Source organism: Pseudomonas fluorescens (assembly GCF_040448305.1).
GTDB lineage: Bacteria > Pseudomonadota > Gammaproteobacteria > Pseudomonadales > Pseudomonadaceae > Aquipseudomonas > Aquipseudomonas fluorescens_BH.
Genome location: NZ_CP148752.1, coordinates 5,564,693 through 5,678,214, shown reverse-complemented (window position 1 = coordinate 5,678,214; position 113,522 = coordinate 5,564,693). Strand labels below are relative to the sequence as shown.

General features: G+C 59.3%; 104 protein-coding genes and 3 pseudogenes (2 of these 107 running past the window's edge). 60 read left to right on the top strand and 47 right to left on the bottom strand.

Annotated features, from left to right (window positions below; genetic code table 11):
• On the top strand, positions 1-2,693 hold the 3' portion of the coding sequence (locus WHX55_RS25795) for an RHS repeat-associated core domain-containing protein (protein WP_353741552.1). It extends 127 nt beyond the left edge of the window; 2,693 of the gene's 2,820 nt are visible here — the last part of the coding sequence; its start codon lies off the left edge, out of view; its stop codon occupies positions 2,691-2,693.
• Positions 2,694-2,762: 69 nt separating this feature from the next.
• Here the strand turns inward: WHX55_RS25795 and WHX55_RS25790 are convergent, their stop codons facing one another.
• From WHX55_RS25790 to yaaA, 13 genes are all read right to left on the bottom strand, one after another.
• The gene (locus WHX55_RS25790) at positions 2,763-4,214 is read right to left on the bottom strand and encodes a mannose-1-phosphate guanylyltransferase/mannose-6-phosphate isomerase (RefSeq protein ID WP_353741551.1); all 1,452 of its coding nucleotides are present in this window, start codon (positions 4,212-4,214) and stop codon (positions 2,763-2,765) included.
• Positions 4,215-4,429: 215 nt separating this feature from the next.
• Positions 4,430-5,086: an alginate O-acetyltransferase AlgF gene (locus WHX55_RS25785; protein WP_150726844.1), complete on the bottom strand. Its 657-nt coding sequence runs from the start codon at positions 5,084-5,086 to the stop codon at positions 4,430-4,432.
• 14 nt (positions 5,087-5,100) lie between these two features.
• Positions 5,101-6,276 (bottom strand): alginate O-acetyltransferase, encoded by a 1,176-nt coding sequence (locus tag WHX55_RS25780; RefSeq protein ID WP_150726843.1) that lies wholly within the window; start codon positions 6,274-6,276, stop codon positions 5,101-5,103.
• A gap of 11 nt (positions 6,277-6,287) precedes the next feature.
• Positions 6,288-7,853, bottom strand: coding sequence for an MBOAT family protein (locus WHX55_RS25775; protein ID WP_353741550.1), 1,566 nt, complete (start codon positions 7,851-7,853; stop codon positions 6,288-6,290).
• Between the two features lie 213 nt (positions 7,854-8,066).
• Entirely contained in the window at positions 8,067-9,191 is a 1,125-nt protein-coding gene (locus WHX55_RS25770; protein ID WP_353741549.1) for a mannuronate-specific alginate lyase, read from the bottom strand.
• A gap of 8 nt (positions 9,192-9,199) precedes the next feature.
• A complete protein-coding gene (locus WHX55_RS25765; protein ID WP_353741548.1) occupies positions 9,200-10,651 on the bottom strand; it encodes an alginate O-acetyltransferase in 1,452 nt (483 codons plus the stop codon).
• Between the two features lie 10 nt (positions 10,652-10,661).
• Positions 10,662-12,239, bottom strand: a complete 1,578-nt coding sequence (gene algG, locus WHX55_RS25760; protein WP_353741547.1) for a mannuronan 5-epimerase AlgG — start codon at positions 12,237-12,239, stop codon at positions 10,662-10,664.
• A gap of 26 nt (positions 12,240-12,265) precedes the next feature.
• Positions 12,266-13,750: an alginate export family protein gene (locus tag WHX55_RS25755; RefSeq protein WP_150715469.1), complete on the bottom strand. Its 1,485-nt coding sequence runs from the start codon at positions 13,748-13,750 to the stop codon at positions 12,266-12,268.
• Positions 13,747-15,255 (bottom strand): alginate biosynthesis TPR repeat lipoprotein AlgK, encoded by a 1,509-nt coding sequence (algK, locus tag WHX55_RS25750; protein WP_353741546.1) that lies wholly within the window; start codon positions 15,253-15,255, stop codon positions 13,747-13,749. Before algK ends, WHX55_RS25755 begins: the two co-directional genes overlap by 4 nt.
• A gap of 9 nt (positions 15,256-15,264) precedes the next feature.
• A complete protein-coding gene (locus WHX55_RS25745; RefSeq protein ID WP_353741545.1) occupies positions 15,265-16,434 on the bottom strand; it encodes an alginate biosynthesis protein Alg44 in 1,170 nt (389 codons plus the stop codon).
• A 36-nt stretch (positions 16,435-16,470) separates the two neighbouring features.
• The gene (alg8, locus tag WHX55_RS25740) at positions 16,471-17,955 is read right to left on the bottom strand and encodes a mannuronan synthase (protein ID WP_191628060.1); all 1,485 of its coding nucleotides are present in this window, start codon (positions 17,953-17,955) and stop codon (positions 16,471-16,473) included.
• Positions 17,956-18,047: 92 nt separating this feature from the next.
• The gene (locus WHX55_RS25735; RefSeq protein ID WP_046041959.1) at positions 18,048-19,364 is read right to left on the bottom strand and encodes a nucleotide sugar dehydrogenase; all 1,317 of its coding nucleotides are present in this window, start codon (positions 19,362-19,364) and stop codon (positions 18,048-18,050) included.
• 802 nt (positions 19,365-20,166) lie between these two features.
• The gene (gene yaaA, locus WHX55_RS25730) at positions 20,167-20,946 is read right to left on the bottom strand and encodes a peroxide stress protein YaaA (RefSeq protein ID WP_057713390.1); all 780 of its coding nucleotides are present in this window, start codon (positions 20,944-20,946) and stop codon (positions 20,167-20,169) included.
• A gap of 249 nt (positions 20,947-21,195) precedes the next feature.
• Between yaaA and WHX55_RS25725 the strand changes: the two genes are divergently transcribed.
• Positions 21,196-22,320: a polysaccharide deacetylase family protein gene (locus WHX55_RS25725; RefSeq protein WP_353741544.1), complete on the top strand. Its 1,125-nt coding sequence runs from the start codon at positions 21,196-21,198 to the stop codon at positions 22,318-22,320.
• Between the two features lie 336 nt (positions 22,321-22,656).
• Complete coding sequence (locus WHX55_RS25720; RefSeq protein WP_008050144.1) at positions 22,657-24,051, top strand: PhoH family protein; 1,395 nt, start codon at positions 22,657-22,659, stop codon at positions 24,049-24,051.
• 52 nt (positions 24,052-24,103) lie between these two features.
• Here WHX55_RS25720 and WHX55_RS25715 read toward each other — a convergent pair whose 3' ends face one another.
• Positions 24,104-24,547, bottom strand: a complete 444-nt coding sequence (locus tag WHX55_RS25715) for an HIT domain-containing protein (protein WP_353741543.1) — start codon at positions 24,545-24,547, stop codon at positions 24,104-24,106.
• A 599-nt stretch (positions 24,548-25,146) separates the two neighbouring features.
• Here WHX55_RS25715 and moaC point away from each other — a divergent pair.
• The 4 genes from moaC to WHX55_RS25695 all read left to right on the top strand — a co-directional run bounded on the left by moaC (position 25,147) and on the right by WHX55_RS25695 (position 27,387).
• Positions 25,147-25,620 carry a cyclic pyranopterin monophosphate synthase MoaC gene (moaC, locus tag WHX55_RS25710; RefSeq protein ID WP_056726185.1) on the top strand — a complete coding sequence of 158 codons (474 nt, stop codon included), beginning with the start codon at positions 25,147-25,149 and terminating at the stop codon, positions 25,618-25,620.
• On the top strand, positions 25,617-25,859 hold the full coding sequence (gene moaD, locus WHX55_RS25705; RefSeq protein ID WP_075945584.1) for a molybdopterin converting factor subunit 1: 243 nt from the start codon (positions 25,617-25,619) through the stop codon (positions 25,857-25,859). Before moaC ends, moaD begins: the two co-directional genes overlap by 4 nt.
• Before the next feature lie 3 nt (positions 25,860-25,862).
• The gene (moaE, locus tag WHX55_RS25700) at positions 25,863-26,315 is read left to right on the top strand and encodes a molybdopterin synthase catalytic subunit MoaE (RefSeq protein WP_007989960.1); all 453 of its coding nucleotides are present in this window, start codon (positions 25,863-25,865) and stop codon (positions 26,313-26,315) included.
• A gap of 295 nt (positions 26,316-26,610) precedes the next feature.
• Positions 26,611-27,387, top strand: coding sequence for an ABC transporter substrate-binding protein (locus WHX55_RS25695; RefSeq protein WP_353741542.1), 777 nt, complete (start codon positions 26,611-26,613; stop codon positions 27,385-27,387).
• Positions 27,388-27,499: 112 nt separating this feature from the next.
• Here the strand turns inward: WHX55_RS25695 and WHX55_RS25690 are convergent, their stop codons facing one another.
• Both WHX55_RS25690 and WHX55_RS25685 read right to left on the bottom strand, forming a co-directional pair.
• Positions 27,500-28,141 (bottom strand): PAS domain-containing protein, encoded by a 642-nt coding sequence (locus WHX55_RS25690; RefSeq protein ID WP_150726829.1) that lies wholly within the window; start codon positions 28,139-28,141, stop codon positions 27,500-27,502.
• Between the two features lie 90 nt (positions 28,142-28,231).
• On the bottom strand, positions 28,232-29,359 hold the full coding sequence (locus tag WHX55_RS25685) for an FAD-binding oxidoreductase (protein ID WP_353741541.1): 1,128 nt from the start codon (positions 29,357-29,359) through the stop codon (positions 28,232-28,234).
• A gap of 47 nt (positions 29,360-29,406) precedes the next feature.
• Here WHX55_RS25685 and WHX55_RS25680 point away from each other — a divergent pair.
• Positions 29,407-29,505: pseudogene (locus WHX55_RS25680) on the top strand (metal ABC transporter ATP-binding protein); the annotation flags it as partial.
• 4 nt (positions 29,506-29,509) lie between these two features.
• On the opposite strand, the gene WHX55_RS25675 reads toward WHX55_RS25680, so the two are convergent.
• The 3 genes from WHX55_RS25675 to WHX55_RS25665 all read right to left on the bottom strand — a co-directional run bounded on the left by WHX55_RS25675 (position 29,510) and on the right by WHX55_RS25665 (position 32,837).
• Positions 29,510-30,454, bottom strand: coding sequence for an ornithine cyclodeaminase family protein (locus WHX55_RS25675; protein WP_353741540.1), 945 nt, complete (start codon positions 30,452-30,454; stop codon positions 29,510-29,512).
• 137 nt (positions 30,455-30,591) lie between these two features.
• Positions 30,592-32,082 carry an ATP-dependent RNA helicase RhlB gene (gene rhlB, locus WHX55_RS25670; protein WP_150759574.1) on the bottom strand — a complete coding sequence of 497 codons (1,491 nt, stop codon included), beginning with the start codon at positions 32,080-32,082 and terminating at the stop codon, positions 30,592-30,594.
• A gap of 98 nt (positions 32,083-32,180) precedes the next feature.
• Positions 32,181-32,837: an alpha/beta hydrolase gene (locus WHX55_RS25665; protein ID WP_353741539.1), complete on the bottom strand. Its 657-nt coding sequence runs from the start codon at positions 32,835-32,837 to the stop codon at positions 32,181-32,183.
• Between the two features lie 469 nt (positions 32,838-33,306).
• Between WHX55_RS25665 and WHX55_RS25660 the strand changes: the two genes are divergently transcribed.
• The 4 genes from WHX55_RS25660 to WHX55_RS25645 all read left to right on the top strand — a co-directional run bounded on the left by WHX55_RS25660 (position 33,307) and on the right by WHX55_RS25645 (position 37,486).
• Positions 33,307-34,338, top strand: coding sequence for an amino acid ABC transporter substrate-binding protein (locus WHX55_RS25660; RefSeq protein WP_008018591.1), 1,032 nt, complete (start codon positions 33,307-33,309; stop codon positions 34,336-34,338).
• A 65-nt stretch (positions 34,339-34,403) separates the two neighbouring features.
• Entirely contained in the window at positions 34,404-35,585 is a 1,182-nt protein-coding gene (locus WHX55_RS25655) for an amino acid ABC transporter permease (RefSeq protein WP_150754541.1), read from the top strand.
• Positions 35,586-35,595: 10 nt separating this feature from the next.
• Complete coding sequence (locus WHX55_RS25650) at positions 35,596-36,693, top strand: amino acid ABC transporter permease (RefSeq protein ID WP_095943796.1); 1,098 nt, start codon at positions 35,596-35,598, stop codon at positions 36,691-36,693.
• Positions 36,694-36,721: 28 nt separating this feature from the next.
• Complete coding sequence (locus tag WHX55_RS25645) at positions 36,722-37,486, top strand: amino acid ABC transporter ATP-binding protein (RefSeq protein ID WP_007989979.1); 765 nt, start codon at positions 36,722-36,724, stop codon at positions 37,484-37,486.
• A gap of 66 nt (positions 37,487-37,552) precedes the next feature.
• On the opposite strand, the gene WHX55_RS25640 is transcribed toward WHX55_RS25645, so the two are convergent.
• Both WHX55_RS25640 and WHX55_RS25635 read right to left on the bottom strand, forming a co-directional pair.
• A complete protein-coding gene (locus tag WHX55_RS25640; RefSeq protein ID WP_353743088.1) occupies positions 37,553-38,227 on the bottom strand; it encodes a S8 family serine peptidase in 675 nt (224 codons plus the stop codon).
• Positions 38,187-39,179, bottom strand: a complete 993-nt coding sequence (locus tag WHX55_RS25635; protein WP_353741538.1) for a S8 family serine peptidase — start codon at positions 39,177-39,179, stop codon at positions 38,187-38,189. Before WHX55_RS25635 ends, WHX55_RS25640 begins: the two co-directional genes overlap by 41 nt.
• A gap of 267 nt (positions 39,180-39,446) precedes the next feature.
• Here WHX55_RS25635 and WHX55_RS25630 point away from each other — a divergent pair, with 267 nt between their 5' ends.
• Positions 39,447-40,106, top strand: coding sequence for a FadR/GntR family transcriptional regulator (locus tag WHX55_RS25630; RefSeq protein WP_151213859.1), 660 nt, complete (start codon positions 39,447-39,449; stop codon positions 40,104-40,106).
• Positions 40,096-41,397 carry a CynX/NimT family MFS transporter gene (locus tag WHX55_RS25625; protein WP_353741537.1) on the top strand — a complete coding sequence of 434 codons (1,302 nt, stop codon included), beginning with the start codon at positions 40,096-40,098 and terminating at the stop codon, positions 41,395-41,397. The genes WHX55_RS25630 and WHX55_RS25625 overlap by 11 nt, the downstream gene beginning before the upstream one ends.
• A 9-nt stretch (positions 41,398-41,406) precedes the next feature.
• Here the strand turns inward: WHX55_RS25625 and WHX55_RS25620 are convergent, their stop codons facing one another.
• The 5 genes from WHX55_RS25620 to WHX55_RS25600 all read right to left on the bottom strand — a co-directional run bounded on the left by WHX55_RS25620 (position 41,407) and on the right by WHX55_RS25600 (position 47,335).
• Positions 41,407-42,057 (bottom strand): DUF1120 domain-containing protein, encoded by a 651-nt coding sequence (locus WHX55_RS25620; RefSeq protein WP_151213861.1) that lies wholly within the window; start codon positions 42,055-42,057, stop codon positions 41,407-41,409.
• 91 nt (positions 42,058-42,148) lie between these two features.
• On the bottom strand, positions 42,149-42,772 hold the full coding sequence (locus WHX55_RS25615) for a DUF1120 domain-containing protein (RefSeq protein WP_151213862.1): 624 nt from the start codon (positions 42,770-42,772) through the stop codon (positions 42,149-42,151).
• 83 nt (positions 42,773-42,855) lie between these two features.
• On the bottom strand, positions 42,856-43,998 hold the full coding sequence (locus WHX55_RS25610; protein ID WP_151213863.1) for a DUF1120 domain-containing protein: 1,143 nt from the start codon (positions 43,996-43,998) through the stop codon (positions 42,856-42,858).
• Between the two features lie 11 nt (positions 43,999-44,009).
• Positions 44,010-46,478, bottom strand: coding sequence for a fimbria/pilus outer membrane usher protein (locus WHX55_RS25605; protein ID WP_151213864.1), 2,469 nt, complete (start codon positions 46,476-46,478; stop codon positions 44,010-44,012).
• 140 nt (positions 46,479-46,618) lie between these two features.
• On the bottom strand, positions 46,619-47,335 hold the full coding sequence (locus WHX55_RS25600; protein WP_151213865.1) for a fimbria/pilus chaperone family protein: 717 nt from the start codon (positions 47,333-47,335) through the stop codon (positions 46,619-46,621).
• 349 nt (positions 47,336-47,684) lie between these two features.
• Between WHX55_RS25600 and WHX55_RS25595 the strand changes: the two genes are divergently transcribed.
• From WHX55_RS25595 to WHX55_RS25580, 4 genes are all read left to right on the top strand, one after another.
• Complete coding sequence (locus WHX55_RS25595) at positions 47,685-48,311, top strand: response regulator transcription factor (RefSeq protein ID WP_151213866.1); 627 nt, start codon at positions 47,685-47,687, stop codon at positions 48,309-48,311.
• A gap of 120 nt (positions 48,312-48,431) precedes the next feature.
• Positions 48,432-48,902, top strand: coding sequence for a nuclear transport factor 2 family protein (locus WHX55_RS25590; protein WP_151213867.1), 471 nt, complete (start codon positions 48,432-48,434; stop codon positions 48,900-48,902).
• Between the two features lie 40 nt (positions 48,903-48,942).
• Entirely contained in the window at positions 48,943-49,254 is a 312-nt protein-coding gene (locus WHX55_RS25585; protein WP_151213868.1) for a GIY-YIG nuclease family protein, read from the top strand.
• A gap of 88 nt (positions 49,255-49,342) precedes the next feature.
• Complete coding sequence (locus WHX55_RS25580; RefSeq protein ID WP_151213869.1) at positions 49,343-50,278, top strand: glutathione S-transferase family protein; 936 nt, start codon at positions 49,343-49,345, stop codon at positions 50,276-50,278.
• A gap of 34 nt (positions 50,279-50,312) precedes the next feature.
• On the opposite strand, the gene WHX55_RS25575 is transcribed toward WHX55_RS25580, so the two are convergent.
• Together WHX55_RS25575 and yejK are read right to left on the bottom strand one after the other, a co-directional pair.
• Positions 50,313-50,663, bottom strand: coding sequence for a glutaredoxin family protein (locus WHX55_RS25575; protein WP_151213870.1), 351 nt, complete (start codon positions 50,661-50,663; stop codon positions 50,313-50,315).
• A complete protein-coding gene (yejK, locus tag WHX55_RS25570; RefSeq protein WP_008018580.1) occupies positions 50,663-51,667 on the bottom strand; it encodes a nucleoid-associated protein YejK in 1,005 nt (334 codons plus the stop codon). Before yejK ends, WHX55_RS25575 begins: the two co-directional genes overlap by 1 nt.
• Before the next feature lie 396 nt (positions 51,668-52,063).
• Here yejK and WHX55_RS25565 point away from each other — a divergent pair, with 396 nt between their 5' ends.
• Entirely contained in the window at positions 52,064-52,345 is a 282-nt protein-coding gene (locus WHX55_RS25565; RefSeq protein WP_007905514.1) for an HU family DNA-binding protein, read from the top strand.
• A 304-nt stretch (positions 52,346-52,649) separates the two neighbouring features.
• On the top strand, positions 52,650-53,087 hold the full coding sequence (locus WHX55_RS25560) for a DUF3757 domain-containing protein (protein ID WP_151213871.1): 438 nt from the start codon (positions 52,650-52,652) through the stop codon (positions 53,085-53,087).
• 156 nt (positions 53,088-53,243) lie between these two features.
• Here the strand turns inward: WHX55_RS25560 and rlmF are convergent, their stop codons facing one another.
• Together rlmF and WHX55_RS25550 are read right to left on the bottom strand one after the other, a co-directional pair.
• The gene (gene rlmF / locus WHX55_RS25555; RefSeq protein WP_151213872.1) at positions 53,244-54,275 is read right to left on the bottom strand and encodes a 23S rRNA (adenine(1618)-N(6))-methyltransferase RlmF; all 1,032 of its coding nucleotides are present in this window, start codon (positions 54,273-54,275) and stop codon (positions 53,244-53,246) included.
• Between the two features lie 184 nt (positions 54,276-54,459).
• A complete protein-coding gene (locus tag WHX55_RS25550; protein WP_151213873.1) occupies positions 54,460-57,306 on the bottom strand; it encodes a valine--tRNA ligase in 2,847 nt (948 codons plus the stop codon).
• Positions 57,307-57,525: 219 nt separating this feature from the next.
• Between WHX55_RS25550 and WHX55_RS25545 the strand changes: the two genes are divergently transcribed.
• Positions 57,526-57,831: a transposase gene (locus WHX55_RS25545; RefSeq protein ID WP_150753137.1), complete on the top strand. Its 306-nt coding sequence runs from the start codon at positions 57,526-57,528 to the stop codon at positions 57,829-57,831.
• The gene (locus WHX55_RS25540; protein WP_224789174.1) at positions 57,828-58,664 is read left to right on the top strand and encodes an IS3 family transposase; all 837 of its coding nucleotides are present in this window, start codon (positions 57,828-57,830) and stop codon (positions 58,662-58,664) included. Before WHX55_RS25545 ends, WHX55_RS25540 begins: the two co-directional genes overlap by 4 nt.
• 127 nt (positions 58,665-58,791) lie before the next feature.
• Here WHX55_RS25540 and WHX55_RS25535 read toward each other — a convergent pair whose 3' ends face one another.
• The 3 genes from WHX55_RS25535 to ccsA all read right to left on the bottom strand — a co-directional run bounded on the left by WHX55_RS25535 (position 58,792) and on the right by ccsA (position 62,539).
• Entirely contained in the window at positions 58,792-60,108 is a 1,317-nt protein-coding gene (locus tag WHX55_RS25535) for an MFS transporter (protein WP_150754526.1), read from the bottom strand.
• A 373-nt stretch (positions 60,109-60,481) separates the two neighbouring features.
• Complete coding sequence (locus tag WHX55_RS25530) at positions 60,482-61,714, bottom strand: transporter associated domain-containing protein (protein WP_353741536.1); 1,233 nt, start codon at positions 61,712-61,714, stop codon at positions 60,482-60,484.
• Positions 61,715-61,726: 12 nt separating this feature from the next.
• The gene (ccsA, locus tag WHX55_RS25525; RefSeq protein WP_150726805.1) at positions 61,727-62,539 is read right to left on the bottom strand and encodes a cytochrome c biogenesis protein CcsA; all 813 of its coding nucleotides are present in this window, start codon (positions 62,537-62,539) and stop codon (positions 61,727-61,729) included.
• 210 nt (positions 62,540-62,749) lie between these two features.
• Here ccsA and ffh point away from each other — a divergent pair, with 210 nt between their 5' ends.
• The 5 genes from ffh to rplS all read left to right on the top strand — a co-directional run bounded on the left by ffh (position 62,750) and on the right by rplS (position 66,478).
• Entirely contained in the window at positions 62,750-64,126 is a 1,377-nt protein-coding gene (gene ffh / locus WHX55_RS25520) for a signal recognition particle protein (RefSeq protein ID WP_056726162.1), read from the top strand.
• A 407-nt stretch (positions 64,127-64,533) separates the two neighbouring features.
• Positions 64,534-64,785, top strand: a complete 252-nt coding sequence (rpsP, locus tag WHX55_RS25515; protein ID WP_108214983.1) for a 30S ribosomal protein S16 — start codon at positions 64,534-64,536, stop codon at positions 64,783-64,785.
• 5 nt (positions 64,786-64,790) lie between these two features.
• Positions 64,791-65,327 (top strand): ribosome maturation factor RimM, encoded by a 537-nt coding sequence (rimM, locus tag WHX55_RS25510; RefSeq protein ID WP_150754524.1) that lies wholly within the window; start codon positions 64,791-64,793, stop codon positions 65,325-65,327.
• Between the two features lie 44 nt (positions 65,328-65,371).
• On the top strand, positions 65,372-66,082 hold the full coding sequence (trmD, locus tag WHX55_RS25505) for a tRNA (guanosine(37)-N1)-methyltransferase TrmD (protein WP_230427586.1): 711 nt from the start codon (positions 65,372-65,374) through the stop codon (positions 66,080-66,082).
• Positions 66,083-66,127: 45 nt separating this feature from the next.
• Positions 66,128-66,478, top strand: a complete 351-nt coding sequence (gene rplS / locus WHX55_RS25500; protein ID WP_003175895.1) for a 50S ribosomal protein L19 — start codon at positions 66,128-66,130, stop codon at positions 66,476-66,478.
• Between the two features lie 186 nt (positions 66,479-66,664).
• On the opposite strand, the gene WHX55_RS25495 is transcribed toward rplS, so the two are convergent.
• The gene (locus WHX55_RS25495; protein ID WP_150726804.1) at positions 66,665-68,476 is read right to left on the bottom strand and encodes a sodium:proton antiporter; all 1,812 of its coding nucleotides are present in this window, start codon (positions 68,474-68,476) and stop codon (positions 66,665-66,667) included.
• A gap of 107 nt (positions 68,477-68,583) precedes the next feature.
• On the opposite strand from WHX55_RS25495, the gene xerD reads away from it, so the two are divergent.
• The 6 genes from xerD (at position 68,584) to WHX55_RS25465 (ending at position 75,313) form a co-directional block, all read left to right on the top strand.
• Complete coding sequence (gene xerD, locus WHX55_RS25490) at positions 68,584-69,480, top strand: site-specific tyrosine recombinase XerD (protein ID WP_150759561.1); 897 nt, start codon at positions 68,584-68,586, stop codon at positions 69,478-69,480.
• A gap of 265 nt (positions 69,481-69,745) precedes the next feature.
• Positions 69,746-70,477, top strand: coding sequence for a bifunctional protein-disulfide isomerase/oxidoreductase DsbC (gene dsbC, locus WHX55_RS25485; RefSeq protein ID WP_008053501.1), 732 nt, complete (start codon positions 69,746-69,748; stop codon positions 70,475-70,477).
• Between the two features lie 131 nt (positions 70,478-70,608).
• A complete protein-coding gene (locus WHX55_RS25480) occupies positions 70,609-71,913 on the top strand; it encodes a homoserine dehydrogenase (protein ID WP_007998527.1) in 1,305 nt (434 codons plus the stop codon).
• 66 nt (positions 71,914-71,979) lie between these two features.
• Positions 71,980-73,389, top strand: a complete 1,410-nt coding sequence (thrC, locus tag WHX55_RS25475; RefSeq protein ID WP_151213878.1) for a threonine synthase — start codon at positions 71,980-71,982, stop codon at positions 73,387-73,389.
• A 119-nt stretch (positions 73,390-73,508) separates the two neighbouring features.
• The gene (locus WHX55_RS25470; RefSeq protein ID WP_150726801.1) at positions 73,509-74,858 is read left to right on the top strand and encodes a transporter substrate-binding domain-containing protein; all 1,350 of its coding nucleotides are present in this window, start codon (positions 73,509-73,511) and stop codon (positions 74,856-74,858) included.
• Between the two features lie 167 nt (positions 74,859-75,025).
• Positions 75,026-75,313, top strand: a complete 288-nt coding sequence (locus WHX55_RS25465; RefSeq protein WP_151213879.1) for a DUF3509 domain-containing protein — start codon at positions 75,026-75,028, stop codon at positions 75,311-75,313.
• 169 nt (positions 75,314-75,482) lie between these two features.
• On the opposite strand, the gene WHX55_RS25460 is transcribed toward WHX55_RS25465, so the two are convergent.
• Together WHX55_RS25460 and WHX55_RS25455 are read right to left on the bottom strand one after the other, a co-directional pair.
• The gene (locus WHX55_RS25460; protein WP_150726799.1) at positions 75,483-76,451 is read right to left on the bottom strand and encodes a TIGR02285 family protein; all 969 of its coding nucleotides are present in this window, start codon (positions 76,449-76,451) and stop codon (positions 75,483-75,485) included.
• Positions 76,405-77,604, bottom strand: coding sequence for a CaiB/BaiF CoA-transferase family protein (locus WHX55_RS25455; protein WP_150759557.1), 1,200 nt, complete (start codon positions 77,602-77,604; stop codon positions 76,405-76,407). The genes WHX55_RS25460 and WHX55_RS25455 overlap by 47 nt, the downstream gene beginning before the upstream one ends.
• A gap of 147 nt (positions 77,605-77,751) precedes the next feature.
• Between WHX55_RS25455 and WHX55_RS25450 the strand changes: the two genes are divergently transcribed.
• The 3 genes from WHX55_RS25450 (at position 77,752) to WHX55_RS25440 (ending at position 81,446) form a co-directional block, all read left to right on the top strand.
• Positions 77,752-78,294: a YaeQ family protein gene (locus WHX55_RS25450; protein ID WP_007971297.1), complete on the top strand. Its 543-nt coding sequence runs from the start codon at positions 77,752-77,754 to the stop codon at positions 78,292-78,294.
• A gap of 66 nt (positions 78,295-78,360) precedes the next feature.
• A complete protein-coding gene (gene recJ, locus WHX55_RS25445) occupies positions 78,361-80,070 on the top strand; it encodes a single-stranded-DNA-specific exonuclease RecJ (RefSeq protein WP_353741535.1) in 1,710 nt (569 codons plus the stop codon).
• 269 nt (positions 80,071-80,339) lie between these two features.
• The gene (locus tag WHX55_RS25440) at positions 80,340-81,446 is read left to right on the top strand and encodes an NADH:flavin oxidoreductase/NADH oxidase (RefSeq protein WP_150754516.1); all 1,107 of its coding nucleotides are present in this window, start codon (positions 80,340-80,342) and stop codon (positions 81,444-81,446) included.
• Between the two features lie 67 nt (positions 81,447-81,513).
• Here WHX55_RS25440 and glpD read toward each other — a convergent pair whose 3' ends face one another.
• The 4 genes from glpD to WHX55_RS25420 form a co-directional block, all read right to left on the bottom strand.
• Entirely contained in the window at positions 81,514-83,052 is a 1,539-nt protein-coding gene (gene glpD / locus WHX55_RS25435; RefSeq protein WP_151213881.1) for a glycerol-3-phosphate dehydrogenase, read from the bottom strand.
• Positions 83,053-83,365: 313 nt separating this feature from the next.
• Positions 83,366-84,121 carry a DeoR/GlpR family transcriptional regulator gene (locus WHX55_RS25430; RefSeq protein ID WP_046042004.1) on the bottom strand — a complete coding sequence of 252 codons (756 nt, stop codon included), beginning with the start codon at positions 84,119-84,121 and terminating at the stop codon, positions 83,366-83,368.
• 95 nt (positions 84,122-84,216) lie between these two features.
• Positions 84,217-85,722 (bottom strand): glycerol kinase GlpK, encoded by a 1,506-nt coding sequence (glpK, locus tag WHX55_RS25425; protein WP_151213882.1) that lies wholly within the window; start codon positions 85,720-85,722, stop codon positions 84,217-84,219.
• Positions 85,723-85,796: 74 nt separating this feature from the next.
• A complete protein-coding gene (locus WHX55_RS25420) occupies positions 85,797-86,648 on the bottom strand; it encodes an MIP/aquaporin family protein (protein WP_150726859.1) in 852 nt (283 codons plus the stop codon).
• Positions 86,649-86,995: 347 nt separating this feature from the next.
• Here WHX55_RS25420 and ybaK point away from each other — a divergent pair, with 347 nt between their 5' ends.
• Together ybaK and WHX55_RS25410 are read left to right on the top strand one after the other, a co-directional pair.
• On the top strand, positions 86,996-87,466 hold the full coding sequence (gene ybaK / locus WHX55_RS25415; RefSeq protein WP_057713427.1) for a Cys-tRNA(Pro) deacylase: 471 nt from the start codon (positions 86,996-86,998) through the stop codon (positions 87,464-87,466).
• A gap of 106 nt (positions 87,467-87,572) precedes the next feature.
• Entirely contained in the window at positions 87,573-88,355 is a 783-nt protein-coding gene (locus WHX55_RS25410) for a PhzF family phenazine biosynthesis protein (RefSeq protein WP_150759553.1), read from the top strand.
• 114 nt (positions 88,356-88,469) lie between these two features.
• Here WHX55_RS25410 and WHX55_RS25405 read toward each other — a convergent pair whose 3' ends face one another.
• Together WHX55_RS25405 and argF are read right to left on the bottom strand one after the other, a co-directional pair.
• On the bottom strand, positions 88,470-89,579 hold the full coding sequence (locus tag WHX55_RS25405; protein ID WP_150726793.1) for an ABC transporter ATP-binding protein: 1,110 nt from the start codon (positions 89,577-89,579) through the stop codon (positions 88,470-88,472).
• The gene (argF, locus tag WHX55_RS25400) at positions 89,576-90,496 is read right to left on the bottom strand and encodes an ornithine carbamoyltransferase (RefSeq protein ID WP_032829900.1); all 921 of its coding nucleotides are present in this window, start codon (positions 90,494-90,496) and stop codon (positions 89,576-89,578) included. Before argF ends, WHX55_RS25405 begins: the two co-directional genes overlap by 4 nt.
• Before the next feature lie 560 nt (positions 90,497-91,056).
• Between argF and WHX55_RS25395 the strand changes: the two genes are divergently transcribed.
• Positions 91,057-93,165: a molybdopterin oxidoreductase family protein gene (locus WHX55_RS25395; RefSeq protein ID WP_353741534.1), complete on the top strand. Its 2,109-nt coding sequence runs from the start codon at positions 91,057-91,059 to the stop codon at positions 93,163-93,165.
• A gap of 97 nt (positions 93,166-93,262) precedes the next feature.
• Positions 93,263-93,604: a Grx4 family monothiol glutaredoxin gene (gene grxD / locus WHX55_RS25390; protein WP_064679482.1), complete on the top strand. Its 342-nt coding sequence runs from the start codon at positions 93,263-93,265 to the stop codon at positions 93,602-93,604.
• Between the two features lie 181 nt (positions 93,605-93,785).
• On the opposite strand, the gene bfr is transcribed toward grxD, so the two are convergent.
• Both bfr and WHX55_RS25380 read right to left on the bottom strand, forming a co-directional pair.
• Positions 93,786-94,262, bottom strand: coding sequence for a bacterioferritin (gene bfr / locus WHX55_RS25385; protein ID WP_008053519.1), 477 nt, complete (start codon positions 94,260-94,262; stop codon positions 93,786-93,788).
• Positions 94,263-94,460: 198 nt separating this feature from the next.
• Positions 94,461-94,679: a bacterioferritin-associated ferredoxin gene (locus tag WHX55_RS25380; protein ID WP_150726791.1), complete on the bottom strand. Its 219-nt coding sequence runs from the start codon at positions 94,677-94,679 to the stop codon at positions 94,461-94,463.
• A 311-nt stretch (positions 94,680-94,990) separates the two neighbouring features.
• On the opposite strand from WHX55_RS25380, the gene WHX55_RS25375 reads away from it, so the two are divergent.
• Positions 94,991-95,593: a peroxiredoxin gene (locus tag WHX55_RS25375; RefSeq protein WP_007985868.1), complete on the top strand. Its 603-nt coding sequence runs from the start codon at positions 94,991-94,993 to the stop codon at positions 95,591-95,593.
• Between the two features lie 271 nt (positions 95,594-95,864).
• Here WHX55_RS25375 and WHX55_RS25370 read toward each other — a convergent pair.
• From WHX55_RS25370 to suhB, 3 genes and pseudogenes are all read right to left on the bottom strand, one after another.
• A pseudogene (locus WHX55_RS25370) lies at positions 95,865-96,387 on the bottom strand (IS4 family transposase); the annotation flags it as partial.
• Positions 96,388-96,414: 27 nt separating this feature from the next.
• Positions 96,415-96,531: pseudogene (locus WHX55_RS25365) on the bottom strand (IS110 family transposase); the annotation flags it as partial.
• A gap of 293 nt (positions 96,532-96,824) precedes the next feature.
• Positions 96,825-97,643: an inositol-phosphate phosphatase gene (gene suhB, locus WHX55_RS25360; protein WP_007982736.1), complete on the bottom strand. Its 819-nt coding sequence runs from the start codon at positions 97,641-97,643 to the stop codon at positions 96,825-96,827.
• A gap of 146 nt (positions 97,644-97,789) precedes the next feature.
• Between suhB and trmJ the strand changes: the two genes are divergently transcribed.
• From trmJ to der, 19 genes are all read left to right on the top strand, one after another.
• Positions 97,790-98,560: a tRNA (cytosine(32)/uridine(32)-2'-O)-methyltransferase TrmJ gene (gene trmJ, locus WHX55_RS25355; protein WP_103394285.1), complete on the top strand. Its 771-nt coding sequence runs from the start codon at positions 97,790-97,792 to the stop codon at positions 98,558-98,560.
• A 2-nt stretch (positions 98,561-98,562) separates the two neighbouring features.
• On the top strand, positions 98,563-99,339 hold the full coding sequence (gene cysE, locus WHX55_RS25350; protein WP_151214027.1) for a serine O-acetyltransferase: 777 nt from the start codon (positions 98,563-98,565) through the stop codon (positions 99,337-99,339).
• 187 nt (positions 99,340-99,526) lie between these two features.
• Positions 99,527-100,018 carry a Fe-S cluster assembly transcriptional regulator IscR gene (iscR, locus tag WHX55_RS25345; protein WP_003227911.1) on the top strand — a complete coding sequence of 164 codons (492 nt, stop codon included), beginning with the start codon at positions 99,527-99,529 and terminating at the stop codon, positions 100,016-100,018.
• Positions 100,019-100,068: 50 nt separating this feature from the next.
• Positions 100,069-101,283, top strand: coding sequence for an IscS subfamily cysteine desulfurase (locus WHX55_RS25340; protein WP_150754510.1), 1,215 nt, complete (start codon positions 100,069-100,071; stop codon positions 101,281-101,283).
• 101 nt (positions 101,284-101,384) lie between these two features.
• Complete coding sequence (gene iscU / locus WHX55_RS25335) at positions 101,385-101,771, top strand: Fe-S cluster assembly scaffold IscU (protein ID WP_007974006.1); 387 nt, start codon at positions 101,385-101,387, stop codon at positions 101,769-101,771.
• A gap of 27 nt (positions 101,772-101,798) precedes the next feature.
• Complete coding sequence (gene iscA, locus WHX55_RS25330) at positions 101,799-102,122, top strand: iron-sulfur cluster assembly protein IscA (protein ID WP_003227904.1); 324 nt, start codon at positions 101,799-101,801, stop codon at positions 102,120-102,122.
• Between the two features lie 8 nt (positions 102,123-102,130).
• The gene (gene hscB, locus WHX55_RS25325; protein WP_046040913.1) at positions 102,131-102,652 is read left to right on the top strand and encodes a co-chaperone HscB; all 522 of its coding nucleotides are present in this window, start codon (positions 102,131-102,133) and stop codon (positions 102,650-102,652) included.
• Between the two features lie 51 nt (positions 102,653-102,703).
• Positions 102,704-104,566 (top strand): Fe-S protein assembly chaperone HscA, encoded by a 1,863-nt coding sequence (gene hscA / locus WHX55_RS25320; protein ID WP_150754509.1) that lies wholly within the window; start codon positions 102,704-102,706, stop codon positions 104,564-104,566.
• Between the two features lie 2 nt (positions 104,567-104,568).
• A complete protein-coding gene (gene fdx / locus WHX55_RS25315) occupies positions 104,569-104,910 on the top strand; it encodes an ISC system 2Fe-2S type ferredoxin (RefSeq protein ID WP_007982752.1) in 342 nt (113 codons plus the stop codon).
• A gap of 14 nt (positions 104,911-104,924) precedes the next feature.
• A complete protein-coding gene (gene iscX, locus WHX55_RS25310; protein WP_150726786.1) occupies positions 104,925-105,125 on the top strand; it encodes a Fe-S cluster assembly protein IscX in 201 nt (66 codons plus the stop codon).
• Between the two features lie 88 nt (positions 105,126-105,213).
• Positions 105,214-105,639 (top strand): nucleoside-diphosphate kinase, encoded by a 426-nt coding sequence (ndk, locus tag WHX55_RS25305; RefSeq protein ID WP_007903599.1) that lies wholly within the window; start codon positions 105,214-105,216, stop codon positions 105,637-105,639.
• 28 nt (positions 105,640-105,667) lie between these two features.
• Positions 105,668-106,810, top strand: coding sequence for a 23S rRNA (adenine(2503)-C(2))-methyltransferase RlmN (gene rlmN, locus WHX55_RS25300; protein WP_150754508.1), 1,143 nt, complete (start codon positions 105,668-105,670; stop codon positions 106,808-106,810).
• Positions 106,811-106,826: 16 nt separating this feature from the next.
• Positions 106,827-107,585, top strand: a complete 759-nt coding sequence (pilW, locus tag WHX55_RS25295) for a type IV pilus biogenesis/stability protein PilW (RefSeq protein WP_150754507.1) — start codon at positions 106,827-106,829, stop codon at positions 107,583-107,585.
• Complete coding sequence (locus tag WHX55_RS25290) at positions 107,585-108,598, top strand: RodZ family helix-turn-helix domain-containing protein (RefSeq protein ID WP_353741533.1); 1,014 nt, start codon at positions 107,585-107,587, stop codon at positions 108,596-108,598. The genes pilW and WHX55_RS25290 overlap by 1 nt, the downstream gene beginning before the upstream one ends.
• Before the next feature lie 3 nt (positions 108,599-108,601).
• Positions 108,602-109,711 (top strand): flavodoxin-dependent (E)-4-hydroxy-3-methylbut-2-enyl-diphosphate synthase, encoded by a 1,110-nt coding sequence (ispG, locus tag WHX55_RS25285; RefSeq protein WP_003185136.1) that lies wholly within the window; start codon positions 108,602-108,604, stop codon positions 109,709-109,711.
• A 37-nt stretch (positions 109,712-109,748) separates the two neighbouring features.
• Positions 109,749-111,038, top strand: coding sequence for a histidine--tRNA ligase (gene hisS, locus WHX55_RS25280; RefSeq protein WP_046040930.1), 1,290 nt, complete (start codon positions 109,749-109,751; stop codon positions 111,036-111,038).
• A 41-nt stretch (positions 111,039-111,079) separates the two neighbouring features.
• Positions 111,080-111,721, top strand: a complete 642-nt coding sequence (locus WHX55_RS25275) for a tetratricopeptide repeat protein (protein ID WP_223446979.1) — start codon at positions 111,080-111,082, stop codon at positions 111,719-111,721.
• Complete coding sequence (gene bamB / locus WHX55_RS25270; RefSeq protein WP_353741532.1) at positions 111,714-112,865, top strand: outer membrane protein assembly factor BamB; 1,152 nt, start codon at positions 111,714-111,716, stop codon at positions 112,863-112,865. Before WHX55_RS25275 ends, bamB begins: the two co-directional genes overlap by 8 nt.
• Positions 112,866-113,100: 235 nt before the next feature.
• Positions 113,101-113,522: the start of a ribosome biogenesis GTPase Der gene (gene der, locus WHX55_RS25265; protein WP_150754505.1), read on the top strand. The gene runs 1,048 nt beyond the window's last position; the window shows 422 of its 1,470 coding nt (coding positions 1-422); it begins with the start codon at positions 113,101-113,103; the stop codon falls past the right edge of the window.

Sequence of the window (113,522 nt, the reverse complement as noted above, 5' to 3'; positions counted from 1 at the left end):
ACCGCACGGCCCATGATTGGGCAGGGCGCGCGGTTGCGCAGTGGGACCCGCGGTTGTTTCTGGACGCTTCGGCACCGCCTAATTTGCAAACGGTTTACGCCTTGTCCGGCGCGGTGTTGAGTACCAACAGCGTCGATGCCGGGTGGCGTGTGGCGCTGTCGGGTGAGGCGGGGCAGCCGCTCCATCACTGGGATGGCCGGGGCTCACAGCGCAGGCTGCAATACGACACTCAGTTGCGCCCGGAATCGGTGTTCGAACAGACGATGGACGGCGAAGCGGTTTGTGCGGAGCGCTTGAGTTACGGCGCGAGCGATCCGACTTTTGCCGAGCACAACCAATGCGGTCAACTGATTCGCCATGATGATCCGGCGGGGACGCAGCGGTTTACCGAGTTCGGCTTGCACGGCGCGGCAGTGGAGCAGGCGCGGCATTTTCTGCAAGCGTTGTCGCTGCCGGATTGGCCCGAGCCGGTAGCCGATCGCGAATTGCTGCTGGAGCCGGGCGAAGGCGCTATCACCCGATCGCACTTCAACGCATTGGGCGAGGTCTCCCATCAAACCGATGCCAAGGGGCACCGCCAGTTATTCCATCAAACCCTCGACGGCCAATTGCGCGCGGTCAGCCTGCAACTCAACGGCGTACCCACCCCGAAAACGCTGCTCAGCGCCATCACCTACAACGCCCACGGCCAGACCGAACGGGAAGTCGCCGGCAACGACGTGATCACCACGCTGGAATACGACGCGCAGAATGGCCGACTGACCCGCCTCCAGGCGCAACGCGGCAACGAAGCCCGGCAAGACCTGCACTACGCCTACGACCCGGTGGGCAACGTGCTGAGCATCGAGGATGTCGCGCAGCCGATTCGCTACTTCGCCAACCAGCGGATCGAACCGGTCAATCGCTACGCCTACGACAGCCTGTCGCAACTGATTGAAGCCACGGGTTGGGAAGCGGGCGGTGCCAATAAAGGCCCACAGTTTTCGACGTTTGATGACCCCGCGCCCCGCGCCAATTACCGCCAGACCTATCACTACGATACGGGCGGTAATCTGTTGGAACTGACCCACGAAGGTCCGCAAAGTCATGGACATCGACTGGTCGCGGCGGCGCACAGCAACCGTTGCCTGCCGGTGCTGGAAGGCATGGAGCCCGGTGAAGACGACTTCCGCCGAGGCTTCGACGGCAACGGCAACCTGCTCAACCTGCAACCGGGGCAGGCCCTGGCCTGGGACCTGCGCAACCAGTTGGGCGAAGTGCGGCCAGTGGTGCGCGACTCGGGTCTCAACGACCGTGAACATTATGTCTACGGTGCCGACGGTATGCGCCTGCGCAAAGTCCGCGAGACGCTCGCCCATGCCCGGACGCTGATTGCTGAAACCCGTTTTCTACCGAACCTGGAGCTGCGTAATGACAGCGGCACCGGCGAAATGCTGCAGGTGATCAACGTGCAGACCGGGCGCAGCAGTGTGCGGGTGTTGCATTGGGAGTCCGAGCCGCCGAAAGACATGGGCAATGACCAATACCGCTACCACCTGACTGATCATCTGGGCTCCTGCACCCTGGAACTTGACGATGACGGTGAAGTGATCAGCCAGGAGCGTTATCACCCATACGGCACCACCGCTTGGTTCGCCGGGCGCGGGGAGGTAGAGGCGAGTTACAGGACGGTGCGTTATTCGGGAAAGGAGCGGGATGCGACGGGGCTGTATTACTACGGGTTCAGGTATTACGTGGCGGGCTGGCAGCGGTGGTTGAATCCGGATCCCGAAGGGAGTGTTGATGGTCTTGATTTGTTCGCATTCCTTGGTGGTAACCCTCTCAGCTACAAAGATATTCAAGGCACAAATAAGATTTATGTTAATGCGCTGAATGCTGATCAAAAGAAATCGATTCAGTTTGATGGGCGGGAGATATCACCGATCAGTGAACTGAATGATGATGTTCCTGGGTTTAAAATTAAAGTAAAGCCGGTTTTTCGGGAGGTCAATGAAGAACTCTATAACGCTCTACTGCATGCGCGTGATGCGAATATGATTACGAAGCTGCTATTGGGGAAAGGTGCTCCGAATCAGATTGTTGACCTGTTGAGGGGAGATTTGAGTCCACTGGAAATGGTTTTGGAGCATAAGCAGGTGCGAGAGTCTGAAAATCGGGTGCAGGCGGCTATAGCTTCGGGAATTGGAGCATGTGGAGAGCACGCAAGGATAACATTCAACCTTCTTGCGAGTGCTCAAACAACGCAGCCGGTTTTTAGAGTGTCTGCAAAGGGTGTTGATCACGGTTTTAGTATTATTGGTGATCTCCGAGAGTTGCCATTTGATAAGGTTGTGGTTGTAGACGCATGGCCAATATTTCCTAGGGCTCATACATTGGATGTTGGTCAGTTCGAGGTTGATGTTATCAGAGAGACTGCGTTGGCAGAGGCTGATCCGAAGTACTCTATGGACGATGCTAAATTATTAGATAATAGTAAACTTGATTTTCCTGATGGGTCGTCAATGGAGCGCATTCGCGAAATTGGTAAAATTCGAAATAAGTATATGCAGCTGTTATCAATAAAAGATGAGTATCGGAAGCTGGACTATATGTTTGACAATGATTTTGGAGGGTTTGATCTTCTTCCACGTAGTTATGTCTTTGATCGCGTGAAGCATGTCGCGAGCTATGTGAACGCTACAAACAGATACTAAAAAGCCCCCACCCAACCCACTGCGGATAGGGACGCAGTGGACTGAATGGGAGCTATTTTTACCAATCGCTTACTGCGCGATAGTCTTCACAGCAACCCCACGCTCAACCGGCGTCGACCGCCCGTAGATATCCTCAAACCGCTCGATATCGTCCTCACCCAGATAGCTCCCCGACTGCACCTCGATGATCTCCAACGGGATTTTCCCCGGGTTACGCAGGCGATGCACCGAAGCGATCGGAATGTAGGTCGACTGATTCTCGGTCAGCAGGAACACGTTTTCATCACAGGTCACCTCGGCAGTGCCGCTGACCACGATCCAGTGCTCGGCGCGGTGGTGGTGCATCTGCAGCGACAGGCACGCGCCCGGTTTGACCGAGATGTGCTTGACCTGGAAGCGCCCGCCCATGTCCACCGAGTCGTAGGAGCCCCACGGACGGTAGACCTCGCAGTGGTTCTGGGTTTCGCTGCGGCCCTGTTCGTTGAGGGTGTTGACCATCTGTTTCACGCCTTGGACCTTGTCCTTGTGGGCGATCATCATGGCGTCCTTGGTTTCCACCACCACGATGTTTTCCAGGCCGATCACCGACACCAGTTTGCCGTTGCCGTGGATCATGCAGTTTTTGCTGTCCTGGATCACCACGTCGCCTTTGGTGACGTTGCCGTTGGCGTCTTTTGCATTGACTTCCCACAGCGACGACCAGCAGCCGACATCGCTCCAGCCCGCGGTCAGCGGCACGACGCAGGCGCGTTGGGTTTTTTCCATCACCGAGTAGTCGATGGAATTGTCCGGGCAGCAGGCGAAGGTGGCTTCGTCGAAGGTGATGGTGTCGGCATCCTGATGGCTGCGTTCCAGGGTCAGCAGGCAGGTGTCGTAGATGTCCGGATCGTGCTTCTTCAGCTCTTCGAGGAAGCGGCTGGCGCGGAACAGGAACATGCCGCTGTTCCAGAAGTAGCCGCCGGACTGGACGAACTCGGTGGCGCGCTTCACGTCGGGTTTTTCGACGAAGTGCGAGACACGGCTGACGCCTTCAGGCAGCAGCGAGTCGTTGGTCGACTTGATGTAGCCATAACCGGTTTCCGGCTTGGTGGCCGGCACGCCGAACAGCACCATTTCACCGTTTTCGGCGGCGACGGTGGCCAGGGCCAGGGCGCGCTGCAGGGCTTTCTGGTCTTCCAGCACGTGGTCGGCCGGCAGCACCAGCATCAGTTCGTCGCGACCTTCACTGACCAGCATCATCGCAGTCAGGGCCACGGCCGGCGCGGTGTTGCGACCGAACGGCTCCATCAGGATGCGTTGGGTTTCCAGTTTGCGCGCCGCTAATTGCTCGTTGACGATGAAGCGGTGGTCCTTGTTGCAGACCACGATTGGCGAGTCCATGCCTTCGAACACCAGGCGTTCCAGGGTTTGCTGGAACAGGGTGTGTTCGCCGGTCAGGGCCAGGAACTGCTTAGGGAATTGTTTGCGGGAAAGCGGCCAAAGACGTGAGCCACTACCACCTGACAAGATCACCGGAATCATGTTGTTACTCCTTGAATATCGATTGGTTAGAGCTACTGCGTTCTGTCGTTTCACTCTTGTTTTTGTCTCGTGTCCGGATTGACGCTGCGGTCCCCTGTAGGAGCGAGCCTGCTCGCGATGACGGTGTGTCAGTCGACATCAATATTGGATGTCAGTCCGCTATCGCGAGCAGGCTCGCTCCCACAAGGGGAACTGCGTCAATCAGGCAAAATGTATTAGCGCGTCGACACCGGGCGTTTCACCCAGACCGGCGACAGGCTGCTGCCGCTGCCGGTGACGTACAGCACCGCGGCTTCACCGCGTTCCAGAGCGACCGGTTTCACGTCGCCGACTTTGGTGGTGCCGTCGTACAAGGCCAGGCTGACCTTCACCGGGTTGATTTCACGCTCGCCGCGACCCTTGGGTGCAACGTTCGGGACTACGTCGGTCTTGCCGTCGGCGGTCTTCAGGGTCAGCGCCTTGTCGCTGAGGTTTTGCACGCGTACCAGGGACTTCTGCTTGTTCTTGAACGGCGGCTCTTCGATCAGTTGCGGTGCGCCGCTGGCGTTGTTGACCAGGGTGTAATAGTGGTCGCCGGCCAGTTTCACCGGCAGGCTCTGGCTGCCGACCTTGGCGCTGTAGTCGCCGCCCGGCATGAAGCTGAAATCACTGCTCGCCAGTGGCGCGACGTCGCTCAGGTTGGTGCTGCCGACGGTGGCGCTGACTTCGGCGTTGCTAGCGTTGTAGATGCGCACGAAGGTCGAGCCTTTCGGCGCGACCGGGCCGTACAGGGCGGCGTCGCCTGCGGCGAAAGCCTGTACCGACAGCACGCTGAGGCCGGCAACCAGGGCAAAGCTTTTAGCGAGACGACGAGGAGTTGTAGTGAAAGTCATGGTGTACCTCTCTTTCAGTTTTGCGCCCGGTCGGGCGTCTCGGATTTAGTGTTTGCAGCTACGTTTTGTTGGCGGGCGCCGGCTTGTTTAAGCTCTGCGACCCACTGCGGGTCGGCGTCGCCGATTTCGTTGTTCACGGGCAGATATCGTTCAGGGAACTCCCAGATCAGCACCTGTGGCGGGCTGTTCTTGAAGGCATCGCTTTTGAGATAGCTGAGCATCGGCTGAATCGGGCCGTGGCCGTCTTCGGCGTAATTGACCACGTCGCTGTTCAGCGCTTGCTTGAGCGCACCGACGAAGTTCCAGGTGGGGTTGGCGCTGTAGCTGGTGCCGATCAGGGCCACTGGCACTTCAGTGTTGGCGAACAGCGCGTCGTCGCCGGCGGGCTGATCTTCAGCCGCGACCGTATTGCGCTTTTGCAATTGCTCCTGTTTAGGCATCAGGTTTTCGAACAGCGGGTCCAGTGGCAGGAACAGACGCAGGTCGCCCTTGTGCGTAATGGTCTCGGCAGGTTCGGTAACGAAACGCTGCGGCTCGCCGCTCAGCGGGTACTTGTCGGCAATGGTCCTTGCCAGACGGTTGGCGGCGATCTCGGCACCTTGCGGCGTCCAGTGGGTGTCGGTGCGCAGGAACACTTGCTGGCCATTCTGCTTGGCCTGTTGCAGCGGGCCGAGCAGGTCAGGGGCCGGAATCCGGTCGGCGGCCAGACGCTGGTGGAAGTCCTTGTAAAGGTTGGCGTGGATGCTCGCCGGTTTCACTTCACCGAGGTGTTCCGGGTACAGGCGCACCTTGGCCGGCACCACTGCCATCACCAGTTGCACGCCTTTTTCCTTCAAGGTCTGGCGCACGCCTTCGACCAGCGCGTAGTTGCCTTGCAGGTTCAGCTCTTCGTTGACCACCGGGTGGAATTCTTCATCGCTGTACAACCACTGGTCGCGACCGAGCACCACGCCCGGACGACCTTCGTTGAACAGTTTGAAATCCAGTGCGGCCCAGAGGTTGGTGCCCAGGCGCTTGATCGGGAACTCGTCGTCGTAGTGCGTTTCCACGGCTTTGCTCCAGCGGCCGTTGAGCACCGTCGCATCGGCGTTGGTGCTGAAGCCGAAGAAGCTGCGCACCGACCACAGACCGAGCACCAGCAGGGTCACCAGGAACAGCGCGATGTAGAAGATGCGTAATGAGCGGGTCATGGTCAGATCCCTCAGAACTGGAAGTAAAGGAACGGCGAGAAGCTTTGCGCCGAGAGTTTGAGAATCGAGGCGATGAACAGCAGCAGCACCAGCGCACGCATCACGTAGCGCGACCAGTCAGCGGTCCAGTAGGCCGGTTGCACCTGGGCTTCGACGCCGACGGTGTAGCCAGGCTGATGGATACTCGCCGGGTTATCCCCAGGCACGGCCTTGATCGTTCCCGGTGTCGCAGCGGCCGGGCCGTCGGCGTCGACGTTCACGGCAGGCTTGGTCTTGACCGGAGGCTGATTGCTGTAGAAATCCCGCAGGCCGAAGAACGCCAGGGTCACGTAGGCCACGATCAGGGTTGCCACTTGCAGACCGGTGAGGCTGGCCTGGTTGAGTTCCGACAGCGACCAGTCGCCGAAGCTGAACATCGCGCCGTACATGCGCCCGGCGACGTGCAGGTTTTCCGCGCGGAAGATCACCCAGCCCATCACCACCAGCAGGAAGGTCAGTGCCCAGCGGATCGGGTTGATGCTGCGTGGCGAGGTGTTCAGGCCAATGGCTTTTTCAATCGCCAGCCACATGCCGTGCCACGCACCCCAGACGATGTAGGTGATGTTCGCGCCGTGCCACAGACCACCTAGCAGCATGGTCAGGAACAGGTTGCGATAGGTCATCAGCGTGCCCTTACGGTTACCGCCGAGGGTGATGTACAGATAGTCACGCAGCCAGGTCGACAGGCTGATGTGCCAGCGCCGCCAGAACTCGGTGATCGACTGGCTGATGTACGGCTGCTTGAAGTTTTCCATGAAGCGGAAACCCATCATCAGGCCCAGGCCGATGGCCATGTCGCTGTAACCGGAGAAGTCGAAATACAGCTGCGCGGTGTACGCCAGCGCGCCGAGCCAGGCATCGCCCGTGGTCGGGTTTTGCAGGGCGAAGCAGTGGTCGGCCACCACCGCCAGGGTGTCGGCGATGAAGACTTTCTTGATGAAACCCTGCATGAACCGCGTGCAGCCCTCGGAGAACTTGTCGAGGGTGTGGGTGCGGTTGTTGAACTGGTCGGCCAGGTCGCGAAAACGCAACACGGGGCCGGCGATCAAGTGCGGGAAGATCGCCACGAACGCCGCGAAGTCGATCAGGTTGCGGGTCGCCGGGGTGTCACCACGGTAGACGTCGATGATGTAGCTGATGGACTCGAAGACGTAGAACGAGATCCCGATCGGCAGCAGCACGTGGGTCAGGATGAACGGCTCCAGGCCCACCGACGTCATCATTGCGTTGATGCTGTCGACACCGAAGTTGGCGTACTTGAAGTAGCCGAGGATGCACAGGTCGACGGCCACGCCGAGCAGCAGCCAGCGCTGTGCCGGTTTGGTCCTGACCCCGGCGGCCCCGACTTTCAGGCCGATCCAGTAGTTCCACAGCGTGACGCCGGCGAACAGCGCGAGGAAGTCCACACGCCACCAGGCGTAGAACACGTAACTGGCAATCAGCAGCAGCAGATTGCGATAGCGTTGCCCGCTCAGGTAGTACAAGCCGAGAAAGATCGGCAAGAACAAAAACAGGAACACGTTGGATGAAAATACCATCCCGATCTCTCCTTGTTTGAATCAACAGTCAAGGGCCAACGGCCCCCCCAAACCCCCCACAAAAATCAGGGGGGCTAACTCAATAAACCTACTTTCGACACCGACCCTGTGGGAGCGAGCTTGCTCGCGATGAGGGAGTGTCAGTCGACATCGATGTTGAATGTCAGACCGCTATCGCGAGCAAGCTCGCTCCCACAGGTTTTGTGTCTGCCTTCAAGAACCCTTGCTGCCCTTTTCATTGGCCGGGTCGTAGACCTTGGTCAGGTCACCGCCGAGGCGGAAGGTCTTGAACGGTTGCATCTTGTGTTTCTTCGCCAGCACCTCGGGCGAGCAGGTGTAGAGCGTGCAGAACGGTTCGAGCCAGGCGAATTTCGAGTCGACCTTCAAGTCGGTCATGTCCTGTTCCTTGCCGTTCTTTTCCTCGAACTCATCCGGGTCTTTCACCCCGGCGAGTACCCGGTCACCCAGGCGTTTCAGTGCGCCATTGTTTTCCTGACGCAAGTCCACGCCATTGACCTGGGCGAAACTGGCGATCATCGCCAGCGGCGGCAGGGCGTAGTTGTGGTACGCCAGCGCCCGTTGTTCACGCTTGAGTTCGTTGGGCAGATAGCCGTCGGCGTCAACCTGGTTGGCGCCGACCTTGTATTCCTTCACGGCCCAGTCGAACAGGTCGCGGCGGTTGGTGGCGACGGACGTGGCCATCACCGACCAGGCGGCCCAGTACGAGTGGTTGTTGGTCTGCTCGAGCGGCAGGTTGTCCCAGTCGCTGACCACCTGGTCGGCCATCTTGCTGAACCAGGCTTCGATCAGCTGCGACTCTTGCTGATGGTTGGCCAGCGGACGGGAGTCGGAAAACTTCAGGCGAATGTATGAAGACGCCATGCTGCCCAACGCCCATTTACGCATCGACTTGCCGGTGTGGTTGAAGTCCTTGGACATCAATGCATCCGCCCGAGCCCAAGTAGCCAGCCAGTTCAGTGTGCATTCCAGTTGTGCAGGGCGGCCGTCACGCATGAACTGCATCACGCGCTTACTGATGCCGCGCTCGATCTTGGTGATGTCGGCGGTACTTTCGCGGAAGGCTTTTTCCGACTGCACGTTCAGGGTCGAACGGGCCTTGTCCGAGCCTTCGTACTTGCTGCGAAATTGCAGCGAGCCGGTGTAGGGCGTCGGCATCGCATCGCAGCCTTCGCTCTTGTCGCCGGTTTTGACTTTCTCAATCGGTGCGAAGTAACCCTGTGGCGGACGCAATGGCGTCGCCGCTTGTGTGGCGCCAGCAAACATCGCCAGGCTCAACAGCGTCGGTGCCAACAGATGCTTCAGTTTCGGATTTCGCATAGCAGACCTCATTGCCCGGCCGAAGCGGTACGTTGCTCAGCGCCCGGGAATACGTTGCGTTTGCAGATTTTCGCTTCGACTTTCTGTGGCGCGGCACCCGCTTGCTCCGGGCCCTGGACTTCAACGGCCAGCAGGTTCTGCGAGGCCCAGTCTTCGTCCGTGCGCAACTCGAAAGCGAAACGCCCGTCAGTATCGGAAGTTTCCGGTTTGTCGATCTTGATGTCCTCGTGGCGACCGTTCATGTACCAGAGGGTGGCTTGCAGGGTTTTCACCGAAGTGTCGGCGAAGTGGATGTCGACCTGGTGGCTGGCGTTGCGCAGGTCCAGGTTCTTGCTGTTGACCATCAACTCGTTTTTGCCCGGCTTGAGCGTGGCGCTGCCGGACATCTGTGCATCCTTGCCTTCGCAACCGTTGTCCAGCAGCGCCATCATCTGGCGGTAGATGGTTTCCTGGTCGAGGCGGTACAGCGGCGAGAATTCCCAGATGAGAATCTTCGGCGGGTTCTTCTGGAACTCGTCGCTGCCCAGGTACTGCAGCATCGAACCTTCCAGGCCGCCGCCGGGGAACGCCACGTTGAGAATGTCGGCGCCGATGGCCTCTTCGAGGAAACCGGAGAAGTTGTAGTTCTTGCCGCTGTGGGAGGTACCGACCAGGGTGATTTGCGGGTTGCCGGAATCGCCGAACAGATCGCCATCGCCCGCTTCGCCCTTCGGCTCGGTGGTGAACTGATCCATGTACTGGATCGCGTAGCTGGTGCCACAGAGTTGACCGGCCATGTTGTGCAATGTTCCGGTCTTGCCCATGCGACCCGACTTTTTGGTCTCGAATTCGCGCTTGGGAATGTCGGCGAATTCAGGCAATTGCTTGACCTTTTCGGCGACGATTTTCGCCGTACGTTGGGCACCATACGGGGTCCAGTGCTGGTCGCCACGGAAGTAGAAATCGTGGGCGGGCAGGGTGTCGGGCAACGACTCGTCGGTCAGCGGCGACAGGTCCGGAACGACGTAGCCCATCTGCGCGAAACGACCGAGCATGGACTTGTAGTTCCTCAGCGCCTTGTCGAAGTCGAAGCTGGCCTTCTCCGCCGGGTTGAGCTTGTTGCGGTTCACCAGTCCACGGGTCGGCTGGTACACGACGACCAGTTCCACGCCTTTGCTCTTGAACGCATCGTGCAGTTGTTTCATGCGTTTGTAGCCGGCGGGCGAGGTGTCGAATTCGGTGCGCAAGTCTTCTTGCGTACGGAACAGCCAGTCACCCTGGGCCTGTACCAGCGTGGTGAAGTTCTGCTGATAACGGGTGGTGTAGTTCTTCGCATCGTGGGCGGCCGGGCACAGGCTGCAGCACGGTTCTGCGGTGAAGCTCGGCGCTTTGATTTCGTCGGCGCGAACACCGCCGCTGGCTGCGAGAATGCCGGCGGTCAGGGCCGACAGGCTGAGTAATTTGATCAAGTGTGGGTGCATAAGATTATCCTCAGTCCCGCATTTCGGTCTGGCGTTCGACGGGGTCGATCAGCACGGCTTTCTGCTGGCGCACCAGCAGGTCGAGAATTTCATCCTGGCGCTCGCCAAGAATGCCGGTGAAGCTGATACCGCTGGATTTGGTCGGTGCGAGCATGGACACGCGGTACAACTCGACACTCAGCGGCGAGTCGATGGACAGCGGGCCGCTGCCGTTGGCCGCCAGCTCACCGCCGACCACGATCAGCGACACCTGGGCGTCAAACGGGTCGAGCTTGATGTCACGGTCGGTGTTGCTCAGGTCCTTGATGTGCCCGTAGACACCGGTCAGGCCGTTGGCCATGGATACGTTTTCGTACAGGCGAATGTTCACGCTGTTACGAATGCGGATGCCGTGGCGGCGGTTGCTGACGACTTTGTTGCCCCACAGCAGGTTGTCGGCACTCTCGTAGAGGGTGATGCCATCGGTGTGGTTCTGGTAGATCTCGTTGTGGGCGATCAGGTTGTTGACGCTGTTACGGTCGATCACCAGGCCCGACAACTTGTTGTCGTAGCTGCGGTTGTTGAAGATGAAGCTGTCGTTGACCTCACGGGAAATAATGATCCCGTGCTTCTTCCTGGTCCCGTACACCGTGTTGTCGGCAATGATCAGGCCGTGGGAACGGTCGTGCGGGTCAATGCCGTAGACGATGTTGTCTTTGTAGGTGTTGCCCTTGACCACGAAGTCGCGGGTTTCATAGCAGTAGAAGCCGTACCACATGTCCGAGAATTCGGAGCCGACGATCCAGCCGGTCGGTTCAGGGCGCTTGAGCACCTTGGCCATGTTCGGCGTGTATTGGGAAATACTCACGCCGTAGGACTTACTGTTGGCGTAGCCGAAACTGGCGATCTTGCTGTTGGCGATGTAGGTCTCGGTGCCGCCCCAGGACAGCAGGAACGGACGGAATTCCTTCGGCGAGTTGAACGTCGCCGGGCCGTTGTCCTTCTCGCGCCAGCCAGTGATCTTGGTATCGCGAACGAACAGTTGGCCGTCGTTGACCAGGAACGCACCGGCCTCTTGGGACAGGCGGAGTTCCTGGGTCTGCTTGTCGATTTCCAGAATGCCGTGACGACCGACCACGATCGGCAACTTCGCCAGGAACACACCCGGCGAGGTTTCGCTGAAGTACTGCTTGGGAACCTTTTTCGCCAGGTCCTTGAGGTTCATGTAGCCATCGTCGACGAAGATCGCCTGGGGGATGCCGTGCTGACGCACCACCCACTCGGCCATCTTGTTGTCGCCACCGATGAAGTCCTTGAGGGCGTCTTCCTGCATCATCCGGCGCACGCTGATCTTGCCGGCCTTGCTGCGCACGATTTTCGCGGCGATAGCCTCAGCGGTGTAGCCGGAAACGTCCGGCAGTTTCGGCTTGGCCAGTTCCAGCGGTGCGGTCGGTGCGCTGCTGACGGTATAGGTCTTGGCCTGTTGCAGTTCCTTGGCCACGGTTGCCGGCTTTGCAACTGGCTCCACATTGGCGAAGGCAGTCGCACTGGCCAGCAGCATCGCGCCGGCCAGCAGGCTGATCGAGCCCTTTATGGCTTGATGATTCATCTGGGAGACTCCCTTCGCAATGTGCATCAGAAGCGCCAGATCACGTCGATGAACGCGCGGTGCATGTACGAATCGACTTCCTTGCCGTACGCATCGCCCGGCTTGAACACGCCGCCACGCAAGCGCACCAGGGCCGAAGGCTCATCGATCGCCTGACTCATCGACGCCGGCAACAAGCCTTGCTTGAAGTACTTGGTCACCACCAGGTCCATTTCCTGACCGAGGTCTTTCTCGCCATCGTTCAGTGGCAGGGAAGTACTGGACAGGATCGCGCCGGTCACGTCGTCGGTGTTGTTCTGCACGGCGTCGATGCCGTTGCTGCCGACCGGCTTGTTGCCGTCGACGCGCCAGAATTTGTGGTAGATCAGGCTGGCGTCGTATTCGTCGTTGAGCATCCACGAACCGAACAGGGTGGCGCTCTGCAGGTTGTTCATTTCGCCACGGAAGGCCTCGCCGAAACGGTGCACGCGCGAGCGGGTACCGGTGTAGTTCGAGCGGTTACTTTCCAGGCCGTTCTGTTCATAGTCTTCGCTGGCACGGGCGTAGGCCGCACCGACTTGCCATTGCGGATCGAGGCGCAGGCGAACACCCAGGTCGGTGGCCCAGCCATCGACATCGCCGCTGCGCTTGGCTTGTGCGGGAGCGGTGCCATCGGCGTTCAGTGGGTTGACCGTGTCGCGGTCGCCGCTCATGCCGGTGATGCTGCCCCAGTAGTTGACGGTGTTGGTGTTGCGCCAGTTGTAGGCGTCGCTGTCGGCGGTGAGGCCGAGCCAGCTGATGTCGCCGTTCTGTTTCTTGTCCAGCGAATCGCTCGGCACGCCCGGTTGTGCGTAGTCGAGTTTGCCGTCGTCGTGGGTGTGGTGGCCGCGAATGCCGACCCAGTTGCCCGGTGTCCACTGGTACGCCGCATCGGCGTAAGCGTGCAGGCGATCCTTGTCCTCTGGCGCGAGCTCCTTGAGGTCTGTGCGGTACTCGCTGAAGCGTTCGGCGATACCCACGTTGGCGCGCAGCAGGGTGGTGTCGAAGGTCCAGTTCAGGGCTTCGATGTTGGTGTCGCGCCATTGGCCGTCGTCGTTGCGCAGGCGCTGGCGACCGAACTTCAGGATCTCGCCGGGGTAAGGCGTGAAGCCGCTGTAGCCGACCCAGAACTCACGCATGGCCAGGTAGTTCTTCTTGGTTTCGCGATCACCGTTGTCAGTGTTCTCGGCGCCATCGGATTGTTGCAGGGTGTCGGTCTCGATGATGTCGGTGGACGTCACCGCTTGACCCATGGCGTAGGCGCTCCACGCGCCGCTTTCGCCGTAGACCCACGGACGCAGGTCGAGGCCGACGCCGTTGACGTCGCCGCCGTCGGCGGTGCCGAGGTCACGGTCGTCTTCGGACTGGCCGGTGATTTTCACGTCCAGGCCGAAGTTCTTGGTTTCTTCAGTCATCGCAGCAAGCGTCGGGCAAGACCAGATCAGCGCGAATGTGAGGCCAATGCCGGCCTTCATGAATGGATTCAACTTCATTGGGATTCCTCGCCATCTTTTTCTTGCAGAGCATGCATTTCCGGCGTGTTCGGGCTCAGGGCACCGCGCACGGCCTGTTCTTGTTTCAACAGGCGTTGGGCTTCGGCCAACCGGTCGGGCGGCAGTTGCGTTTGGATTGTTTGCGCAAGCTCGGTGGCTTGCGGAGTGTTCTGGGCCAGGGCCAGTTGGCTGAAAACATAGGCGTTCAGCGGATCAGGCTTGGTGCCCTTGCCTTGGGAAAACAGTTGGGCAATGGCGAAGTCGGCGCTGTTCTGGCCGTTGCGCGCAGCGGTCAACAGATGGTCTAGGGCCTTCTGCGGATAGACCTTGCCCAGGTAGCCACGGCGATAGATCTGGCCGAGGTAGTAATCGGCGGCGACTTCGCGGCCGACGGCTTTCTGGAAATGCGCTTCGGCGACCTTGGCATCGGCCGGCACCAGCTTGCCTTCGAAGTAGAGCTTGCCCAGCAACAGTTCGGCGCGGGGCTGGTCGGCGGCGCGACCGTTGTCCAGGTACTTCATCATCTGGTCGACGTCGCCCAGTTCCGGGAAGTCGTAGAGCAGTTGCGCGAGGGTGACCCACGACGCCGGGTAGCCCGGTGCGATCGGTTCGAGCAGCGACTGTGCGGTTTTCTCGTCAGTCTTGCCCAGGGACGCATCGGCGAGCACGCGGGCGACGCTGTCGACGCGCTGCGCCGAAACGGTGCCTTGGGCATGAGCCGCTTGCATCTGCTTGATCAGCTCGGCCTGTTGCTCTGGCTTGGCCTGTTTCTGATAGACCGTGGCCAGTTCGACGTAGCAGATGTCGCTGATGCTGAGCGCGGCCTTGCAGATTTTTTCCACGTCATCCAGATGCTGGTCGTAGGTGCCCTGGGTGCGATAGAGCAACACCTGCGCCAGACCTGCTTCCGGCTTGCCTTCGGCGCGCCATTGGCTGATCTGCTGCTGCGCGTTCACGTTGGGGAAACTGTGCGGGTATTGCAGGTACAGCATCGCCAACGGGATCAGCGTATTGCCTTCGCCTGCCGCAGCGGCTTTTTTCAACAGGGTTTCGGCTTCGTGTTGTTCCGCTTCGGTGGAACCGGGCTTGGCCACCAGCAGACGACCGAGGCGTGCCTGGGCGCGCGGCGAAACGCTGGCCGCGGCGCGGTAAGTCGCCTCGGCCTGTTTCATCTGCGCCGGGTCATGGCTGTCGACCTGGATATCGGCCAGGCCGACCTGGGCTTCGCTGTAGCCCAGGTCGGCCAGTTGCCGGTAATTCTGCGCGGCGGTGGCGGTATCGCCACGCTTGAGCGCTTCGTTGGCCAGGCGCTGGTCGGGCAGGCCGGCGCAGCCGCTGAGGCTGACCGCCAGGGCTAGCGAACAGAACGCAAATCCCATGTGGGAGCGAGCTTGCTCGCGATGCGGCTGGCTCGGTGCATCAGACAGACCGCGTCGATCCCATCGCGAGCAGGCTCGCTCCCACAGGGTCGGCGGTGTGTTCAAGATATGAGTAGTCACAGGCATGTCCTCGACTTAAAGACCGACAGCCATGGCTTTGTCGATCAGCCAGTTCAGGTTCGGGCCACGGTCGCTGTTCACTTCCACCGGGCGGCCGGCGAGGGAGCTGTCCAGGGATTCGTCCGGCTGGATCAGCACGCGGATGTCCGAAGACAGGTCGGCGCTTTTCAGGCTGGTGCTGCTGACGATCTTGCCGGCGCGGCTCTTGTCCTCGCCGGCGATCTGGAAGCGCACCGAAGTACCCGGGCGCACGTCGCCGAACTGGCGATAGGAGAAGCGCGCTTCAACATTGGCTTCGCTGCCCCGCGGGACCAGTTGGAAGATCACGTCGCCCTTGCTGGCGTACTGACCGTTGGCGACCATTTGCTGGGCCACGGTGCAGTCGCAAGGCGAGGTCAGGGTGCCGGTCATCTGCTTGCCGAACAGTTCTGCAACCTTGGCCGGTTGCAGTTGGTCTTCGTCCAGATGGCCCTTGAGTACGTCGAGCATGCTGGTGCTGAAGGTCGCCAGCGGTGCGCCCTTGGTGGCCACGCCGTCGGCTTTCACCAGGCTCTGCACGGTGCCGTCGCGGGGCATGGTGATGTTCACGCCCGGCACGCTGACCAGACCGGCCTGGGCGTGGCTGACGAAGTACATGCCGTACACCGATTTGAAAATAAAACCGAACGCGGCCACGCCGACAACGAAGACCCCCAGGCTGAAGGTCACGGCTTTCATGCGGCCGAACGCGGTCATGCCGTGGCCGCCGTCCTTCATCTTGCGCGCCTTGGTGAAGTTGTCGCGCTGCAGGGTCGCCAGCATTTCACCCACGCTGACGATGTCGCCAGCCAGGTGCGAAGTGATCAGGTGGCGCAGGGTCGAGATGTCCCGTGGTTCCAGGTTCTGGAACTGGCAGCCGGCGCGTCCGGTCTCGCGGTCGAAGGAGCGGACCTGCAACTCGACGTCCATGGCCAGGCCGAGGTTGTCGATCAGGAATTGCAGGCGGGCCTTGTACACGTCACCGATCTTCAGTGGCAATTGACCGGCGTTGAACGCCAGGCCACCGGCGGACAGGTCGATCACCCGGGCTTCGACCGGCGTCCGGTCAGGGCCGAAGAAACGCAACTTGGCCGGGATTTTCACTCGGGCGTGTTGGCGCTGGGCTTCGGATTCGTGCACTACGTTGGCGTTGACGGCGGTATTCATAGGGGGCGTTTTCCTAGTTAATTCAGGCGAGTTCGGTCAGACCATCAACAGCAGCACGGCGACAAAAATGCTGCCGGCAGAGAAGGTCATGGTCCGAGACGACCAGGTGTTGAACCAACGTTGAAAGCTGGCGAGATCACGGGTCAGAGACGTGGGTTGGCGAGTCCAGGACTGTTGGTCGAGGCGGAAGAACACGTAGATCTTCACCAGCGCGCCGACGATCTGGTTGTAATAGAGAATCGCCGGGTAGGCCGGACCGATCCGGTGTCCGGAGCACGACAGCAACAAGGTCAAGATGAACCGGGTGATGCCGATCCACAGCAGGTACACCAGGATGAACGCGGTGCCGTATTTGAAGCTGGCGATCAACGCCACGGTCAGACCCAGCAGGGAGGTCCACATCGACACGCGCTGGTCGAACAGCACCACCGAAGTGAACGCACCGAGGCGTTTGATCCCCAGGCCCAGGGCGCGGGAGTTCTGCCGCAGGTTGTTGCCGTACCAGCGGAACATCAGCTTGCGACTGGCCTTGATGAAGCTCTTTTCCGGCGGGTGCTCGACGGTGTTGATCGCGGCGTCGGGCACGTAGAAGGTGTCGTAGCCCAGACGCATCAGGCTGAACCAGCTCGACTTGTCGTCGCCGGTAAGGAACTTGAAACGACCCAGGCGCCAGTGTTGCAGCGAGTCGCTCTCCACGTCGGCGATGAATTCCGGGTTGGTGACCACGGTGGCACGGAACACCGACATCCGCCCGGTCATGGTCAGCACGCGCTTGGACAGGGCCATCGAGCACATGTTGATGTGACGCTGGGCGAAACGCAGCTTGTGCCATTCGCTCATGATGTAGCCGCCGCGCACTTCGCAGAACTCGTTGGTGGTCAGGCCGCCGACGTTGCCGAACAGCTGGAACCACGGCACGGTCTTGCGCACCACGCCTTCGCCGAGCACGGTGTCGCCATCGATCACGGCCACCACGGCGCGGTCATCCGGCAGGTGTCGGGAGATGGCGCGGAAGCCGTAGGCCAGGCCATCGCGCTTGCCGGTGCCGGGAATGCGCACGAAGTCGAGCTTCACCCGGGACGGCGGGTTCATCCGGTTCCACAGGCTTTTGACCAGCAGCTCATCGGACATTTCCACGATGGAGCAAACCACGGTGGTCGGCAGGCCGCAGTCGATGGCTTCGCGGATCACCGAGCTGTAGACCTGCGCGGTGGTCAGGGCATCGATGCGGAAGCTGGTGACCATCAGGAACACGTGGGACGGGTCAGCCGCTTTGCCCAGCTTGCGCACTTTGCGCCGCAGGTACGGGTAGACGATGTACAGAAAAATCATGCCGCGCACAAAGTGCGTGGCACCCATCGAGTAGCGCCAGATACCGACGATACCGATCAGGAAAATGAAGTCCTTCGACTCGGAGTCGAACGTGGACACGGGCAACGCCATGGCGAGGCCCATCAGTAAACTCAGGTAGAACAGCCAACCGGCGGCCTGGAGTAGGCCGTGCTTTAGCCTGTGCATAATCGGAATCCTAAAGTCAGTTGCAAGCCCCAAGCTTCAAGCCCCAAGCGAGGAGCTTTGAACTTGCGGCTTGGAGCTTGAAGCTTGCGGCTGCTTTACCAGCAGATACCTTCGGCCCGGCTATTCGTGCTGGTGGCCTTGGACATGAAACCAACCAGGTCGATCACCTGCTTGCCGTGTGGGACGTCCTGCACCAGGGCGCGGAATTTCTCGTCACGGTTGCCGAGGATGATCACGTCGGAGTTGTTGATCACCGCGTCGAAATCGGAGTTGAGCAAGGACGAGACGTGAGGGATCTTCGACTCGATGTAGTCCTTGTTGGCACCGTGAACGCGGGCGTACTCGACGTTGCTGTCGTAGATGCTCAGGTCGTAACCCTTGCCGATCAGCATTTCCGCCAGGTCAACCAGCGGGCTTTCGCGCAGGTCGTCGGTGCCGGCCTTGAAGCTCAAGCCCAGCAGGGCGACTTTGCGTTTGTCGTGGCTGGAAACGATGTCGAAAGCGTTCTGCACCTGGGATTCGTTGCTGCGCATCAGCGAGTTGAGCAACGGGGCTTCCACGTCCAGGGAACCGGCGCGGTAGGTCAGGGCACGCACGTCTTTTGGCAGGCAAGAGCCGCCGAAAGCGAAGCCTGGGCGCATGTAGTACTGGGACAGGTTGAGGGTCTTGTCCTGGCAGACCACGTCCATCACTTCGCGACCGTCGACGCCGACCGCCTTGGCGATGTTGCCGATTTCGTTGGCGAAGGTGACCTTGGTGGCGTGCCACACGTTGCAGGTGTACTTGATCATCTCGGCGACCGCGATGTCCTTGCGGATGATCGGTGCGTCGAGCTCTTCGTACAGCGATTGCAGAACGTCGCCGGACGCCTTGTCGAATTCGCCGATGACGGTCATTGGCGGCTGGTCGTAGTCGGCGATGGCGGTGCTTTCGCGCAGGAACTCAGGGTTCACGGCCACGCCGAAATCAACGCCGGCTTTCTTGCCGGAGCAGTCTTCGAGAATCGGGATGACCACGTTGGCCACGGTACCCGGCAGCACGGTGCTGCGCACGACGATGGTGTGGCGGGTGGTCTTGTCACGCAGGACAAAACCGATTTCGCGGCACACTGCCTCGATGTAGTTCAGCTCCAGGTCGCCGTTCTTCTTGCTCGGCGTGCCCACGCAGATCATCGACAGGTCGGTGTCGCGAATCGCCTCGGCGAAGTTGGTGGTGCCACGCAGACGACCGGTCTGGATGCCCTGTGCCAGAAGTTCGCCCAGGCCTGGTTCAACGATCGGCGATTTGCCGGCATTGATCATATCGATCTTGTCTTTGGCCACATCGACGCCAACGACGTCATGGCCCCGTGCAGACAGGCAACCGGCACATACTGCGCCGACGTAACCCAAACCAAAAATGCTGATGCGCATCGCAATTACCTCTGTATTGATCAAGCCATTAGATGGCCGGAGTTAATGGTGTTCAGCGTGTTTTAGTGCACTCGCAAGTGTGCCTTACAGGCGCAACAATGCCGTGTGCTGGCATATAAGTTACGAGTGTCTAAATAAATGCACTCAAGGTGTGCGCAACTAGGCCTTGTTGTTATGATTTGCCCTGTTATGCAGCCGATCCTCCTTTCAGAAAGATGCAGGTGCAACGGCCTTGCACGCTTGATGTCAGGCCGAAAGCCCGTGGATCAAGCGGTTTGGTGCTCGGGTGAGCACGTTTATAGGGGCGCTGTCGTGGCCTTGTAGGGGATAGTCATATTGCGTTATCTCCTGTCAGTCTGGTGTTGTCCAAATCGGCGATCAGGTGAGTGTTACAACTTCGCTACATGAATCGCTTATCGGCGTAAGTTATCTCGTACACGTTCGGCGAGAATCGTTACCGGTGGTATGAGCGGCGCGTTTGGACATAGTTCCAGTCCGCTCATCGTCAAATCTGAAATTTCTTGAAATATTGAGAAAGATGGCACTGCTCTCAAATTGATAGCACTTGCCGTTTCGCCCTTTATATATAGGCGGATCATTGGGCGGGATATTTTTTTGCCACTACTGTTAAAAAAAGTCAGTGCCACTACGCAAAAAAATGTTCGAAGTCGAGTGAAACTAAAGTTAGAAAATCGGGTGATGAATTTTTGGCGCCATAAATATGGCGAAAAGGCGGGGAAGGCTGAAGTGAATCAAGGGTCGGCGCACGAGGGTTGTGGAGGTCGTGCGCCGACCGGATGCATCACTCTGGTGCGTGATCGCGCAGAAACACCAGATTGTCCGGTTTGGATTGTTCGGCGCTGTAGCGATAGCCTTGAACGTCGAACTGCTTGAGGGTGGCCGGGTCGTTGATGCGTTCTTCGATGACGAAGCGGCTCATCAAGCCGCGGGCCTTTTTCGCGTAGAAGCTGATGATCTTGTACTGGCCGTTCTTCAGGTCCTTGAATTCGGTATTGATGATGCGCGCGTTCAAGGCGTTGCGCTTGACCGCCGAGAAGTACTCGTTGGACGCCAGGTTGAGCAGCACGTCATCGCCTTGATCGACCAGGGCTTCGTTCAGCCATTCGCTGATGCGCGTGCCCCAGAAGGCATACAAATCCTTGCCCCGGGCGTTGGCCAGCTTAGTGCCCATTTCCAGGCGGTAGGGTTGCATCAGATCCAGCGGGCGCAGCAGGCCATAGAGGCCGGAGAGCATGCGCAGGTGTTTTTGGGCGTAATCGAAATCGGCTTCGCTGAGGGTTTGCGCATTCATGCCGGTGTACACATCGCCCTTGAAGGCCAGCAGCGCCTGCTTGGCGTTTTCCGGGGTGAACGCGGGCGTCCAGCTGCCGAAACGCGCGGCGTTGAGCCCGCCGATCTTGTCGGAGACGTGCATCAACTCGCTGATTTGCGCGGGCGTCAGCTCGCGCAATTGCAGGATCAACTCCTGGGAGTGGTCGAGGTACTGCGGCTGGGTGAAGCGCTGGGTCGCCGGCGGTGTTTCATAGTCGAGGGTCTTGGCGGGTGAAATCACCATCAGCATGAAGTCGTCTCCTTTAATCGTGGCGGCGATTCTAGGGGGTTGTCGGCGTTGACTCCAGCTACCAGGGTCATAGGTGATCAGTGGTGGCCTCTGTAGGAGCGAGCCTGCTCGCGATGGTGTGTCAGTCGACACAGCGGTGCCTGACACTCCATCGCGAGCAGGCTCGCTCCTACAAGGGGCTGTGTTGCTGCAGGAGGTGTGTCTGGATCAGCTATAGTGCCGCGCGGGTTTTGTTATGGAGACATCCCATTGCGTATCGCTTTTCTCATCTCGATCTGGCTACTGAGCTTCGGCGCCATTGCGGCACCAAGCGATGTGGCGACGCTCGATCGCAGCACCTGGCCGGAAAAACTCGGCAACCCGACGCTGTTTGACGTGGCGTCCAGGGCCGAGATCCTCATGTTTTCCAGTGTGCTGTTGGTCAGCGAGGCGCTGGATGAACCCGCCCTGGCCCAGCGCCTGGGCCTGCGCACGATCAATCTGGAGTCGGTCAACCGGGTTCGCCAGCGCATGTGGCAACGGCTGCTGGCCAACTACAACTTCGCCCAACAGAGCTGCGACCAGGATGCCTCCTTCTGTTTCCTGGTCGAAGACCTGCCCACCTTGCGCGAACAGGCCGCCAAGTTCCAGGTCGGCGCAGACAGCTACTACATCAAGTGGGCAGAGCCGAGCCGTGTGTTCCACACCCAGTACCTGGACGAACAGTTGCGCAAGGCCGCGCTGTTCCCGCAAACCAGCAGCGAAGTCGATCATTTTGGCGACTATGAGCGCAGCGGCGACGGGATGCATGACCGGCTGTTTCTGCTGACCTTCGACAGCGCCGCCAACGCCGTGCCGGATAACACCGCCTGGGTCAGCGAGTACCTGCGCAAGTCGAACCTGAGCGGGACGTTCTTCGTCCTCGGCAAGGACATCCAGGCGCGTTTGGCCGAGCATTCGGTGAGTAACCTGCAAGCGACCTACTCGAGCCAGTGCATCGGCTTACAGGGCTGGGAGTTCCGTTCCCACAGCCACTGGCAGGACTGGCAGGACTCGGTGCGACGCAGCGCCGAACTGGTCAAGAGCAAGCTGCCGGAGAACTACGTGCCGCTGTTCCGTCCGCCCGATGGCCAGCGCCGTTCCGATGCCGAAGGCTTCTTCAAGACTCAGGGGCTGCAGGTAGCGTTGTGGGACATCGATGCCCAGGACGGTGCCGGCAAACTCAAGGGCAGCCCGAGTGCACAACGGGTGCTGACCCTGATGCTGCTGTGGCGGCACGGAGTGATCAATTTCAATGTGAAACAGGATGCAGTGAAAACGGCGTTGCCGTGGCTGGTTACGCAAACGGCGCCTGTCGGGATCGGCTGGGAAGATTGCCAGGATGCGTTTCGCTGAAAACGACAAAACCCCGTAAACATTGGGTTTTTGGCAATTTTGGAAGGGGATTCGTTGCAGGTGGACTTCCGACTTTAAACGGGTGATGGCAGTCCGCCAAGTGTTATTGGTCAATCTGCAAAATAAACTTCAAAAAAGCGTCAAAGTACTTTTTTCTGTCACACGTTTTGGAGTATTACGAAGACAGACCGCCGAAACCTGCAACACAGGTGGCGTCTTCCAAGACCCCGCATGTATGCAGAACACTTGAGTCCCCGCAGGTGTATTCGGCAGTCACTTCGAGGCGCAGCACCGTCAAGGTATTGCGTCGAATGGCTCCCACAAAGGTGACCGAGTATGGATGATCACGGACGTAGCTCTTCTTCCAACCAGCCAATCCTTTATGTACTCGATACCAACGTATTGATTCACGATCCAAACGCGCTGCTTAACTTCGAAGAACACCACGTCGCGATCCCGATGACCGTGCTTGAAGAACTCGACAAGCTCAAGAGCGGGCATCACAGCGTAGCCGCCGAATGCCGCCAGGCCATCCGCCTGATCGACAAGACTCTGGGCGATGCCTCACCCGAGGATGTCGAGCAGGGTGTGCCGATCCAGCGTGGCAAAAGCGGACCCAAGGGTTTGCTGTCAATTCTGATGAGCAAGCATGCCGAGCCGAACCTGATTCTGCCCGAGCACCTGAACGACAACAAAATCATCAATCAACTGATCGACCTGCACGCGCGCGACCCGAAGAAGCCCGTGGTGCTGGTCACCAAAGACATCAACATGCGCCTCAAGGCGCGCGCCTGCGGGATCGCGGCGGAGGACTACAGCACCGACCAACTGGTCGATGACGTGTCCTTGCTGCCCAACGGCTACCACAACATGACCGGCTCTTTCTGGGACCGCGTGAGCAAGGTCGAAACCCGTCAGGACCACGGCCGCACCTGGCATCAGGTGCAATTGATCGACAACCTGCCGGCGGTGCACATCAACGAATTCATCATTGATGAACAGGGCTTCGTCGGCTGGATCAAGGAGATCGAAGAGGACCGCTTGCTGATCCTCGACCTGCACCAGGAACCGCTGCTGCACCAGGAAGCCTGGGGCCTCAAGCCGCGTGATATCTATCAGAGCCTGGCGTTGTACGCGTTGCTCGATCCGGACATCCACCTGGTCAACCTGTCGGGTGCCGCGGGTTCGGGTAAAACCATCCTGGCGCTGGCCGCTGCGATCGAGCAGACCATGGTCAGCAAACGTTATCGCCGCATCATCGCCACCCGCAGCGTGCAGGGCCTGGACCAGGAAATCGGCTTCCTGCCCGGCACCGAGGCAGAAAAAATGGAGCCGTGGCTGGGCGCCATCACCGACAACCTCGAAGCCTTGCACATGGATGACGAAAGCACCCATGGCAGCGTCGACTACATCCTCAGCAAAGTGCCGTTGCAGTTCAAATCCCTCAACTACATCCGGGGCCGCAGCTTCCAGCAGAGCCTGATCTTGATCGACGAATGCCAGAACCTCACGCCGCACCAGATGAAAACCATCATCACCCGTGCCGGCGCCGGTTCCAAAGTGGTGTGCCTGGGTAACCTCGCACAGATCGATACCCCTTACCTGTCCGCGACCAGCTCCGGGCTGACCTACCTCACTGAACGCTTCAAGGACTTCCCGAACGGGGTGCACATCACCCTGCAAGGGGTACCACGCTCGATCCTGGCCGAATACGCCGAATCGCATTTGTAACTGTCCACCGAAATCGGGCGGCCGCGAGGTTGCCCGGTTTTTTGTACGCTGTTTACAGAGATTCCGAAAAATAGCCCTTGAGGGTTTCTGTCAGAATTGATTGAGCGTTCAATGCCTCTTTGGTGGGCTCAGGCTGTGAGCGATTAAACTTTTTTCGCGTCCAGCTGAAAAATAAGGGGCCATCAATAATGCGTTCATTGTGTTCCGCCAAATATAAATTGGTCACGGAGGTATACCTGGAGAAAACATGAAAATGTAGCTCATGATTGAGCTCGGAAATACGCATTATGTATATTTTCTCAGGAGAAAATAGAGTGTTTAAAGCTCGCTCCGTAAATGCCAAGCCTTTCATCAGTTCAGCACTTTCCGCCGAACTTAACTCTTCCAGTTTAAATATCTTCCGCTTGAGAGAAATAATCATGTAGCCCGGGATATCACAGTCCCGGCAGTGAGAGATTACGATGTGTTTTCCTGAGTAAATTGTCCGCGCTGACATGGACTAGCCTCCCGTGTACCACCATGGTTGACGTGTAGAACCTGCCCCGTTGAGCTGCTGCCTGAGGTCAGTAGAAAAACCTAATGCGATACCTCAGTACTGAAATTTTTAGAATCGTTAGCTTTGTTGGTCAGTTTTCCTCGAATTAACAAATTGGTCTAACATTCAGTTGTAGGAAGTTTCATAGCGGGCCATGAGTGGGTACTTACGGAAAATTCTCACGTCGAAATTTGTTATAGAATAATCAGTAACTTATCGGCTGGTGCACCAATTAAAACTGATCGGTGATGGCAGAAAAAGCGAATGTTCAGTAGGCTTTTGTTACATTTCTTTCTGTTGTTTGGTATGACTTTAATTTGTGTTTTTAAAACTTAATAAGGAATCGCATCTGAAACTGTCCACCGAGTCCGGGCGTATGAGGAACCTGTGGGAGCGAGCTTGCTCGCGATGACGGTGTGTCAGTCGACATCTCGGGTTAATGACAGGCCGCTTTCGCGAGCAAGCCCGCTCCCACATTGGTTTGTGGTGGGCCGACAATCGTGCGTGCGGAAATCTGACCCGCAGGTTTACAATCGACGCTCCTGATCAGGAGTAATCCCGTGCTGACTCATCTCGATTCCCAAGGTCGCGCCAACATGGTCGACGTCACTGAAAAAGCCGTGACGTTCCGTGAGGCGACCGCCCAAGCGCTGGTGCGCATGCTGCCCGAAACCCTGCAGATGATCGTCAGCGGCGGCCACCCCAAGGGTGATGTGTTTGCCGTGGCGCGCATTGCCGGCATTCAGGCGGCGAAGAAAACCAGCGATCTGATTCCCCTGTGCCATCCGCTGATGCTGACCGGCGTCAAGGTCGAGCTCAGTGCCGAAGGCGACGATTCGGTGCGCATCGTGGCGCGCTGCAAGCTGTCCGGGCAGACCGGTGTCGAGATGGAGGCCCTGACCGCCGCCAGTGTCGCCGCCCTGACGATCTATGACATGTGCAAGGCCGTGGACCGTGGCATGACCATCGAAAGCGTGCGTCTGCTGGAGAAGGTCGGCGGCAAGAGCGGACATTTCCAGGCGGAGCAGTCATGAACGTTACCGTGAAGTTTTTCGCCCGTTATCGTGAAGCGCTGGGTCTGGACTCGGTGAAAGTAGAAGGCAACTTCGCCACCGTCGACGACGTGCGCGCACTGTTGGCCCAGCGTGACGGTGCCGAGGTGTTGAGCGAGCAAAACCTGATGTGCGCCCGTAATGAAGACCTGTGCCAGCTCGACGAGCCGGTCAGCGAGGGCGATGAAGTGGCGTTCTTTCCGACTGTGACCGGAGGCTGAGCCATGGCGATTCGCGTGCAGTCCACCGCGTTCGACCCGGGTGCCGAAGTCAATGCCATGCACGATGCCAATGTCGGCGTGGGTGCGGTGGTGAGTTTTGTCGGCTACGTGCGCGACTTCAATGACGGCCTCGACGTCGCCGGGATGTTCCTCGAACACTATCCGGGCATGACCGAAAAGGCCCTCGGCAAGATTGCCATCGAGGCCGAGCAGCGCTGGCCGTTGCTCAAGCTGGAAGTGCTGCACCGCATCGGCGCCCTGGAACCGGGCGAGCCGATTGTCTTCGTCGGCGCGGCCAGCGCCCATCGTCAGGCGGCTTTCGACGCCTGCGCCTTTGTCATGGATTACCTGAAAACCCGTGCGCCGTTCTGGAAGAAAGAAAACACCAGCGACGGGCCGCGTTGGGTTGAGGGGCGTGACAGTGATCATGCGGCGGCGGATCGCTGGAAGCAGTAAGCCTATAGTTCCTTTATTGTCTATTCGGGCCTCTTCGCGAGCAGGCTCGCTCCCACACTGGATCTGTGTTCGCAGGACCACTGTGGGAGCGAGCCTGCTCGCGATGGCGTCATCTGCACCACTAAAAATCTTGATGATTCACCACCCGACCATCGGCCGGCACGGGCTGTATTTGCCTCATTGACGATTTATACATAAAAGTCCAGTATGGAATTATAAGTACAAAAAAGGTTTCCACCCGTTTCAGCTTTTTCTTCTGTCTTGCCAAACCAACAACAACCGCGAGAAAACGAACATGAAGAAGTTCCCCCTCATCACCGGTCTGGCCCTGAGTCTGTTGGCGTGCAGTTCTGTGTTCGCCGCCGAGAAAACCCTGCGCATCGGTATCGAAGCGGCGTATCCACCGTTTGCCTCGAAAACCGACAAAGGCGAAATCGCCGGTTTCGACTATGACATTGGCAACGCCCTGTGCGCGCAGATGAAGGCCAAGTGTGTGTGGGTCGAAGGCGAGTTCGACGGTCTGATTCCTTCCCTGAAGGTGAAGAAAATCGACATGGCGCTGTCGTCCATGACCATCAATGAAGACCGCAAGAAGTCGGTGGACTTCACCCACAAGTACTATTTCACTTCGTCGCGCCTGGTGATGAAGGAAGGCGCGGTGGTGGATGACCAGTACGCCAGCCTCAAGGGCAAGAACGTCGGTGTGCAGCGTGCCACCACCACCGATCGTTACGCCACCGAAGTGTTCGAGCCCAAGGGCATCAACGTCAAGCGCTACAGCAACAACGAAGAAATCTACATGGACCTGGCAGCCGGCCGCCTTGACGCGATTTTTGCCGACACCATTCCACTGAATGACTTCCTGTCGATGCCGCGTGGCAAGGGTTACGCTTTTGTCGGGCCGGAGCTGAAAGATCCGAAGTATGTGGGCGAGGGTGCCGGGATTGCCGTGCGCAAGGGCAACGCCGAGTTGGTCAGCGAGCTGAACACGGCCATTGATGGCATTCGCGCCAGTGGTGAGTACCAGAAGATTTCGGACAAGTATTTCAAGTCCGACATTTACGGCGACTAATCAATCGCTTTCGCGAGCAGGCTCGCTCCTACAGGGTACGGTGTACACCGATCCATTGTAGGAGCGAGCCTGCTCGCGATGACGTCGGATCAAACAACTCAAATCTCAGGGCTCAGCCCTTCAATTCCTTCAAATGCTTGTACACCGTCGCCCGGCCCATGTTCAGCACATTGGCCACGTAGTTCGATGCGCTTTTGCCCTTGAACGCGCCTTCGGCGTGCAACGCCAGCACCAGTTCCCGCTTGTGGTCGCGAGTCAGCAGATTCAGGCTCAACTGGCGCTCGCGCAGCCAGGCGTGGAGGAAGGTGTTGATCCGCTCCTGCCAGTCATCGCGAAACAGTGAATCCGGTTGCGGGATCAGCTTGGTCGGCGACAGGAACAGGTCCAAAGCGGCCTTGGCATTTTCGAACAACGAAATATTCAGGTTGATGCACAGCACCGCCAGCGGACGATCTTCGCTGTCCCGTAGCACGGTGCTGAGGCTGCGAATCTTCTGACCATCCCAGTTGAGCTTTTCGTACGGCCCGATGTTTCGTTCGCTGACATCTTCGCTGAGCATGTCTTCCAGCGCCGAGTCGTCGCCGATTTCCCGCTTGGACAGGTTGTTGGCGATGTAGTCGACCTTTTGCGTGCGCAGGTCGTGCAGCACCACTTCGGCGTGGGGAAAGAACAGCGTGGCGATGGCGTCGGCAATCGCGTGGAAGTTATCCAGGGACGTGTCGTCCAGGGCCGAGTCTTTTTCGGGGGCGTTCATACAGTGGAACTCCGGGCAGCGTCAGCGCCCCATCAAAGGGGCGCTGAAAGTGTGCCGTAATCGTGTGGGCACGTCACCTGAGGATCAGGATCAGCCGAGGCGGGCAGGGGAGAGCATTTCGGCATTCAGGCCGAAATGGCGGAGTGACTCGGGCAATGCGGCGCCGCGCACCAGTGCCGCGCTGGCCTGGCCCATGGCCGGCGAGGTCTGGATGCCATAACCGCCTTGTGCCGCGACCCAGAACAGCCCCGGTACCTGTGGATCGAAGCCGGACAGCAAGTCGCCGTCGCTGACGAAGCTGCGCAGGCCGGCCCAGGTGCGGGTCGGGCGGCGAATGGTCAGGGTCGTGGCTTCTTCGATCTGGTAGATGCCCATGGCGATGTCCAGCTCTTCGGGCTGCACATCGTGGGGTTCCACCGGGTCGGCGTTGGCCGGCGAACCGAGGAACATTCCGGCGTCGGGTTTCATGTAGAAGGATTCGTCGAGGCTGACCAGCATCGGCCAATTGTGGATGTCCACGCCTTCGGGGCCGGCGAAGATGAACGCGGCACGGCGTTTCGGTTGCAGGCCCAGCGGCTTGGCGCCAGCCAGTTCGCCGATCTTGTCGGCCCAGGCGCCAGCGGCGTTGATGATGATCGGCGCGCTGAACGTCTGGCTGCCGGTCTGGACCTGCCATGTACCTTGGCCGTCGCGGCTCAGGCTGACGACTTCGCTGTCGGTATGCACTTCGCCCTGGTTGCGGCGGATACCGCGCAAATAGCCCTGGTGCAGGGCGTCGGTGTCGATGTCGCTGGCGGTCGGGTCGTAGATGGCGCCGTGGACTTTTTCCCGGCGCAGGACCGGCACCAACGCGCAGGCCGCGTCGGCGTCGAGCAACTGCATCTCCGGCACCGTGGTTTTTGCGCTCTGGTATTGCCTGTTCAGTTCGTCCGGGTCACCGGTCAGGTCCACGGTCATTTCGCCGCGCGGGGTCAGCAGCGGGTGTTCGCAGAAACCGCCGGGCGGGTTGTCGAAAAAGTCCCGGCTGGCCAGGGTCAACGCCCGCACTTGCGGGGTGCCGTAGGCCGCGGTGTACAGCGCCGCCGAACGACCGGTGGAGTGATAGGCCGGATGGGATTCGCGTTCGAGCACGATCACGCGGCCGTGCTGCGACAGCCAGAAACCCGTGGAAGCACCGGCAATCCCGCCGCCGATGATGATGAAATCTGCCTGGCTCATGAACGTCTCCTGTTGGGGCGTAAATGCCAATGGTGTAGAGATTTCCTGTGGGAGCGAGCCTGCTCGCGAAAGCGTCGGATCAGTCAACATCTATGTTGAATGAAAGATCGTATTCGCGAGCAGGCTCGCTCCCACAGGTGAGTGGTGGTGTCAGCGGGACAGGCGATAGATCGCATTGGCCAGCGCAATGTCTTCCAGGCCCAGGCCGATCGAGCGGAAAAACACATGGCGATCGTAATCGGGGCGCAGGACTTTTTCGCTGAGCAGGTCGGGCAGGTCGCCGATAATCGCGCTTTTGTCCCAGCCGTGCCGTTCGGCGGCGATCAGCATTTCACCGGCCGAGCCCGGGGTGGTCAGGCGATAGTCGCAAAACACCTGCATGTCTCTGAGGCTTTGCGGCGGCACTTCATGGGCGCGCGGCGCATTGGTACTGATGGAGGTGATAAGCGCTGGTTTGCACAGGCTTGACGGGTCGATCACCGGACCGGCGGACGAGGTGCAGAGCATGATCACGTCGGCGTCCTGAACGGCAGCTTCGCGACTGTCGACGATGTTCAGGCGTGGCTCGATGTTTTTCAGCAGGCTCACGGTTTCGGCGTCTTCGCTCAAGCTCGGCGAGTACAGGCTGATGCTCTGCCAGTCGCGCAGGCCTTTTACGTAATGCAGGTGCGCCTGGGCCACTTTGCCGCTGCCGATGATGGCCAGGCGATTGGCTGTGGGTGGCGCGAGGGCGTCGACCGCCACGGCGGTGGTGGCCGCGGTGCGAGCGGTGGTCAGTTCTCCGGCATCGCACAGCAACAGCGGCTGGCCGGTTTGCATCGACATCAACAGCGTCCACGCCGTCACCAGCGGCCCCTGTTCACGGACGATGTATGGCGATGTCTTGATCCCGTACACACCGTCTTCGGCCAGCACGCCCAGGTAGTTGATGAAGTCGCCGGCGCCCTGTGGAAACTCCACCAGTTGCTGCGCCGGTTGTACGGCTTGCCCGGCGGCCAGGTCGCGGAAGAGTTTGCGCAGGATCTGCGGCACATCAACCTGCGCCAGTAGCTCGCGAGCCTGGGCTTGGGGGATCACTTGGGGCGCACTGGACATGGTCGGCTCCGGAGTTGGAAGTAAACTAATTTGTCCATTATGGACTTTTAGATATCTCTGGCAAGCTCCTGTTGAAAAAAGCCGGGCGAAAAAAAAGCGCAGTCCGTTGCCGGCTGCGCTTGTCTTTTCAGCGTCGCTTAATGAGGACGCTTGCGTTCAACGGCCCGCAACAGATGCGTCGGTGGCGTTTCACAGCTGATCTTACGCCCCAGCTTTTCCTCGATGGACGGTAGCTGGTAGGAGTCGTCTTCACCGGCAAAGCTGATGGACACACCGTCGGCGCCAGCACGACCGGTACGACCGATGCGGTGCACGTAGTCGTCCGGCACTTCCGGCAGGGTGAAGTTGATCACGTGGCTGATGCCGTCGATGTGGATGCCGCGACCGGCCACATCGGTGGCGACCAGGACGCGGATCTTGCCTTCGCGGAAGCCTTCCAGGGTCTTGATGCGCTTGTGCTGCGGCACGTCGCCGGACAGTTGCGCGGCGTTGATGCCGTCACGCACCAGGCGTTCTTCGATGCGCCGCACTTCATCCTTGCGGTTGGCGAAGACGATGACCCGCTCCCAACCATTGTCGTTGACCAGGTTGTAGAGCAGTTTGTACTTGTCGGCAGCGGCCACCGCGTAGATGTGCTGCTCGACGTTTTCGTTGGCCACGTTCTGCGATTCGATCTCGACGATCGACGGGTCGGTGGTCCATTGCTTGGCCAGGTTCATCACGTCTTCGGTGAAGGTCGCGGAGAACAGCAGCGTCTGACGCTCGGACTTCGGCGGCGTCTGGCGAATGATCTGGCGCACTTGCGGAATGAAGCCCATATCGAGCATGCGGTCGGCTTCGTCCAGCACCATCACTTCGACCATGTCCAGATGCACGTCGCCGCGCTGGTTGAAGTCCAGCAGGCGGCCCGGCGTGGCCACGAGGATGTCGCAGTGGCGGGCTTCGAGGTGCTTGAGCTGCTTGTCGAAGTCCATGCCACCGACGAACGTCATGACGTTGAGGCCGGTGTACTTGGTCAGGTCGGCGGCGTCCTTGGCGATCTGCACCACCAGTTCGCGGGTCGGCGCGATGATCAGTGCCCGTGGCTCACCCATGTAGCGCTCTTTCGGCGGCGGCGTTTGCAGCAACTGGGTGATGATCGAGACCAGGAACGCAGCGGTCTTGCCGGTACCGGTCTGGGCGCGGCCGATGGCGTCTTTGCCCGCGAGGGTGAAGCCCAGCACTTGGGCCTGGATCGGCGTGCAATACGGGAAGCCCAGGTCCTGGATGGCGTGCATCAGTTCCGGGGCGAGTTTGAAATCGTGGAAGCGGGTCTTGCCTTCCTGGGGCTCGACGACGAAGTCTTCGAGTTTCCATGGGATGACCGGTGCCTTGGGCTTGGGTTCGCGGCGCGGTTTGGCGGGTTTCGGCGTTTCGCTGAGCGGCTGCTCCGGGGCTGTTATCGCCGCAGGCTGGGCAGCTATTGGGGTCTTCGGCTCATGCTTGGGTGCCGCGGTGGCGGCGGCTCGTTCAGATTGATTACCGTCGGTGCGGTGGCCGGGAGCGTGAGACGCAGGGCTGGGAACTGGCGCGAGTTGCTCAGTCTCGCTTTTACCGAACATTTTCTTGAGTGCTTTGAGCACGGTCATCTCATCAATTGATTAAGGAATGTACGCCGGCCAGTGTAATGCAAGAATCGGGCGCGGCGTAGTGGGATGGATCAAAGGGCGCTTTTAAACATCGATGCTCAGCGCAAGCGCTCGGCGAGCCAGACGCCGATGTCGCGAATTTCTTCGGGTAACACTTCGTGACCCATTGGGTACTCCTGCCATGTCACGGTGACACCACGCAGCTTCAAATGCTCGTAGGCGCTGCGCCCCATCGAGTTTTGCACCACATCGTCGTACTGGCCGTGCATCGACAGCACCGGGATCCGCTGCTGGCTGGCGGACAGTTGCAGTTCGTCGCTGAAGGTCGGTGCATAAGTAGATAGGGCAACTACGCCACCCAACGGTCCCTGCCATTTCAGAAACGCGGTGTGGAAAACCACGGCACCGCCCTGGGAAAAGCCTGCCAGGAAGATCCGCGAGGCGTCTATTCCGCTGGCCTTCTGCGTTTCGATCAGTTCGATGATCCAGTTGGTCGACTCTTCCAGTTGCTCGCGATTGATCGCGCGCGCCGGGCTCATGGCCAATATGTCGTACCAGCTCGGCATCTCGTAACCGCCGTTGATGGTCACGGCGCGGCTCGGTGCCTGGGGCAAAACAAAGCGGGTGCTCAACAGGGTTTCCTGCAGGGCTTCGGCCACCGGCAGGAAATCATAGCGGTCGGCGCCCAGGCCATGCAGCCAGATAACGCAGGCGTCTGCGGTCTTGACGGGTTCAAGAATCAAGGGGTTGGTCATGGCTGCTCCAATGTTGTGCGTGCGCGCACATAAAAGTGCGTGATCAAAGTGCGCGTCAGGTTGATCCGTTAAGAAAGTGTCGCAAGCGTACAAGTTTTGCTATTGACCTGCAGCTGAACCGCTTCGGCGAGCGGTGTGGTACGGGCTTTGCTATGGAGAAACGGTGCAACACATCTCGCGCCCGGCGGTAACACTATCAGTGTACTGCCGACTGTGGGATAGCAATGAATCCGGTGATGGATGTTCGCCACAGGCCGATACGGGGCTTCGCGAACGTGAAAGGGCTACAGCCCGTTCGGCCGATTGGTGAGAGGTGAGTAATCCATGACGTGGATTTTCTCCTACTAGACTCATAGCTAACGTCTTACGTCGGTTGACCCCAAAACAAGCCAACACGGGTCGACTACGCCTCAAAAGGGTGCGACAGGACTCACGCTCCGACACAACAAGAGCAAAACTGGAGGTTTGAATGAAGATGTTGAAATCCACCCTGGCTATCGTGACTGCAGCCGCAGTACTCGGTGTCAGCGGGTTTGCCCAGGCGGGCGCAACCCTGGATGCAGTGATGAAGAAAGGTTTCGTGCAGTGTGGCGTCAGCGATGGTCTGCCAGGCTTCTCGGTTCCGGATTCCACCGGCAAGATCGTCGGTATCGACGCTGACTACTGCCGTGCAGTAGCGGCGGCTGTCTTCGGCGACGCGACCAAGGTCAAGTTCAGCCAGTTGAACGCCAAGGAGCGCTTCACCGCGCTGCAATCCGGCGAAATCGACATTCTGTCGCGCAACACCACCATGACCAGCTCCCGTGATGCGGGCATGGGCCTGAAATTCCCGGGCTTCATTACCTACTACGACGGCATCGGCTTCCTGGTAAACAACAAGCTGGGCGTCAAGAGCGCCAAGGAACTGGACGGTGCAACCATCTGCATCCAGGCCGGTACCACTACCGAACTGAACGTTTCCGACTACTTCCGCGGCAACGGCCTGAAATACACCCCGATCACCTTCGACACCTCCGACGAAAGCGCCAAGTCGCTGGAATCCGGTCGTTGCGACGTACTGACCTCGGACAAATCCCAGCTGTTCGCCCAGCGCAGCAAGCTGGCTTCGCCGAAAGACTACGTGGTTCTGCCGGAAACCATTTCCAAGGAACCTCTGGGCCCGGTCGTGCGTAATGGCGACGACGAGTGGCTGGCCATCGTGCGCTGGACTGGCTACGCCATGCTCAACGCTGAAGAAGCCGGCATCACTTCGAAGAACGTCGAAGCCGAAGCCAAGGGCACCAAGAACCCTGACGTTGCCCGTCTGCTCGGCACCGACGGTGAATACGGCAAAGACCTGAAAGTGAAGAAAGACTGGGTCGTGCAGATCATCAAGCAAGTCGGCAACTACGGCGAAGTGTTCGAGAAAAACCTCGGCAAGAGCACTCCGCTGGAAATCGACCGCGGGCTGAACGCTCTGTGGAACGCTGGCGGCATTCAATACGCACCACCAGTGCGCTGATGGTTCTATCACCCGGTGGGCCAACCACCGGGTGATGTTCTGTTCCATTATTTCCGGGGCACTTCATGCAAAATTCAATCGGCGCACCAAAGCAGAGGCTCAGCCTCAGCGATCCACGCGTGCGTGCTTGGGTATTCCAGATCATCACGATTATCGCGGTGGTCTCGCTGGGCTGGTATCTGTTCGATAACACCCAGACCAACCTGCAACACCGGGGCATTACCTCCGGTTTCGACTTTCTGGAGCGCAGTGCCGGTTTCGGCATCGCTCAACACCTGATCGACTACACCGAAGCGGACACATACGCTCGGGTGTTTGTCATCGGCCTGCTCAACACCCTGTTGGTGACCTTCATCGGCGTGATCCTGGCGACGATCCTGGGGTTCATCGTCGGCGTGTCACGGCTGTCGAAGAACTGGATCATCGCCAAGGTAGCGACGGTGTATGTGGAAGTCTTCCGCAACATTCCGCCGCTGCTGCAGATCCTGTTCTGGTACTTCGCGGTGTTCCTGACGATGCCGGGGCCGCGTAACAGTCATAACTTTGGCGACACCTTCTTTGTCAGCAGCCGTGGCCTGAACATGCCGGCGGCGTTGATGGCGGACGGTTTCTGGCCGTTTGTGACCAGCGTTGTCGTCGCCATCGTCGCCATCGTGCTGATGAGCCGCTGGGCGACCAAGCGCTTCGAAGCCACCGGTGTGCCGTTCCACAAGTTCTGGGTTGGCCTGGCGATGTTCCTGGTGATCCCTGCGCTGTGCGCGCTGATTTTCGGTGCACCGGTGCACTGGGAAATGCCGGAACTCAAGGGCTTCAACTTCGTCGGTGGCTGGGTGTTGATCCCGGAACTGCTGGCGCTGACCCTGGCCCTGACGGTGTACACCGCGGCATTCATTGCCGAGATCGTGCGTTCGGGCATCAAGTCGGTCAGCCATGGCCAGACCGAAGCGGCGCATTCCCTCGGCCTGCGCAACGGTCCGACCCTGCGCAAGGTGATCATTCCGCAAGCCCTGCGCGTGATCATTCCACCGCTAACCAGCCAATACCTGAACCTGGCGAAAAACTCCTCGCTGGCGGCCGGTATCGGTTATCCGGAAATGGTCTCGCTGTTCGCCGGGACCGTGCTCAACCAGACCGGCCAGGCGATCGAGGTGATTGCGATCACCATGAGCGTGTACCTGGCGATCAGTATCAGCATTTCCCTGCTGATGAACTGGTACAACAAGCGCATTGCGCTGATCGAGCGGTAAGGAAAAGCGCATGAGTACTCATACTTTCAAACCTGACATGCCGCCACCGAACCGCAGCATCGGTGCGGTGGCGTGGATGCGCGCGAATATGTTCTCCAGCTGGCTCAACACCCTGCTGACCCTGTTCGCGTTCTACCTCATCTACCTGGTGGTACCGCCGATCCTGCAGTGGGCGATCCTTGACGCCAACTGGGTCGGCACCAGCCAGGCCGACTGCACCAAGGAGGGCGCCTGCTGGGTGTTCATCCAGCAGCGTTTCGGCCAGTTCATGTACGGCTACTACCCGCCGGTACTGCGCTGGCGCGTGGACCTGACGGTGTGGCTGGCGATTGTAGGCGTGGCGCCGTTGTTCATCTCGCGCTTTCACCATAAGGCGGTGTACGGGCTGAGCTTCCTGGTGCTGTACCCGATCATTGCCTGGTGCCTGCTGCATGGCGGCGTATTGGGTCTGGATGCCGTGGCGACCAGCCAGTGGGGCGGCCTGATGCTGACCCTGGTGATCGCCACCGTCGGCATCGCCGGTGCATTGCCGCTGGGGATCGTCCTGGCGCTGGGCCGTCGCTCGAACATGCCGGCGATTCGCGTGGTCTGCGTGACCTTCATCGAATTCTGGCGCGGCGTGCCGTTGATCACGGTGCTGTTCATGTCCTCGGTGATGCTGCCGTTGTTCCTGCCTGAAGGCATGAACTTCGACAAGCTGCTGCGGGCGTTGATCGGCGTGATCCTGTTCCAGTCGGCCTACGTGGCTGAAGTGGTGCGCGGCGGTCTGCAAGCGATTCCCAAAGGTCAGTACGAAGCAGCGGCAGCGATGGGCCTGGGCTACTGGCGCAGCATGGGCCTGGTGATTCTGCCGCAAGCCCTGAAGCTGGTGATCCCCGGCATCGTCAACACCTTCATTGCGCTGTTCAAGGACACGAGCCTGGTGATCATCATCGGTCTGTTCGACCTGCTCAACAGCGTCAAGCAAGCCGCCGCCGACCCGAAATGGCTGGGCATGGCCACCGAAGGCTATGTGTTCGCCGCCCTGGTGTTCTGGATTTTCTGTTTTGGTATGTCGCGCTATTCCATGCATCTGGAACGCAAGCTCGACACTGGCCACAAGCGCTAAGTCGCTACCTAATTTAGGAAGTTTTGTGATGAGCGAAGCAATCAAACAGCCTGTGAGCCCTGAAGGCATTATTCAGATGCAGGGCGTGAACAAGTGGTACGGTCAGTTTCACGTACTCAAGGACATCAATCTCAACGTCAAGCAGGGCGAGCGTATCGTGCTGTGCGGCCCGTCGGGTTCCGGCAAGTCCACCACCATCCGCTGCCTCAATCGTCTGGAAGAACACCAGCAAGGCCGCATCGTGGTCGATGGCGTGGAGCTGACCAACGACCTCAAGCAGATCGAAGCGATCCGTCGTGAAGTCGGCATGGTGTTCCAGCACTTCAACCTGTTCCCGCACCTGACCATCTTGCAGAACTGCACGCTGGCGCCGATGTGGGTACGCAAGATGCCCAAGCGCAAGGCCGAGGAAATTGCCATGCACTACCTGGAACGCGTACGCATTCCGGAGCAGGCGCACAAGTACCCGGGGCAACTGTCCGGTGGTCAGCAACAGCGTGTGGCGATCGCTCGCGCGCTGTGCATGAAGCCGAAGATCATGCTGTTCGACGAGCCGACCTCGGCACTCGACCCGGAGATGGTGAAAGAGGTACTGGACACCATGATCGGCCTGGCCGAAGACGGCATGACCATGCTCTGCGTGACCCACGAAATGGGCTTCGCCCGCACCGTGGCCAACCGCGTGATCTTCATGGACAAGGGCGAAATCGTCGAGCAGGCTGCACCGAACGACTTCTTCGACAAGCCGCAGAATGAACGCACCAAGCTGTTCCTGAGCCAGATCCTGCATTGATTGGTCTGTGACAGTCTCAAGGAGCCCCGCCGATTGATCGGTGGGGCTTTTTTTTATGTGTGCGTTTCAGCCTGCGGTTTTGCCGCGTTCCAGTGCCAATTGCACTGCCCGCAGGGCATTGAGACGACCATGACCGTAGTAATGACTGTGGCCGTTTGGGTCGTATTGACCGAGGGGGCCGTCGTCGGCGTGGCTGATTTTGTCGCAGCAATCGGCGAGGAGCTGTCGAACCTGCTCGCGGTCCAGTGCCGGGTTGACCCCCAGTACCAGAGCTGCCACGCCCGCGGCTCCAGGACAGGCACTGGAAGTGCCGCTGAACAACTCGGTGTAAGCAGCATTGATCGGATCGGCAAACCTGCCGCTCAGATCCGTGGTTCGAATGCCTCGGGTCTGGGGGACTGAAGTGGCGGGTTTAAACTTTGGATCCGGGTGTGGCTGGTCCCCGCTGGGAAAGCAACACCACAGTGCTTTACCGTAGTCACTGTAGGCACTGCGACGATTTTGATCATTGCAGGCACCCACGGCAATAACCATGGGATGGCTGGCATAGCCATCGTTGTCCACGCTCTCGTTGCCGTTGCCGGCACCAAAAAAGATGACGCAGCCTTTGCCTTGGCGGCCCTTGGTCGCGGCGTACTCTATGGCCAGGCGGGTACTCGCGGCCAGCGGAAACTCCTGAGAGTGTCTCGCGTCGGTAGGGTCAGCCCAATGTCCTTCCGGCGGCCCCCAACTGCAGGAAATGATATCGGCCCCTTGGTCCGCGGCCCAGAAAAAACGCGTCTGCTTCGGCCCGGGTGCCTAGTGGCCTGGTCAGTTTCAACGGCATGAGACTGGCTCGAGGGGCCACGCCGCTGACGCCGGCTTCACCATTGGCGCATGCAACACCGGCGGCCGCAGTCCCGTGGCGCTCAAGGGGATTTTTCGGCCGTGGGTCTTGACTGGCGTTACGACGGTCAAAGTTTTTCGCGCCGATGATTTTGCCGGTACCGGCGAACTCGGGGTGATCGATATCAAAGGCATCGTCGATGATCGCGATCACGATGCCTTCACCCAGGGCCAAGGCATGGGCTGCCTCGACATTGGCGCTGGCATCGACCTGAGCTTGATAGGTGACGGTAGTTCTCTTCAGGTGCCATTGGTTGTCATGGATCGCCCGGCGTTGCCCAGGACGCAGTATTTCCGGGTGGCAGTAGTCGACGTCCTGACGTTCGAGCAATTGAAGGGTGAATGAGCAGACTTCAGTGCCGCGACAATGTGTGGGATGTACGAAGAAGGCATTGGTCGCGTAGGGAGCCTGCTGTTTGATGGTCAGACCCAACTCATCGAGGATAACCAGGCACTCTGTCGCAGTGAGTCGATCGACGAATTTCAGGAAAATGTTTTCGGTGTAGAAAACAGGTTCCCGGGTATGAGGATCGACCAGGGCACTGCCGGCGAAGCGTACGTCTGGTAGCTCGCGCAGCAACGCCTTGCATTGGCGGACGTCCGAATTGTCCGGCAGTTTGAATAGCTGAACGTCGGCGTCCTCGATGTGCAGTACCAACTCACTGTTGGCCAATGCCTGTCGAGCTTTTTCGTAGCGTAACGTCTCATCAAGCTTGCTCCCGGCCTGACTGCGTACAACGAGCAGTTGCCGATCCTTTTCCAGTAAAAAACGGCGGCTGTGCTTCTTGCCGAAAATGACTTCTTCCATTGGCTGCTCCCATTCCCTTTGGATATTCGAGCGTAAGTGCCCGCATTCAAAGTCCGAAAGTCTGATGGTCTGTCTCAATTTCAGATGTCAGCTCTTTCGTGTGGCCTGGGTGGGAAATCACTTTCAGTCGTCAGGAATTTCATCTTCTGCCTTAAGGAGACTTCAGGCTTCAGGGTGAGACGCGAGAGAGGGTGGCTTGCCTGATTGAATGAAGCTGACTACCATGTCAGAAAATTCATCCTATGATTGGATGAGAGGGCGAATTCCATGTCTGAAATCTCTCCATTAGTAAAACGATCCCTGGTTGATCAGGCTCTGGACCAACTGCGCCTGCGTATCAACCAGGGTGTCTGGGTCGTGGGCCAGCGCCTGCCCACCGAGCCTGAGTTGTCCGCCGAGTTGGGCATCAGCCGCAACACCGTGCGCGAAGCCATGCGCGTGTTGGCGTTTTCCGGGTTGATCGAAATCCGTCAGGGTGATGGCAGTTACCTGCGGGCAGTGGTCGATCCACTGGACACGCTCAAGGCGCTATCACGCTGTTCTCTTGAACAGGCTCGCGAAACCCGGCACATCCTCGAAGTCGAGGCCATCGGCCTGGCAGCCATGCGCCGCACCGACGAAGACCTGGTGGCATTGCGCGAGGCCCTGGGTGTCAGTGGCAGTCACTATCACGGCGATCTCGATACCTACATCGCCTGCGATCTGGTGTTTCACCGCCGCTTGGTGGACGCCGCGCATAACCCGACCCTCAGCGAGTTGTATCGCTATTTCTCCAGCGTCGTCGGCGCGCAGTTGCGCCAGACCCTGAGCATCGTCCCGCGCCGCCAGGAAGTGTTCGACCTGCATATCGATTTGCTCGATGCCGTCGAGCAACGCGACCCGGAACGGGCCAAAGCCCTGTCGAGGCAGTTGATCAATGAACCTTGAAACCGAGAGCAGCATGTCCACCCATCACCTTTCACCGTCCAAACGCACGGCGGAGATTGAAGAGCTGCTGATCGACGCCGAGGCCGATGACGAACAGGTCCAGCAAACCCACCCGGTTCTGCGCCGGCCGTGGTTGTTGCTGCTGGGCCTGATTCTGGTGGCGCTGAACCTGCGCCCGGCGCTGTCGAGCATGGCGCCGATGCTCAGCGAGGTCTCGAAGTCCCTTGGCTTGTCGGCGTCCGCGGCGGGATTGCTGACCACGTTGCCGGTGCTTTGCCTGGGCCTGTTTGCGCCGTTGGCACCCGTGCTGGCGCGGCGATTTGGTGCGGAGCGGGTGGTGCTGGGCATTCTGTTGACCCTGGCGGGCGGGATCATCCTGCGCAGTTCGTTCGGTGAGATCGGCCTGTTTGCCGGCAGTGTGCTGGCCGGTGCCAGCATCGGCGTGATCGGCGTGTTGCTGCCGGGCATCGTCAAGCGCGATTTCCCGAAACAGGCCGGGACCATGACCGGTGTCTACACCATGGCCCTGTGCCTGGGCGCGGCGATGGCGGCAGGTGCGACCGTGCCGCTCAGTGAGCATTTCGACAAGAGCTGGGCGTTGGGCCTCGGCTTCTGGGTTATTCCGGCATTTGCGGCGGCACTGTTCTGGTTGCCGCAAGTCGGCCAGAAACACGGCGCGCACAACGTCGCCTATCGCGTTCGGGGATTGCTGCGCGATCCGCTGGCCTGGCAAGTGACCTTGTACATGGGCTTGCAATCGTCCTTGGCCTACATCGTATTTGGGTGGTTGCCGTCGATCCTGATCGGACGTGGCCTGACCCCGACCCAGGCCGGACTGGTGCTGTCGGGTTCGGTGATCGTGCAACTGGTCAGTTCCCTCGCCGCGCCATGGCTGGCGACACGCGGCAAGGATCAGCGCCTGGCGATTGTGATCGTGATGGCCTTGACCCTCGGCGGCTTGTTCGGTTGCCTGTATGCGCCGATCGAAGGCTTGTGGGGCTGGGCGATCGTGCTCGGGTTGGGGCAGGGCGCCACTTTCAGTTTGGCGTTGACCCTGATCGTGCTGCGCTCGCGGGATTCCCACGTTGCGGCGAATCTGTCGAGCATGGCCCAGGGCTTCGGTTACACCCTGGCGTCCATGGGGCCGTTCGCGGTCGGTATCGTGCATGACCGGACCGGCGGCTGGACAGCCGTGGGCTGGATTTTTGGCGTCATTGGCCTCGGTGCGATCATCGCCGGGCTCGGTGCCGGCCGTTCGCTGTACGTTCAGGTACAAAGCGAGAAAGTCTGAAGTACGGCGCTACAGGTAAACAATCTCCAGCGTCGCCTTGCCATCGATTTGTACATCGGTGCTCAGGTCCAGCTCGGAGGTTGGCGCAATAACGGTTTCGACGATGACCCGGCTCGTCAGATGGCGGATTTCGATCGGGCCGGCGTTGCTTCCTGCTCTGTCGGTGAAGCCCAGATAGCTCCTGGCAGCAATGGGTATGGTGCGGTCGTTCGATGTACTCCAGGCCAAGCCACCGGTGGTCGAATCGGTGCGAAAGACCTGCGACAGGTCGTCCACGACTGTATTTTCAGGATTGAAATTCAATGAATACAAGCCGATTTTGTTGCCGCTGCCGTCGTAGTCCAGACCGTAATAAATCTGACTGTTGACGATGGCCGAGCCCTCGCGGTTGTCACGCATGAGCAGGGCGAAGCGACCGGGGGTCGTGCACTGGATACTGAAGTCGAGTGCCTGGTCACGCAGCCGCGTGCGCTTATCGACATTCAGATCCCGCCGGGGGACTTTTCCAAAGTCCACGAGGCCGCTGTTGGACAGGCTGGGTGTGCAGGCCAGTGGGGTGATGAAGCCTTTGACGGTCAATTCAACGGACGACGCGGCGAGGGCATGAGGCGCCAGGCCAATCAACCCGGTGAGCGCGAGTGCTGCGAAGTGATTTTTCATCCATGGATGCTCATTCATTTGAGTGGGTTGTCCCTGCAGGCGCTGAACCGCTCACGTTCGCTGACGCTGAGAGCGGTTCAGCGTCATGACTTTACTTGTACCAAACCTCAATCGTTGCGAGGCCGTCGATAGGGACTTCTCTGTCTATGGTCAAGTTGTTGGTACCGGCAATGTAGGTGTTGATTTCCAGGTCCATGGTGAGATCCTTGACGTCAATTCGCGTGGAGTGATCACTGGTAGCGGCAACCGATGACTGATTGCCTTTCATTATGTTGTCTTGCTTGATCCAGTTTGCCCCGCCATCAGTAGAGCCAATCGCCTGTACCAGGTTTGTATCTGCTTTGGATTCTTTGATCTTTATATCAAAGAAGCCGAGTTTTTCATTACTAGGGGTCAATCCCACTCCAAAGTAATTGCCTCCTCCTGCTGCAGTATTTGGTCTGTTATCGATCGGGTTAAGCATGAATAGCATCGACTCACTACACGCCATGGTCAGTTGCATCGCTGTCGTATTTATCAAGGTGTTGTTGGTGGAATGAAGGTCATTCACCGATTTCTTGCCGATGTCGACAATCCCCCCACTAGCCAAGCTGATATCACAAGCGGCCGGCGTGATGCTGCCCGTGACAGTCAGGTCAGTATGCGACGCCGCAAGGGCATGCGGTGCGGCGCAGATCAGTGCGGTGGTTGAAAGTGCTGCAAAGTACTTTTTCATTTTTTTACTCACTTTTGTGGTTGTTTTCCTGACTGGTCCGAGAGGCTTGCTTCGCCCCGTTTCCCGCAGGATTGGGTTGGGTGTTACAAATAAATAATTTCGATCGTCCCCGCGCCATCGAGATCGATGGCGCTGCTCAAGTCCAGGCTATTGGTTGGTGCGATGACGGCGTCGACGGTCAAGGTAGTGCTGAGGTTCTGGATCGGGATCGGGCCCGAGCCAGTGCCGACAGTGTCGGTAAAGCCCAGGTAACCGGTTTTTCCGATTGAGCGTGCGTTGATGCTGGACGTATTCCAGGCCGCGCCAGCGGTAGTGGAGTGGGTTTGATAAAGGCTGGCAAAACTGTCGGCCCTGGCGCCGGTCGGTTCGACGCTCACTGAATACATGCCGATCTTGTTGTTGCGGTTGTCGGTGCCCAGACCGTAGTCACTGTCGCTGCTGACCGTTGCCGAGCCTGAGCGGTTGTCGTGCATGCTCAGGGCGAATGCGGTGGGCGCATCGCAGCTGACACTCAACGTCAGGGACTTGGGCGGCAGGCGAGTGCTTGTGTCAGTGTTCAGGTCGTTTCTGGACAGCGTGCCGAAGTCGACCACGCCACCGTCGGACAGCGTTGGCTCACAGGCCGCCGGAGCGAAACGGGCACGCAAAGTAATCTCCGGGGTGCGCCCGATAGCCACTGCATCGAATACACCGGAGGCCTGCCAGGTGACCGCGTCGCGCACTTGCAGCCCCTGCTCTTGAACCCACGCAGTCAGCTCAAGCTGCGCCGAGAATTGACGGCCCTGTAATGGCATGCCGGCGAGTACGGGAACGATCCCGTGCGCCGGTCGCCAGATCAGGCTCGACGCCGTTTCTGCGGGCGATTGACCGACTCCGGCAATCAACCCGATCGCTACCGGTTGACCATCCAGCACCGCTTCACGAATACGAATCTGATAGCTGCCGCGTTCAGCAAAGTGAAAACGTTCGGCATTCTCGGCCAGGGCCCGATAAAACAGGCTCATATCGGTGGGATGTGAGCAGTTCAGGCTCAGACTCAGCTGACGCTCGCCCAGGTTTCGCTCCGGGGCCGAATCGGGGCGAAGCGCCCGGTTCATCAGCCCGTAATCGAGCAATGGCTGGCTCAGGTTGAACTGGCAGTCGTCAGCGGACGCCGAGGCGAACGAGGTGAATCCGCTCACTGCCAGGGACATGAGGGTTGGCAGCCAATAACCAAATGGATTCATAAAAGTCCTCCTCATAGGGCTCGGCACTTGGCGGAGGCGGTTTCGTAATACGCCTGGGGGTCGACGTCCTGGGGCAATTCGAAGCTCAGTTCGCAGCGCTCCAGCCCCGGCGCGGTGACCCACAACGTGCGGGAGTCAAGGGCGTTGGGCAGGAACACCAGGCCGCCGTCTTGCACCAGGGTGATGAATTCGCCATCCACGGTGTTCACCGCGGCGCCGCGCGGCAAGGGCACGCCGTTGGCGGTGGTGACCTTGAGCAATGCCCGGCGGGTGAGGCTGACGCCGAACTCGACGCTGTCGACGGCACCGCGACCGGCAGTAATCATCGCCAGCCCGTTGTGGATGTCGACGTTACGCGGCAGGCTTTTGGGGTCGACTTCCACCTTGCTGCGGCCGTAAGCCGCCACTTGCGGGATCACTGCCTGACCTTGCCAGTCGGTCCAGACCGGGCCGCTGGGCGTCGTCACCTTGATGGCACCCATGTCACCGACCGAAAGCAGTGCAAAGGTGTCGCTCACCGGGTAAGGCGACAGCGTCAGGCCACCACCGTGCAGCACGGCACCGCCTCGGGCGCTGGCCTGATAGCTGGAACGCTCGGCATCGGAACGGGTGTAATTCAGGTCCAGTTGGGTGTAGCGCGGCAGCAACGAAACACCGGCGGTGGATTGCACCTGCCTGTCGCGCGTGTCCCGTTCGACGCCGACCCGATACGCCAACTGATCGCCGATTTGCTCACTCAAGCCCACGCCGCTGCGGGATTCGCCAGAAGAGCTGCGCACCCAGGTGCGCGCCCGGCGGTTCTCCCCCAAAGGAATGCTTAGATTCAGGTAGGCGCTGTTGTCTGCGCGGTTCATGCCACTGATCTGCCATTCGACGGTCGTCGACACGGAAACACTGGCGATGCGGGTGCCCCAAGAGGCGAGGGCGCGGCTGCTGCTTTGGCCGTCAAACGTGCTTGACCGGCTCAAACCACCACTGAAAGTGCCGAGCTCGGGATGCGACCAGGAGAAGCTGGCGCTTTGTTGGTCGCGGTAACGGGATTGACTGGAGCCGGAGGTGCGGTCGAACACCGTATCTTCCAGCTCACGGTAACCAAAGGTTCGGTAGGCGCTTCCTCCATTGATCGCCCATTGATCGCTCAAGCGGTGGGTGACGTTAAGGTCGGCTTGAAGTCCCTGGCTGGCCTTGTTGCCAGTGGCGTCAGCAGCTGAAAGCGTGGCTTGAACCTGGGTGCCGGGCGAGGGCAGCAGACCCACGCCGACGCCTGCCGCGCGGTAATCGGCCGCACCGGTCAGGCCTGCACTGAACAGCGCTTGCGGAGCGATTGCAGTGCTCCAGCCGCCACTGATCACCCAAGGATCATCGCCCTGTTCGGCACCTGTACTGCGAACCTGGCCAGCCGCCAGCGAATAACCGGGCGCCGGCAAGTCGATGCCGAGCATGGCCGCGGAAATGGTAAAGCTGCGCTCGCTGCCATCGGTTTCCCTGACCGTGACGTGCACATCGGAGCGGCTGTTGAGGCGGCGCACGTTGTTCAAGGCAAACGGGCCGGCGGGAACCACCGTCGAATGAATCAGCGAGCCGTTCTGCCGAATCTCGACCTGCGCCTGGCTGTTGGCAACGCCTTCGATGACGGCGTTTTGTCCTGCCACCTGCAAGGCGCGCTCATTGAGTATCTGCGCCCCGGTGATCTGCGCGCCGGCGAGGACCGGGTTGTAGAGGTTGATCTGACCCGCTTGCAGCACGGCCTCCTGGCTGACGAACGTGCGCTGGGCATATGCCGCGATATGAGTCGTTCGAGATCGCTCGTCCTGCCAGCTCTGCACCTGGCGACTGCGCACGATCCAGTCCCCGGCGTTAAAACCGATTTCGGTGTTGGCCGCTGTGTAGCGACTCGATCGATCGCCAAATCGACTGTGCAGACCGGTGACGTCGTAATTGAGCAGGCCGGCGAAGCCGCCGGTGCGATACCCGGAAAAATCCCGGGCAGTGGAACGTATTGTGTCGGTGGGCACGATCAATGCCAGAGCAAGGTTCGCCGGATCCTGTTCGATGACGGTCTGCGGCCAGGCGCCGAGAAAATCGTGGCACTGGCTGTCATCCAGCAGCCGACTGGGCACATTCAGGCTGGCCGCATCAAGCAGGGCGCGATCGAAGCACAACGCTCCCTCGCGGTTGAAGCTGACGTCTACCCGACCATGGCGCTGGCCATTGACCGTGAGGGTGACCGGGTGCTTTCCGGCTGTGAATCGCGGCGCGTGAATCAGCGACGTGGCCAACGCAGGATCAATGCCTCGCTGCAGCAACGTGTTTTTGTCGAACGAAGTAGGCAAGGAAACATCTCCCTGGGCGTTGAGTATCACCAACGCATTGGTCAGCAGCAGCGCCAGCGGGGCCGGTCGCCCTAATAGACGAGGGCGAGTAGCGGCTTGAATGGCGGGCACGGCTTCGCCATCACGGTAAATTAATGCTGTGTTCATCGGGTTCGCTTGGGTGAGGTCGGCGTGCTCGCCTGTTTTGCTCTGGCTTCAGACACGCTCTTGGCAATGGCTAGAGGGCCGTCGCCTTGAAACATCGGCACTCACTGTCCTTCGGAGGGCGCTGTGAAATGGTTGTGTTTTCAGGATTTGATGGGCGCCTCATGGTGAGGCACGGTGAAGCCGTAGACGGTGGCCGGTTGAAAACGCACTTGCGTGGCGGCACCTGCTGGCACCGGAACACTGATGTGCTCACCGGGCAATACATAGGTTTTAGGCAGCAGGACATTGCTGGCAGAAGGTAGCAATGTCACTTCCTGGCTCAGACGTACCACGTAGGGCGTGTCGTTGCGCACGGTCAGTTGCGCGTCCTTCAGCGACCATTGCAGGTCGGTCCAGGGCGCGCGATTAGGCGCCAGGCCTTTGGGATGTAGGATCAGCGGCAGATTCTGGCGCACTGTCACACCCACACGGGCATGCCCGGCTTCGACTGCAGGTTTGCCTTGGGGAATGCCTTCGAAGATCACCCGTTTCAGACGCTGGGTGCGCAAGGGGGTTTCCGTTTGAAGAATGAACCGAACCAATTGCGTTTTCGACGCTTCGACACGCGCCAGCGGTGGCGTGACAAATGCCAGGGGCTCGGTGTCCTCGGGGATGTCTTCGATGGTCACGTGCATCAAGGCGAGTGTGGAATCAGTGTTGGTTACTGAAACGGACGCTTCGCCGTCAGCTTCGTTGATGATGACAACGGAAGTATTCGGCACCATGCCATCGGCCTGGGCCTGCACGGTCAGGAGGAGAGTAAGTGTGCCGATGCCGGAACTGAGCAGTCGACGTGTGATTGTTGAAAACATCATCATGATGTGTCTCGTTGAGCGTTTCGTAAATAAGTAAATGCCGGGGTGGTGCGGAAAGGATTCAATCTATCGATCGAAGTTACTGGTTGGTATGCAACTAATACGAAAAGAGAGGAGGGGGTGTATGAATATGTGTTGCGGACTACGTGACGTTTTCTATGGTTTGTAGTTCTGCTGCGTAGTCTTTATTGCGCTGCTGCGTAGGAACCATCTGTTTGTCAAATGGGCAAATGGAGATTCTGTTGAATACATTGAGGGGGAGGAGTCAGGCGTGTTTTCGGAGGAGTTGTGGAAGTAGGAATAACGGCGCTATTTTCCGCGCTTTCTCCCTACCAACAGGAGGTATCCCACAATGCGAGTCGTTATTGCTGACGACCATTCCGTCGTTCGAGTCGGGCTGCGCATACTCATCAACGCCAGCAGGCAATGTGTGATCGTCGGCGAGGCTGACAGTACAGACAGCCTGATGAAACTTCTTTCAAGCACGCCCTGCGACCTGCTGATCACTGACTTCTCCATGCCGGGAGGGCAGCAGGCCGATGGCTTGAAAATGTTGAGTACGATTCAACGCCTTTACCCGGCCATGCCGATCATTCTGGTAACGATGTTTACCAGTGTGGCGACGGCAAGGGCTGCGTTGGCTCAAGGGGTGATTGCCATTGTCGCCAAAACTGCATCGGCGAAGGAGTTGCCCCTGGCAATCAATGCGGTGCAGCAAGGGCGCCGCTACCTCAGCGAGTCCCTGCGCACGCTGCTGGCCAACACCCGCAATCAGCTACACGAATCGCCACTGTCGGCCAAGGAGCACGAAGTGGTCCGAATGCTCGCCAGTGGCATGACCGTCAGCGAAATCGCCATTCACTTCAAACGCAGCGTGTCGACCATCAGTAAACAAAAGAACATGGCCATGCACAGGCTGGGTATTTCCACGGATGTTGATCTTTTTTCCTACGCCCGGGACAACGGAATGTCGTACTGAAATGACGTGAATAATCACCGCGTTATTTTCGTCATGAATGCCGATAGTGTTCGATGCAGTTGCAGACTATCGTGCAGGCAATCTTTCGAAGCCATTGTGCATATCCAGGGGAACCCGCAAATGAGTGAAGCCCATGACGCCTTGATCACCCGTTTCTACCAGGCTTTCCAGCGTCTGGATGCCGAAGCCATGGCTGCCTGCTACACCGATGATGTGGTGTTCAGTGACCCTGCGTTCGGCGAGCTTCGCGGTCGCGATGCCAGTGACATGTGGCGCATGCTGACCACGCGGGCCAAGGACTTTTCCCTGACTTTCGATCATGTTCACGCCGACGAGCGTACTGGTGGTGCCCATTGGGTCGCGACCTATCTGTTCAGCCAGACCGGCAATACCGTGGTCAACGATATCCAGGCGCGTTTCATCTTCCGTGACGGCAAGATTTGCGAACATCACGACAGTTTCGATCTATGGACCTGGTCGCGTCAGGCGTTGGGTTTCAAAGGCCTGCTGCTGGGCTGGACGCCGCTGGTGAGAAACGCCGTTCGCGGGCAGGCATTGAAGGGGCTGAAGGCATTCCAGGCCAGTCGCTGATAAGATCGCGGCTTGTTTTCCTTCAAGCCCTGATCGTTACGTGACCACCCTCAGCGAAAGCCCTGTCGACGCCGACACCCCCGCGAGCAAAACCTGGTTCGTCTACCTCGTTCGTGCGGCCAACGGTTCGCTCTATTGTGGGATCAGCGATGATCCCGTGCGTCGCTTCGCCAAGCATCAAAGCGGCAAGGGCGCACGATTCTTTCTTTCCAGTCCTGCCATGGCCCTGGTCTACACCGAACGCTGTCGCGACAAAAGCGATGCGTTGCGTCAGGAGCGGCTGATCAAAAAACTCAAGAAGAGCGCCAAGGAATGCCTGGTGGCGAGTGCCGCCCCTGTCTCATCACTCTGACTGATCAGTTCCCATCAGGCAGATCTGTAGGCTGCCAGGTGATTGCGCGCTAAGCTGCGGATTCCTGATCCTTGCGGCGGAGCCGAGCATGTCCGAGTTGATTCTGCATCATTACCCGACGTCCCCCTTTGCCGAAAAGGCTCGCCTGCTGCTGGGCTTCAAGGGCTTGTCCTGGCGCTCGGTGAAGATCTCGCCAGTGATGCCCAAACCGGATCTCACGGCGTTGACCGGTGGCTACCGCAAGACACCGGTATTGCAGGTCGGTGCCGATATCTATTGCGACACGGCATTGATTGCCCGGCGACTGGAGCAGGAAAAGGCCTTGCCGGCGTTCTTCCCGGAAGGTCAGGAAATGATCACTGCGTCGTTTGCCGCCTGGGCTGATTCGGTGGTGTTCCAGCATGCGGTGAGCCTGGTGTTCCAGCCAGAATCGATAGCGGTGCGCTTTGGCAATTTGTCGCCGGAAGCGATCAATGCGTTTCTGGCCGACCGTGCCGGTTTGTTCAGTGGTGGTAGCGCGACAAAATTGTCTACCGAACAGGCGAAGCATCAGTGGCCAACGATCATGTCGCGCCTGGAGTTGCAGTTGCAGCGCGAAGAGGGTGATTTCCTGTTCGGTGAACCGTCGATTGCCGACTTTGCCCTGGCTCATTGCCTTTGGTTCCTCAAGGCCACACCGGTGACTGCTCCGCTGGTCGAAGCTTATCCGGCAGTCAATGCGTGGCATGAGCGGGTATTGGGCTTCGGTCATGGTGCATCCAGCGAGATGAGTTCCGAGGAGGCCCTGGCAATGGCGCGCGCGTCCACGCCAGCGGCCTTGCCGGATGAGCAGTTTGTCGATCCCAATGGATTCAAGGCGGGGCAGCAGGTAGTGATCGCCGCCACGGACTATGGCGTTGATCCGGTGGCGGGGGAGTTGTTGTTTGCCGGACGCGAAGAATTGATCGTGCGTCGCAAGGACGAGCGTGGCGGTGTGGTGCATGTGCACTTCCCGCGGTTTGGTTTCCGGATCGAAGCCTGCTGAAAAAAACCTTGTGGGAGCAAGCTCGCTCCCACAATTAATTCAGTGCAGCCAGAATCGCATCCGGGTCATACCCGCGAATCAGCGTCCCGTTCACATCGATGATCGGAATGCCTCCACCGCCCAAGGCCTGATAGTCCTCGCGCGCGGCAGCATCCTTCTCGATATCGAATTCCTTGTACGCAATGCCTTTCTGATCGAGGAAGCGCCGGGTCAACTTGCAGTAACCACACCATTCGGTGGCGTAGAGCACGACGTTGGCCTTGGCCTGGGTCTGCGCAGGCAGCACTTGCGATGGATTGAACACCCGCTCGATCTTGCCCCAGTTCTGGTAGGCCACGACCACCAGCAGGATCAGCAGGAATTTCTTCAGTACGCCGCCGAGCATCAGTTGCGACGCTTCAGCTGATCGGTGAGCGAAGTGGGCAGGCCCTTGATGATCAACGTGCCGGCTTCTTCGTCGTACTCGATCTTCGAGCCCAGCAGGTGTGCTTCGAAACTGATCGACAAACCTTCGGCGCGGCCAGTGAATCGGCGGAACTGGTTCAGGGTGCGTTTATCGGCCGGGATTTCTGGCGAGAGGCCGTAATCCTTGTTGCGGATGTGATCGTAGAAGGCTTTCGGGCGTTCTTCGTCGATCAGCCCCGACAACTCTTCCAGGCCCATCGGCTCACCGAGCTTGGCTTGGCTGCTGGCGTAATCCACCAGGGTCTTGGTCTTCTCGCGGGCGTCGTCTTCCGGCAGGTCTTCGCTTTCAACGAAATCACTGAAGGCTTTGAGCAGTGTGCGAGTTTCACCCGGACCGTCGACGCCTTCCTGACAGCCAATGAAGTCGCGGAAATACTCCGAAACCTTTTTGCCGTTCTTGCCTTTGATGAACGAAATGTACTGCTTGGATTGTTTGTTGTTCTGCCACTCGGAAACGTTGATCCGCGCGGCCAGGTGCAACTGGCCAAGGTCGAGGTGGCGGGACGGGGTCACGTCCAGTTCGTCGGTGACGGCCACGCCTTCACTGTGGTGCAGCAGGGCGATGGCCAGGTAGTCGGTCATGCCTTGCTGATAGTGTGCGAACAGCACATGGCCGCCGACCGACAGGTTCGATTCTTCCATCAGCTTTTGCAGATGCTCGACCGCCACGCGGCTGAACGCGGTGAAATCCTGGCCACCCTCAAGGTACTCCTTCAGCCAGCCGCTGAACGGGAACGCGCCGGATTCCGGATGGAACAGGCCCCAGGCTTTACCCTGTTTGGCGTTATAGCTTTCGTTGAGGTCGGCGAGCATGTTCTCGATGGCTGCGGACTCAGCCAGTTCAGAGTCACGGGCGTGGAGAACTGCAGGTGTGCCGTCGGGTTTTTTGTCGATCAGGTGGACGATGCAATGACGGATCGGCATGGGCTTCTCGGCTGAATGAAGAGAGGAGGGCGTGCTCCCCCGAAAAAGCGCCCAGTGTACCGCAACCACTGGTTTTGGCGCGGTGCGAAGGGCAATTGGCGGGCGACCGGCGGCGCTTATGCGTTTTTTTCATGTTTTAGCGCAATAAAGCTGACCAAATGGGTAGCTAGAGGCGGATATTTCCACGTCTGTGTGCTAGCTTTGCCCGGTCTTGCGCGAAGTCACTGCGTTAAGCGTGCAGTCAGCATTTGTCAGGTCGAACCAAACCCTGATTTCGGTATCTATAACCCCGATCCCGAGGTTATTTGGCCGAGGGTGCCAGATCCAGAAGATCGGGCTCGATAGCTGACATTGCACTGTGCAATCCATATGAATTTGATAGGGAAGGAACACTAAATGGCTCTTACTAAAGACCAACTGATCGCCGACATCGCTGAAGCTATCGACGCGCCGAAAACCACCGCGCGTAACGCTCTGGACCAACTGGGCCAAATCGTTGCCGATCAGCTGGAAAACGGCGGCGAAATCACTCTGCCAGGTATCGGCAAACTGAAAGTGACTGAGCGCCCTGCCCGTACTGGCCGTAACCCTTCGACTGGCGCTGCCATCGAAATCGCTGCCAAGAAAGTGATCAAGCTGGTTGTGGCCAAAGGCCTGACCGACGCTGTTAACAAGTAAGACTTGTTAAAAAAAACCGTGCACCGGAGTGATCCGGGCACGGTTTTTTTGTGGGCGTTGTAACGATTTACGCAAGGTAGATTGTTGGAATAATCCAATTGTTTGAAAGCAGTTGTTGCCCGCGCATCTGACAGGAGTAGTTGTTTGCGCTGAATTGCACTTTTCTCTCTATATAAAACGAACGTTCCTACAGAACTGACAGTTGAGTGTGCGCCTTGGGTCGGTAGTATCAATAAGGCGTAGCGCTTGGCTTTGCGTAAAAAGCCAAAACAAAATTTCAGTTGTTGGTTACAGGGACGTTTTTATGAAACTTAAACAGTTGTTGATGTGCGTATCGTTACTAGTGTCCGGCCAGGCTTTGGCAAATGTTACCGAGTACTGCCCAAGCCCATCTGACATCAAGGAGTTTGCACCAGGTTCCTATAAAGCCCCGACAGCAAGTGGAGAGGGGGAATGGTACGGTGTTTCGCAAACCGGGCTTGGGCCGGTAAGTAAATTCGAAGTGTCGATATTCGCACCTCGCAAAGAGGCTGAAGGTAGCACTGTCGTCGGTGAAATCCTGCGTTGTGGTTACATGCTGCAAAATGGGGGGGATCTGGATATGAGGTACAAGCGAGAGGGAACTATGGTAAGTATTGATACCGAAGGGCCATGGTCAGAGTGGCTGACTCGGTATTACTGCGATAGTAAAGAGGCGCGTGCCTGTGAGTTCAAAGAGATTGTTCGTGCAGCAAAACGCTGAAACGAAGATGCATGAACTTTCCTGTTGTTGAAATTATATTGAAAGTTGTAAATCAGTTTGTGTTACAGATCTGAGCGTCACTGTTAACCGCTGAGGCTGGTAAAAAAGCCGTGTCCAGGAGTCATCCGGGCACGGCGTTTTTGTGCGTTTGACTTTTTACTCAGCTGTAGCCTTCGACCATCGTGCCTGACGCCAGGCCTGTTGCTGCGCTTTGGTCTGGAAGGTCCAGGCGACGAAGCGGCTCTGCTTCTGTCCTTGGGACATTTCCACTACCTGACTTTCCAGGGCGCCGGCCTTTTTCAGGGCGGTTTGGATCGCCGGCAGGTTCGACGCCTTTGACACCAATGTACTGAACCACAGCACCTGCTGAGCGACCTGCACGCTTTCGCTGACCAATTGGGTCACGAAACGTACTTCTCCGCCTTCGCACCACAACTCGGCCGACTGGCCGCCAAAGTTCAACACCGGCAGCTTGCGTTTCGGATCGGCTTTGCCCAGGGCGCGCCATTTGCGTGTGCTGCCCCGCGTGGCCTCGTCCAGCGAGGCGTGGAATGGCGGGTTGCACATGGTCAGGTCGAAGCGCTCTGTGCTCTCCAGCAGGCCTGTGAGGATCTGCTTGGGGTGGCTCTGCTGGCGTACCTGGATCGCTTTGTTCAAGCCATTGGATTGAATGATGGCCTTCGCCGCGGCGATGGCGGTCGCATCGATATCGGAACCGAGGAACTGCCAGCGATAGTCGCTGTAGCCAATCAGCGGATACACGCAGTTGGCGCCCATGCCGATGTCCAGCACTTTCACGGCGGCGCCACGGGGAATCACACCGTCATTGCCGCTGGCCAGCAGGTCGGCGAGGAAGTGCACGTAATCTGCACGGCCTGGCACCGGCGGGCACAGGTAGTCGGCCGGAATGTCCCAGTGAGCGATGCCATAGAACGACTTGAGCAGCGCCCGATTGAACACCCGCACGGCTTCCGGGCTGGCGAAGTCGATGCTTTCCTTGCCGTACGGATTGATGATCACGAACTTCTTCAGTTCCGGGGCGCTTTTGATCAGCGTCGGAAAGTCGTAGCGACCCTGATGGCGATTGCGCGGATGCAGGCTGGCCTTTTCCTTCGGGGCGACGGCCGTGGCCGGGGTCTTCGGGGCAGGCTTTTTGCGCGCAGGCTTGGGGGAGCGGGGGGCGGTCATGGCGGTGGTCGATTCGGGTATGGCTGAAAGTGGCGAGCATTGTCCCACATCTGTGGGGCAACACCGATCTAATGTGGGATCGCCGCACCGCCGCTCCCACAGGGGATCTTCATTGGATGTAAGAAAGTGGCAGGCATAAAAAAGGGAAGCCGCATGGGCTTCCCTCTTTCATTGCGATTTGCCGTTACAGGCTGGCAATCCGCGCATGCTGCTCGGCCAGCTTGCCCAGGGCCTGTTCGGCCTCGGCCAGTTTGGCGCGTTCTTTCTCGATGACTTCGGCTGGCGCCTTGTCAACGAAACCGGCGTTGGACAGCTTGCCGCCGACTCGTTGCACTTCACCTTGCAGACGCTGGATTTCCTTGTCCAGACGCGCCAGTTCCGCACCTTTGTCGATCAAGCCGGCCATTGGCACCAGCACTTCCATCTCGCCGACCAGCGCGGTGGCGGACAGCGGTGCTTCTTCGCCGGCAGCCAGCACGGTGATCGATTCGAGGCGCGCCAGTTTCTTCAGCAGAGCTTCGTTCTCGGTCAGGCGACGCTGATCCTCGGCGCTGACGTTCTTCAGGAACAGCGGCAGCGGTTTGCCCGGGCCGATGTTCATTTCGCCACGGATGTTGCGGGTGCCGAGCATCAGGCCTTTGAGCCATTCGATGTCATCTTCGGCGGCCTGATCGATGCGTGTTTCGTTGGCCACCGGCCAAGGTTGCAGCATGATCGTCTTGCCATCGATGCCCGCCAGCGGCGCGATGCGCTGCCAGATTTCTTCGGTGATGAACGGCATGAACGGGTGCGCCAGGCGCAGGGCGACTTCCAGTACGCGAACCAGGGTGCGACGGGTACCGCGCTGGCGTTCGATCGGTGCGTTTTCGTCCCACAGCACAGGCTTGGACAGCTCTAGGTACCAGTCGCAATACTGGTTCCAGATGAACTCGTACAAGGCTTGCGCGGCCAGGTCGAAACGGAACTGGTCGAGCTGGCGGGTCACTTCGGCTTCGGTGCGTTGTAGCTGCGAAATGATCCAGCGGTCAGCCAGAGACAGCTCAAAGGCTTCGCCGTTCTGGCCACAGTCTTCGCCCTTGTCCAGCACGTAGCGCGCCGCGTTCCAGATCTTGTTGCAGAAGTTGCGATAGCCTTCGACGCGGCCCATGTCGAACTTGATGTCACGACCGGTGGACGCCAGCGAGCAGAAGGTGAAACGCAGGGCGTCGGTGCCGTAGCTGGCGATGCCTTCGGCGAACTCGTCGCGGGTCTGCTTCTCGATCTTCTTCGCCAGTTTCGGTTGCATCATGCCGGAGGTGCGTTTCTGCACCAGGGCTTCGAGTTCGATGCCGTCGATGATGTCCAGCGGGTCCAGGACGTTGCCCTTGGACTTGGACATCTTCTGGCCCTGGCCGTCACGCACCAGGCCGTGAACGTACACGGTCTTGAACGGAACCTGCGGCGTGCCGTCTTCGTTTTTCACCAAATGCATGGTGAGCATGATCATCCGGGCAACCCAGAAGAAAATGATGTCGAAGCCAGTCACCAGGACGTCGGTGGAGTGGAATTTCTTCAGGAATTCGGTTTTTTCCGGCCAGCCGAGGGTGGAGAACGTCCACAGGCCCGAGCTGAACCAGGTGTCGAGAACGTCGTTGTCCTGTTGCAGCGCAACGTCCGGGCCGAGATTGTGCTTGGCCCGCACTTCGGCTTCGTCGCGACCGACATAGACCTTGCCCGACTCGTCGTACCAGGCCGGAATCCGGTGGCCCCACCACAGCTGACGGCTGATGCACCAGTCCTGGATGTCGCGCATCCACGAGAAGTACATGTTTTCGTACTGTTTCGGCACGAACTGGATACGGCCGTCTTCAACGGCGGCAATCGCAGGCTCGGCCAAAGGTTTGGTGGATACGTACCACTGGTCGGTCAGCCACGGCTCGATGACGGTGCCGGAGCGGTCGCCTTTCGGCACTTTCAGGGCGTGATCGTCAACGCTGACCAGCAGGCCGGCGGCGTCGAACGCGGCCACGATCTGCTTGCGGGCTTCGAAGCGGTCGAGACCGGCGTATTCGGCCGGGATCTTGCCGTCGATGGTTTCGTTCAGCGTGCCGTCGAGGTTGAACACCTGGCAGGCCGGCAGGACCGCTGCGTTCTTGTCGAAGATGTTCAGCAGCGGCAGGTTGTGACGCTTGCCGACTTCATAGTCGTTGAAGTCGTGGGCCGGGGTGATTTTCACGCAGCCGGTGCCGAATTCAGGGTCGCAGTAATCGTCGGCGACGATCGGGATGCGGCGGCCAACCAGTGGCAGTTCGACAAATTTGCCGATCAGGGCTTTGTAGCGTTCATCGTTCGGGTTAACGGCCACGGCGGAGTCGCCGAGCATGGTTTCCGGGCGAGTGGTCGCGACGATCAGGAAATCGTTGCCTTCAGCGGTCTTGGCGCCGTCGGCCAGTGGGTATTTCAGGTTCCACAGGAAACCTTTCTCGTCGTGGTTCTCCACTTCGAGGTCGGAAATCGCCGTGTGCAGCTTGGTGTCCCAGTTGACCAGGCGCTTGCCGCGGTAGATCAGGCCGTCTTCGTGCAAACGGACGAATGCTTCCTTAACGGCTTCAGAGAGACCGTCGTCCATGGTGAAGCGCTCGCGGCTCCAATCTACGGACGAACCGAGGCGGCGGATCTGACGGCTGATGTTGCCGCCGGACTCATCCTTCCACTCCCAGACTTTCTCGAGGAATTTCTCGCGGCCCAGGTCATGGCGGCTCTGGCCCTTGGCTTCGAGCTGACGCTCTACCAGCATCTGCGTGGCGATACCGGCGTGGTCGGTACCCGGCTGCCACAAGGTGTTGCGACCCTGCATGCGGCGGAAGCGGATCAGGGCGTCCATGATCGCGTTGTTGAAGCCGTGACCCATGTGCAGGCTGCCGGTGACGTTCGGCGGCGGGATCATGATGGTGTAGGACTCGCCCGCGCCTTGCGGGGCGAAGTAATTCTCTGACTCCCAGGTGTTGTACCAGGAAGTTTCAATGGCGTGCGGCTGGTAGGTCTTATCCATGCGCGGCGGGACCCTATTGGCATTTATTCAGGAAAAGCCGGGAAGTATAGCGGGGATGAGCCGATGCGCGTAGAGCGAGGTGACGGTGGGTGGGGGAAAGTTGTGGTTTTTCGGGGGAGTGTTTTGTCAGTTAAGACGCCATCGCGGGCAAGTCTGAACTGGCCTAATAATTCCGGACACCTCTTAAGGGCGATATGATTTCGCCAACTTGGAGGTTCCATGAACGAAAGAAAGGTCTATACCCGCGAGTTCAAGCTGCATGCTGCCAGCATGGTGCTTGATGATAACTGCCCGGTTCCAGAAGTGTGTGCATCGCTGGATATCGGCCCTACCGCTTTACGGCGTTGGGTCGATCAGGTTCGCAAGGAACGCGAGGGACAGCCAGTCAAAGGCACCAAGGCGATTACCGAAGATCAGCGCCAGATCCAGGAACTAAAGGCCAAGATCAAACGCATGGAAATGGAAGCCGAGATCTTAAAAAAGGCTACCGCTCTCTTGATGTCGGATCCCGATCGTTTTCGATGATTGCGGAACTAAGAGAGTCATTCCCGACTGCCATTGTGTGTCGTGTTTTCGATGTGAAGCGCAGCAGCTTTTATGAGTGGCTTCAGCGGCGAGCCAAACCGCGGATCAGACGCGAAGACCTCAAGTTGAAAGTGGTTGAACTGCACAGCGAAAGCCGGGAAGCCATGGGTTCCAGAATGATCAGCAAGAACCTGAAGTCCCAAAACATCGCGATCGGAAGAGGCCTTGTCAGGGCGCTAATGAGGGAGGCCAACATTGTCAGTAAACAACGCCAGCCTCACCCATTCAGATCCAAAGGCGTTGAAGCATTTGTCGCGCCCAATCGACTCAAGCGCAATTTTAAGCCGACTGCAGTTGATCAGGTCTGGTGTGGCGACGTTACCAGCTTGATGGTGGGCGAGCGCTGGGTTCATCTGGCCATCGTGATCGATTTGTTTGCTCGCCGCGTCATTGGCTGGGCGTTTTCGCTGGTCAATGACGCCAACTTGGTCAGCAAGGCGCTACGCATGGCGACAGAGGTGCGAGCGTGTCCTCCTGGACTGATGTTCCATTCAGATCAGGGCTGTCAGTACACCAGTCGCAAGTTTCAAGAAGAACTGAAGCGTCATGGCATTTTGCAAAGCATGAGTCATCGCGGGCAGTGCTGGGACAATGCTCCAACGGAGCGTTTTTTCGGCACGCTGAAATCAGAATGGGTGCCTCGTAGTGGCTACAGCAAGATCGAGGAAGCAAAAACCGATATGGTGCGTTTCTTCCTGTACTACAACCGCACCAGGCTCCACAGCTACAACAACTACCTGTCGCCAATAGCCATGGAGCAAAAAGCGGCATAAACACCGTAACCGGTGTCCGGGATTACTTGACCAGTTCAGTCACGCTCCCACAGGATGGGCGTCGACCACAAAATGGTGATACGACACATGACCTGTGGGAGCGCGGCTTGCCCGCGATGACTATCTGTCAGACAACCTGATTCAAATCGTTATGCCGCGTTTCCTTCAGGCACAGTACCGCAATCAAACTCAGCACCGCCGCCCCGGACACATAGCCGCCAACGTAACTCAACCCGCCCATCGCCACCAGTTTCTGGGCGAAGAACGGCGCTGCGGACGCGCCGACGATACCGCCCAGGTTGTAGGCCGCCGAGGCGCCGGTGTAGCGCACGTGGGTGGGGAACAGCTCCGGCAGCAGTGCACCCATCGGCGCAAATGTCACGCCCATCAGAAACAGTTCGATGCACAGGAACAGCGCCACACCCCAGGTCGAGCCTTGGGTCAGCAGGGGTTCCATGAGGAAGCCGGACAGGATCGCCAGCACACCACCGATGATCAGTACCGGTTTGCGCCCGTAACGGTCGCTGGCCCAGGCCGATAGCGGGGTGGCGGCAGCCATGAACAGCACCGCGAAGCACAGCAGGCCGAGGAAAGTTTCGCGGCTGTAGCCGAGCGTTGCCACGCCGTAACTCAGGGAAAACACGGTGGAGATGTAAAACAGCGCATAGCACACGACCATCGCGCCGGCGCCCAGCAAAACGGGCACCCAGTATTGGCCGAACAGCTCGAACAGGGGGATCTTCACTCGTTCCTGACGCGCCATGGCATTGGCGAATACCGGGGTCTCATGCAGTTTGAGGCGTACGTACAGGCCGACCATCACCAGTGCGGCGCTGAGCAGGAACGGAATACGCCAGCCCCATGAGCGGAACTGTTCATCATCCAGCACCACAGCCAGGGTCAGGAACAGGCCGTTGGCCGCCAGAAAACCGATGGATGGACCCAGTTGCGGGAACATGCCGAACCACGCGCGCTTGCCTTTCGGCGCGTTCTCCGTGGCCAACAATGCCGCGCCACCCCATTCACCGCCCAACCCAAGGCCTTGGCCGAAGCGCAGGACGCAAAGCAGGATCGGTGCCCAGGCGCCAATGCTGTCGTATCCCGGCAGCACGCCGATCAGCGTGGTGCACACGCCCATCAGCAGCAGCGAGGCGACCAGGGTCGACTTGCGGCCGATACGGTCGCCGAAGTGACCGAAAAGGGCCGAGCCCAAGGGGCGCGCAAGGAAGGCGATGCCAAAAGTGAGAAACGCCGAAAGCATCTGGGCGGTGCCGGATGTCTGTGGAAAGAACACCGGACCGATCACCAGTGCGGCGGCGGTGGCATAGACGTAGAAGTCGTAGAACTCGATGGCGGTACCGATGAAGCTCGCGGTGGCCACGCGGGTGGCGGAGTTCGTCGGTTGCGCAGGTGTGGATTCGCTGTAAGTCGTGCTGGTCGTCATGCGGTTATCCCTGACAGTCATGTGCTCCGGTGGAGCGAATTATTATGGTCGAGAATCCAGGGATGTGGGTGGAGGTACGGGCGCTGTTCAAGGTAGGAACAGTCGTCGGTTTGTTGCGGGCTTTGCGGGTGGACGGGCCGGAAGCTGCGAAGTGCAGGGTAAGCACGGGGCCGGCGAGGCTTGGGTAAGCGCTTCGATTATAGGAAGGTGGCTAACGATCGAACAAGAGGGCTTGAGTGACTGCGGACCTTTGTGGCGAGGGAGCTTGCTCCCGTTCGGGCGCGCAGCGGCCGCAATAGGGGTGAATGCATTCGGGCCTGCTTCGCAGTCCAGCGGGAGCAAGCTCCCTCGCCACAGAAAACCGCGCTGACCTTTAGATAACCACAGGCATCGAGCTTGTCTGCCAGATCAGCACCCGCGTGACACGGTTGTCCTCGGTCTCGAGAATTTCCAGGCGATACCGACCGATTTTCAGGCACACCGCGCTTTCGGGAATGGTTTCCAGCGCCTCGGTGACCAAGCCGTTCAGGGTTTTCGGGCCGTCGCTGGGCAGGTGCCAGCCGAGGCTCTTGTTCAGCTCGCGAATGGACGCGGCACCGTCGATCACCAGGCGTCCGTCGGCTTGCGGATGAATGTGCGGATTGTCCAGGCTCTGCTGGCTTTCGAACTCGCCGACGATTTCTTCGAGAATGTCTTCCAGGGTGACGATACCCAGCACTTCGCCGTATTCGTCGACCACCATGCCCAGGCGCCGCTGCTGCTTGTGGAAGTTCAGCAATTGCAGTTGCAATGGGGTACTTTCCGGCACGAAGTACGGCTCGTGGCTGGCCGCCAGCAAGGCTTCCCTGGTCAGGCTGGCATCGGGCAGCAAGTGAAGGATGTGTCGGGTGTTGAGGACGGCCTCGACCTGGTTGATATCACTGTGGAACACCGGCAGGCGAGTACGTCTGTTGTGGCGCAATTGCTCGATGATTTCTTCGATGGAGTCATCGAGATTGATGCCGTCCACGTCGCTGCGCGGTACCAGGATGTCATTGACGGTAATGTTGTCCAGCGCGTGGATGCCTGGCAGCGGGTGAGGGCGGCTTACGGTTTCGGAGGACGCATGCCGCTCCGTCAGCGCTTCGTCCTCACTCTGTTGCACCACTTTGGCTTTACGGGCGAAGGGTCGCGTCAGCAACTGACTGATGCTATTGAGCAGCCATGCCGCGGGATAGATGATTTTCAGCGGCACACGCAGCAGGTTGTTGCCCTGGGTCAGGATCGCATCCGGATAGCGTGCGGCGAGGGCGCGTGGCAGGTAGTCGGAAAACACCAGCAACGTGGCGCCTACCCCGAGGCAGGCGACCCACGGGCCGTTCTCGGCCCAGGTGAACATGGCCAGCAAGGTGCTGATGACCACCACGAGTGCGCGGCACAGGGTGTTGCAAAAAATCAGGCTGGCCAGAGGGAAGCTGAGTTTCGCCACCGGTTTGTCGCTGGAACGCGTTGCGGTGCGCTGGGCCAGCAAATGCTGGTGCGCCGCTTCGATGGCGGTAAACAGCCCCGACCATAAAACCAGCAGGGTCACTACCGCGAGCATCGGCCCTATGGGCAAGTCGTCCATTAATGCCGCCCGTCAGATATGCAGGATGTATTCACGAACCAGCTTGCTGCCGAAATACGCCAGCATCAACAGGCAGAAACCGGCCAGGGTCCAGCGAATGGCTTTGTGCCCGCGCCAGCCCAGGCGATTGCGCCCCCACAGCAGTACGCTGAAAACAACCCAGGCCAGGCAGGCCAGCAGGGTTTTGTGCACCAGATGCTGGGCGAACAGGTTTTCGACGAACAGCCAGCCGGAAATCAGCGACAGCGACAACAGCGTCCAGCCGGCCCAGAGGAAACCGAACAGCAGGCTTTCCATGGTTTGCAGCGGCGGGAAGTTCTTGATCAGCCCGGAGGGGTGCTTGTGCTTGAGCTGGTGGTCCTGGATCAGCAGCAGCAAGGATTGGAACACCGCGATGGTGAACATGCCGTAGGCCAGGATCGAAAGCAGGATGTGGGCGAGGATGCCCGGCTCCTCATTGATGACCTGTACCGTGCCAGCGGGGGCAAAATGCGCCAGCATCACGGTCAGGGCCCCAAGGGGGAGCAGCAGGACCAGCAGGTTCTCTACGGGAATCCGCGAGCAGGCCAGCAGGGTCAGTGCGATGACCGCCACGGCAATCAGGCTGGCGGCACTGAAGAAGTCCAGGGCCAGGCCGGTCGGGGTTAGCAGGTGGGTGAGCAGGCTGACGCTGTGGGCCAATACGGCGAGCACGCCGAGCATGACCAGCAGGCGTTTGTTGACCTTGGCGCCGGACGCCAGGCGAGTGCCCTGGTAAATGGTCGCAGCGGCATACAAGCAGGCGGCGGCGAGGGTAGTTAGCAAGCTGGGTGACAAGGGGAGCATAAATCCTGTTAGGCAAGCCCGAAAGTCGCTGAGTTTGGCATAGAACCCCCGCCGCACGAAAGACCGCGCAACCCGACAGCGAGGTGTCCGCCGGCCACAGTCTTCGCTATAATCCGCGACCTGCCCACGCCGCAGGCTCGCCGAGCACACGTTTAGTCCGGTCCGGGCCGCCATTATCCCGGTCTACACAGGGCCTGAAAGGATCGCGCAATGTTTGAAAACTTAACCGACCGTCTCTCGCAGACGCTGCGCCATGTCACCGGCAAGGCCAAGCTGACTGAAGACAACATCAAAGACACCCTGCGTGAAGTGCGCATGGCGTTGCTCGAAGCCGACGTCGCCCTGCCGGTGGTCAAGGACTTCGTCAATTCGGTCAAGGAACGTGCCGTCGGTACCGAGGTGTCGCGCAGCCTGACGCCGGGCCAGGCCTTCGTGAAGATCGTCCAGGCCGAACTCGAAAGCCTGATGGGCGCGGCCAACGAAGATTTGAACCTGAGCGCCGTGCCGCCAGCGGTCATCCTCATGGCCGGTTTGCAGGGCGCTGGTAAAACCACCACCGCCGGCAAGCTCGCGCGCTTCCTCAAAGAGCGCAAGAAGAAGTCGGTCATGGTCGTGTCCGCCGACGTTTACCGTCCGGCGGCGATCAAGCAGCTGGAAATGCTCGCCGGTGAAGTCGGCGTTACCTTCTTCCCGTCCGACCTGAGCCAGAAGCCGGTCGAGATCGCGCAAGCGGCTATTAAGGAAGCGAAACTCAAATTCATCGACGTGGTCATCGTCGATACCGCCGGTCGCCTGCACATCGATGAAGAGATGATGGGCGAGATCAAGGCCCTGCACGCCGCGATCAACCCGGTCGAAACCCTGTTCGTGGTCGACGCCATGACCGGCCAGGACGCCGCCAACACGGCCAAGGCCTTCGGCGATGCATTGCCGCTGACCGGTGTGATCCTGACCAAGGTCGACGGCGACGCCCGTGGCGGTGCCGCGCTGTCGGTGCGCGCCATCACCGGCAAGCCGATCAAGTTCATCGGTATGGGCGAGAAGAGCGAAGCGCTCGATCCGTTCCACCCTGAGCGTATCGCCTCGCGCATCCTTGGCATGGGCGACGTGCTCAGCCTGATCGAGCAGGCGGAAGCGACCCTCGACAAGGACAAGGCCGACAAGCTTGCAAAGAAATTAAAGAAGGGCAAGGGCTTCGACCTCGAAGACTTCCGCGATCAGCTGCAACAGATGAAGAACATGGGCGGCCTCGGCGGACTCATGGACAAGCTGCCGAACATGGGTGGCGTGAACCTGGCGCAAATGGGCAACGCCCAGGGTGCGGCAGAAAAGCAATTCAAGCAGATGGAAGCCATCATCAACTCCATGACCCCGGCCGAGCGCCGCGACCCTGAGATGATCAGCGGTTCGCGCAAGCGCCGGATCGCCATGGGTTCCGGCACCCAGGTGCAGGACATCGGCCGCTTGATCAAGCAGCACAAGCAGATGCAGAAGATGATGAAGAAGTTCTCCGCGAAAGGCGGAATGGCCAAGATGATGCGCGGCATGGGCGGAATGTTGCCCGGCGGCGGCATGCCCAAGATGTAGTGCTCTGTTAAGCCAATACTGCTCAATTTTTGCGGTGTCTGGTGTCCTCATGCGGCGTTGCCGCTCCTCGCCATAGCGGGCTATGACTCGTCGCGGCGCCTTGCCTGAGGGCACCAGCCACTCGCCAAAATTGAGCGTATTGGCCTAACAGAGCACCAGAATTCGCGCCGGTCGTCGCACCGGCGCTAACCCACATGGACGTGGGATACACAGCAAACCCGCACTTGGCGGGAGCTGACCGGCCGTTTTCAACGACGGCTCTATAGCAAATCTGCATGGCGGCCGATAGACCGCCGGAAAAAGTCATTTGCAAAAGTCCGGATATTCCTTAGAATATGCGGCCTTTCGGGCACCCATGCCCGCTGTGCCTTTAGATTTGCAGCACCGACTACAGGAACGATGTTCACATGCTAACAATCCGTCTTGCCCTTGGCGGCTCCAAAAAGCGCCCGTTTTACCACTTGACCGTAACCGACAGCCGCAACCCGCGCGACGGTTCGCACAAGGAACAGGTTGGCTACTTCAACCCTGTTGCCCGTGGTCAGGAAGTTCGTCTGTCCGTGAACCAAGAGCGCGTAGCCTACTGGCTGAGCGTTGGTGCACAACCTTCTGAGCGCGTTGCTCAGTTGTTGAAGGAAACTGCTAAGGCTGCGGCCTGAGCAATATGAACGCGACGCCTGCCATTGCTGATGATTTGATCGTTATCGGCAAGATTTATTCTGTTCACGGCGTTCGCGGCGAAGTGAAGGTGTACTCCTTTACTGATCCGATTAAAAACCTGCTGGACTACAAGACCTGGACGCTCAAGCGTGACGGTAATGTAAAGCAGGTAGAGCTGGTCAGCGGACGCGGGAACGACAAGTTCCTGGTCGCAAAGCTCAAGGGTCTCGATGATCGCGAAGAAGCTCGTCTTCTGGCCGGTTATGAGATCTGCGTGCCGCGCAACCTGTTCCCTGAACTCACCGACGGCGAGTACTACTGGTACCAGCTGGAAGGTCTCAAGGTCATCGACACTCTCGGACAATTGTTCGGGAAGATCGATCACCTGCTGGAGACCGGCTCGAACGATGTCATGGTGGTCAAGCCTTGCGCTGGCAGCCTGGATGATCGCGAACGCCTGTTGCCCTATACGGAGCAATGCGTGTTGGCCATCGACCTGGCCGCGGGCGAGATGAAGGTGGATTGGGACGCGGATTTCTAAGCGTGGCTAACTTGCGCGTAGAAGTGATCAGTCTGTTTCCCGAGATGTTTTCCGCCATCAGCGAGTACGGCATCACCAGTCGGGCGGTGAAACAGGGGCTCTTGCAGCTCACCTGTTGGAATCCGCGAGACTACACGACGGATCGACATCACACTGTGGACGATCGCCCGTTTGGCGGTGGTCCGGGCATGGTGATGAAGATCAAGCCCCTGGAAGATGCTCTGGTTCAGGCCAAGGCAGCAGCCGGGGAGGCGGCGAAGGTAATTTACCTGTCCCCCCAAGGCCGTCAACTGACTCAGTCGGCGGTACGCGAGTTGGCGAATCTGGATGCATTGATCCTGATTGCCGGCCGCTATGAAGGCATTGACGAGCGTTTTATTGATGCTCATGTCGATGAAGAGTGGTCGATTGGCGACTATGTACTGTCTGGCGGCGAGCTGCCGGCGATGGTCCTGATCGATGCGGTTACACGACTGCTGCCTGGAGCTTTAGGGCATGCGGACTCCGCCGAGGAAGATTCCTTTACGGATGGTTTGCTGGATTGCCCGCACTACACCCGACCGGAGGTGTATGCGGATCAGCGTGTTCCCGACGTATTGCTAAGTGGCAATCACGCGCACATCCGGCGTTGGCGTTTACAGCAGTCCCTTGGTCGGACCTTTGAACGACGCGCCGATCTTCTGGAAAGCCGCTCGCTTTCTGGAGAAGAGAAGAAGCTGCTCGAGGAATACATCCGCGAGCGGGACGATAGTTAACAACGTATCGATGGTAGATCCGACGATTTACCTTAGGAGCACAGCATGACTAACAAAATCATCCTTGCACTCGAAGCAGAGCAGATGACCAAAGAGATCCCTACCTTTGCCCCGGGCGACACCATTGTCGTTCAGGTGAAAGTGAAGGAAGGCGACCGTTCGCGTCTGCAAGCGTTCGAAGGTGTTGTTATCGCCAAGCGTAACCGCGGCGTAAACAGTGCATTCACCGTTCGTAAAATCTCCAACGGTGTTGGCGTAGAGCGTACTTTCCAGACCTACTCCCCGCAAATCGACAGCATGGCTGTCAAGCGTCGCGGTGACGTACGTAAAGCCAAGCTGTACTACCTGCGTGACCTGTCGGGTAAAGCAGCTCGCATCAAGGAAAAACTGGCTTAAGTCCAGCTTCCGATGCAAAAAAAAGCAGCCTGCGGGCTGCTTTTTTGTTGCCTGCGATTTATCCCACGACACAAGACCTGGTTATGCCCTTCGCGAGCAGGCTCGCTCCCACACAAGCTCTCTGGCGAGCCGAAAGTCTTTGGTCAAAGGAGATTTCTGTGGGAGCGAGCCTGCTCGCGATGCGATTTAGCAGACGCCAACAGTCTCCGGCTGAATCAACGCCAACAACGTCCACCCCGCCGCGGGCTTGATCATGCTTTCCGGCGTCACTACATGCACCCAACCGCTGTCATCGCGCACGAACAACAAGGTCGCGCGCTCGCCATGCAGCGCGCGGTAGTCGTCCCAACTGAAACCGTCCGTCAACGTTGTGCTGTACAGCTCTGAGCCCTGGCTCAGCTGGCTGGCGAGCTTGGCGTAGGTCAGCGCTTCGCTGCCCAGTTGATTGCCGCGATGTTCCAGGCTGGTACGGTGCTTGTCGGTGCGGCGGCTTTCCTGGCCGCTGGCCAGGCCGAACATGCGCTGATGGCCCAGTTCATGTCGAAAGCGCATCAGCGCCAGGGTGTTCATCTCGCCGGAGGGTGACAACGCCAGCAAATGCCCGAGGCCGACCAGGTCCAGGTGCGCATCGGCATGTTGCGACGCCGGGTTGCCAAAATAGGTCGGCAAGCCTTCCATCCGCGCTGCACTAATGTTTTCCCAGCTCGAATCCGTCAGCAGTACGCGACTGCCCAGTTGTTGCAGGGACTTGCCCAGCGTGCGTGCAGGTCCGTTGGCGCCGATGATCAGGAAGCCGCTCGGTGCCGGTTCCGCCACCTTCAGCAAGCGTGCCAGCGGTCGTGCCGTCGCGCTTTGCAAGACCACCGTGCCGATGATCACCGCAAAGGTGAGCGGCACCAGCAGCAACGCTCCCTGGTGACCGGCCTCATGCAGGCGAATGGCGAAGATGGCCGACACCGCCGCTGCCACGATGCCCCTTGGCGCAATCCATGCCAGCAGCGCTCGCTCGCGCCAACCCAGGCTGGAGCCCGCCGTGCTCAGCAGCACATTCAAGGGGCGGGCGATAAACTGAATGACCAACAGCAAAATCAGCACCAGAGGCCCGAGGCCGATCATGGCGTTCAGGTCCAGCCGTGCCGCCAGCAGAATGAAAAGTCCGGAGATCAGCAGCACGCTGAGGTTCTCCTTGAAGTGCAGGATGTGCCGCACGTCCACGCCTTTCATGTTGGCCAGCCACATGCCCATCAAGGTCACGGCCAGCAACCCGGATTCGTTGGTGACTTCGTTGGAGGCAATGAAAATACCCAGGACTGCCGCGAGCGCTGCCAGGTTGTGCAGGTATTCCGGCAGCCACTGGCGACGAATCAGGGTGCCGAGCAACCAGCCACCAAAAACACCGAACAGGCTGCCGCACAAAATCACGCCACCGAAGGTCAGCAGGCTTTCCTCGAGACCGTTGCCTTCGGCGCTGGCGATGATGAAGCTATAGACGACCACCGCCAGCAGGGCGCCGATGGGGTCGATGGCAATGCCTTCCCAGCGCAGGATGTTGGCAATCGACGCTTTCGGGCGCACGACGCGCAGCATCGGTACGATCACGGTCGGCCCGGTCACCAGGGTCAGGCTGCCGAACAGGATGGCCAGCATCCAGTCGAAATCCAGCAGCCAGTGAGTGGCGACAGCAATGACCACCCAGGTGGAGAGGGCGCCAATCGTGACCAGGCGATGGACGACGCTGCCGATTTCGCGCCACTCGGACAGATGCAGGGTCAGGCTGCCTTCGAACAGGATCAGCGCGACGGCGAGAGATACCAGAGGCATCAGCAGTGGCCCGAACATTTCCTGCGGGTCGAGCAAGTGCAGCACGGGGCCGGCCAGGATGCCGGTCAACAGCAGGAAAAGGATCGCTGGCAGTTTCAAGCGCCAGGCCAGCCATTGGCAGAGCAGTGCCGCCGCACCGATTCCGCCAAATGCCAATAAAATCTGCTGCTCGCTCATTGCTGCTCCCTGTTCCTTGAAATCGCGGCCTATGAAAGACTAGCGGCCGTTTCCATGTCCATTTTTAATTTTGTGCGCGGCCTCAAGGCTGCGTGATTCGAGTGCCCATGCCTGCCATCGATCACCCGCTGATAGACCAATTCCTCGATGCCTTGTGGCTGGAGAAAGGCCTTTCCGATAACACCCGCGATGCCTATCGCAGTGACCTGGCGCTATTCAACGGCTGGTTACAGGACAAAGGACTGGAGCTGGTCAATGCCGGGCGCGAGTTGATACTCGACCACCTGGCCTGGCGTCTGGAGCAAAACTACAAGCCACGTTCCACTGCGCGATTTCTTTCGGGTGTGCGTGGCTTCTATCGCTATCTGTTGCGGGAAAAGATGATCGCCGTTGATCCAACGTTACGGGTTGATATGCCGCAACTCGGCAGGCCGCTGCCAAAGTCCTTGTCTGAGGCGGATGTGGAAGCCTTGCTGAAGGCGCCTGATTTGAGCGAGGCCATCGGCCAGCGCGACCGGGCCATGCTTGAAGTGCTGTATGCCTGTGGCTTGCGGGTGACCGAGTTGATCAGCCTCACCCTGGAACAAGTCAATTTGCGTCAAGGCGTGTTGCGGGTGATGGGCAAGGGCAGCAAGGAGCGTTTGGTGCCGATGGGCGAGGAGGCGATTGTCTGGGTCGAGCGCTACATGCGTGATGCCCGCAGCGAACTGCTTGGCGGGCGTCCCAGCGATGTGTTGTTCCCGAGCCAGCGTGGCGAACAGATGACCCGCCAGACCTTCTGGCACCGGATCAAGCACCAGGCCAGGGTGGCCGGGATCGGCAAGTCGCTGTCGCCGCACACCTTGCGCCATGCCTTCGCCACGCACCTGCTCAACCACGGTGCAGACCTGCGGGTGGTGCAGATGCTGTTGGGGCACAGCGATTTGTCGACTACGCAGATTTATACCCATGTTGCCAGGGCGCGCTTGCAGGATTTGCATGCCAGGCATCACCCCCGGGGTTGATGCAGTGCTACAAATGGAATGCGGACCTGTGGCGAGGGGGCTTGCCCCCGTTCGGCTGCACAGCAGTCGTCAAACCTCATGGTACGGTCTATCTGTCGGATTGAGATCGCCAAGTAGGGCTGCTTCGCAACCCAACGGGGGCAAGCCCCCTCGCCACAGGGGCCTTATGTGATAGGCTGGGCCGGTTTGCACGATGGGCGGTTATGACCCGGTGTTTCGGCACGGGCGTTCTGATCGTCCCATATGTTCGCCTTCAGGAGTTCTCATGCGTCTGACCCAGATTTTCGCCGCCGCAGCCATTGCGTTGGTCAGCACCTTTGCCGTCGCCGATGACGCGGCCGACAAAGCCATTCGTAAAAGCCTGGAAAACCTCCAGCTCGAAGTGCCGGTAGAGACCATCACCGCCAGCCCGTTGCCAGGCCTGTACGAAGTCAAACTAAAAGGCAGCCGTGTGCTGTACGCCAGCGCCGACGGCCAGTACGTGGTTCAGGGCTACCTGTTCGATCTCAAGGACGGCAAGCCGGTCAACCTGACCGAGAAGACCGAGCGCCTGGGCATCTCCAAGCTGATCAACGCCATCCCGGTTGCCGAAACCGTTGTCTACCCGGCCATTGGCGAAACCAAGTCGCATATCACCGTATTCACCGACACCACCTGCCCGTACTGCCACAAGCTGCACGCCGAAGTGCCTGAGCTGAACAAGCGCGGCATCGAAGTGCGTTACGTCGCGTTCCCGCGCCAGGGCCTGGGCTCGCCGGGTGACGAGCAACTGCAAGCGGTGTGGTGCTCGAAAGACAAGAAAGCGGCCATGGACAAAATGGTCGACGGCAAGGAAATCAAGGCCGCCAAGTGCGATAACCCGGTTTCCAAACAGTTCGCACTCGGTCAGTCGATCGGCGTGAACGGCACACCGGCCATCGTTTTGGCCGACGGTCAGGTCATTCCGGGCTACCAGCCTGCGCCACAAGTCGCCAAACTGGCGCTGGGCGCGAAGTAATTCGCATCGTCACGGCAAGCCTTGACGATCATGGTCCGGCAGCGACATCGCCGGGCCATCAATAGAGAGCCGCGAGTATGCGGTTGTTTTCACGGCCGGCCTCGAGTCGGCCGTTTTATGGGGAGTTCACAGTGAAACCGGTCAAAGTAGGCATCTGTGGGTTAGGAACCGTCGGTGGCGGTACCTTCAACGTACTTCAGCGCAACGCCGAGGAAATTGCTCGTCGTGCCGGGCGTGGGATCGAAGTGGCACAAATTGCCATGCGCACGCCAAAGCCTCAGTTCCAAACGACCGGTATTGCGATTACCAACGATGTCTTCGAAGTGGCCACGAACCCTGAGATCGACATCGTTATAGAGCTGATGGGCGGCTACACCGTTGCCCGCGAGCTGGTACTCAAGGCCATCGAGAATGGCAAGCATGTGGTCACCGCGAACAAGGCGCTTATCGCCGTTCACGGTAATGAAATTTTCGCCAAGGCCCGCGAGAAGGGTGTGATCGTTGCGTTCGAAGCGGCCGTGGCCGGTGGCATCCCGGTGATCAAGGCGATCCGCGAAGGCCTGTCCGCCAACCGCATCAACTGGGTGGCCGGCATCATCAACGGCACCGGCAACTTCATCCTGACGGAAATGCGCGAGAAGGGTCGCACCTTCGAAGACGTATTGGCCGAAGCCCAGGCCCTGGGTTACGCCGAAGCCGATCCGACCTTCGACGTCGAGGGTATCGACGCCGCTCACAAGCTGACGATCCTGGCGTCCATCGCGTTCGGTATTCCGTTGCAGTTCGACAAGGCTTACACCGAAGGCATCACTAAGCTGACCACCGCCGACGTGAACTACGCCGAAGCGTTGGGCTACCGCATCAAGCACCTGGGCGTGGCGCGCAGCACCGCGGCCGGTATCGAACTGCGTGTGCACCCGACGCTGATCCCGGCCGATCGCCTGATCGCCAACGTCAACGGCGTGATGAACGCGGTGATGGTCAACGGCGATGCTGCCGGTTCGACCCTGTTCTACGGCGCTGGCGCCGGCATGGAGCCGACCGCTTCGTCGGTGATCGCCGACCTGGTGGACGTGGTCCGCGCCATGACTTCCGACCCGGAAAACCGCGTACCGCACCTGGCGTTCCAGCCGGATTCGCTGTCGGCTCACCCGATCCTGCCGATCGAGGCCTGCGAAAGCGCTTACTACCTGCGCATTCAGGCCAAGGATCATCCGGGCGTGTTGGCTCAGGTTGCGAGCATCCTCTCGGAGCGCGGCATCAACATCGAGTCGATCATGCAGAAGGAAGCCGAGGAGCACGACGGCCTGGTGCCGATGATTCTGCTGACCCACCGCGTGCTGGAACAGCACATCAACGATGCCATCGCTGCTTTGGAAGCCTTGGCGGGTGTGGTCGGTCCGGTTGTACGGATCCGTGTCGAGCACCTGAACTAAGCCGATATCGTTGACCGGGCTCGCTTGCGGGCCCGGCACTACGAACACTGTCCATTGGAGTCAGTCATGCGTTACATCAGTACCCGCGGCCAGGCACCGGCCCTGAATTTCGAAGACGTCCTGCTGGCAGGCCTTGCCACCGACGGCGGTCTGTACGTCCCGGAAAACCTGCCACGTTTCACCCAGGAAGAAATCGCTTCGTGGGCCGGCCTGCCGTATCACGAGCTGGCTTTCCGCGTTATGCGCCCGTTTGTCACCGGCAGCATTCCTGATGCCGATTTCAAAAAGATTCTCGAAGAAACCTACGGTGTGTTCGCCCACAGCGCCGTTGCGCCGCTGCGTCAGCTGAACGGCAACGAATGGGTGCTGGAGCTGTTCCACGGTCCGACCCTGGCGTTCAAGGACTTCGCCCTGCAATTGCTCGGTCGCCTGCTCGACTACGTGCTGGAAAAGCGCGGCGAGCGCGTGGTGATCGTCGGCGCCACCTCCGGTGACACCGGTTCGGCTGCCATCGAAGGCTGCAAACACTGCGAAAACGTCGACATCTTCATCCTGCACCCGCACAACCGGGTGTCCGAAGTACAGCGTCGGCAGATGACCACCATTTTCGGTCAGAACATCCACAACATCGCCATCGAAGGCAACTTCGATGACTGCCAGGAAATGGTCAAGGCCAGCTTCGCCGACCAGAGCTTCCTCAAAGGCACGCGCCTGGTCGCCGTGAACTCGATCAACTGGGCGCGGATCATGGCCCAGATCGTTTACTACTTCCACGCAGCCCTGCAACTGGGCGGCCCGGCGCGTTCGGTGTCGTTCTCGGTGCCGACCGGCAACTTCGGCGACATCTTCGCCGGTTACCTGGCGCGCAACATGGGCCTGCCGATCAACCAGTTGATCGTCGCCACCAACCGCAACGACATCCTGCACCGCTTCATGAGCGGCAACCAGTACGTCAAGGACACCCTGCACGCCACGCTGTCGCCGTCCATGGACATCATGGTGTCGTCGAACTTCGAACGTCTGCTGTTCGACCTGCATGGTCGCAACGGCGCGGCCATCGCCGGGCTGATGGATTCGTTCAAGCAGGGCGGCGGTTTCAGCGTCGAGCAAGAGCGCTGGACCGAAGCCCGCAAGTTGTTCGACTCGCTGGCCGTGGATGACGCGCAAACCTGCGAAACCATCGCTGAAGTCTACGAGCAGACCGGTGAAGTGCTGGATCCGCACACTGCCATCGGCGTGAAAGCTGCGCGGGAATGCCGTCGCAGCCTGGACATTCCAATGGTGATCCTGGGCACCGCCCACCCGGTCAAATTCCCGGACGCCGTAGAAAAAGCCGGCGTAGGAAAAGCACTCGAACTGCCTGCACATCTTTCTGATTTGTTTGAACGAGACGAACGTTGCACCGTATTGCCAAATGACCTGAAGGCCGTGCAGGCCTTTGTCAGTCAGCATGGCAACCGCGGCAAGCCGCTGTAACCGGTCAGCGCTGTAACATTTTGAAGCCCGTCTCCTGACGGGCTTTTTCATTTCTGCATGCACAATTGTCGTGTCATCGCCGCGAAAGGACAGGCGAGTGGATCACCAAGGACGTGGGAATGCTCTTTACAAGTGTGTTCAAGCCAGTCGCGCGCTGGCTGTTTTTTTTCGGCATCCTGGGAATCGCCGAATGGGGAGGGGCGAGCCCTGCATCGCTTCAAGAGCGTGGGAAGTCTGTCGCACGTTCAATGGTCGTGCTGGATGACCAGGAGTTGCAGTGGATGGCCAGCAATCCACAGGTCGTGGTCACGGCACTGGAATACCCGTTGTACCTGTTCAAGGATGAACATGGCCAATGGACGGGCTTGAACAGTGACCTGCTCAAGCGCATCAGTGACATGACGGGGTTGCAGTTCGTTTACGAACAGTCTTTTTCCACCGATCAGATGCTGGCCCATCTGGAAAGCGGCGCAGCGGATTTGAGTACGACCCTGTCGATGAATGACGAACGCAAGGTATTTCTCGATTTCAGCCATGCGTTCGGCGGTGCCGGATGGGTCTTTGTCGGGCAGGCTGGGGCGCCGCCGGTGCAGTCGCTGGAGGATCTGGTGAAGCGGGTACTGGTGCTGCCGACCCGGCATGCACTGGAAGCAGTGATCCGTCGCGATTATCCATCCATCGAATTGCGCTCGGTTAAAACCTACGCCGAAGCCCGTGCCTGGGTTGAAAGTGACGAAGCCTACGTCACCATCGAAAACGAAATCGGCGCCCAGCATTTTCCGTCGGGGCGGCTGCAGATCGGGGCTGTGGTGCCGGGCAAATGGGATGCGGATTATCTGACGTTGCGCAAAGGTCAGCCGCAGTTGCTGAGTATCCTCAACAAGGCGCTTGAGGCGTTTCCTGCGCAGGAGTTGCGCGACCTTCGTCTGAAATGGTTCGGTGGCGCTACCGTGCCACAGCCGCCTGGCCTCTGGCAGCGGATTGACCAGTGGGTCTGCTGGGGGGTGTTGGTGCTCAGCCTGTTCGGCCTGTTGTCCCTGCTCTGGAATCGGCGGTTGGCGGTGGTGGTCAGGCAACGGGTCGAGGCCCAAAGCAGTCTGCGCGATCAGCTCGCATTCCAGCATGCCCTGATGGATGCCATGCCTGACCCGATGTTTGTCCGTGATCTGCAGGGGCGCTTGATCATGTGCAACAAAAGTTATGAGGACGCCTTGTCGACGCGCTTTGACAGGATGCAGGGGCGGCAGTTGATCGAGGTCGATGTCATGCCCAGACAAACTGCGGAACTGCTGCATGCCGAGTTCCTGGCGCAATTGAGTACGCGCAGGACGCGCTTCTTCGAGCGTCAATTGATGTTCAAGGACGGTGTCAGGGATATCTACCAGTGGACAGTGCCGTTTTACACGGCCGATGGCCAGCTACGAGGATTGTTGGGGGGATGGGCCGACATCGCCCGGCGTACCCGATAGACGTGACGATTGCGTTTTTTCTCTGTCATGTTCGCCGTGCATGCTCTCTTGACTGGGTTGCAGGTTCGCCTGCAGTCAGTACCCAGAACTTTCTTCTCGGGCCAGCGGTCATTTGTTGTAGGTATGCCCCAGGCACGTTGTTTTCGGACTATTGAGTGGTGATCGGGATGGAAAGTATCAGTTTGTTGCTCGGTGAGGCGCTGAGTCCGTATCAGGTCACACTGACCCCGTCAGGCATTCGTGGCGAATGCCGGGTGACCCTGAAGAATGCTATTGGCGCGACGGTGGTCGAGCGCGAGTTCAATCAGGTCCAGTTGAAAGACAAACGCTTGCTGACGGATGTGGTCGACGGTTTGCATCGCGACGTGCTGATCGCTGAAGGACGCCTTGAGCCTTGTGTCATCGCGGCATTGCGTAATGCGGCGCAGGACAAGCTGCTGGCCAGACGCAATTGAACGGATATTTGTGGGAACCTTCCCGCGCCCAGGTCAGTCAGACTTTGTAACAGCAGGATCAAGCATTGTGCTCCGGTGCTTGTAGCTTGCTGCTACTGGTCTCCAAACAGACCACGTTTAACCCCGAGTCGTCTCCCCACTTCTCGGGGTTTCTTTTGCCCGGGATTTGTCAGGGTTGCGCCAGATTGTCGAAAAACGCCTTGGTGTCTTTCAGGTAATCGCTACGACTCTCCGGATCCAGCCAGGCGGCGTAGGCCTCGTCAAGGCGTTCGCGGGGAAGGGTACGCAGCACCTGGTTGATCTCGACAATGGCCTGCCGGCCCTTTGGCGTATTGGTGCAACCGATGTAACCGGACAGGTACTTGCCCGTGCCACGGATCGGATAGAACTGCAATTCATCCTCGGCGATGCCTTGCAGCGAGGCCTGGTAGCGAATTTCCGGGCGATAACCCAATAGCAGGCGCAAGCGTCCCAGGCGCTGCATCTGCAGCAGGCTGCCCAAGGCGTCATTGCCGTAATGAGCGGTCAGCGCCTCGGCTGGCGCTTGCTTGAGCAGCTCGTCGAGGTATTCGCCGTAATTGCGCTCGGCAATGATCCCCAGCTTTTCGCTGCCGCTGGCGAGCAGCTCTGCCAGGTCCACTTCGCCGTCCTTGATAAAGGGTGTCAGCACTTTCTGGTCAACGCGCCGCACGGCCAGGCCATTGCTCATGGCGCGGAAGACCGGGATGGAAAAGGCGATCCACTGTTCCCGTTCCTTGCTCCAGTTCAGCGCCGCGTCGCAGACGAGGGACGGTTCGTGGAGCATTTGCAATCCACGTGCGCGATTGACCCTCATCACGCTGTGCTGGTATTGCGGCATGCCGGCAATCAGAAGTAAAAGCAGTTGGTCGATAACGCCCTGGCCCTTTTTCGGCCCGTCGAAGATCGTCAGCGGCGGCAGGTCGCGCTTGAGCCAGATCAGGGTTTCCCTGGTTTGCGCCAGGGCTGACGGGACCGGTTCAAGGAGCAGGAGCAAGGTCGCCAGCACGCACAGTAGCCACCCGCCGCGCGACGGGCAGTGTCTAGTGGCCCATGCAGGCAGGTGCCTGCGTTCAGATGGCTCCGTCTTTGCGCAACTGTGCGATCTGTGTCGCGTCATAGCCAAGTTCCTGGAGTACCTGTGCGTTGTGCTCACCCAGTTGCGGCCCGACCCATTCACATTCACCGGGCGTCTCTGAGAGTTTCGGCACAATGCCCGGCATCTTGAAGTCTTTGCCGTCCGGCAGCTTGGCTTGCAGGAACATTTCCCGCGCCAGGTACTGAGGGTCATTGAACATGTCTTCGGCGCTGAAGATCCGGCTGGCCGGCACCTCGGCCTGATTGAGCTGCGCCAGCACCGTGTCCAGCGGCAACGAGTTGACCCAGCGATCGATGACGCCATAAATCTCGTCGCGTCGGGCATCGCGGCCATCGTTGCTGGCAAGCAGAGGGTCGTTGGCCAGGTCTTCCCGGCCAATGATCAGCATGAAGCGTTTGAAAATCGCGTCGCCATTGGCGCCGATCTGCACGTGCTTGCCATCGGCGCTGGTGTGGATCGAGGACGGGGTGATGCCGGGCATGATATTGCCCGTGCGTTCGCGGATGAAGCCGAACACGTCGAACTCCGGGACCATGCTTTCCATCATCGCGAAGATGGCTTCGTACAGTGCCACGTCCACCACTTGCCCCTGGCCGCCGTTGACTTCGCGATGACGCAGGGCCATCAACGCGCCGATAACGCCCCAGAGCGCGGCAATCGAGTCGCCGATGGAAATGCCGGTGCGCACCGGTGGCCGGTCTTCGAAGCCGGTGATGTAGCGCAGACCGCCCATGGACTCACCGACCGCGCCAAAGCCGGGCTGGTCTTTCATCGGGCCGGTCTGGCCGAAACCCGACAGCCGCACCATGACCAGTTTCGGGTTCAAGGCGTGCAGGACGTCCCAACCCAGACCGAGTTTTTCCAGGACGCCGGGACGAAAGTTTTCGATCAGAATGTCGGCTTCACCCAGCAGCTGTTTCAGGATCGCCTGACCGTCTGGGTGCTTGAGATTGAGGGTCAGGGACTTTTTGTTGCGGGCCTGGACGAACCACCACAAGGAAGTGCCTTCATACAACTTGCGCCATTTGCGCAATGGGTCACCGCCGTCCGGGGATTCGATCTTGATCACGTCGGCACCGAATTCAGCGCAAATGCGCGAAGCAAACGGGCCGGCAATCAAGGTGCCCAATTCAATGACTTTCAGACCGGAAAGCGGTTTGGCGGTGAACGGCATGCTGGATCCTGTGGGGCAAAGGTTGGGCGAATAGAGCGTTTTAGCATAGCCGACTGTCCGACGCTCCAGCTTGATTGTGTTCGATTCGTGGATTGCCCGTCGCATCGGTTAGACTTGCCGCCTTTCCTCGTATCAAGAAGCCCGTTCATGGCCCAACCGTCCACGACCTACAAGTTTGAACTGAACCTCACCGACCTCGACCGCAGCGTCTATGAGAGCGTGAAGCAGACCATCGCCCGTCACCCTTCGGAAACCGAAGAGCGCATGACCGTGCGCCTGCTGGCCTACGCCCTCTGGTACAACGAGCAACTGTCGTTCGGCCGTGGTCTGTCGGAAGTGGATGAACCGGCCTTGTGGGAAAAAAGCCTGGATGACCGCGTCCTGCACTGGATCGAAGTCGGCCAGCCGGATGCCGAGCGCCTGACCTGGTGTTCGCGTCGCACTGAACGCACCAGCCTGCTGGCCTATGGCAGCCTGCGCGTGTGGGAAGGCAAAGTGGTGCCGGCGGTGAAGAACCTGAAGAACGTCAACATCGCTGCCGTGCCTCAGGAAGTCCTGGAAACCCTGGCCAAAGACATGCCCCGCGTTATCAAGTGGGACGTGATGATCAGCGAAGGAACGATTTTCGTCACCGACGACCGTGGTCAGCACGAAGTCCAGTTGCAGTGGCTGGCCGGTGAGCGCGGCTGATTTTTCGCCATTGCACCGTGTCACCCGGTTTTATCCTACGTATTGAAGAGAAGCCCCTGTCACCCCATGCGCATTGAACCTCGCCTGTTGCCCGACACCTTGCCTTTCCTCGGTGATATTCCACCGCTATTGACCCGACTGTACGCAGCTCGTGGCGTGCAGTCCGAGGCGGAACTGGACAAGAGCCTGGCGCGGTTGATTCCGTTCTGGCAACTCAAGGGCATCGATGCCGCCGTGGATCTGCTGGTGACTGCGCTTGAACAGCGCCAGCGCATTCTGATCGTCGGCGACTTTGATGCCGACGGCGCGACGGCCAGCACCGTGGGCACGCTGGGCCTGCGTTTGCTGGGTGCGGCACATGTCGATTACCTGGTGCCCAACCGATTCGACTACGGCTATGGCCTGACACCGGAAATCGTCGCAGTGGCGCTTGAGCGTCAGCCGCATTTGCTGATCACCGTCGACAACGGCATCTCCAGCGTCGAAGGCGTGGCAGCGGCGAAAAAGGCCGGGCTCAAGGTGCTCGTCACCGACCACCACTTGCCCGGTGACGAGCTGCCGCTGGCCGATGCCATCGTCAATCCGAACCAGCCCGGTTGCGAGTTTCCGAGCAAGGCGCTGGCCGGTGTTGGGGTGATTTTCTATGTGCTGATGGCCCTGCGTGCGCGGTTGCGCGAGCTGGGCTGGTACACAAGCAAGCCGCAGCCGAATATCGGCGAACTGCTCGATCTGGTGGCTCTGGGCAGCGTGGCCGACGTGGTGCCGCTGGATGCCAACAACCGGATTCTGGTGCACCAGGGCCTGGAACGGATTCGCGCTGGACGTGCCCGGCCGGGGATCAAGGCGATCCTCGAAGTGGCCAAGCGCGATCATGCGCGCATCACCTCTACCGATCTGGGTTTCATCGTCGGCCCGCGCCTGAACGCAGCAGGGCGCCTGGACGACATGAGCCTGGGCATCGAATGCCTGCTGACCGAAGACGCAGGTCTGGCCCGTGAGATGGCGGCGCAACTGGATGGCATGAACCAGGATCGCAAATCCATCGAGCAAGGCATGCAGCGTGAAGCGCTGGCGCAGCTCAAGGATCTGCCGGTGGAGTCGATGCCGTTCGGCTTGTGCCTGTTCGATCCCGAGTGGCACCAGGGTGTCATCGGTATCCTCGCGTCACGGATGAAGGAGCGCTATTTCCGCCCGACCATCGCCTTTGCCGATGCCGGGGATGGTTTGCTCAAGGGCTCGGGGCGTTCGGTCCAGGGCTTTCACATCCGCGACGCCTTGAGTGTGGTGGCGGCGCAGCATCCGAATCTGATTACCAAATACGGTGGTCACGCGATGGCGGCCGGCCTGACGCTGCCGGAAGCGAATTTCCCCTTGTTCGCCGAAGCCTTTGACGCTGAAGTGCGCCGACAGATGCGCGAAGAAGACCTGACGGGACGCCTGTTGTCGGACGGCACCCTGGCAGTGGAAGAGTTCCACCTGGAACTGGCCCGTGCCCTGCGGCATGCCGGTCCTTGGGGGCAGCACTTCCCGGAACCGTTGTTTCATGGGGTGTTCCAGTTGGTCGAGCAGCGCGTCGTTGGCGAGCGGCACCTTAAAGTCGTGCTCAAAAGTGAATGTGGCTCGGTGAAACTCGACGGCATTGCCTTCGGGATCGACCGCGACATCTGGCCGAATCCGACCATCAAGTGGGTGGAACTGGCCTACAAGCTCGACCTCAACGAGTTTCGCGGCAACGAGACGGTCCAGCTGATGATTGCCCACATCGAACCGCGTTGAACCCTTCGCGAGCAGGCTCGCTCCCACAGGATTTGCGCAGACCCTGTGGGAGTGAGCCTGCTCGCGAAAGCGATTTCCTCTCTGCCAAATCCCTCGGAACCCTCCCTGATCCGTCGATGTCGACTAGGCTCTAAACACTGCTTGATTTTGGCCTTGTGACGTCTTGTCGAATTTTTTGCCCGCGGGGGCGGGTGTTGTACCTTTTTCCTGTCACTCGTCGACTATTCAAACAGAACCTGGAGCCTGCCCACTGATTCGAGAGGTGCCCCATGAGTCTGCTGCTTGAACCCTTTACCCTTCGCCAATTAACCCTGCCCAACCGCATCGCGGTATCGCCGATGTGCCAGTACTCCAGCGTCGATGGCCTGGCCAATGACTGGCACCTGGTCCACCTCGGTAGCCGCGCTGTCGGCGGGGCCGGGCTGGTGTTTACCGAAGCCACGGCGGTCACCGCCGACGGGCGTATCACGGCCGAGGACCTCGGTCTGTGGAATGACGAACAGATTGAACCCCTGCAACGCATCACCCGCTTCATCACCGCCCAGGGAGCCGTTGCCGGCATTCAGCTGGCCCATGCCGGGCGCAAGGCCAGCACCTACCGGCCGTGGCTCGGCAAACATGGCAGCGTCAAGCCCGAGGAGGGCGGCTGGGTGCCGGTCGGACCTTCACCGATTGCATTCGATCCACAGCACACCCAACCCAGACAACTCGATGACGGCGAGATCGCCAAGGTCATCCAGGCTTTTGTCGAGGCGGCAAAGCGCTCACTGACGGCCGGTTTCAAGGTGGTCGAAGTGCACGCGGCCCATGGTTACCTGCTGCATCAGTTCCTGTCGCCGTTGAGCAATCAGCGTCGCGATCAATATGGCGGTTCATTCGAAAATCGCATTCGGCTGGTGCTGCAGGTCACCGAAGCGGTGCGTGCGGTGTGGCCTGAAGAGTTGCCGGTGTTTGTCCGGGTCTCGGCCACCGACTGGGTGGAAGACGGCTGGAATCCCGATGAAACGGTGGAGCTGGCACGCCGCCTCAAAGCCCTGGGGGTCGACCTGATCGACGTCTCGTCGGGCGGGACGGCGGTGAATGCGGAGATTCCCACAGGGCCGGGTTACCAGACCCGCTTCGCCGAGCGGGTGCGCAAGGAGTCGGGCATGGCCACCGGCACAGTCGGCATGATCACCGAGCCGGCCCAGGCCGAACACATCCTGCGCACTTGTCAGGCGGACATCATCTTCCTCGCTCGTGAGTTGTTGCGCGATCCGTACTGGGCGCTGCACGCGGATGACGACCTGGGAGGGCACAAGGCCGTGTGGCCGGCGCAGTATCAGCGGGCGACTCACCGTGAGCAGCCGATTCACGAATCGGATTTGCGCGACTGAAATCCATCGATACGAAAAAGCCCCTGAATCGTGAGATTCAGGGGCTTTTGTTTATGCCGGTGACTGATCAGGCCGCTTCGATTTTGCTGCGGTTCTGTTCGACGTTGTTCAGGTAATCCTTGAGCTTTTCCTGTTCCGCCACCGTCGTGAACAAACCGAGCTTGCTGCGACGCCAGAGGATGTCGTGGGCGCTGGTGGCCCATTCTTCGCTGCACAGATAGTCGACTTCACGGGTGTAGAGACCGCCGCCGATGTGCTCGCCCATATCGCTGAGGTCCTGTACGCCTTCGAGCATGCGCCAGGTGCGGCTGCCGTAGGTGGTGGCCCAGCGGCGCGCGATCTCGCTCGGTAGCCAGTCGAATTTGTCGCGGATACGCGAGCTCAAGGCTTGCGGGGTGGTCATGTCTTCACCCCCCGGCAGCGTGGCGCTGGCGGTCCAGCTTGGCTTGATGTGCTTGAAGTACGGTGCCAGTTGCGCCAGCGCCGACTCGGCCAGTTTGCGATAGGTGGTGAGCTTGCCGCCGAACACCGACAGCAACGGAGCTTCTTCGCCAGTGCCAGACAGCGCCAGGGTGTAATCGCGGGTCACGGCCGACGGGTTGTCGGATTCGTCGTTGCACAGCGGACGCACACCGGAATAGCTGTGCAGGATGTCGTCGCGGCTGATTTGCTTTTTGAAATGGGCGTTGACCACGTTCAACAGGTAATCGGTTTCGCCATCGGTAATTGCCACTTTCGCCGGATCGCCGGTGTACTCGCGGTCAGTGGTGCCGATCAGGGTGAAGTGATTCAGGTACGGAATGGTGAACACGATGCGCTGATCTTCGTTTTGCAGGATGTGCGCGTGTTCGCCTTCGTACAGTTTCGGCACGATCAGGTGGCTGCCCTGGATCAGGCGGATGCCGTATGGCGATTCCATCTTCAAGTCATCGCGAATGAACCTGGCGACCCATGGTCCGGCCGCATTGACCAATGCCTTGGCGCGGATCGAAAACAGGCTGCCATCGGCGCGTTCCAGGTGCAGGTGCCACAGGCCCTTGGCGCGACGCGCGCTGACGCAGCGGGTCTGGGTGTGAACGTGGGCGCCTTTTTCCCGGGCGGTCATGGCGTTCAACACCACCAGGCGCGCGTCGTCGACCCAGCAATCGGAGTATTCGAAGCCCTTGGTGATCTCGCTTTTGAGCGCGCTGTCGGGGCCGAACTTCAGGCTTTTCGAACCTTGCAGTTGCTCGCGCTTGCCCAGGTTGTCATAGAGGAACAGACCGGCGCGGATCATCCACGCCGGGCGCAGGTGCGGGCGATGCGGCAACACGAAACGCATTTGCTTGACGATGTGCGGAGCCTTGGCCAACAGAACTTCGCGTTCGGCCAGGGCTTCACGCACCAGGCGGAATTCGTAATGTTCGAGGTAGCGCAGGCCGCCGTGAATCAGCTTGCTGCTGGCCGACGAGGTATGGCTGGCCAGGTCATCCTTTTCACAAAGGAACACCGAGAGACCGCGACCGGCGGCATCCGCTGCGATCCCCACGCCATTGATCCCGCCACCAATGACGGCGATATCGTAGACCTCGGCGAGAGGGGGCGTAGGCAAGGTGGAAGTGGGCATCGGCACGGCCTCGGAATTCTTTGATGTTCTGTATTTGAATTCGAACATTAATGTTCATTTGCGAAAATACTAGCCCATAAAGACGCGCACAGCCAGTCAGCTTCGATTGAAAATACTCATCGAAGGGCCGTTAAAGGAAAATTTACGAACATTTTGCTGTGTATTGGCGACCGCCATCGCGAGCAAGCTCGCTCCCACAAGGAATGGAGTCGGTCACAAATCTTGTGCACGCCATCAATCACTGTGGGAGCGAGCTTGCTCCGGGCGGCGTTCCGACGATGGCGTCAATACAGACGCCGAAGAAGGAGGGGGCTTAAACGACTTCCAGCCGAACCTTGTGCTGGTTCAACAACTGAGCCAGCGCCGGGGAAGGCTGCTGATCGGTGACCAGGCAATCAACCAGGCTGATCGGCCCCAGGCGAATCATGGCGTTGCGCCCGAACTTGCTGGAGTCGGCCGCGAGGATCACTTGCCGGGCATTGGCGATGATCGCCTGGGATACCCGCACTTCCTGATAGTCGAAGTCCAGCAGGCTGCCGTCTTCATCGATGCCGCTGATGCCGACCAGGGCGAAGTCGACCTTGAACTGGTTGATGAAGTCGACACTGGCCTGACCCACCACGCCACCATCGCGCCGCACGTTGCCGCCGGTCAGCAGGACATCGAAATCGTCCTTGGCGCTGAGCATGGAGGCGACGTGCAGGTTGTTGGTGATGATCTTCAGGTGATTGTGATTGAGCAGTGCCCGGGCAATGGATTCGGTGGTCGTGCCGATGTTGATGAACAACGAGGCATGGTCGGGAATCTGCGCGGCAATGGCTTCGCCGATACGCTGTTTCTCATCGCGCATCTGATCGGCGCGCATGGCGTAGGCGGTGTTTTCAACGCTGGAGTCGTAAGCCGCGCCGCCGTGGTAGCGACGCAACAAATTGGCTTCCGCGAGCTGATTGATGTCGCGGCGAATGGTCTGCGGGGTAACTACGAACAGCGTGGCCATTTCCTCGATGCTGACATAGCCGCGTTCGCGGACCAGTTCGAGGATTTGCTGCTGACGGGGAGGCAGATTCATGGGGCGTCCTTTGGGCTGCCGTGCAAAATTTGCCCATGATGCCGCAGGAATCCGCTCCCGACCAGTTACATGCAGATACGAGCTCGTATCCCGGTTTATTCAGCCTCGTCTTCAACCGCCCAATTGCGGGTGCGGCTGACGGCTTTTTTCCAGCCGGCGTAGAGTTTTTCCTTCGCCGTTTCATCCAGCGTCGGCTCGAACTGGCGCTCGATCACGGCCTTGCCACGCAACTCGTCCAGGCTGCCCCAGAAGCCGCAGGCCAGGCCTGCCAGGTAAGCCGCACCCAGTGCCGTGGTTTCGCGCATTTGCGGGCGCTCGACCTGCGTGCCGAGGATGTCGGCCTGGAACTGCATGAGGAAGTTGTTCGCCACTGCACCGCCGTCCACGCGCAGGGCCTTGAGACGTTCGCCGGAGTCTTGCTGCATGGCGTCGAGCACGTCGCGGGTCTGGTAGGCAATCGATTCCAGTGCGGCACGAATGATGTGATCCACGCGGACGCCGCGGGTCAGGCCGAACAGTGCGCCACGGGCATACGGGTCCCAGTAGGGAGCGCCAAGACCGGTGAAGGCTGGCACCAGATACACGCCGTTGCTGTCCTTGACCTTGTTGGCGAAGTATTCGGTGTCGTGGGCGTCGTTGATGATCTTCAGTTCGTCACGCAGCCACTGCACGGTAGAGCCGCCGTTGAACACCGCGCCTTCCAGCGCGTAAGCCACTTCGCCGCGTGGGCCGCAGGCGATGGTGGTGAGCATGCCGTGTCGGGATTTCACGGCTTTGTCGCCAGTGTTCATCAACAGGAAGCAGCCAGTGCCGTAGGTGTTTTTCGCCTGGCCTGGCTCGACGCACATCTGGCCGAACAGGGCGGCTTGCTGGTCGCCAGCGATGCCGCCGATGGCGATGCCGCTTTTGGTACGGCCATAAATTTCCGAGGACGATTTAACTTCCGGCAGCATTTCGCGCGGAATATCCAGCACCTCCAGCATCTTCGCGTCCCACTCCAGGGTGTGGATGTTGAAGAGCATGGTGCGCGAAGCGTTGGTGTAGTCGGTGACATGCACCTTGCCGCCGGTAAATTTCCAGATCAGCCAGCTGTCGACGGTGCCGAACAACAGTTCACCGTTGCGCGCGCGCTCGCGGCTGCCTTCGACATTGTCGAGGATCCACTTGAGCTTGGTGCCGGAGAAATACGGGTCGGTGACCAGGCCGGTGGTGTCGCTGATGTATTGCTCGTGGCCATCGCGCTTGAGTTGCTGGCAGATCTCGGTGCTGCGTCGGCACTGCCAGACGATGGCGTTGTAGATCGGGCGGCCGGTGTTCTTGTCCCAGACCACGGTGGTTTCGCGCTGGTTGGTGATGCCGATGGCTGCTACCTGGTCGTGGTGCAGGCCGGCTTGTGCCAGGGCCTCGACCATCACGGCGCTTTGGGTGGCAAAAATTTCCATTGGGTCATGTTCAACCCAGCCGGCTTGCGGGTAATGCTGGGCAAACTCCCGTTGGGCGGTGCAGACCACGTTCGCGTCGCGGTCGAAAATGATCGCGCGGGAGCTGGTCGTACCCTGATCGAGGGCAATGATGTAGTTCTTATTCTGTGTGTCGGTCATGTCGATTGCCTTGGACGAAATAAGGGAGTGAGGTCTGGCGCGCGATCAAAGGGCAGAGACACGCGCCAACGGTATCAAGAAGTTCTGGGTTTGCCGTCAATGGCAGCTGTTGCATCCTTTGTAGCAGGTACGGCGCTGGGCAGATGGCGGGCAATCAACCCACGATAGGCTGCAGCACCGAGGCAGGCACCGACAATCGGTGCAAAAACAGGAATCAGGAAATACGGAATATCGCGTCCGCCGGTGAAGGAAATTTCACCCCAGCCAGCGAAGAAAGTCATCAGTTTAGGGCCGAAGTCCCGCGCAGGGTTCATGGCAAAACCGGTCAGCGGTCCCATCGAACTGCCGATCACCGCAATCAGCAGGCCGATCAGCAGCGGTGCCAACGGGCCTTTGGGCAGGCCATTGTTGTCATCGGTCAGGGACATGATCACGCCCATCAGGATGGCTGTGATGATCACCTCGACCAGAAATGCCTGGGCGGTGGTCAGCACAGGATTCGGGAAGGTGGAGAACACAGAGGCCAATTCAAGGCTGGCTTGAGTGCCGCGAACCATGTGGTGCGTTTGTTCGAATTCGAAGAACAGATTGCTGTAGAGCGTGTAAACCAACAGCGCCCCACAGAAGGCACCCGCCACTTGGGCGAGTACGTAGAAAGGCAATTTACGTTTTTCGAAGTCCGCGAAAATGCTCAGGGCAATGCTGACGGCAGGGTTCAGATGCGCACCGGAAACTCCGGCGGTGAGGTAGATTGCCATGCTGACGCCGACACCCCAGATAACGCTGATTTCCCACAAGCCAAAGCTGGCACCCGCGACCTTGAGCGCGGCAACACAACCTGTACCAAAAAAGATCAGCAGCGCTGTACCCAGGAACTCGGCCATGCATTGGCTCGAGAGTGACGGTTGTTGTAAAGCAGTTGTCATTGAAACCTCATTTTTTTTGTTGTCTGGCGCTTTTTCCATCATGGTCGGAGCGCGGTTTTCGCCGAGGCAGGATCCCCATCCTGGTCGCGGTTTACTGCTGGGTGCAGCGGTAGGACGTTTCGTACAGTTTCAGAAACGAAAAAATATAGACAAGAAACGCTGCTGTCAAAGGTCGAAAGTGAACCGTCGGTCACAAAAAAACCATTCGTTGCATGAATGAATGAGTCATTGCGCAATGGGATGGCCAGGCAATGGCGTTATGGATGCGCCGCCGTAGAGCCTTTTAACGATCAATGTCCTAGAATCCGGCGCAGTATTTTTCTTCTGCCGCCCAGTCTGGAGCTGCCATGACCCCCGCATTGGATTTGTTGAAAAAGGTTCGGGCCGAACATCGTGTACACAGTTACGAACATGACCCCAAGGCCGCCTCCTACGGGTTGGAGGCGGCGGAAAAGCTTGGGCTCGATCCGGCGCAGGTGTTCAAGACCTTGCTGGCGGCCAGCGAAAAGGGTGAGTTGCTGGTAGCCGTGGTGCCGGTTGTCGGCAGCCTGGACTTGAAAGGGCTGGCCCACGCCGCGGGCGTGAAAAAGGTCGAAATGGCCGACCCGGCGGCGGCGCAGCGCTCCACTGGCTATCTGTTGGGCGGGATCAGTCCGCTGGGGCAGAAAAAGCGTTTGCGTACCTTCATTGATAATTCGGCCCAGCCCTTCGCCAGCATTTTTGTCAGTGCGGGCCGACGTGGGCTGGAAGTTGAACTGGCACCGGCGGTGCTGGCCGAACACACCCAGGCCAGGTTTGCCGATATCGGCCGTGCGTGAGCATCGAAGTCAGCGTATCGCTGTATGGTGAAAATCAGCCTGCTCTGTCACTGGCGCCGGCTGGGCCAGCGCGGCATGCTCAGCGGTCTGACAAAGGGAGAAGGTTATGCAGCTTGAGTTTCATCAGGTCGACGCGTTCAGCAATCAGCCATTTAGCGGCAATCCGGCGATGGTCTATCGGCTCGATACATGGCTCGCCGATGAGTTGATGCAAAAGATTGCCGCCGAGCACAACCTCGCCGAAACGGCGTTTGTCGTACGTGAAGGGCAGGGCTGGCACATCCGCTGGTTTACGCCGACCACCGAGGTGCCATTGTGCGGTCACGCGACGCTGGCTAGCGCCTATGTGCTGTTTGAGATCTATAAAGAGCCCGTCGAGCGACTGGACTTCACCTGCAAGTCCGGCCCGTTGAGCGTGACGCGGGAGGGCGCAGGCCTGTGGCTGGACTTCCCGGCGATCACTGCGTCGCCGGTGAACGTGATCCCGGACATCGAGCGTGCACTGGGTGTGAAGGCTGTCGAGGTACTGGCTTCGAATGAGCTGTTCGTGGTGCTGGAGTCGGAGCAAGCCGTGCTCGACTGCAAGCCGGACATGGTGGCCCTGGCGAAACTGCCATGGTTGGGCGCCATCGTGACGGCGCGGGGCGAGCAGCACGATTTCGTTTCCCGCTACTTCGCCCCGGCAATCGGCATCAATGAAGACCCGGTGACCGGATCGACCCACTGCCTTCTGATTCCGTACTGGTCAAAGCGTTTGGGCAAGTCGAGCCTGACGGCTTTTCAGCGTTCGGCGCGGGGTGGGGAATTGTTCTGTCGACTGGAAGGCGAGCGGGTGAAGATCGGCGGGGATGCGACGCTCGTGGCGAGCGGAACGCTGATGTTGGGCTGATCCAAAACCACTGTAGGAGCGAGCCTGCTCGCGATAGCGGTATCACATTCAACAGAGGTGTTGACTGATCCATCGCTATCGCGAGCAAGCTCGCTCCCACAGGGATTGTGTTGTTCAGTTAGCGGTGCTGTAACGCCGGACACCGGATTCAGCCACCGGAATCTGCGCCGCCGTGCTGCCGGACGCCTGGAACAGCACCAGGTGTTCAGCCGCGACACGAATGCCCACATCCGCCCCAACCTGACGGTCGACATGGCTCGGGAAGATCGATTCCAGCTGTGCGCCTGTCGGCAGTTGCAAGCGATACAGGGTCGATGCGCCCAGGAACGTCTTGCCGGCGATTCGCGCCTTCAGTGCGCTGTCCGGCGCATAGACGATATCGTCCGGGCGCAGTAGCACGTCCACAGCGCCGCCTACCGGCCAGGTGTAGGCCCGATTGCCGCGCAACTCACCCAACTCGGTCTGCACCGATTCGGGGCTGCTCAACTGACCGCGAATGAAATAGCCCTGGCCGATGAAGCTCGCCACGAAGGGGGTCAGCGGTTCGTGATACAGGTTGTAGGGCGTATCCCACTGTTCCAGGCGACCTTCCTTGAACACCCCAACGTGGTCGCTGACCGCGAAGGCTTCTTCCTGGTCGTGAGTCACCAGAATCGCGCTGGTGCCACGGGCCTTGAGGATGTCGCGTACTTCATGGCTGAGCTTGCGGCGCAATTCGCCATCGAGGTTGGAGAACGGTTCGTCGAGCAGCAGCAGTTGTGGTTCCGGCGCCAAGGCGCGGGCCAGGGCGACACGTTGCTGCTGACCACCGGAAAGCTCGTGGGGGAAACGCTTGCCGAGGTTCTTCAGGTTGACCAGTTCCAGCAACTCTTCGGTCACGCGATCCTTTTGCGGATGCTTGCGAATGCCGAAGGCGATGTTGTCGGCCACGCTCAAATGCGGAAACAGGGCGTAGTCCTGGAACACCATGCCGATGCGACGTTTCTCCGGAGCGAGGGTGAAACCGGCGCTGGAGATGGTTTCGCCAGCCAGCTGGATTTCGCCTTCGTGTACCGGTTCGAAACCGGCAATCGCCCGCAGGGTGGTGGTCTTGCCGCAGCCTGAAGAGCCCAGCAGGCAACCAATGTCGCCTGCGTTCAGGTGTAGGTTGAGGTTCTGCACCACGCGTTGGTCTTGATAGCCGCAGGCGAGGTTGCGCAAGTTGAGCAGTAATGGCTGGCTCATGCGTGGTGGTACGAAGGCGGAACGAGGAATTCGAGCAAGGCTTTTTGCGCGTGCAGACGGTTTTCGGCTTGATCCCAGGCCACCGAGCGCGGGTCGTCGAGCAGGTCGACGCTGATTTCCTCGCCACGGTGCGCCGGCAGGCAGTGCATGAACAGTACGTCTTCAGCAGCCAGGTCGAGCAGGGCGCGGTTGACCTGATACGGTGCGAACAGTTGCAGGCGCTTGGCGGTTTCCTCTTCCTGGCCCATGGAGGTCCAGACGTCGGTGCTCACCAGGTGTGCGCCACGCACGGCTTCCTTCGGGTCGCGAACGATGGTGACCCGATCGCCGGCCTTGGCCAGGAACACCGGGTTGGGTTCGTAGCCTTCCGGGCAGGCAACGCGCAACTGGAAGTCGAACTGGATCGCCGCTTCTATATAGCTGTTGCACATGTTGTTGCCGTCGCCGATCCAGGCCACGGTCTTGCCCTGGATTGAGCCGCGGTGTTCGAGGAAGGTCTGCATGTCGGCCAGCAACTGGCACGGGTGCAGATCATCGGACAGGCCATTGATCAGCGGAACGCGCGAATTGGCGGCGAATTCGGTCAGAGTGCTGTGGGAAAACGTACGGATCATTACAGCATCGAGCATGCTCGACATGACAATGGCGGCGTCGCCGATCGGCTCGCCACGGCCCAGTTGGGTGTCACGGGGCGACAGGAAGATCGCCTGGCCGCCGAGCTGGATCATGCCGGCCTCGAAGGAGATCCGGGTACGGGTCGAGGACTTCTCGAAAATCATCCCCAGGACGCGGTTTTTCAGAGGCTCGAACAGTACGCCGCGGTTACGCAGGTCCTTGAGCTCAACGCCTCGACGGATCACGCTGACCAGCTCTTCGGGCGTGCAATCCATCAGGGAGAGAAAGTGCCTTGCGCTCATCATTGACTACCTTTTGCTACAAACCGCAGATGCTCAAAGCCTTGTTTAACGGAACAACGGGCGAGACCTGCGGCGTAAGCCGCACGGGGCGACGAAATAGGGGAAGGCGCGATCTTATAATTAAATGTCGCGTCTTACCAATAGGGCTACAGTTTTTAGGGAGTTTCAGAGGTGCTACGGGTTCACCGAGGTAGCGCTTTTGAAGCCTGTTTCCTGATAGCAGCGCCTCATTTGTACACCGGCCTCTCGGGGCTTGGCAATCAGGCTGGGCGGCAATGGTGCGCTGACAGTCGGTTTCTGACCTGTCATTCATCAGCGCCGGGCTCGACGGATCGTCGAACTGACCAGCGTGCATGGCTCCTCGGGCCGATTGAAACCCTTCAGGAAATCCACTTGCAGGTGCCGCCCAGGCTGCCTTCGAACTGAACTCCGGCGGCTATCGGCTGGCCTGATAACCCTCGATTCACAAGACGAACGTCGCTGGCGTGGCGGCGGCTCTGGCGCCATAGTTTTGTTTCCGCGGCCAACGTTGCCCGCCCCAAACAAGACAGAGACTGGCCATGACCAAGACTCTCCATCACCGTGCGTGCCATTTGTGCGAAGCCATCTGTGGCCTGACCATCGAAACCACCAGGGTCGAAGGCGGTAACGTCCAGATCACTTCGATCAAGGGCGACCCGCAGGATACGTTCAGCCGTGGGCACATCTGTCCCAAGGCCGTGGCCCTGCAAGACATTCAGAACGATCCGGATCGCCTGCATCAGCCGATGCAGCGGGTGGGCAATGAGTGGCAGCCCATCGAGTGGGAAGCGGCATTCAATCTGGTCGCCGAACGCCTCGCCGCCATTCAGGAGCGTCACGGGCAAAACGCCGTGGCGGTCTATCAGGGCAACCCGAGCGTGCACAATTACGGGCTGATGACCCACAGCAATTACTTCCTCGGCCTGTTGAAAACCCGCAACCGGTTTTCCGCGACGTCGGTCGATCAATTGCCCCATCACCTGACCAGTCATTTGATGTACGGCCATGGTTTGCTGCTACCGATCCCGGACATCGATCACACCGATTTCATGCTGATCCTGGGCGGCAATCCGCTGGCTTCGAACGGCAGCATCATGACCGTGCCGGATGTGGAAAAACGCTTGAAGGCGATACAGGCCAGGGGCGGCAAAGTGGTGGTGGTCGATCCGCGCCGTAGTGAGACGGCGGCGATTGCCGATCAGCATCTGTTCGTGCGCCCGGGGGGTGATGCCGCGCTGTTGTTCGGCCTGCTCAATACCTTGTTTGCTGAAGGTCTGACCCGCGACAGCCATCTGCCGGTGGACGGCCTGGAGGACGTGCGGGAGGCCGTCGCGCCGTTCACTGCCGAGGCCATGAGTCCGTTGTGCGCCGTGCCGGCCGAACAGATCCGCCAATTGGCGCGGGACTTCGCCGCCGCACCGAGTGCAGTCTGCTATGGCCGCATGGGCGTTTCTACCCAGGCCTTCGGTACGCTGTGTCACTGGGTGGTGCAGTTGATCAACCTGGTCACCGGCAATCTCGATCGCGTGGGCGGTGCCTTGTGCACCGAGCCGGCGGTGGATCTGGTGGCGACGACTTCGGGCGGGCATTTCAATCTGTGGCAGAGCCGGGTTTCCGGGCGCCCGGAGTACGCCGGAGAACTACCAGTCTCGGCGCTGGCCGAAGAGATGCTCACTGAAGGGGAAGGGCAAGTCCGCGCGTTGATCACCGTGGCTGGCAATCCGGTGCTGTCCACGCCCAATGGCCGAAAGCTCGAGCAGGCGCTGGACGGGCTGGAGTTCATGGTCAGTATCGACCTGTACATCAATGAAACCACGCGTTACGCCGACCTGATCCTGCCGTCGACATCGGCGCTGGAAAACGACCATTACGACACCACGTTCAATCTGTTTGCAGTGCGCAACGTCAGCCGTTTCAACCGCGCCATCCTTGCCAAGCCCGAAGGTGCATTGCACGACTGGGAAATTTTCGTCGGCCTGGCCAAGGCATTTGCCGCCAGGACCGGCAAAGAGCTGAAGCCCACCATCGCTCCTGCGCAAATGATCGATCGCGGCCTGCGCATGGGAATGTACGGCGACAATTCAGAGCACAAGCTGTCGTTGGCGACCTTGTTCGATCATCCCCATGGCGTTGATTTGGGCGCGCTCAAGCCTAACCTGGCACCACGCCTGAAGACTGCCAATCAACGCATCCAGGCCGCGCCGGCCGCGATTCTCGCTGACCTGGCGCGCTTCGCTGCCTTGCAGGCGCCGGCCGCCGACGAGTTGTTGATGATTGGTCGCCGGCATGTACGCAGCAACAACTCATGGATGCATAACTATCATCGGTTGGTGAAAGGCAAGCCACGTCACCAGTTGCTGATGCATCCGGATGACTTGGCCAGTCGCGGGCTCAGTGACGGGCAGCGCGTTCGGGTCAGCTCGCGGGTGGGGGTGATCGAAGTCGAAGTGCTTGGCAGTCTGGACATGATGAAAGGCGTGGTCAGCCTGCCTCACGGTTGGGGTCACGCGCGGCCGGGCGTGCAAATGACGATTGCCAGCAGCCAGCCGGGCTCGAGCGCCAACGACCTGACCGACGACTGCCAGCTTGACGAGTTGTCGGGAAATGCTGCACTCAATGGTGTGCCGGTGACCGTGGCGGCGGCTTGAATCAGTCTGACCGAGAGACCGAGCAGGGCGCTCGGCTTTCCGTTACAATGCGCCACCGTGCCGACCCATGAGTCGGAAAGTTCAGCCGAGGTGCTCCATGGATATCATCGAAACGATTAAAGAGCAGATTGCCAACAACACCATTCTGCTTTACATGAAAGGCTCGCCGAATGCCCCGCAGTGCGGCTTCTCCGCGAAAGCCGCGCAGGCCGTGATGGCGTGTGGCGAAAAGTTTGCGTACGTGGACATCCTGCAGAACCCGGAAATCCGCGCCAACCTGCCAAAATACGCCAACTGGCCAACCTTCCCGCAACTGTGGGTCGGTGGTGAGCTGGTCGGTGGCAGCGACATCATGACTGAAATGGCTGCTGACGGTTCGCTGCAAGCCACCATCAAGGCTGCTGTCGAAGCCGCTGCTGCCAACAAGTCCGAAGCCTGATTCGCGGTATGTAGGAGCGAGCTTGCTCGCGATGGACTAGAAAACGCCGCGGGTTGTCAGGTATGCCGCGTAATCGTTAACGACCATCGCGAGCGAGCTCGCTCCTACATACAGGCACAAAAAGCCCCGCCTCTTAAAAGAGAGCGGGGCTTTTTATTGCATCGAGATTAACGGAACGAAGTTACTCGTCTTCGCCCATCTGCGATTGCAGGTAGTTTTCAAGACCCACTTTATCGATCAGCCCTAACTGGGTTTCCAGCCAGTCGATATGTTCCTCTTCGGACTCGAGGATATCTTCAAGCAGTTCACGGCTACCGAAGTCGCCAACTGTTTCGCAATGCGCGATGGCTACTTTCAGATCGGCATGGCCGGTTTTCTCGATACGCAGGTCGCACTCCAGCATTTCCTTGGTGTGCTCGCCGATGTGCAGCTTGCCCAGGTCCTGGACGTTCGGCAGGCCTTCAAGGAACAGGATTCGCTTGATCAGCTTGTCCGCGTGCTTCATTTCGTCGATGGATTCGTGGTACTCGTGCTTGCCGAGCTTGTTCAGGCCCCAATCTTCATACATGCGCGCATGCAGGAAATATTGATTGATCGCGACCAGCTCATTGGCAAGGATCTTGTTGAGATGCTGGATGACTGTAACGTCGCCTTTCATGATGGGGTCCTGCCCTGTATTAGCTGTCAATAGAACAGAGTTTGAGCCGCGTATTTAAGAGTGTCAAACCTAAGTTGTTGAAACTTAAATGAAAATTAATCGGAATAAGAATGTTTGTGTTCCGCGTCTAGAGCATAACTAGTTGATTTTGAGACATAAAAAAACCGGACATATGTCCGGTTCTTTAAAATTCGATATTTAAGCGGCTGTAAATTCTGTTGGAAAAGGAATTGCAGCCTGGGCCGATTGCAGTTTGGTCAGGGTCTCGCGGACCACTTCCTTGGCAAGGCAGGCACATTTGCCGCATTGACTGGCAACGCCGGTAGCCACACGGACTTCCTTGTAGCTGCAGCATCCTTCATAGATCGCATCGCGGATTTGACCGTCGGTGACGCCAGTGCAGAGGCAAACATACATAAGGAAGGTCCGTTGCTGATTGTGACTCAATTGCGATGGATCTTAATGTTAACGAGAATGATTGTCAAAGTGGTTTCAGAGCACTTTTCGCCATAAGCGGGTATGGCTGACGAACGGTCGGCCTCGCAAATCGGTGATACAAAACCGTCGGGGATTTCATCGTACCGGGAAAAAACAGCTAAGCCAGCTCAAACACGCGGTGTATGATGGCCGGTCTTTTGCGACCGGGGATCGTGTCACAGGGCTGTCGCCTCAGGGTGGCAGGCTGATGCGAACCCTGTTTCTCACGCTATTACACCAGGAGATATCCAATGAGCGTACTCGTAGGCAAACAAGCCCCTGACTTCACCGTACCGGCCGTACTCGGCAATGGCGAGATCGTTGACAGCTTCACCCTGTCCTCGGCGATCAAAGGCAAATACGGCCTGGTGTTTTTCTACCCGCTGGACTTCACCTTCGTTTGCCCGTCCGAGCTGATCGCTCTGGACAACCGCATGTCTGAATTCAAGGCACGCAACGTTGAAGTGATCGCTGTTTCGATCGACTCGCACTTCACCCACAACGCATGGCGTAACACTCCAGTGAACAATGGCGGTATCGGCCAGGTTCGCTACACCATGGCTGCCGACATCAAGCAGGACATCATGAAGGCCTACGACGTTCAGTCCGCTGACGGCGTGGCTTTCCGTGGCGCGTTCCTGATCGACGACAAAGGCGTTGTCCGCTCGCAGATCATCAACGACCTGCCGCTGGGCCGTAACATGGAAGAGCTGATCCGTCTGGTCGACGCTCTGCAATTCCACGAAGCGCACGGCGAAGTCTGCCCTGCCAACTGGAAAAAAGGCGACAAAGGCATGAACGCTTCGCCAGAAGGCGTTGCGGCTTACCTGACCGAGCACGCTGCCGCTCTGTAAGGCGCACGCTCCAGCTATAAAAAGCAGGTACAAAAAAACCGGCCGTCGAGGCTAATGCCAGTCAGTTAAGCTGACTGGCATTTTTGTTTTTGATCGGATACTTCGGGGGGTTGAGCCTGATTGCCCGGGGATAAATGCGCTCTTCCCGGCGATGCGGCAAGACATAGTGCGGGGCCGAGGCATGCAACTCGGCGAGATATTTGGGGATGTTCCCCGAGCGATCCGCAGAAACGCCGTTGATAAACCCCAGGATCACCCAAGTGCACGCGGTGAAGCTCAGTTCACGGATGGATGCCCGGACAACGACGGCTCATTTCCACCATCTGATAACGCAGCAGGTTGTAGCCCAGCTACACGCCCCACAACTCTTGCTCGATCATCTCGGGCGTCTTGCTACGCAGCGTGTAACTGCTGTTGAGCAGTGTCTGTTTCATTTCCCTGAACCCTGATTCGATCTCCCAGCGATGGCTGTACAGGTCGACGATTTCATCGGATGGGAAACGCAGCGGATCGGTCATCGACGTCAAAATCTGACAGACCTTGGCCTTGACGGTTTTGCTCAGGAGCCTTGCGGCCAGGCGCTCCGGCAATCCCGGCCAGTGCTTGCGGGCCAGCGGCGAAGTGCTTAACGAGACCACCGCATCCTGACGGCCCAAACGCTGAATGACTTCGTACTGCGCCCCTTTGCGTAACGGCATCAGTCAATGCCGCTCGGTGCTGGCCTGCTGCCATTAGTGCAACAGCCCCAAAGAGTAGAAACCGCGATCGAACAGCGTCAGCGAGTGATCCGGCGTGCAGGTTGGTAGCTGCGCCAAGCTTCTGAGCAACTGTCCACGGGTCATCTTCTTGCGCAAAACCTGATGGCCTTGAGTGTCCTGGTCATGCAGGTGGAAACTGTGTTTGCCAATGTCGATACCGAGAAGCGTCATCGTGTTCATGAGAGATCCTCCGCCGAAAACGAGAAAAGCCCTGCAAGTGTAAACCTGCAGGGCTTCTCGGTCAGGCTGACCATCTCATTAAATCCGATGCCTATTCAGGCATCGGACTTTGATTTCTTGCGGCCAAAGGTCAAGCAATGAGACTTAACTGATCGGCATTAGCCTGCGGGGTGCTTTTTTGTGCTCGCGATTTATGCACCACCGCCGCTCCCACATTGGGTTTGTGGTGTGTCAGGGGTTGAATCGCAGGCATAAAAAAGCACCCCGAAGGGTGCTCTTTTGTCGCTGGAAGCTTAGCGCTTCAGCGAGGCCGGCAGGTGCGGCTGGATCGCCGTCAATACTGCCTTGAAGCACTTGGTGTTGCCGGCAACGACGTGGCCTTTTTCAAGGAAGTCGTGACCGCCGGTGAAGTCGCTCACCAAACCGCCGGCTTCCTGGATCAGCAGGGCGCCTGCAGCCATGTCCCACTCGGACAGGCCCGATTCCCAGAAGGCGTCGAAACGGCCGGCGGCCACGTAGGCCAGGTCCAGGCTCGCCGAACCTGCGCGGCGGATGCCGGCGGTCTGGCCAACCAGGGCGCGGAACATGCCCAGGTAGTTGTCGAGGTTGTCCATCTGGTCGTCACGGAACGGGAAGCCGGTACCCAGCAGGGCGCCGTCCAGGCTGGTGCGGCCGCTGACGCGCAGGCGACGACCGTTCAGTTGAGCGCCACGACCACGGCTGGCGGTGAATTCTTCCTGGCGAACCGGGTCCAGAACAACAGCGTGTTCCAGGCGACCGCGGTATTTGCAGGCGATGCTGACAGCGAAGTGAGGAATGCCGCGCAGGAAGTTGGTGGTGCCGTCCAGTGGATCGATGATCCACAGGTACTCTTCGCCTTCGATGCCGGTGCCGGCGTGCATGCCGGTCTCTTCACCCATGATCGAGTGATTCGGGTAGGCCTTGCGCAGGGCATCGATGATTTTCTGTTCGGCGGCGCGATCCACCTCGGATACGTAATCCTTGGCGTCTTTTTCGTCGACCTTGATGGTATCCAAGCGCTCGATGGAGCGGAAGATCAATTCACTGGCGCTGCGGGCGGCGCGCAGCGCGATATTCAGCATGGGCTGCATGGATGTGTCACCTAAGGTTGTTAAAGAAAGCCGGGCATTCTATCAGAAAGTTTCTACAGGAGAAGGACGACGTTCGCTTTCATAGCTTAACGGTAGGTGTAGCTGTAAGATTCTGCTCCCGATTATTGTGTTCGAGAGCGCCTCCCTTGCTGCAAAACATTCGTGTCGTCCTGGTCAATACCAGCCATCCGGGCAATATCGGCGGGGCTGCGCGTGCCATGAAGAACATGGGGCTGTCGCGGCTGGTGCTGGTCGAGCCTCGTCTGTTCCCGCATCACGAGGCCGATGCCCGTGCTTCCGGTGCCGGAGACATCCTTGAAAACGCGCAAGTCGTCGCCACCTTGGAAGATGCCCTGGTCGGCTGCAACCTGGTGCTCGGCACCAGCGCCCGCGACCGGCGCATTCCCTGGCCGCTGCTCGATCCCCGCGAATGCGGAACGAAGGTGGTCGAGGAAGCGGGGCAGGGTGCGGAAATTGCCCTGGTGTTCGGTCGTGAAGATTCCGGCCTGACCAACGAAGAGCTGCAGCGATGTCATTATCACGTGCACATTCCATCAGACCCTGAGTTCAGTTCGCTGAACCTTGGGGCGGCGGTGCAGGTGTTGGGTTATGAAGTGCGCATGTCCTGGCTGGCGGCCCAAGGTCAGCCGAGCAAGGTCGAGAAGGAAGAAGTGGCTTCGGTCAAAAGCGCTGAGCTGGCGACCATGGACGAGCTGGAACGATTCTATGAACACCTGGAGCAGACCCTGGTGGCCATCGAATTCCTCGATCCGGAAAAGCCACGGCACTTGATGGCGCGCCTGCGCCGGTTGTACGGACGCAGCTCGGTCAGCCGGGCGGAAATGAATATTTTGCGTGGCATCCTCACGGAAACCCAGAAAGCGGCCCGTGGTGAGCTCCTTAAGCGGAAGGATTAATGATGTTCGAGCGTTTGCGTGAAGATATCCAGAGCGTATTCCACCGAGACCCGGCGGCGCGTAACGCTTTTGAAGTCCTGACCTGCTACCCCGGCATGCATGCCATCTGGATTCACCGTTTGTCGGCGATGCTGTGGCGCGGGGACCTGAAATGGCTGGCGCGGTTGGTGTCGAATTTCGGCCGCTGGCTGACCGGGATCGAGATCCATCCGGGTGCCAAGGTCGGTCGTCGTTTCTTCATTGACCATGGCATGGGCATCGTTATCGGTGAAACCGCCGAAATCGGCGATGACGTGACTATTTATCAGGGCGTGACCCTGGGCGGCACCAGCTGGAACAAGGGCAAGCGTCACCCGACCTTGGGTGATGGCGTCGTGGTCGGGGCGGGCGCGAAGGTGCTGGGCCCGTTCACTGTCGGTGCCGGGGCCAAGGTGGGTTCCAATGCCGTCGTGACCAAGGAAGTGCCGCCGGGTGCCACTGTGGTGGGTATTCCGGGGCGGATTATCGTCAAGTCCGATGTCGAGCAGGACGCCAAGCGCAAGGCCATGGCCGAGAAGATCGGTTTTGATGCCTACGGCCTCAGCGAAGACATGCCCGACCCGGTGGCACGTGCCATTGGTCAACTGCTTGATCACCTGCAGGCGGTCGATGGGCGTCTGGAGGGGATGTGCGGGGCGTTGAAGGATCTGGGCAGCAATTACTGTGCGAAAGATCTGCCTGAGCTGCGCGAAGAAGACTTTGCCTGCGTAAAAGACAAAGACGAAAGCAAGGCCGGTTGATGTCTCCTGCACGGGTCGCAATCAGGTAATGGCAGAGCGCTGACCGGTGTGCCATTAGGCCGCAGACCCTGCTATGATGCGCCCGCTCTTTTGCGGGTAAACCTGACTAAAGTACTAGGTCTAATAGTTGACTTAAATACTCGGGAATTGCATACTCGCCTCATTCCGAACTCCGTGGTAATTGTCCATGCGACTGACTACAAAAGGCCGATACGCCGTGACCGCCATGCTCGATCTGGCATTGCACGCGCAGCACGGGCCCGTGTCCCTGGCCGATATCTCCGAGCGCCAAGGCATCTCCCTGTCCTACCTCGAACAGCTTTTCGCCAAATTGCGCCGCAGCAATCTGGTGTCCAGCGTGCGTGGTCCGGGCGGTGGCTACCAATTGTCCCGCGACATGCAGGGCATCCAGGTCGCCCAGGTGATCGATGCGGTGAACGAATCGGTCGATGCAACCAAATGCCAAGGGCAGGGTGATTGCCATTCCGGCGACACTTGCCTGACTCACCACTTGTGGTGCGATCTGAGCTTGCAGATTCACGAATTTCTGAGCGGTATCAGCTTGGCTGATCTTGTGACTCGCCGTGAGGTGCAAGAAGTAGCCCAGCGTCAGGACCAGCGCCGTTGCAACAGCAAGGCGCCACGCCTGGACAAGATTGAAGCGTCCGCCGTCGAATGACAGCCGAAGAGCTAGCGGCACGCCAGCCAGCCTGATTTAGGAGATAGTCCATGAAATTGCCGATTTACCTTGATTACTCTGCGACCACCCCGGTTGATCCGCGTGTTGCGCAAAAAATGAGTGAATGCCTGCTGGTCGACGGAAACTTCGGTAACCCGGCGTCCCGTTCCCACGTGTTCGGCTGGAAAGCCGAAGAGTCCGTCGAAAACGCCCGTCGTCAGGTCGCTGACCTGGTCAACGCCGACCCGCGTGAAATCGTCTGGACCTCCGGTGCCACCGAATCCGACAACCTGGCAATCAAGGGTGCGGCGCATTTCTATGCCACCAAGGGCAAGCACCTGATCACCACCAAGATCGAGCACAAGGCTGTCCTGGACACCATGCGCCAACTGGAGCGTGAAGGTTTCGAAGTGACCTACATCGAGCCTCGCACCGATGGTCTGGTGACCCCTGAGATGATCGAAGCCGAACTGCGCGACGACACCATCCTGGTTTCGGTCATGCACGTGAACAACGAAATCGGCACCATCAACGACATCGCAGCGATCGGCGAACTGCTCCGTTCCAAGGGCATCCTGTTCCACGTCGACGCCGCTCAGTCCACCGGCAAGGTCGAGATCGACCTTTCGAAGCTGAAAGTCGACATGATGTCGTTCTCCGCCCACAAGACCTACGGTCCTAAAGGCATCGGCGCCCTGTACGTAAGCCGCAAGCCACGCGTACGTATCGAAGCGACCATGCACGGTGGCGGCCACGAACGCGGCATGCGTTCCGGCACCCTGGCGACCCACCAGATCGTCGGCATGGGTGAAGCTTTCCGGGTAGCCAAGGAAGACATGGCTGCCGAAAACGCGCGCATCAAGGCATTGAGCAACCGTTTCTACAAGCAGGTCGAGCACCTGGAAGAGCTGTACGTCAACGGCAGCATGACCGCCCGCGTTCCGCACAACCTGAACCTGAGCTTCAACTACGTTGAAGGCGAGTCGCTGATCATGGCGCTCAAGGACCTGGCAGTTTCGTCCGGTTCGGCCTGCACCTCGGCGTCCCTTGAACCTTCGTACGTACTGCGCGCCCTGGGCCGCAACGACGAACTGGCACACAGCTCGATCCGCTTCACCTTCGGCCGTTTCACCACCGAAGAAGAAATCGACTACGCCGCGCAGAAAGTCTGCGAGGCTGTTACCAAGCTGCGCGCTCTGTCGCCGCTGTGGGACATGTACAAAGACGGCGTCGATATCTCGAAAATCGAGTGGGCGGCACACTAAACAAAGAAGCCGCCGGATACAGGTCCTGTAGCAGCGCGGCGGTAAACGCAGCGCAACTGCAGGGTCTCAAGAGCGGCCCTGATGAGTGAGGATTGAGAATCATGGCTTACAGCGAAAAGGTCATCGACCACTACGAAAACCCGCGCAACGTCGGCAAGATGGACGCGGAAGACCCTGATGTCGGCACCGGCATGGTCGGCGCTCCGGCGTGCGGCGACGTGATGCGCCTGCAGATCAAGGTCAACGACGCCGGCATCATCGAAGATGCCAAGTTCAAGACCTACGGCTGCGGTTCGGCTATCGCTTCCAGCTCCCTCGCCACCGAGTGGATGAAGGGCAAGACCCTGGACGAAGCGGAAACCATCAAGAACACCCAGCTGGCTGAAGAACTGGCCCTGCCGCCAGTGAAAATCCACTGCTCGGTACTCGCTGAAGACGCTATCAAAGCGGCCGTTCGCGATTACAAGCAGAAAAAAGGCTTGATCTGATTTTTGGCGACGAGTAAGGAGTCACCGATGGCTATCAGCATGACAGAAGCGGCTGCTCGACACGTGCGGCGCTCCCTCGACGGGCGCGGCAAAGGTGAAGGGATTCGTCTGGGTGTTCGCACCACAGGCTGTTCCGGCCTTGCCTACGTGCTGGAGTTTGTCGACGAGGTGGTTGCAGAGGACCAGGTGTTCGAAAGTCACGGCGAAAAAGTGATCATCGACCCGAAGAGCCTGGCCTACCTGGACGGCACCGAGCTCGATTTCGTCAAGGAAGGGTTGAACGAAGGCTTCAAGTTCAACAACCCCAACGTACGCGGTGAATGTGGCTGCGGCGAAAGCTTCAACATCTGAGGCTTGTCGTGGGTACTCCTTGTCATTTCGCTTTATTTGAGCTGCAACCGAGTTTCGATCTGGACCTCGATCAGCTGGCTACGCGCTACCGTGAGTTGGCGCGCAGTGTTCATCCGGACCGCTTTGCCGACGCTTCCGAGCGTGAGCAACGGCTGGCGCTAGAGCAATCCGCGAGCCTCAACGAGGCCTACCAGACGCTCAAGAGCCCACCCAAGCGCGCGCGTTACCTGCTCGCCTTGAATGGTGGCGAGCTGCCGCTGGAGGTCACGGTGCATGATCCGGAGTTTCTTTTGCAGCAGATGGAGTTGCGTGAAGAGCTCGAAGACCTGCAGGACAGCGCCGATCTCAATGGCGTTGCCGTCTTCAAGCGTCGCCTGAAGGCTGCCCAGGATGAACTGAACCAAAGCTTCGCAGCTTGCTGGAACGATGCCGCGCACCGTGAACAGGCCGAACGCCTGATGCGGCGCATGCAGTTCCTCGACAAGCTCACCTACGAAGTGCGCCAGTTAGAAGAGCGCCTCGACGATTAACCCAGTGCCGCTCCGGTCGCACGCCTGATATACAGATAAGTCCTGATAACGATGGCCCTACTGCAGATCGCCGAACCCGGCCAAAGTCCTCAACCGCACCAGCGTCGCCTGGCTGTGGGGATCGACTTGGGTACTACCAATTCGCTGGTCGCTGCATTGCGCAGTGGTCTTTCCGAGCCACTTGCCGACGCAGAAGGGCGGGTCATCTTGCCGTCTGCCGTGCGCTACCACGCCGATCGCGTCGAGGTTGGCGAATCCGCCAAGCTGGCCGCCGCCACCGATCCGTTGAACACCGTGCTGTCGGTCAAGCGCTTGATGGGTCGTGGTCTGTCCGACGTCAAGCAGCTGGGTGATCAGTTGCCGTACCGCTTTGTCGATGGCGAGTCGCACATGCCGTTCATCGACACGATCCAGGGCCCGAAAAGCCCGGTGGAAGTCTCTGCCGATATCCTCAAGGTCTTGCGTCAGCGTGCTGAAGCGACCCTGGGTGGCGAACTGGTGGGCGCGGTGATCACCGTTCCGGCCTATTTCGACGACGCTCAGCGTCAAGCCACCAAGGATGCGGCCAAGCTGGCCGGTCTGAACGTGCTGCGTTTGCTCAATGAGCCGACCGCGGCAGCCGTGGCTTACGGTCTGGATCAGCACGCCGAAGGCCTGGTCGCGATTTATGACCTGGGCGGCGGCACCTTCGATATTTCGATTCTGCGCCTGACCGGCGGTGTCTTCGAAGTCCTGGCTACCGGCGGCGATAGCGCCTTGGGCGGCGATGACTTCGACCACGCGATCGCTGGCTGGATCATCGAGAGCGCCGGCCTGTCCGCCGACCTCGATCCGGGTGCGCAACGCAATTTGCTGCAAACCGCTTGTGCGGCCAAGGAAGCCCTGACCAATGCTGCGGCCGTTGAAGTGGCCCATGGCGACTGGAAAGCCGAACTGACCCGCGAAGCCTTCAATGCGCTGATCGAGCCGATGGTCGCTCGAAGCCTGAGGTCCTGCCGTCGTGCGGTGCGTGATTCCGGGATCGAACTGGAAGACGTGCATGCCGTGGTCATGGTCGGTGGTTCGACTCGCGTGCCTCGCGTTCGCGAAGCCGTCGCCGAAGCCTTCGGTCGCCAGCCGCTGACTGAAATCGACCCGGATCAAGTGGTCGCCATTGGTGCTGCGATCCAGGCCGATACCCTGGCCGGCAACAAGCGCGACGGTGACGAGCTTCTGTTGCTGGACGTGATTCCGTTGTCCCTGGGACTGGAAACCATGGGCGGCCTGATGGAGAAGGTGATTCCGCGCAACACCACCATCCCCGTCGCCCGCGCCCAGGACTTCACCACTTATAAAGACGGCCAGTCGGCCATGGCGATCCACGTATTGCAGGGCGAGCGCGAGCTGATCAGTGACTGTCGCTCTCTGGCGCGCTTCGAATTGCGCGGCATTCCGGCGATGGTGGCTGGCGCGGCGAAGATTCGCGTGACCTTCCAGGTCGATGCCGACGGTCTGCTCAGCGTTTCCGCCCGCGAACTGGGTTCGGGCGTTGAAGCCAGCATTCAGGTCAAGCCGTCCTACGGCCTGACCGACGGCGAAATCGCCAGGATGCTCAAGGACTCGTTCCAGCATGCCAATGACGACAAGGTTGCCCGCGTACTGCGTGAGCAGCAGGTCGACGCCCAGCGCCTGATCGAGGCGGTGCAGGCTGCTCTGGAGGCGGATGGCGAGCGCTTGCTTGACGCCGAAGAGCGCCTTGTTATCGACATGCAGGTGCAGGAACTGACCGAACTGATGAAAGGTACCGATGGTTACGCCATCGAGCAGCAGACCAAGCGTCTGTCGCAAGTGACCGACGCCTTTGCTGCCCGCCGCCTGGACTCGACGGTGAAAGCCGCGCTGGCGGGGCGCAACCTGAATGAGATTGAGGAATAACGATGCCGCAGGTCATTTTTCTGCCACACGAGAAGTTCTGCCCCGAAGGCATGGTTGTAGAGGCTGAGACCGGTACGTCCATCCTCGAGCTGGCACATGAGCACCATATCGAGATGGAAAGTGCTTGCGGTGGCGTCTGCGCCTGCACTACTTGCCACTGCATCATCCGCGAGGGTTTCGACTCGCTGGAAGAGGCTGACGAGCTGGAAGAGGACTATCTTGACAAGGCTTGGGGGCTGGAAGCGCAATCGCGCCTGGGTTGTCAGGCCAAGGTCGGTACCGAAGACCTGACCGTCGAAATTCCGAAGTACTCGCTCAACCACGCAGCCGAAGCAGCGCACTGATTCAAGGAATTGTCATGAAACTCAAGTGGACTGATGTGCTGGAGATCGCGATCCAGCTGGCTGAAAGCAAGCCCGACGTGGACCCTATGTCGGTCAACTTCGTCGATCTGCGTAAATGGGTGATGGAACTGCCCGATTTCGACGACATGCCTGAGCATTGTGGCGAAAAGATCCTGGAGGCCATTCAGGCCAACTGGATCGAAGAACGCCACTGAGCCACGCCGCAGGTTAGGCAATACCCGAGAACCCGCGTATAATTCGCGGGTTTAATTTTTCGTAAATTACCGTTTCTGGAGTTACACCATGGCTGTTCAACGTACTTTCTCCATCATCAAGCCTGACGCCGTTGCTAAAAACGTTATCGGCGAGATCACCACTCGTTTCGAAAAAGCTGGCCTGCGCGTTGTAGCTTCGAAGCTGAAGCAACTGTCCAAAGCCGAAGCTGAAGGCTTCTACGCTGAGCACAGCGCTCGTGGTTTCTTCAACGACCTGGTTGCTTTCATGATCTCCGGTCCGGTTGTCGTTCAGGTTCTGGAAGGCGAAAACGCTATTGCTCTGAACCGTGAGCTGATGGGCGCTACCAACCCTAAAGAAGCTGCTGCCGGCACCATCCGTGCTGACTTCGCTGACTCCATCGACGCCAACGCTGTACACGGTTCGGACTCCGAAGCCGCTGCCGCTCGCGAAATCTCGTACTTCTTCGCAGCTACTGAAGTAACCACTCGCTAAGCATTGGCTTAAGAGTGAAGGTGAATCCATGACTACATCGACTGTAAAAATTAACCTGCTGGGTCTGACTCAGCTGGAAATGGAAAAATTCTTCGACTCAATCGGGGAGAAGCGTTTCCGTGCCGGTCAGGTAATGAAATGGATTCACCACTTTGGTGTCGATGATTTCGATGCCATGACGAACGTCAGCAAGGCCTTGCGTGAAAAACTCAAGGTTGTTGCTGAGGTCCGTGGTCCGGAAGTGGTCAGCGAGGACATCTCCAGCGACGGCACCCGCAAGTGGGTGGTGCGCGTGGCGTCCGGCAGCTGCGTCGAGACCGTGTACATTCCCCAGGGCAAACGCGGCACCCTGTGCGTTTCGTCCCAGGCAGGCTGTGCCCTGGATTGCAGTTTCTGCTCCACCGGCAAGCAAGGCTTCAACAGCAACCTCACCGCCGCCGAAGTCATCGGCCAGGTGTGGATTGCCAACAAATCCTTTGGCAGCGTCCCGGCAACCGTCGACCGTGCCATCACCAACGTGGTGATGATGGGCATGGGTGAGCCGCTGCTGAACTTCGACAACGTCGTCGCGGCCATGCATTTGATGATGGACGACCTGGGCTACGGCATTTCCAAGCGCCGTGTGACCCTGTCGACCTCCGGCGTGGTGCCGATGATCGATGAGCTCTCCAAGCACATCGACGTCTCCCTGGCGTTGTCCCTGCACGCACCGAATGACGCATTGCGTAACCAATTGGTGCCGATCAACAAGAAGTATCCGCTTAAGATGCTGCTCGAGTCGTGCCAGCGCTACATGTCGAATCTCGGCGAAAAGCGCGTGCTGACCATCGAATACACCTTGCTCAAAGACATCAATGACAAGGTCGAGCACGCGGTGGAAATGATCGAGCTGCTGAAGAACATCCCGTGCAAGATCAACCTGATCCCGTTCAACCCGTTCCCGCACTCCGGTTACGAGCGCCCGAGCAACAACGCTATTCGTCGTTTCCAGGATCAGCTTCATCATGCCGGCTTCAACGTCACCGTCCGCACCACCCGTGGTGAAGACATCGACGCCGCATGTGGTCAATTGGTAGGGCAGGTGCTGGATCGCACCCGTCGCAGCGAACGTTATATCGCCGTGCGTGAACTCAACGCCGACAACGATGTAGCGCAAGACGCCGCGAAATAACCAAGAGAGGAACTCTATGTCCCTGCGCTTTGCGCTGCTTTTGCTGTTGGCCAGCCTGTGTGCTGGCTGCGTGCTTTCGGGCGATTACAACCCGATGAAGACCAGCAAGGGCCGTGATGAAGCGCGTCAGGCATATGTGCAACTCGGTATCGGGTATTTGCAACAAGGCATGACCGAGCGCGCCAAGGTTCCGCTGAAGAAAGCGTTGGATCTGGATGACTCCGACCCGGATGCCAATGCGGCGCTGGGGCTGGTGTTCCAGGCCGAGATGGAACCTGCACTTGCCGACGAGCATTTTCGCAAGGCACTGTCTTCCCGTCCCGCCGATGCACGAATCCTCAATAACTACGGCAGTTTTCTGTTCGAGCAGAAGCGTTACAAGGAAGCCTACGAGCGCTTTGAACAAGCCGCTGCCGATACCCTGTATCCTGAGCGTTCGCGAGTGTTCGAGAACCTGGGCATGACTGCTGCAATGCTCGGTCAGCGTGATCTGGCCCTGCAGCAACTGGAAAAAGCCCTGCGCCTGAACCGCCAACAACCTCGTGCATTGCTGGAAATGGCTGAGTTGTCTTACGAAGACAGGCATTATGTGCCCGCACGTGACTATTACGACCGTTTTAGCCAGCTCTCCGAACAAAATGCACGTAGTCTGTTGCTCGGCATTCGGCTGGCAAAAGTGTTCGAAGACCGCGACAAGGCCGCAAGTGCCGGCCTGCAACTAAAAAGACTCTATCCCGGTACGCCGGAATATCAGCAATACCTGTCGGAGCAATGATGAAAGCGGCGCATCCCGAAGTTGTAGCAGCGAATCGCGTAAACCCCGGTGAGATTTTGCGCCAGGCCCGCGAAAGCAATGGCTGGTCGCTGGCCGAAGTGGCCCTCAAGCTCAACCTCACCACCACTTCCCTGAGCAATTTGGAAGCAGGCGCCTTTGACAAGCTGCCCGGGCATACTTTTGCCCGTGGTTACATTCGTGCCTATGCCAAATTGCTCGGCATGGACCAGGCCGTTCTGGTCCAGCAATTCGATCAATCCACCGGTACCGATTCCCAGGGCAGCAGTGTTCACAGCCTGGGTCGTATCGAAGAACCGGTCCGGGTTTCCCACACCATTTTGCGAATCGTCAGCCTGCTGTTGCTGGTCGCGGTGATTGGCGGCGGTTTTGTCTGGTGGCAGGATCAGACCTCGATGCGCACCAAGGACCTGATCGGTCTGGCACCAGAGCACGTTGAAGTCGAAGGCGCCGACGGTACGACACAGATTCACCCGCTGGACGAGCCGGAAGACCAAGCCGTCGTGGAAGGTCAGACCGAAGGCGGAACCGTCCTCGCGCTGCCACAGGCCGACGCTCCGGCTGAAGCACCAGAGCAGGCTCAAGCGACTGCACCCGTCGCCCCGGCAGCGCCGACCACACCAGCCGTATCCGCGCACACCACGCCGGCAACTCCGGTTCCGGCAGCTCCTGCCGTCCCGGCCCCTGTGGTGACTGCACCGGTGGCCCCTGTCGCTCCGGCTCCTGCTCCAGCGGTAGCCGCGCCAGTGGCCGGTCAAGGCCAGGTCAAGGTGCAGTTCACCGCCGATTGCTGGACACAAGTGACCGACGGTAGCGGCAAGGTGCTGTTCAGCGGTCTCAAACGCAAAGGCGACAGCCTGGCAGTCAATGGCAAACCACCGTTTACCGTGCGCCTGGGCTTTGCCCGTGGCGCTCAGGTCAGCTACAACGGCCAGCCGGTTGATGTCGCTCCGTTCACCAGTGGCGAGACTGCTCGCCTGAAATTGGGTCAATAAGTCATGCACGGCGAATCTCCAATCAAACGTCGCGAATCCCGCAAGATCTGGGTCGGTAACGTGCCTGTTGGCGGCGATGCGCCTATCGCTGTGCAGAGCATGACCAACAGCGACACCAACGATGTCGCGGCCACTGTCGCGCAAATCAATCGCCTGGAAGCAGCCGGCGTCGATATCGTGCGGGTCTCCGTACCGGACATGGACGCCGCCGAAGCCTTCGGCAAGATCAAGCAGCTGGTCAAAGTCCCCCTGGTTGCCGACATTCACTTCGACTACCGGATCGCTTTGCGCGTAGCCGAACTGGGTGTCGATTGCCTGCGGATCAACCCGGGCAATATCGGTCGCGAAGACCGCGTGCGTGCGGTGGTGGATGCCGCCCGTGACCGCGGTATCCCGATCCGTATCGGCGTCAATGCCGGTTCCCTGGAAAAAGACCTGCAAAAGAAATACGGCGAGCCGACCCCGGCTGCGCTGGTCGAGTCTGCCTTGCGTCACGTCGAGCACCTTGAACGCCTGAACTTCCAGGACTTCAAGGTCAGCGTGAAAGCCTCCGATGTGTTCATGGCCGTCGAAGCCTACCGCTTGCTGGCCAAGGAAATCGTCCAGCCGCTGCACCTGGGGATCACTGAAGCCGGTGGATTGCGTTCCGGCACGGTGAAATCTGCCGTGGGCCTCGGTATGCTGCTCGCCGAAGGGATTGGCGATACTATCCGCATCTCGTTGGCGGCCGACCCGGTCGAGGAAGTGAAAGTCGGCTACGACATTCTCAAATCCCTGCACCTGCGTTCCCGTGGCATCAACTTCATCGCCTGCCCGAGCTGCTCGCGGCAGAACTTCGATGTGGTCAAGACCATGAACGAGCTGGAAGGGCGCCTCGAAGATTTGCTGGTGCCGCTGGATGTCGCGGTTATCGGTTGCGTGGTCAACGGCCCGGGCGAAGCCAAGGAAGCCCATATCGGCTTGACCGGTGGCACGCCGAACCTGATTTACATCGACGGCAAGCCGTCGCAGAAGCTGACGAATGACAATCTGGTGGATGAGCTTGAACGCTTGATCCGCCAGAAAGCGGCCGAAAAGGTCGAAGCTGACGCTGCCGTTATCGCGCGCGGCTGAACCTGACTGAAGAGCCGAACGAATTTAAGGATTTATAGTGAGCAAGTCTCTGCAAGCCATTCGTGGCATGAATGACATCCTGCCCGAACAGACCCCTCTGTGGCGTCATTTCGAGGGCACCGTTTCGCGCCTGCTGGATAACTACGGTTACAAGCAGATCCGCATGCCGATCGTCGAGTTCACCGAACTGTTCAAGCGTTCCATCGGTGAAGTGACCGACATCGTCGAAAAAGAGATGTACACCTTCGACGACCGCAACGGCGACTCCCTGACCCTGCGCCCTGAAGGCACGGCGGCCTGTGTGCGCGCGGTGCTGGAGCACGGCATCACCGGCGGCGGCCAGGTTCAGAAACTCTGGTACATCGGCCCGATGTTCCGCCACGAGCGTCCGCAGAAAGGCCGTTATCGCCAGTTCCACCAGATCGGTGTCGAGGTGTTCAACCTCGACGGTCCGGACATCGACGCCGAGCTGATCGTGCTGACCTGGCGCCTGTGGGGCGAACTGGGCATCCGCGATGCGGTCAAGCTCGAACTGAACAGCCTGGGCACCAGCGAATCCCGTGGTCGTTATCGTGAAGCACTGGTCGAGTTCTTGTCGCAACACCTGGACAAGCTGGACGAAGACAGCCAGCGCCGCCTGAAGACCAACCCGTTGCGCGTCCTGGACACCAAGAACGCCGAGACACAGGCGATTCTGGTCGATGCGCCGAAAATGGCCGACTACCTCGACGAAGAGTCCCGCGTGCACTTCGAGGGCCTCAAGGCTCGTCTGGATGCCGCGGGCATTCCCTACGTGATCAACCCGAAGCTGGTTCGCGGGCTGGATTATTACAGCAAGACCGTTTTCGAATGGGTCACCGACAAACTCGGCGCCCAGGGCACCGTGTGTGCCGGTGGCCGTTACGACGGCCTGGTGGAGCAGATGGGCGGCAAGCCGACCGCCGGTGTTGGCTTTGCCATGGGCATCGAGCGCCTGGTGCTGCTGCTGGAAACCCTGGAGCAGATCCCGCAAGAGATCTCCCGCCAGGTCGACGTCTACCTCTGTGCCTTCGGTGAAGCTGCCGAACTGGCCGGCCTGACCCTGGCGGAGCGCGTTCGTGATCAGTTGCCCAACCTGCGCCTGCAAGTGAATGCCGGCGCCGGCAGTTTCAAAAGCCAGTTCAAGAAGGCCGACAAGAGCGGCGCGCTGTACGCGCTGATCCTCGGTGACGACGAAATGGCCCAGCAAGTGGTAGGTTTCAAACCCCTGCGTGGCCAGGGCGAACAACAAAGCATTGCCTGGGATGCGCTTGCAGCACACCTGGCCACCTGCGTCGTGCAGGGTTGAAGCTGTCTAAACAGCCGAATTAGCGATTAAGGAGTATTGGGGTGTCGAGTACCGAAGACGAACATCTGGCGGATTTCAAGGAGTGGTGGTCACGCAACGGCAAGCCCCTGGTAACTGGCGGCCTGTTGGCGCTGGTCATCGTGTTCGGCTGGCAGGCGTTCCAGAAATATCAGAGCAATCAGTCGCAAGGCGCCTCGATTCTCTATCAGCAATTGCTCGAAACCACGCTGACGCCTGACGGCAAGCCTGATGCGGCCCGTGTTTCGGACCTGGCCGGCAAGCTCAACAGCGAGTTCGGCGGCAGCGCCTACGCACAGTACGGAAGCCTGTTCGTGGCCAAGGTTGCGGTCGACAGCGGCAAGCTGGACGACGCAGCCACCGAGCTCAAAGCCATTGTCGCCAAACCGGCCAACCCGGCGCTGGGCGAAATCGCCCGTCAGCGTCTGGCCCAGGTACTCGGCGCGCAGAACAAGGCCGACGAAGCGCTGAAGCTGCTCGAAGGCGATGCCGACAAGGCATTCCTGGCCACTCGCGAAGAGCTCAAGGGCGACCTGCTGGTGCAGTTGGGTCGTACCGATGAGGCGAGCGCGGCGTATCAAAAAGCCAAGGCGGCACTGTCGGATGAAGCGGCGGTCGGTGGCCTGCAAATCAAGCTGGACGACCTTGCCAAAGGGGATGCGTGACGTGATTCGTTGGAAACATGCAGCATTGCTGGCCCTGGCCATTTTGGCCGCGGGTTGCAGCAGCAACAGCAAAAAAGAACTGCCTCCGGCCGAACTGGTCGACTTCAAGGAAGAAGTGGTTCTGCAGAAGCAGTGGAGTCGTTCGATCGGTGACGGTCAGGGCGAATCCTACAACATGCTGGTTCCGGCCATCGATGGCGATACCATCTATGCCGCCGACGTCACTGGCGTGTTGATGGCGATGGACCGCAACACCGGCGATGTCAAATGGAAGAAAGACCTCGAGCTGCCTGTCTCAGGCGCCGTTGGCGTAGCTTACGGTCTGGTCACCATTGGTACGATCAAGGGTGAAATCGTTGCCCTGGACGCGATCAACGGTGAAGAAAAGTGGCGCGCTCGCGTGTCCAGCGAAGTACTGGCACCGCCAGCCAACAACGGTGACGTCGTGGTGGTTCAGACCCAGGACGATCGTCTGATCGGCCTGGATGCCTCCACCGGTAACCGTCGCTGGATCTATGACAGCACGCCTGCGGTACTGACCCTGCGTGGTACCAGTGCGCCGATCGTGACCAACCGCCTTGCGGTGGCTGGCCTGTCGACCGGTAAAGTGGTTGCCGTGGACATCTCCAACGGCGTACCGGTGTGGGAACAGCGCGTAGCGATCCCGCAAGGTCGTTCGGAGCTGGAACGCGTGGTCGACATCGACGGTGGCTTGCTGCTGTCGGGCGAGACGCTGTATGTCGCCAGCTATCAGGGGCGCGTTGCCGCTCTGGACTTGCAAAGCGGCCGTCAGCTCTGGCAGCGTGATGCTTCCAGCTATTCCGGTGTCGCCCAGGGTTTCGGTACCGCTTATGTGAGCCTGTCTTCGGGCACCGTTGAAGGCATCGACGAGCGTTCCACCACAGCCTTGTGGAGCAACGACTCGCTGGCCCGCCGTCAACTGTCGGCTCCGGAAGTGTTCTCCAGCTATGTTGCAGTCGGTGACCTGGAAGGTTACCTGCACCTGCTGAGTCAGGTGGACGGTCGTTTCGTCGGCCGCGAGCGCATCGACAGCGACGGCCTGCGTGCCCGTCCGCTGGTGGTGGGTGACACGATTTATGTGTATGGCAACAGCGGCAAACTGGAAGCCCTGACCATCAAGTAAGAACTATGCTTGGGGTTTAACCCCCAAGCGGCTTCACTGTTTGTACAACTGTAGGAGCGAGCCTGCTCGCGATGGACGCCAACGATGACGCTGGCGTCCTGAATAAACGCGCTGCCCTGGCGTTTTTCGCGAGCAGGCTCGCTCCCACAGAAAAGCACACAGTGATTGCCCCGAGCACCAGCCGCTGCCTCGCAGCGGCTTTTGTATTTTCTGAAATAACGAAGTGGAGAGCCGCATGGTTCCCGTAATCGCCCTGGTGGGCCGACCAAACGTCGGCAAGTCCACCTTGTTCAACCGCCTGACCAGGACTCGTGACGCCATCGTCGGCGACTTGTCTGGTCTGACCCGTGATCGCCAGTACGGTGAGGCCAAGTGGCAAGGGCGTTCCTACATTCTGATCGACACCGGCGGTATCTCCGGTGACGAGCACGGTATGGACGAAAAAATGGCCGAGCAGTCTCTGCTGGCCATTGAAGAAGCGGATGTCGTTCTGTTCCTGGTAGATGCCAAGGCCGGCTTCACCGCCGCCGACCAGATGATCGCCGAGCATTTGCGCAAACGTAACAAGCGTTCCTACGTGGTTGCCAACAAGGTCGACAACATCGACCCTGAAATGGCCCGCGCCGAATTCGCTCCGTTGGGCATGGGCCACGCGAT

Excerpts from the sequence above, each read along its gene's own strand:
- WHX55_RS25340 (WP_150754510.1), top strand. The coding sequence starts at position 100,069 with ATGAAATTGCCGATTTACCTTGATTACTCTGCGACCACCCCGGTTGAT.
- WHX55_RS25715 (WP_353741543.1), bottom strand. The coding sequence starts at position 24,547 with ATGTCAGCGCGGACAATTTACTCAGGAAAACACATCGTAATCTCTCAC.
- WHX55_RS25650 (WP_095943796.1), top strand. The coding sequence starts at position 35,596 with ATGAGTACTCATACTTTCAAACCTGACATGCCGCCACCGAACCGCAGC.
- moaD (WP_075945584.1), top strand. The coding sequence starts at position 25,617 with ATGAACGTTACCGTGAAGTTTTTCGCCCGTTATCGTGAAGCGCTGGGT.
- WHX55_RS25630 (WP_151213859.1), top strand. The coding sequence starts at position 39,447 with ATGTCTGAAATCTCTCCATTAGTAAAACGATCCCTGGTTGATCAGGCT.
- yejK (WP_008018580.1), bottom strand. The coding sequence starts at position 51,667 with ATGCCGATCCGTCATTGCATCGTCCACCTGATCGACAAAAAACCCGAC.
- glpK (WP_151213882.1), bottom strand. The coding sequence starts at position 85,722 with ATGACCGACACACAGAATAAGAACTACATCATTGCCCTCGATCAGGGT.
- xerD (WP_150759561.1), top strand. The coding sequence starts at position 68,584 with ATGCCTGCCATCGATCACCCGCTGATAGACCAATTCCTCGATGCCTTG.
- WHX55_RS25395 (WP_353741534.1), top strand. The coding sequence starts at position 91,057 with ATGACCAAGACTCTCCATCACCGTGCGTGCCATTTGTGCGAAGCCATC.
- rlmN (WP_150754508.1), top strand. The coding sequence starts at position 105,668 with ATGACTACATCGACTGTAAAAATTAACCTGCTGGGTCTGACTCAGCTG.
- suhB (WP_007982736.1), bottom strand. The coding sequence starts at position 97,643 with ATGCAGCCCATGCTGAATATCGCGCTGCGCGCCGCCCGCAGCGCCAGT.
- ndk (WP_007903599.1), top strand. The coding sequence starts at position 105,214 with ATGGCTGTTCAACGTACTTTCTCCATCATCAAGCCTGACGCCGTTGCT.
- WHX55_RS25575 (WP_151213870.1), bottom strand. The coding sequence starts at position 50,663 with ATGCTCGGCGGCGTACTGAAGAAATTCCTGCTGATCCTGCTGGTGGTC.
- ccsA (WP_150726805.1), bottom strand. The coding sequence starts at position 62,539 with ATGCTCCCCTTGTCACCCAGCTTGCTAACTACCCTCGCCGCCGCCTGC.
- WHX55_RS25755 (WP_150715469.1), bottom strand. The coding sequence starts at position 13,750 with ATGAAGTTGAATCCATTCATGAAGGCCGGCATTGGCCTCACATTCGCG.
- rimM (WP_150754524.1), top strand. The coding sequence starts at position 64,791 with ATGAACGCGACGCCTGCCATTGCTGATGATTTGATCGTTATCGGCAAG.
- cysE (WP_151214027.1), top strand. The coding sequence starts at position 98,563 with ATGTTCGAGCGTTTGCGTGAAGATATCCAGAGCGTATTCCACCGAGAC.
- WHX55_RS25470 (WP_150726801.1), top strand. The coding sequence starts at position 73,509 with ATGCTCTTTACAAGTGTGTTCAAGCCAGTCGCGCGCTGGCTGTTTTTT.
- WHX55_RS25580 (WP_151213869.1), top strand. The coding sequence starts at position 49,343 with ATGTCCGAGTTGATTCTGCATCATTACCCGACGTCCCCCTTTGCCGAA.
- iscU (WP_007974006.1), top strand. The coding sequence starts at position 101,385 with ATGGCTTACAGCGAAAAGGTCATCGACCACTACGAAAACCCGCGCAAC.
- WHX55_RS25695 (WP_353741542.1), top strand. The coding sequence starts at position 26,611 with ATGAAGAAGTTCCCCCTCATCACCGGTCTGGCCCTGAGTCTGTTGGCG.
- WHX55_RS25595 (WP_151213866.1), top strand. The coding sequence starts at position 47,685 with ATGCGAGTCGTTATTGCTGACGACCATTCCGTCGTTCGAGTCGGGCTG.
- glpD (WP_151213881.1), bottom strand. The coding sequence starts at position 83,052 with ATGCCCACTTCCACCTTGCCTACGCCCCCTCTCGCCGAGGTCTACGAT.
- WHX55_RS25675 (WP_353741540.1), bottom strand. The coding sequence starts at position 30,454 with ATGTCCAGTGCGCCCCAAGTGATCCCCCAAGCCCAGGCTCGCGAGCTA.
- rlmF (WP_151213872.1), bottom strand. The coding sequence starts at position 54,275 with ATGACCGCCCCCCGCTCCCCCAAGCCTGCGCGCAAAAAGCCTGCCCCG.
- ispG (WP_003185136.1), top strand. The coding sequence starts at position 108,602 with ATGCACGGCGAATCTCCAATCAAACGTCGCGAATCCCGCAAGATCTGG.
- grxD (WP_064679482.1), top strand. The coding sequence starts at position 93,263 with ATGGATATCATCGAAACGATTAAAGAGCAGATTGCCAACAACACCATT.
- WHX55_RS25720 (WP_008050144.1), top strand. The coding sequence starts at position 22,657 with ATGGATGATCACGGACGTAGCTCTTCTTCCAACCAGCCAATCCTTTAT.
- rpsP (WP_108214983.1), top strand. The coding sequence starts at position 64,534 with ATGCTAACAATCCGTCTTGCCCTTGGCGGCTCCAAAAAGCGCCCGTTT.
- bamB (WP_353741532.1), top strand. The coding sequence starts at position 111,714 with ATGCGTGACGTGATTCGTTGGAAACATGCAGCATTGCTGGCCCTGGCC.
- rhlB (WP_150759574.1), bottom strand. The coding sequence starts at position 32,082 with ATGACCGTGCTCAAAGCACTCAAGAAAATGTTCGGTAAAAGCGAGACT.
- WHX55_RS25410 (WP_150759553.1), top strand. The coding sequence starts at position 87,573 with ATGCAGCTTGAGTTTCATCAGGTCGACGCGTTCAGCAATCAGCCATTT.
- WHX55_RS25460 (WP_150726799.1), bottom strand. The coding sequence starts at position 76,451 with ATGACGCGACACAGATCGCACAGTTGCGCAAAGACGGAGCCATCTGAA.
- WHX55_RS25635 (WP_353741538.1), bottom strand. The coding sequence starts at position 39,179 with ATGGAAGAAGTCATTTTCGGCAAGAAGCACAGCCGCCGTTTTTTACTG.
- WHX55_RS25375 (WP_007985868.1), top strand. The coding sequence starts at position 94,991 with ATGAGCGTACTCGTAGGCAAACAAGCCCCTGACTTCACCGTACCGGCC.
- dsbC (WP_008053501.1), top strand. The coding sequence starts at position 69,746 with ATGCGTCTGACCCAGATTTTCGCCGCCGCAGCCATTGCGTTGGTCAGC.
- WHX55_RS25590 (WP_151213867.1), top strand. The coding sequence starts at position 48,432 with ATGAGTGAAGCCCATGACGCCTTGATCACCCGTTTCTACCAGGCTTTC.
- bfr (WP_008053519.1), bottom strand. The coding sequence starts at position 94,262 with ATGAAAGGCGACGTTACAGTCATCCAGCATCTCAACAAGATCCTTGCC.
- WHX55_RS25735 (WP_046041959.1), bottom strand. The coding sequence starts at position 19,364 with ATGCGCATCAGCATTTTTGGTTTGGGTTACGTCGGCGCAGTATGTGCC.
- WHX55_RS25550 (WP_151213873.1), bottom strand. The coding sequence starts at position 57,306 with ATGGATAAGACCTACCAGCCGCACGCCATTGAAACTTCCTGGTACAAC.
- pilW (WP_150754507.1), top strand. The coding sequence starts at position 106,827 with ATGTCCCTGCGCTTTGCGCTGCTTTTGCTGTTGGCCAGCCTGTGTGCT.
- WHX55_RS25615 (WP_151213862.1), bottom strand. The coding sequence starts at position 42,772 with ATGAAAAAGTACTTTGCAGCACTTTCAACCACCGCACTGATCTGCGCC.
- WHX55_RS25420 (WP_150726859.1), bottom strand. The coding sequence starts at position 86,648 with ATGACAACTGCTTTACAACAACCGTCACTCTCGAGCCAATGCATGGCC.
- WHX55_RS25545 (WP_150753137.1), top strand. The coding sequence starts at position 57,526 with ATGAACGAAAGAAAGGTCTATACCCGCGAGTTCAAGCTGCATGCTGCC.
- moaE (WP_007989960.1), top strand. The coding sequence starts at position 25,863 with ATGGCGATTCGCGTGCAGTCCACCGCGTTCGACCCGGGTGCCGAAGTC.
- WHX55_RS25455 (WP_150759557.1), bottom strand. The coding sequence starts at position 77,604 with ATGCCGTTCACCGCCAAACCGCTTTCCGGTCTGAAAGTCATTGAATTG.
- WHX55_RS25690 (WP_150726829.1), bottom strand. The coding sequence starts at position 28,141 with ATGAACGCCCCCGAAAAAGACTCGGCCCTGGACGACACGTCCCTGGAT.
- recJ (WP_353741535.1), top strand. The coding sequence starts at position 78,361 with ATGCGCATTGAACCTCGCCTGTTGCCCGACACCTTGCCTTTCCTCGGT.
- WHX55_RS25770 (WP_353741549.1), bottom strand. The coding sequence starts at position 9,191 with ATGCGAAATCCGAAACTGAAGCATCTGTTGGCACCGACGCTGTTGAGC.
- WHX55_RS25565 (WP_007905514.1), top strand. The coding sequence starts at position 52,064 with ATGGCTCTTACTAAAGACCAACTGATCGCCGACATCGCTGAAGCTATC.
- argF (WP_032829900.1), bottom strand. The coding sequence starts at position 90,496 with ATGAGCGCAAGGCACTTTCTCTCCCTGATGGATTGCACGCCCGAAGAG.
- thrC (WP_151213878.1), top strand. The coding sequence starts at position 71,980 with ATGCGTTACATCAGTACCCGCGGCCAGGCACCGGCCCTGAATTTCGAA.
- WHX55_RS25785 (WP_150726844.1), bottom strand. The coding sequence starts at position 5,086 with ATGACTTTCACTACAACTCCTCGTCGTCTCGCTAAAAGCTTTGCCCTG.
- WHX55_RS25780 (WP_150726843.1), bottom strand. The coding sequence starts at position 6,276 with ATGACCCGCTCATTACGCATCTTCTACATCGCGCTGTTCCTGGTGACC.
- WHX55_RS25665 (WP_353741539.1), bottom strand. The coding sequence starts at position 32,837 with ATGACCAACCCCTTGATTCTTGAACCCGTCAAGACCGCAGACGCCTGC.
- WHX55_RS25600 (WP_151213865.1), bottom strand. The coding sequence starts at position 47,335 with ATGATGATGTTTTCAACAATCACACGTCGACTGCTCAGTTCCGGCATC.
- WHX55_RS25625 (WP_353741537.1), top strand. The coding sequence starts at position 40,096 with ATGAACCTTGAAACCGAGAGCAGCATGTCCACCCATCACCTTTCACCG.
- WHX55_RS25560 (WP_151213871.1), top strand. The coding sequence starts at position 52,650 with ATGAAACTTAAACAGTTGTTGATGTGCGTATCGTTACTAGTGTCCGGC.
- rplS (WP_003175895.1), top strand. The coding sequence starts at position 66,128 with ATGACTAACAAAATCATCCTTGCACTCGAAGCAGAGCAGATGACCAAA.
- WHX55_RS25465 (WP_151213879.1), top strand. The coding sequence starts at position 75,026 with ATGGAAAGTATCAGTTTGTTGCTCGGTGAGGCGCTGAGTCCGTATCAG.
- WHX55_RS25440 (WP_150754516.1), top strand. The coding sequence starts at position 80,340 with ATGAGTCTGCTGCTTGAACCCTTTACCCTTCGCCAATTAACCCTGCCC.
- WHX55_RS25655 (WP_150754541.1), top strand. The coding sequence starts at position 34,404 with ATGCAAAATTCAATCGGCGCACCAAAGCAGAGGCTCAGCCTCAGCGAT.
- WHX55_RS25495 (WP_150726804.1), bottom strand. The coding sequence starts at position 68,476 with ATGAGCGAGCAGCAGATTTTATTGGCATTTGGCGGAATCGGTGCGGCG.
- algK (WP_353741546.1), bottom strand. The coding sequence starts at position 15,255 with ATGCCTGTGACTACTCATATCTTGAACACACCGCCGACCCTGTGGGAG.
- ffh (WP_056726162.1), top strand. The coding sequence starts at position 62,750 with ATGTTTGAAAACTTAACCGACCGTCTCTCGCAGACGCTGCGCCATGTC.
- WHX55_RS25605 (WP_151213864.1), bottom strand. The coding sequence starts at position 46,478 with ATGAACACAGCATTAATTTACCGTGATGGCGAAGCCGTGCCCGCCATT.
- WHX55_RS25745 (WP_353741545.1), bottom strand. The coding sequence starts at position 16,434 with ATGAATACCGCCGTCAACGCCAACGTAGTGCACGAATCCGAAGCCCAG.
- iscX (WP_150726786.1), top strand. The coding sequence starts at position 104,925 with ATGAAACTCAAGTGGACTGATGTGCTGGAGATCGCGATCCAGCTGGCT.
- algG (WP_353741547.1), bottom strand. The coding sequence starts at position 12,239 with ATGAATCATCAAGCCATAAAGGGCTCGATCAGCCTGCTGGCCGGCGCG.
- WHX55_RS25790 (WP_353741551.1), bottom strand. The coding sequence starts at position 4,214 with ATGATTCCGGTGATCTTGTCAGGTGGTAGTGGCTCACGTCTTTGGCCG.
- WHX55_RS25290 (WP_353741533.1), top strand. The coding sequence starts at position 107,585 with ATGAAAGCGGCGCATCCCGAAGTTGTAGCAGCGAATCGCGTAAACCCC.
- WHX55_RS25405 (WP_150726793.1), bottom strand. The coding sequence starts at position 89,579 with ATGAGCCAGCCATTACTGCTCAACTTGCGCAACCTCGCCTGCGGCTAT.
- fdx (WP_007982752.1), top strand. The coding sequence starts at position 104,569 with ATGCCGCAGGTCATTTTTCTGCCACACGAGAAGTTCTGCCCCGAAGGC.
- WHX55_RS25660 (WP_008018591.1), top strand. The coding sequence starts at position 33,307 with ATGAAGATGTTGAAATCCACCCTGGCTATCGTGACTGCAGCCGCAGTA.
- WHX55_RS25765 (WP_353741548.1), bottom strand. The coding sequence starts at position 10,651 with ATGCACCCACACTTGATCAAATTACTCAGCCTGTCGGCCCTGACCGCC.
- WHX55_RS25450 (WP_007971297.1), top strand. The coding sequence starts at position 77,752 with ATGGCCCAACCGTCCACGACCTACAAGTTTGAACTGAACCTCACCGAC.
- WHX55_RS25685 (WP_353741541.1), bottom strand. The coding sequence starts at position 29,359 with ATGAGCCAGGCAGATTTCATCATCATCGGCGGCGGGATTGCCGGTGCT.
- WHX55_RS25430 (WP_046042004.1), bottom strand. The coding sequence starts at position 84,121 with ATGAATCTGCCTCCCCGTCAGCAGCAAATCCTCGAACTGGTCCGCGAA.
- WHX55_RS25620 (WP_151213861.1), bottom strand. The coding sequence starts at position 42,057 with ATGAAAAATCACTTCGCAGCACTCGCGCTCACCGGGTTGATTGGCCTG.
- iscA (WP_003227904.1), top strand. The coding sequence starts at position 101,799 with ATGGCTATCAGCATGACAGAAGCGGCTGCTCGACACGTGCGGCGCTCC.
- WHX55_RS25645 (WP_007989979.1), top strand. The coding sequence starts at position 36,722 with ATGAGCGAAGCAATCAAACAGCCTGTGAGCCCTGAAGGCATTATTCAG.
- iscR (WP_003227911.1), top strand. The coding sequence starts at position 99,527 with ATGCGACTGACTACAAAAGGCCGATACGCCGTGACCGCCATGCTCGAT.
- WHX55_RS25610 (WP_151213863.1), bottom strand. The coding sequence starts at position 43,998 with ATGAATCCATTTGGTTATTGGCTGCCAACCCTCATGTCCCTGGCAGTG.
- hscA (WP_150754509.1), top strand. The coding sequence starts at position 102,704 with ATGGCCCTACTGCAGATCGCCGAACCCGGCCAAAGTCCTCAACCGCAC.
- WHX55_RS25540 (WP_224789174.1), top strand. The coding sequence starts at position 57,828 with ATGATTGCGGAACTAAGAGAGTCATTCCCGACTGCCATTGTGTGTCGT.
- yaaA (WP_057713390.1), bottom strand. The coding sequence starts at position 20,946 with ATGCTGATGGTGATTTCACCCGCCAAGACCCTCGACTATGAAACACCG.
- WHX55_RS25535 (WP_150754526.1), bottom strand. The coding sequence starts at position 60,108 with ATGACGACCAGCACGACTTACAGCGAATCCACACCTGCGCAACCGACG.
- WHX55_RS25380 (WP_150726791.1), bottom strand. The coding sequence starts at position 94,679 with ATGTATGTTTGCCTCTGCACTGGCGTCACCGACGGTCAAATCCGCGAT.
- ybaK (WP_057713427.1), top strand. The coding sequence starts at position 86,996 with ATGACCCCCGCATTGGATTTGTTGAAAAAGGTTCGGGCCGAACATCGT.
- WHX55_RS25775 (WP_353741550.1), bottom strand. The coding sequence starts at position 7,853 with ATGGTATTTTCATCCAACGTGTTCCTGTTTTTGTTCTTGCCGATCTTT.
- WHX55_RS25530 (WP_353741536.1), bottom strand. The coding sequence starts at position 61,714 with ATGGACGACTTGCCCATAGGGCCGATGCTCGCGGTAGTGACCCTGCTG.
- trmD (WP_230427586.1), top strand. The coding sequence starts at position 65,372 with ATGTTTTCCGCCATCAGCGAGTACGGCATCACCAGTCGGGCGGTGAAA.